This window comes from Sphingomonas profundi (assembly GCF_009739515.1).
Lineage (GTDB): Bacteria > Pseudomonadota > Alphaproteobacteria > Sphingomonadales > Sphingomonadaceae > Alterirhizorhabdus > Alterirhizorhabdus profundi.
In genome coordinates, this window is sequence record NZ_CP046535.1 from 2412548 (window position 1) to 2527172 (window position 114625).

Here is a 114625-nt window from a genome sequence, read left to right on the forward strand (position 1 = left end):
GCGCGGGCGGTGCCGGTTCTCTCGACGATGGCCGCCTCGCTGCTGCAGGCGCTGCCGCTGGTCGCCACGGCGCCGGTGCTGCCGCCCACCGGCCTGCTGATGCTGCTGGGCTGGCGCCTGCTGCGGCCGGAGCTGTGGCATGCGTGGGTGGCGCTGCCGCTCGGCCTGTTCGACGATCTCGTCGGCGGCCACCCGCTCGGCACCGCGACGACCTTGTGGACCAGCGGCTTCCTCGTCCTCGACATGATCGACGATCGGCTGATCTGGCGGGATTACTGGGTGGAATGGGGCGTCGCCACCGCGCTGATCGCCCTCTGCGTGATCGGCGGCTGGTGGATCGCCCGCTTCCTCTACGGGGAGAGCGCGTTCGCCGGCGTCGGCGCGCAGGCGCTCGTCGCCATCTTCTGCTTTCCCGCCGTCGTGCGGCTCTGCGCGATGCTCGACCGCTGGCGGCTGAGGCGCTAATGCCGCGAGCATGAGGCGGCCGCCCCGCATCGTTACCGAACACGCCCAGGGTTTCACCTTCACGCGCCGCGCGCTGGTGCTGGGTGGGGCGCAACTGGCCGTGGGCGGCGTGCTGGCCGGGCGCATGGCCTGGCTCTCGATCGCGCAGAACGAACGCTATCGGCTGATGGCCGAGAGCAACCGCGTGCAGCTGATCCTCATCCCGCCGCGGCGCGGCTGGATCGTCGATCGCCACGGCCGGCCAATCGCGATCAACCGCACCGATTTCCGCGTCGATCTGATCCCCGATCAGCTGCACGATCCCGATCGCGTGCTGCCGGCACTCCAGCGCATCCTCTCGCTGCCGGACGAGGAGATGGAGCGCATCCGCGAGGAGCTGGCCAAGGCCGCCGGCTACCAGCCCGTGCCGGTGGCGGAGCGGCTGGACTATGATCGCTTCGCCGCCGTCAGCGTGCGGCTGCCCGATCTCGCCGGCGTGGCGCCGGCGCGCGGCTACTCCCGCTTCTACCCGACGGGCGCCGCCGTCGGCCATCTGTGCGGCTATGTCGGCGCCGCTTCCGCCAAGGATTATGAGGCGACGCACGATCCGCTGCTCATCACGCCCGGTTTCAAGATCGGCAAGGAAGGTCTTGAAAAGACGATGGAGCCGCTGCTGCGCGGCCGTCCCGGCGCCAAGCGCAGCGAGGTGACGGCGCGCGGCCGCCTCGTCCGCGATCTGGAGACGCGACCCGACGTGGCGGGCCGCACGCTGCACCTCACGATCGACGCCGGCCTCCAGGACTATGCCGCCCGCCGCCTCGGCAACGAGAGCGGATCGGTGGTGGTGATGGACTGTCGCAGCGGCGACCTGCTCGCGATGGCGTCGATGCCGGCCTATGATCCGAACAGCTTCTCGGACGGGATCAGCCACAGCGAGTGGGACATGCTCTCCTCCAACGATCACCACCCGCTCGTCAACAAGGTGCTCGGCGGGCTCTATCCCCCCGGCTCCACGGTGAAGCCGATGAACGCGCTGGCGCTGCTGAACGCCGGCATCGCGCCGGACGAGCAGGTCGTCTGCACCGGCCAGTACCGCCTCGGCAGCAACGTGTTCCACTGCCACAAGCGGCGCGGCCACGGCGCGCTCGATATGAAGCATGCGATCATGCAGAGCTGCGACATCTACTTCTACACGATGGTCCGCCGCATCGGCATCGACGCGCTGGCGACGATGATGCGGCGGATGGGGCTGGGCGCCGAATATGCGCTGCCGGTCGCCTCGCAACGCTACGGCACCGTGCCGGACTCGGCCTGGAAGCTGCGGAAATACAAGACGAACTGGACGATCGCCGACACGATCAACGCCAGCATCGGCCAGGGCTATACGCTGGTGAACCCGCTCCAGCTGGCGGTGATGGCCGCCCGTCTCGCCTCCGGCCGCGAGGTGTCGCCGCGCCTGCTCGGCGGCCGGCCGGGCGCGGCCGCCCCCGCGCTCGACGTGCCGCCCGAGCATTTCGCCATCGTCCGCGAGGCGATGAGCGGCGTCGTCAACGGCGGCGGCACGGGCGGGTCGGCCCGCATGCAGGTGCCGAACGTCCTCCTTGCCGGCAAGACGGGCACCGCCCAGGTCCGCCGCATCACCATGGCCGAGCGGCGCACCGGCGTGCTCAGCGACGCCGCGACGCCGTGGCGGATGCGCGATCACTCGCTGTTCGTGTGCTTCGCGCCGGTGGAGAACCCGCTCTACGCCTGCGCGACCATCCTCGAACATAGCGGCCACATCGTCACCGCGGCGCCGATCGCCCGCGATACGCTCACCTACCTGTTCGATGCGCCGCGCGCGCAGGCGACGCTCGCCGCGCTGGAGGAGAAATGGGGCGGCGACATCCCCACGCGCATGGCCGCGCAGGGCCGCGCCTGGCGCGATAAGAAGGCGGCGGAGGCGAACCCGCCCCCGCCTGCCGAGGCTCCGCCCCCGGCCGCCGCTCCACCTCCCGCCGCCTCTCCCGCCCCGGCCGCTGCCGCCCCCGCGCCCGCCGCCGCACCCGAAGAGGAGCCGGACTGATGCGCGACTCGGTCGTTCCCGCCGCGCTCGCGCGGTTGCCCTGGGGCCTGATCCTGCTCGTGCTGGCGATCGCCAGCTTCGGCCTCGTCGTGCTCTACTCCGCGGCGGGCGGCAGCCTGCGGCCGTGGGCATTCTCCCAGGGCACGCGCTTCGTCGTCTTCCTCGGCGGGGCGATCATGCTGTCGCGCGTGCGCGAGACGCAGATCAAGGCCGTGGCCTTTCCCGTCTACGGGGTTCTCGTGCTGCTGCTGCTGGTGGTGGAGCTGTTCGGCTTCGTCAGCGGCGGCAGCCAGCGCTGGCTCGATCTCGGCTTCATCCGGCTCCAGCCGTCGGAGCTGATGAAGCCGGCGATCGTGCTGGTGCTCGCCCGCTTCTACGATCTGCTGCCGGCCGGCGAGATCCGCCGCTGGCATGCGATCTGGCCGGCCGCGCTGCTGATCGGCGTGCCGGCCTTCCTCGTTATGCTCCAGCCCGATCTCGGCACCGCGCTGATGATCGTGGCCGGCGGGCTGACGATCGCCTTCCTCGCCGGCCTGCCGCTGCGCCTGTTCATCGGCGGCGCGCTGGCACTGGCGCTGGCGGCGCCGCTCGCCTGGTTCTTCGCGCTGCACGACTATCAGCGCAACCGCGTGCTGATCTTCCTCGATCCGGAGAGCGACCCGCTGGGCACCGGCTACCATATCAGCCAGTCCAAGATCGCGATCGGATCGGGCGGGCTGTTCGGCAAGGGCTTCCTCAACGGCACCCAGAGCCACCTCGACTATCTGCCGGAGGGCCACACCGACTTCGTCTTCGCGACGATGGCGGAGGAGTGGGGCATGATGGGCGGCCTGTTCCTGATCGTGGCCTATCTGGCGGTGGTGAACTGGGGCATCCGCGTGGCCCTGCGGCAGACCGGCAAGTTCGCCCGCCTGGCCTCCGCCGGCCTGGCGACGACGATCTTCTTCTACGTCGCGATCAACCTGATGATGGTGATGGGGCTGGCGCCGGTCGTCGGCATCCCGCTGCCGCTGGTCTCGTTCGGCGGCTCCGCGATGATGACGGTGCTGATCTGCCTCGGCCTCTTGATGGCGATCGATCGCGACACCGAACGCCGCTGAGTTTTTTGGATGATACCTGTTTACACCGCCCAAGCCCGATGCTACCCGCGCCGTTCGCAACGCAACCGCCCTCGAAGTTCGGAGGCGGACCGCCGGCGACGGACGCATAGCTCAGTTGGTAGAGCAGCTGACTCTTAATCAGCGGGTCCTTGGTTCGAGCCCAAGTGCGTCCACCACCATCCCGCCAGCAACGCGCCGCTTCGTGTAATCCAGCTCAGCCCCGCCGCGTTAAACGCATCGCCTTGCCCCAAGCAGAGCTCACCCTTCCTCAGCGTGGCGCACGCTACCCGCCGCTCAGCTCCGATCCCAGCTTCAGCGCCTTGCCGCCATCCTCCTGCTCGACGAGGTAGGCCGGGTCGTCCTTGCTGCCGTTGCGGACGATCTTCGATCCCTTGATCGTGCGCTGCACCTTGCGGTCGAACCGCTCGGCCACCTTGCCCTCGGCCGTGCTGCCGGACCAGTGCCACGTCACCTTCTGGCCCACCTTGAAGCTGTTCGCCATCGCCGCTGCTCCTCTAGATCGAGGACCACAACCCGCGTGGCGCGGGCGTCGTTCCAAGTGGCGCTTCGCCCTCGCCGCCGCTAGAGAGCCGGCGATGGACGTCACCGAGCTTCGCGTCGCCCTGTTCACGGGCAACTACAACTATGTGCGGGACGGGGCGAACCAGGCGCTGAACCGGCTGGTCGGCTATCTGCTGCGCCAAGGGGCAGCGGTGCGGATCTACTCGCCGCGCACCGAGACGCCGGCCTTCGCGTCGGTCGGCAAGGTCGTCGGCGTGCCGGCCATCCCCCTGCCCGGCCGCGGCGAGTATCGCGCGCCGATCATGATCCCGCCGCGGGTGAAGAAGGACATCGCGGCGTTCGATCCCACGATCTTCCACGTCGCCAGCCCGGAGATCCTCGGCCATCGCGCCGTCAGCCTCGCGCGGGCGCACGGGCGGCCGGTCGTCGCCTCGGTGCATACCCGGTTCGAGACGTATCCGCGCTACTACGGCCTCGCCTTCCTCGAACCGCTGATGCTGGCCACGCTGCGCCGCTTCTACCGCCGCTGCGACGCGATCGTCGCCCCGTCCGAATCGATGGCGCAGCTGCTGCGCGATCAGCGGATGAGCTACGATGTCGGCATCTGGACGCGCGGCGTGGACGTGGAGATCTTCAACCCCGATCGCCGCAGCATGGTGTGGCGCCGCAGCATCGGCATCGCCGACGACGAGGTGGTGATCGCCTTCATCGGCCGGCTGGTGATGGAGAAGGGCCTCGACGTATTCTCCGACGCGGTCGACCAGCTCGCCCGGCGCGGCGTGCGCCACCGCGTGCTGGTGATCGGCGCCGGGCCGGCGCGCGAGTGGTTCGAGCGGCGCCTGCCCGACGCCGTCTTCGTCGGGTTCCAGAAGGGCGAGGATCTGGGCCGCGCCGCCGCCTCGGCCGACATGCTGTTCAACCCCTCCGTCACCGAGACGTTCGGCAACGTGACCCTGGAGGCGATGGCGGTGGGCCTGCCGGTGGTCGCCGCGCGCGCGACCGGCAGCGAGAGCCTGGTGATAGACGGCGTCACCGGCCGGCTGATCCAGCCGGGCGGCGTCGCCGCCTTCGCCGACGCGCTCCAGCATTATTGCGAGAATGCGGACACCCGCCGCGCCGTCGGCGAGGACGGGCGGCGGGCGAGCGCGCGCTACGGCTGGGATCGGGTGAACCAGGAGCTGGTCGATACCTATCTGCGCATCGCCCGCCAGCGCGCGATGGGCGGCCGCGCGCCACGGTTGGGGCCTAATCCCTGATCCGGCGTCGCGGCCGCCCTCGGCCGCGCGGGTTCACTCCTCCTGCCAGTCGAACGGCAGCGGCGCCTCGCGGAAGGCGAAGCGGTCGAGATGGCTCGCGACCACGCCCTTCGCCCGCTCGGCCGCTTCGGCATCGCCGTCCTCGAGGGCGATGCGCACCGTCAGCGCCGCCGCGTCGGCATCCAGGGTCAGCGTGCTGAAGGGCAGCGCGACGGTGCCATGCTCGGGGGTGAAATCCACCGCGAACTTGTGCGACCAGTGCTTGCAGAGCTGCTGGAGGTAGCGGCTGCCGCTGCCGGTGGGCACGATGGCGGTGAGCGTGCGGGCCGGCGCGCTCATTGTGCCGCGCTCCGCCCCAGCCGCTCGATCCGCCGTGCCGCCTCGTCGAGGATCTCGGCGACGTCGTGCAGCGTATCGGTCTGCACCGCGTCCTCGCCCAGCCGCTGGTGCAGCACGGTGCGCAGGTTCATCATCGCGCGGCGCACCGGCCCCGCGTCGGTGCGGGCGGCGGTGGCGCCGAGCTGGTCGAGCCGCGCGAGCAGGGCTTCCGCCTCGTCGCTGCGCTCCTCCAGGTGGGCACGCCCCTCGCCGGTGATGGCGAAGGCCTTGCGCGATCCCTCGGCGGTGGCTTCCTCGATCTGGCCCATGTCCTGCAGCATCGTGATCGTCGGGTAGATCACGCCGGGGCTCGGCGCATAGGCGCCGCCGGTGCGCGCCTCGATCGCGCGGATCAGGTCGTAACCGTGGCGTGGCTGCTCGGCGATCAGGCGCAGCAGCACCAGCCGCAACTCGCCCGCGTCGAACACGCGCCGGCGTCCGCCGCCACGCGGGCCGCCGAAACCGCCGGGCTCGCCGCCGCCGAAGCCGCGCCGGCCGAAAACGCCTTCGCCGCCGTCCCGCCCGCGCGGGCCGCACATGCGCTGATGATGGTGATGATGTGAGAATCGCATTTCGGTTCTGTCTTTCCTGTGTTTGAACATGTCTGAGATATATCTTGAAATAAGCGAAGCGCAAGTCCTTCCATCGCGCCCGATGCGGATTTTCGTCGAACGGCCTATATCGCGGGGCATGGCAGACCTGTTCGCCCCCGACCCGTCCGAGCCCGCGCCCACGGCCGCCGCCCCCCTCGCCGATCGCCTGCGCCCCCGCGCGCTGGATGAGGTGATCGGGCAGGATCATCTCACCGGCCCGGCCGGCGCGATCGGCCGGATGGTCGCGGCCGGCCGCCTCTCCTCGATGGTGCTGTGGGGTCCGCCCGGCACCGGCAAGACGACGATCGCCCGCCTCCTCGCCGACGCCGTGGGGCTGCGCTACGCCGCCGTCTCGGCCGTCTTCTCGGGCGTGGCCGATCTCAAGCGGATCTTCGCCGAGGCGCGCGATCATGCCCGGCTCGGCCGGCGGACATTGCTGTTCGTGGACGAGATCCACCGCTTCAACCGCGCCCAGCAGGATGGCTTCCTGCCCTATGTCGAGGACGGGACCGTCATCCTGGTCGGCGCGACCACCGAGAATCCGTCGTTCGAGCTCAACGCCGCGCTGCTCAGCCGGGCGCAGGTGCTGATCCTCAACCGGCTCGATGCCGCCGCGCTCGATACGCTGCTGGCGCGGGCGGAGGCGGCGGAGGGCCGGCCGCTGCCGCTGGAGCCGGCGGCGCGCGAGGCGCTGGTCGCCTCGGCGGACGGGGACGGCCGCTTCCTGCTCAACCAGGCCGAGACCCTGTTCTCGATCGACCTGCCGGCGCCGCTCGATCCGGCCGGGCTGGCGGCGCTGCTCCACCGCCGCGTCGCCGTCTACGACAAGGACCGCGAGGGGCATTACAACCTGATCTCGGCCCTCCACAAATCGCTGCGCGGGTCCGATCCGCAGGCGGCGCTGTACTACATGGCGCGGATGCTGGTGGCCGGCGAGGAGCCGCTCTACGTGCTGCGCCGTCTCGTCCGCTTCGCTTCCGAGGATGTCGGGCTCGCCGATCCGCAGGCGCTGGTGCAGTGCCTCGCCGCCAAGGACGCCTATGATTTCCTCGGCTCGCCGGAGGGCGAGCTCGCGATCGTGCAGGCATGTCTCTACCTCGCCACCGCGCCCAAATCGAACGCGGCCTATGTGGCGCAGAAGGCGGCGTTCAGGACGGCGCGGGAGACGGGGTCGCTGATGCCGCCGCCATCCATCCTCAACGCCTCCACCAAGCTGATGAAGCAGATCGGTTATGGCGAGGGCTACGGCTACGATCATGACGCGCCGGACGCCTTTTCCGGCAACGACTATTGGCCGCGGGAGATGGCGCCGCAGACCTTCTACACCCCGGCGCCGCGCGGCTTCGAGGCGAAGATTGCCGAGCGGCTGGCCTATTGGGAGGGCCTGCGGGCCGAGCGGCGCGGGGCAGGGATGAATGGCGGTGCGCCGGCGTGATGCTATACGGGGCGTCATGCTGATCCGCCTCCTCCGGCTTCTGGCGCTCGCCGCGGCCCTGCTCGCCGCCCCGGCCCTCGCCCAGACCACGCACCATATCCGCCCGACCCTGCTGGCCGAGAGCGCGCGGCCGGCGCCCGGCCGCACCACCATGATCGCGCTGGCGATGAAGCCGGAACCGGGATGGCACGGCTACTGGCAGAATCCGGGCGACTCGGGCGTGGAGACGGCGATCGACTGGCGCTTGCCGGCCGGCGTCGGCGCCGGGCCGCTGCAATATCCGGTGCCGCACCCGCTGCTGATCTCCGGCCTGATGAATTATGTGTACGAAGCCGATTACGCGCACCTGATCGCGCTGACGGTGCCGGCCGGGCTGGCGCCAGGCACGAAGCTGCCGTTGCGCGGCACCGCCCGCTGGCTGGCCTGCACCGCCGAGATCTGCGTGCCCGAGCAGGCCGAGATCGCGCTGGACCTGACGGTGGGCGACGGCGCGCCGACCGCCACCGCCGCGTTCGACGGCTATCGCCGGGCGCTGCCCCGCCCGCTCGGCGGCGAGGGTCGCTTCGCCGCGTCGAACGGCGCCTTCCGCCTGGCCGTGCCGCTGCCGGCGGCGATGGCGGTGGCCGACCCCTATTTCTTCCCGCTGACCGACGGCGCGATCGACTATGCCGCGCCGCAGGCGGTGACGCGCAACGGCGACACGCTGATCGTCGAGACGAAGCCCGCGCCGGGCGCCGCCGTGCCGCAGCGGATCGAGGGCGTGCTGAAGATCGGGCGGGACAGCGGCCTCTCGCTGGTCGCGCTGCCGGGCGCGGTGCCGCCGGCCGGTGAACCGGTCGCCGCCGCCGGCGAGGCGACCGGGGGCGGCGGCGGCGTCACCCTGCTGGCCGCGCTCGGCGGCGCGCTGCTCGGCGGGCTGCTGCTCAACATCATGCCCTGCGTGTTCCCGATCCTCAGCCTGAAGGCGCTCAGCCTAGCCCGCTCCGGCGAGAGCGAGCGGACCGCGCGGATCGATGCGGTCGCCTATGCCGCCGGGGTGATCCTCGTGTGCGTGGCGCTGGGCGGGCTGCTGCTGGCGCTGCGGGCCGGCGGAGAGACGGCGGGCTGGGCCTTCCAGCTGCAGGATCCGCGCGTCATCCTGTTCCTGCTGCTGCTGGTCGCCGCGATCGCGCTGAACCTGGCGGGGCTGTTCGAACTGCCGATGGTGGCGGCGGGCGGCGCGCTGGCGGCCAAGGCCGGCCCGGCCGGTGCCTTCTGGACGGGGGCGCTGGCCGCCTTCGTCGCCACGCCCTGCACCGGCCCGTTCATGGGCGCGGCGCTGGGCGCGGCGCTGGTGCTGCCGCCGGCCGCGGCAATGCTGGTGTTCGCCGGCCTGGGCCTCGGCCTGGCCCTCCCCTTCCTGCTGCTCGGCTTCGTGCCCGCCCTGCGCCGCCGGTTGCCCCGGCCGGGGCCGTGGATGGACCGCTTCCGCCGCATCCTCTCCTTGCCCATGTTCGCGACGGCGCTGGGCCTCGCCTGGATCCTCGGCCGGCTCGCCGGTGTCGACGGCATGACCCTGGGCCTCGCCGCCGCCTTGCTGGTGGCGGTGGCCCTCTGGTGGGTCGGCCGGCGACAGGCGAAGGGCCGCACCGGCAGCTGGTGGCCGCTGGCGCCGGCCGCCGCCATCGCCATCGCCCTGCTGGCGGTACTGCCGCGCCAGCCCGCCGTCGCCGCTTCGGCCGCGGCGGGCGGCCCGCTCGCCGCCGAACCGTTCAGCGAACAGCGGCTGGCGGCGCTGCGGCAGGCGGGGCGCCCCGTCTTCGTCTACTTCACCGCCGACTGGTGCCTCACCTGCAAGGTGAACGAGAAGGCCGCGATCGAGCGGGCCGAAGTGGCGCGCGCCTTCGCCGCCCGCAACGTGGCGGTGCTGGTGGGGGACTGGACGCGCGGCGACGCCGCGATCGGGCGCTTCCTCGCCGGCCAGGGCCGCTCCGGCGTGCCGCTCTATCTGTTCTATGCGCCGGGCAAGCCGCCGGTCACGCTGCCGCAGGTGCTCACCCCCGGCACCCTCGCCGCGCTCGCCACCTGAACGGAGAAGCCCGATGCGCCTGATGTCGTTCGTCGCCGCCAGCCTGATGGCCGCTCCGGCCGCTGCCCTCGCCGCGCCGCAGATCGGCCAGCCCGCGCCCGATTTCACCCTGCCGAGCGCCGCCGGCAAGCCCGTCCGCCTCGCCGACTATCGTGGGCGGACGGTGGTGCTGGAGTGGAGCAATCCCGGCTGTCCGTTCGTGCAGAAACATTATGGCAGCGGCAACATGCAGCGCACCCAGGCCGCCGCCCGCGCCGGCGGCGCGGTGTGGCTGACGATCAACTCCGGCGCGCCCGGCAAGCAGGGCCACATGACGCCGGCCGAGGCGCGGGCGTTCGAGGCGAAGGAAGGTGCGAAGGCCAACGCCTACCTGCTCGATCCGCAGGGCAGCGCCGGCCGGGCCTATGCCGCCAGGACTACGCCGCACCTCTATATCGTCGATCCGCAGGGCCGGCTCGCCTATATGGGCGGCATCGACGACAAGCCGACGGCGAACCCGGCCGACATCAGGGACGCACGCAACCGCGTGCTGGCGGCGCTGGCCGAGATGAAGGCGGGCAAGCCCGTCTCCCAGCCGGTGACGCGGCCCTACGGATGTTCGGTGAAGTACGGCGCCTGACACGCGCTTCGCAGCCGTCGACCCGTGCCGGCACCATCGGGGAGTGTTTCCGGACCCGATCGACGCCATGTTGCATCATTGCCACACCGCATGCGATGATGTCCTGTCTGCCGGCCCGCCGGTGATCGGAGATCAGCCTTGAAGCCCAGCCGCCTCGTTCTCGCCACCCTGCTCGCCGGTACCGCCCTGCCCGCCGCCGCCGCCCCGCCGCCCGCCATCTCGGTAGAGACGCTGAAGACCGTCACCAGAACGCTGTCGGACGACAGCTTCGAGGGCCGCGCCCCCGCGACGCCGGCCGAGGAGAAGACGGTCGGCTACATCGTCGAGCGGTTCAAGGCGGCCGGCCTGCGCCCCGGCAACAAGGGCGGCTGGTTCCAGCAGGTGCCGCTGGTTGAGCTGACGATCACCAACGTCCCCACCTTGTCGATCACCGGCGGCAAGACGCCGCTCAGCCTGGCCTACAAGACGGACGCGGTGATCGGCACCTACCGCGTGCAGCCGAGAACGGCGGTGTCCGCCAGCGACATCGTGTTCGTCGGCTACGGCATCAACGCGCCCGAGAAGGGCTGGAACGACTATGCCGGGCTGGACGTGAAGGGGAAGACGGTCGTCATCCTCGTCAACGATCCCGACTGGCAGGCGCCGGGGCTGGAGGGGCCGTTCGGCGGCCGCGCGATGACCTATTACGGCCGCTGGACGTACAAGTTCGAGGAAGCGGCCCGGCAGGGCGCCGCCGCCGCGCTGATCGTCCACGATACCGCGCCCGCCGCCTACGGCTTCAACGTCGTCCGCTCGTCGTGGAGCGGGCCGCAGCTGGAGACGGACGAGGCCGGCGATCATCTGGACCAGAGCCAGGCGGTCGGCTGGCTGACCAACGATGCCGCCCGCCGGCTGTTCGCCGCCGCCGGGAAGGATCTCGATACGCTCACCGCCGCCGCCGGGCGCAAGGGCTTCCGCGCCGTGCCGCTGGGGCTGAAGGCATCGGTGACGATCGAGAACAGCATCCGCCGCAGCACCTCGCGCAACGTCGTCGGCCTGCTGCCGGGCACCTCCGCGCCGGACGAGTATGTGCTCTACTCGGCCCACTGGGATCATCTCGGCCGTTGCGAGCCGGTGAACGGCGACGATATCTGCAACGGCGCGGTGGACAACGCCTCCGGCATCGCCGGCCTGGTCGCGCTGGCGGAGGCGTTCGCGAAGGCTGGCGCGCCCAGGCGATCCCTGCTGTTCCTGGCGCTGACGGCGGAGGAATCGGGCACGCTCGGCTCCGAATATTACGCCGCCAACCCGGTCGTCCCGCTCGCCCGCACCGTTGGCGGCGCGAATATCGACGAGCTGAACGTGATGGGCGACACCCGCGACATCCGCGTGGTGGGCGCCGGCAAGTCGGAGCTGGAGGATCTGCTGAAGCAGCTCGCCACGGCGCAGGGCCGCGCGGTGAAGCCGGAGCCGACGCCGGAGAAGGGCTTCTACTATCGCTCCGATCATTTCAGCTTCGCCAAGCTCGGCGTGCCGATGATCTATTTCGAGGCGGGCAGCGATCTGGTGAAGGGCGGCGTCGCCGCCGGCGAGAAGGCGAAGGCCGATTTCGAGGCGAACCGCTACCACGCGCCCGCCGACGAATATGATCCGTCGTGGGATTGGAGCGGCGCCGTCCGCGATCTGCAACTCTATTATGGCATCGGCCGCCGTCTGGCGGATGGCGGGACCTGGCCGAACTGGTATCCGGGCAGCGAATTCCGCGCCGTGCGCGATCGATCGAGGGCGATGAAATGACCTTGCGCCAGCCCGCCGAGTGGAGCGCCCACGATTGGGTGTGGGTCGGCTTCCCCAGCCACGCGGATTTGTGGGAGGACGATCTCCAGGCCGCGCGCGAGGAGGTGATCGCCTTCGCCCGCGCGGTGGATGCGGACGGATCGGGCGAGCGCGTCGTCCTCGTCGCCGCCGACAAGCTGGCCGCGCGCGACGCGCTGGCGCTGGCCGGGCCGCACGTGGATGTGGAGGTGCAGCGCTTCGGCGACATCTGGCTGCGCGATACCGGCCCGATCATCCTGACGGATGGCGGGGCGAACGGCCCCGGCGTGCCGGCCGAGGCGCGCGATTTCGGCTTCAACGGCTGGGGCGGCAAATATGAGCTGCCCGGCGACGACACGGTCGGCACCCGCCTCGCCCAGTCCGCCCGCTTCCCCACGCGGCGCTGCGAGTGGGTGTTCGAGGGCGGCGCGCTGGACGTGGACGGCACCGGCCTCGCCATCACCACCGAGCAGTGCCTGCTGAACCCCAACCGCAACGCCTTCGTCTCCCGCGCCGGCATCGAGGCGCGGCTGGCCGAGGATCTCGGCATCGATCGCGTGCTGTGGCTGGGCGACGGGCTGTTCAACGATCATACCGACGGCCATGTCGACAATCTCGCGCGCTTCGTCGCCGAGGGCGTGATCGCCGTGCCGGAGCCGACCGTCGACGATCCGAACGAGGCCGTCTACCGCGATGCCGCCGCCCGCGCCCGCGCCTACGGGCTGGAGGTGGTCGGCGTGCCCTCGCCCGGCCGGGTGGAGCGCAATGGCGAGATCGTGCCCGCTTCCTATATGAACTTCTACATCGGCAACGCGGCGGTGGTGGTGCCGATGTACGGCGCCGCCAACGATGCGGCGGCGGTGGCGGCGATCGGGGCGCTGTTCCCGGGCCGCCGCACCACCGGCTTTCGCGCCGATCATATCCTCACCGGCGGCGGCAGCTTCCACTGCATCAGCCAGCAGGTGCCGACCCACGAGCCCCGTTCCGCGTGAGCGGGCCGCCTGCCTGAAACGGACCTCGCGCATGACCGAACTCACCGTCGCCGCCCTCCAGCTGGCCTTTTCCGACGATGCGGACGAGAATATCGCCGCTGTTTCCGCGCTGGTGCGCGAGGCGGCGGGGCGCGGCGCGAAGGTGATCCTGCCGCCGGAGCTGTTCGAGGGACATTATTTCTGCCAGGCGCATGACGAGGGCCGCTTCACCCGCGCCCTGCCGACCGAGGCGCATCCGGCCGTGCGGGCGATGCGCGCGCTGGCGGACGAGCTGAAGGTCTACATCCCGACCAGCTTCTTCGAGGCGGACGGGCCGCATCACTATAACAGCCTGGCGATGATCGATCCCGACGGCAAGGTGATGGGCGTCTACCGCAAGAGCCACATCCCGGACGGGCCGGGCTATCAGGAGAAATTCTACTTCCGCCCCGGCAACACGGGCTTCAAGGTGTGGCCCACGCCGGCGGCCACGCTGGGTGTCGGCGTATGCTGGGATCAGTGGTATCCGGAAACGGCGCGATCGCTGATGCTGCTGGGTGCCGAGATCCTGTTCTACCCCACGGCGATCGGCAACGAGCCGCACGATCCCGATCTGGACACCAGCCGCCTGTGGCGCCGCGCGATGGTGGGCCATGCGGTATCGAACGTGGTGCCGGTGGTGGCCGCCAACCGCATCGGCACCGAGGATGCGATGACCTTCTACGGCCACAGCTTCATCTGCGACGAGCGCGGCGACATGATCGCCGAGTTCGGCGCGAGCGAGACCGGCGTGCTCGTCGGCACGCTCGATCTCGATCGGGTGAAGCGGCACCGCGCCGCCTTCGGCTTCTTCCGCGATCGCCGGCCCGATCTGTACGGCCGGCTGGCGCAGGACGTCTGACCGCCGCGACGCGCGATCGCCGCGCCCGCCCGGCACGCGGCAACCCGGTGCCCGGCGGCGCGTTCGATGCGGAACGGCAAGGAGACAATGTGTGAGCATCTTTTCGTCCATCTGGAAGAAGATCAACGATCCGTGGGGCATCGCCGAGAAGAAGAAGCAGGGCGGCGCCCCCGCCGCGCCCGCTCCCGCCCGCACGCCGCCGCGCCGCCCAGCCGGCGGCGCCTGCGCCGGCGGCACCCGCGCCCGCATCCACCGCCGCGCAGCCGGCGCCGGCGGCTCCGGTCGACGTGCATCAGGTGCTGGAGGAGATGGCCGCCAAGGCACCCGGCGGCGGCGGTAACTGGAAGGTCTCGATCGTCGATCTGCTCACCCTGCTGGGCCTCGACAGCAGCCTGGCCGCCCGCAAGGAGCTGGCCGAGGAACTGAACGTCCACGCCGGCGCCCACGGCTCGGCGGAGCAGAACATCGCCCTCTACAAGGCGGTGATGCGCCAGCTGCAGGCGAATGGCGGCAAGGTGCCGGCGAGCATGCTGGACTGACCGGACGGTTCCGGCGGGGTCAGGCCGCGTGCCCGATCCCGCCGATCCACGTGTCGGTGACGCGGCCCTCGCGCAGCCGCACCAGATCCGCCTGAGAGCCCGGCGCGATGCGCCCCAGCCGGTGATCCAGCCGCAGCAGCCGCGCGGCGCTCGCCGCGGCCATCGTCAGCGCCTCTGCCTCGCCGAGCCCCAGCAGCGCGATCGCGTTGCGCACGGCCGCCGCCATGTCGAGGTCGGAGCCGGCCAGAACGCCGCGATCGTCGACGCACACGCCGTCCTCCACCCGGATCGCGCGGCCCTGCAGATCGAACGCCTTCGGCCCGCCGACGCTCGGCATCGCATCCGTCACCAGCATGAAGTCCGCGGTCGGACGGGCGCGCAGGGCGACGCGCAGGGTCGCCGGGCTCACATGCCGGCCATCGACGATGATGCCGGAGACGAGGCCGTCATGATCGAGGATCGCGCCGACCATCCCCGGCTCGCGATTGCCCAGCTGCGACATCGCGTTGAACAGGTGGGTGGCGCCCGCCATGCCGGCCGCTATGGCGGCGCTCGCCTCGGCATAGGTCGCATCGCTGTGGCCGGCCATCACCACCACGCCGGCATCCGCCAGCCGCGCGATGGTGGCGGGCGTCGTCCGCTCGGGCGCGAGCGTCGCCATCGTCACACCGCCGGTCGGCCGGGTGAGCTCGGCGATGCCGCTCTCGTCCAGCGGGCGGATCTTGTCCGCGCGATGGATGCCCTTGCGCGCGACGTTGAGGAACGGCCCCTCGATGTGGATGCCCAGCACGCCCGGCACCCCTTGCGCGATCGCCTGCGCCACCGCCGCCACGGCGCGATCGACCACCGCCGGATCGTCGCTGATGACGGTGGGCAGGAAGCCGGTGGTGCCGAAGCGGCGATGCGCGGCGCCGATGCGGGCGATCGTCTCCACCGTGGGCGCGTCGTTGAACAGCACGCCGCCGCCGCCGTTCACCTGCGTATCGATGAAGCCCGGCGCCAGCACGTCACCGGCCAGGTCGATGCGCTCCGCATCGGCGGGCACGGCATCGCCGGTGGCGACGGCGGCGATGCGATCGCCCTCCACCAGCACGATGCGGTCCTCGCGCAGGACGCCGTCCAGCAGCACGCGGCCGTTAACGAAGGCCTTTACCGTGGGCGCGCGCATCAGACCGTCTCTGTCACCTTGGCGAGGTGCGGCGGCGCATCGGGATCGTGCCCGCGCGCCACCGACAAGGCGGCCACCGCCCGATAGAAGCTCTGCACCTGGCCCAGCGGGGCGAGCGCCGGATCGGCCGGCACCGCCGGCAGCGCGATCGCGCCGGGAACGGCGGCGCCGACGACGAACACCGCGCCGCCGCGCGCCGCCATCTCGGCCGCGACCGCATCCACGCCCGCCGCCGTTTCGTCCGGCTGGCGGAACACGAGCAGCGGCATGTCCGGGCCGATCAGCGCCATCGGGCCGTGCCTCACCTCGGCCGTGCTGAACGCTTCGGCATGGAGGCCGCACGTCTCCTTGAACTTCAGCGCCGCCTCCTGCGCGATGCCGAGCCCCGGCCCGCGCCCCAGCACGAACAGCCCGCGCGCCGGCACCAGCGCCTCGACGAGCGGCGACCAGTCGAGCGGCCAGCTCGCCGCCAGCACGTCCGGCAGGGCGGCCAGATCGGGCGCACCGTCCGGCGCCCACGCGCCGACCAGCTGGAGGATGGCGGCGAGCGAGGCGATATAGGATTTCGTCGCCGCCACGCTCCGCTCCGCCCCCGCGTGCAGCGGCAGCAGCCAGTCCGCGCGGGCGGCGAGCGGGGAGGTCGCCACGTTCACCAGCGCCGCCACGTCCGCGCCCGCCCGCGCGGCGGCATCCACCGTGGCCAGCAGATCGGGGCTGGCGCCCGATTGCGAGATCGCCAGGCACAGCGTGCCCGCCAGCCGCGACTCGGCGCCGTACACCGACGCGACGGACGGCGAGGCGGAGGAGACGAGCGTGCCGGTGCGCGTCTCGATCAGATATTTGGCGAAGGTGGCCGCGTGATCGGAGCTGCCGCGCGCGCAGGTGACGATGGCCGCCGGCGGCGCGCGGCGCAGCCGATCGGCCAGCGCGCCCGCGATGCCGGCATTGGCCGCCAGCATCCGCGCCACGGCCGCCGCCGCCTCGCCCGCCTCGGCGACCATCAGGGTGGCTGCCGCGTCCCTCACAGCGCGTTCAGCTCGGCCACGAAATCATAGGCGTCGCCGCGATACCAGCTGTGCGTCGTCTCCACCGTCCGTCCGTCCTCCAGAAAGCCGCGCCGTTCGATGAACAGGCCGGGGGCGCCCGCCGCCACGCCCAGCAGCGCCGCCTGATCCTTGCTGAACAGCACCGCCCGCAGCCGCTGCAACGCGCGCACCGGCCGGTTCCCCGCCGCCTCCAGCGCGGTGTAGAGCGAGACGTCCACCGTATCGAGCCCGGGCAGGCCGAAGCCGGAGATCGTCGACTGCTCCAGCGCCATCGGCAGATCGTCGGCGAAGCGGATGCGGTGGAAGCGATAGACCTGCGTGCCGGGCGAGAGGCCCAGGGTCAGCGCCTCGTCCGGCGTCACCGTGCCCTCCGCCTTGACCAGCCACTCGCTGCGCGGGCTGCGGCCGCGCGCCACCATGTCTTCCGAGAAGGAGGTGAGCTTGGCGAACTGCTTTTCCACCCGCCCGGCCACGAAGGTGCCGGCGCCCTGCCGCCGCGTCAGCAGCCCTTCGGAGACCAGCCCGTCCAGCGCCTTGCGCACGGTGATGCGGGAGACGGCGAAATCCTCGGCCAGTTCCCGCTCCGGCGGCAGCGCATCCTGCGGCTTCAGCACGCGCTGCTCGATCGCGCCGCGCAGCGCCTCCTGCAGCCGCTGGTAGAGCGGCGCGTGGCCGGCTTCGCCCAGGGTTCCGATCCGTTCCGCCAATCCCATCCGGCACTCCCCCGCGTCACCATCTCGTGATAGAACCAATCAAATACCAATGCCAAGCGTAAAGTGACCGTGTTGCGGATTTATTTCTACAAACCCCTTGACGACGCCTAATGCGACATAGGATGGTTATGCAACTGGTCCTCGATTGGTAGCTAATTGGATATAGCCGTCGAGGTGCATCGTCGAAGGGGAACGACAATGGCAAGACTCGGTATCCTGATCCGCACATCCAGCGCGCTGGCGCTCATGGCCGCCGCCGCGCCGCTTCTCGCCCAGGTCGATCCAGCGCCGACCGACACCGCGCCCTCCGGCGCGCTGAAGCCGGCGCCCAGCGACACCGGCAGCGCCCGCGACGAGGAGATCATCGTCACCGGCATCCGCGCCTCGCTGCAGGCCTCGCTCAACGCCAAGCGCGCGTCGGACGTCGTCGCCGACGTGCTCTCCGCCGAGGATATCGGCAAGTTCCCCGACAAGAACGTGGCCGAGGCGCTGCAGCGCGTGCCCGGCATCGTCATCAACCGCGAGTTCGGCGAGGGCGAGCGCGTCTCGCTGCGCGGCACCGCGCCGAACCTGACGAAGACGCTGGTCAACGGCCACGGCATCGCCACCGCCGACTGGTTCATCCTCGATCAGCTCGCCGCCACGCGCAGCTTCAACTACCTGACCCTGCCGGCCGAGATCGTCGGCCAGCTCGACGTCTACAAGAGCCCGCAGGCGGACGTGGAGGAAGGCGGCATCGGCGGCACGATCAACGTCCACACGCGCAGCCCGCTCGATCTCGAACGCTGGTCGCTCTCCGGCTCGGTTCAGGGCGTCTATTCGGAGCGGTCGGACAAGTTCGATCCGCAGGCGTCCGGCCTCGTCAGCTGGAAGAATGCGGACGAGACGTTCGGCGTGCTGATCGGCGGCGTCTACCAGAAGCGGCGCATCCGCCGCGACGGCGTGGAGGTGCTCGGCTATCAGGATGTGACGACGGGCGGCCAGACGGCGCAGATCCCGTCGCTGATCGGCTCGGCCCTGTTCCAGCAGAAGCGCGAGCGCTACGGCGGCAATGTCGAACTGCAGTTCAAGCCGTCCGACCGGCTGGAGCTGAAGGTGACGGGGCTGTATTCCCGCTTCAACGCCAGCAACTTCAACCAGAACTATCTCGCCTGGACGTCGAACGCGCTGGGCGGCGGCGGCACGCTGACCAACGCGACCGTCGCGGACGGCACCGTGGTGAAGGGCACCGTCACCTCCACGCCGGGCGGCCGCGCCGTCGTCTACGACGCGATCTACCGCAACGCCTATGCGGAGACATATTCGGGCGACGCCGATCTGGTCTGGCATCCCGGCGACGCCGGCACGCTGCACGTGAAGGCCGGCTACACCAAGGCCAACGGCCGCACCAAGAGCCAGCCCTTCTACGAGGGCGGGGCGCCCGGCTCCTTCACCTTCGATCTCACCGGCCGCGTGCCGCAGGTGCAATATGGCGGCGGCATCGTGCCGACCGATCCGAACAACCTGACGTTCGATTTCGCCTCGCTCCACCGCATCGGCAACGTGGACAAGGAGAAATATGTCTATGCCGATTACGAGCATGAGCTGGATCTCGGCCCGCTGCGCGCGGTGAAGGTGGGCGGCAAGTTCACCGATCACGATCGCGTCGCCTCCTTCCTGGCCACCACCTACGGCAACTTCTTCCTGCCGCTGGCGGCCACAGGCTGCGGCGGCCGCGCCTGCACCTCGGCCGATTTCGCCGGCGGCAGCCTGCCGGACGACTTCCTCGACACCATCGCCGAGCCGGGCACGCTCACCAATTACTTCAACGTCGATCCCGGCAAGCTCTCGCAGATCCTGAACGCGCTGCCGGCGGCCAATCGCGCCCGCATCCTGAACCCGCCGGAAAACTACTCGATCAACGAGAAGACGTTCGGCGGCTATGCCATGGCGCGGTTCGGCGGCACGGACGAGGGCTATCGCGGCAATTTCGGCGTGCGCGTGATCCGCACCGAGCAGACCTCGCGCGGCAACCTGCTGGGCGTGCCGGCCGCCACGCCGGGCGCCGTCACCGACAACGCCTTCGGCATCTACCTGCCGACGACGGTGAAGAAGGCCTATACGGATTTCCTGCCGAGCGCGAACCTGGCGGTGGACATCACCCCCAACATCATCGCCCGCTTCGCCGCCGGCCGGTCCGTGGCGCGCGCCGACTATACCGATATCGTACCGCGCGTGTCGCTGAACCCGGGCTCGCTGACCGGCGACGGCGGCGATCCGAACGTGAAGCCCTATCGCGCCAACAATTACGACCTGTCGTTCGAATGGTATCCCGATCGCCAGACGATCGTCGCGGTCGCGCTCTACTACAAGGACATCAAGTCCTATATCGTGAACCGCACGGTTCAGGAGACCTTCCCGGTCGAGACGTCCACGCCCACCCTGTCGCGCTGCACGCGGGCGGGCGGCACCAACCCGAACCTCTACAACTGCCTGTTCGATATCAACCGCCGGTCGAACGGATCGGGCGGCACCAACAAGGGTGTCGAGATCCAGATCTCCCGCCCGCTATTCTACGGCTTCGGCACGATCGTGAACTACACCTATTCGAACGCCAAGTCGGATTCGGGCGATCCCATTCCGGGCAACTCCAAGCATGCGCTGAACGTGACCGGCTATTATGAGAATGACTGGATCTCGGCCCGCCTCTCGTACAATTACCGTTCCAAGTTCTTCATCAACATCGATCGCGCCTCGCCGCTGAACCAGACGGCGACCGACTCGCTCGATGCCTCGCTGAACGTGAAGGTGACGGACAATATCTCGCTGACGGCGGATGCGGTGAACCTGACGAACACCAAGATCCACCAATATGCCGGCACCAAGACCCGCTTCCGCGCCCTCTACGACAATGGCCGGATCGTCTATGCCGGTGTCCGCGTGCGCTACTGAGGCGAGCCGATCGGGGCCGTCGCTGGAAGGGAATGGATCGGATGGGCGGCCGCCTGAACTCTCTGACGCTGGCGGCGCTGCTCCTCGCCGCGTCGCCGGCGCCGGCCGCGCCGCTGCTGCTGCCGCGCCCGGCGGAGATGACGGAGCAGGCGGGCGCCTTCGCCCTCTCCGCCGCCACGCCCGTCACCGGCGATCCCGCCGCGGCCGCCGCCTTCGTCGATCTGATGCGGCGCACCGCTGGCGTCATGCCGGGCGGCATCGTGCCGCGCGGCACCGGCGGCCCCGCCATCCGCTTCGTGCGCCGCGCAGGCTTCGCGGCGGAATCATACGCGATCGATGCGGCGCCGGCCGGCATCACCGTCTCGGCCGGCGACGCGGCCGGCCTCTACTACGGCGCCGTCACGCTGTGGCAGCTCGCGACGCAGGCGGATGCGCCCGGCCGCATCGCCGCCGTCGCCATCCGCGACGAGCCCCGTTTCGCCTGGCGCGGGCTGATGCTGGATTCCGCGCGCCACTTCCAGTCGCCGGCCTTCATCAAGCGCCTGATCGAGTGGATGGCGCTGAACAAGCTCAACCGCTTCCACTGGCACCTGGTCGACGATCAGGGCTGGCGGCTGCAGATCGCGAAATATCCGCGGCTGACGGACGTCTCGGCGTGGCGCGTGCCCGCCACCGCCCCGGGCGCGCCGCCGCTGCCGCGGGTGGGCGGCTTCTACACGCAGGCCGAGGTGCGCGAGATCGTGGCCTTCGCCGCCGCGCGCGGCGTGACGATCGTGCCCGAGATCGAGATGCCGGGCCATGCCCTGGCAGCAATCCGCGCCTATCCCGAACTCGGCATGGGCGTGCCGATCCCGCCGGGCACCGAGGCGGAGTGGGGCGTCTTCCCCTGGCTCTACAATGTCGGGGAGCCCACCTTCCGCTTCCTCACCGACGTGCTGGACGAGGTGATGGCGCTGTTCCCCTCCCCCGTCATCCACATCGGCGGCGACGAGGCGGTGAAGGACCAGTGGCGCGCCGATCCCGCCGTGCAGGCGAAGATCCGGGCGCTGGGCCTGAAGGACGAGGATGCGCTGCAATCCTGGTTCGTCCAGCGCATCGGCCGGTATCTGGCGGCGCACGGCCGGCGCCTGATCGGCTGGGACGAGATACTCGATGGCGGCGTCGCCGGCGATGCGATGGTGATGTCGTGGCGCGGGGTGGATGGCGCCGTGACGGCGGCGAAGGCCGGCCACGACGCCGTCCTCGCCCCCAGCCCGACGCTCTATTTCGATCGCCGCCAGGGCATGACGGCGCTGGAACCGCCGGGCCGTGGCACGCCGGAGACGCTGGAGCAGGTCTATGCGTTCGATCCCATGCCGCCGGCGCTCGACGATCAGGCGCGCCGCCACATCCTGGGGCTGGAGGCGACGCTGTTCACCGAGCATGTCCGTACCGAGGATCGCGCCGCCTGGATGCTGTTCCCGCGCGCGCTGGCCATCGCCGAGACCGGCTGGTCGCCGGCCGCCCCGCGCGACTATCCGGCCTTCCGCGCCCGCGTCGCGCCGCAGCTCGCCCGCATGGCGCCGCTGGGCCTGAGCGCGGCGACCAGCGCCTTCCTGCCGGCCGCGCCCGCCGATCCGGCGAGCCGCGACAGCACCGCCCTCACCACCTGCGCCGACAAGGTGGCGCTGTATCTGGAGGACGACGCGCCGGCTGCCGGACCGCGCGCGAAATTCCTCATCGATATCCTCCAGCCCTGCTGGCGGTGGCAGGGCGCGGCGCTGGATGGCGTGCGCGGCATCGCCATCGATGTCGGCCAGCTGCCGTTCAACTTCCAGATCGGCAAGGATCGCGACGGCATCCGCTTCCGCCCGCCCGCCACGCCGGCCGGCGAGATGGAGGTGCGGGCGGACGGCTGCGACGGCGCGCCGATCGCCACCCTGCCGCTCGGCCCCGCCGCCGCAAACCCCGCCGTCACGCGCCTGCGCGCCGCGCTGCCGCCGCTGGGCGGCCGCCACGACCTGTGCTTCACCTACACGGCGCGCGGCCCCGACCCGCTCTGGGCGATCGATCGCGTCACCCTGGAGCGCGCGCCGTGACGCGCCTGCTCTCGCCGATGGCCGGCTGGCTGGCGCCGCTGGACGAGGTGCCCGATCCGGTCTTCGCCGAGCGGATGATGGGCGACGGCTTCGCCATCGATCCGGTCGAGGGGCTGGTCGCCGCACCATGTGCCGCCACCGTGCAGGCGATCGCGCCGACCGGCCACTCCGTAACGCTGTCGGCGGCGGGCGGCGCCACCATCCTGATCCACATCGGGCTGGAGACGGTGGCGCTCGGCGGCGCGGGGTTCGAGGTGGTGGCGCGGGTGGGCGCGCAGGTGGCGGCCGGCGATCCGCTGATCCGCTTCTCGCTCGATCGCGTCGGCCGCAGCGCCCGCTCGCTTCTCACGCCCGTGATCCTGATCGGCGCGGGCGATCGCATCGAGCTGTCCGGCACCGGCCGGAGGGTGGCGATCGGCGATCCCCTGGCCACCATCCACGGCGGCGGCGGCGGCGACCGCGACCGCGCGGCGGCGCAGGCCGGATCGGCCGAGCGCGTCGTCACGATCCCGATGGCGCACGGCATCCACGCCCGGCCCGCCGCGCGGATCGTCGACACGCTGCGCCCCTTCTCGGCCGGCATGACCCTTGCCGTCGGCGAGCGGACGGCCGATGCGCGCAGTATCGTCGCCCTCCTCTCGCTCGCGGCCAAGCATGGCGAGCGGCTGACGATCGCCGCTACCGGCACGGATGCGGCCGGCGCGGCGGAGGCGATAGCCGCGCTGATCGCCGGCGGGATGGGCGAGGCCGATCATGCGCCGCCGCCGCGCCCGCCAGCGCCGCCTGTGGCGGCGGCGATCGGGTCCACCCTCGCCGGCGTCACCGCCGCGCCCGGCCTCGCGATCGGCACCGCCTGCCACCTCGCCGTCGCCGAGATCGCCGTGCCTGCCGATGGCGCCGGCATCGCCGCCGAGCGCGCCGCGCTGGCATCCGCGCTGGCCGGGATGCGCCGGGCGCTTGCCGGCAAGGCGACGGGCGCCGCCGCCGACATCGCCGCCGCCCACGCCGCCCTGCTCGACGATCCCGCCCTCGCCGATGCGGCGGACGCAGCGATCGCCGCCGGCCGCAGCGCCGGCCATGCGTGGCGCGGGGCGACCCGCGCCGCCGCCGCCACCCTGCGCGCGACCGGTGATGCCCTGCTGATCGAGCGCGTCGCCGATCTCGCCGATATCGAGCGGCAGGTGATAGCGCTCCTGGCCGGCAGCGAGGCCGCCGCCGCCCCGCCCCTGCCGCCGGCCGCGATCCTGATCGCCGAGGAGCTGCTGCCGTCGCAGTTCATGCTGCTCGATATGGCGCGCCTCGCCGGCATCTGCACCGCGGGCGGCGGCCCGACCTCGCACGTCGCGATCCTCGCCGCATCGGCCGGGGTGCCGATGCTCGTCGCGGCGGGGCCGGCCGTCACCGCCATACCGGAGGGGCGCACGCTGGTGCTGGATGCCGATGCCGCGCGGCTGGAGACCGATCCCGGCGTGGCGCTGCTGGCCGAGACGGAGGCGCGCCTGGCCGATCGCCGCCGCGCCCGCGCCGATGCCGTGGCCGCCGCGCACGACGACGCGCGCACGGCGGACGGCATCCGCATCGAGGTGTTCGCCAATCTGGGCGCCACCGGCGATGCCGCCGCCGCCGTGGCCGCCGGGGGGGAGGGGTGCGGCCTGCTGCGCACCGAATTCCTGTTCCTCGATCGCGCGACCGCGCCGAGCGAGGACGAGCAGGCGCGCGACTATGCCGCCATCGCCGCCACCCTGGGCGATCGGCCGCTGATCGTCCGCACGCTGGATATCGGCGGCGACAAGCCGGTCGCCTACCTGCCTATGGCGGCGGAGGAGAATCCCGCGCTGGGCCTGCGCGGCGTGCGGCTGACGCTCGCCCGGCCGGACCTGCTCGATACGCAGCTGCGCGCCATATTGCGCGGCGTGCCGCTTGGCCAGTGCCGCATCATGGTGCCGATGGTGATCGAGCCGGCGGAGCTGCGCGCCGTGCGCCACGCGCTCGATCGCGCGCGCATCGCGACAGGCGTCGAGGTGGCGATCCCGCTCGGCGTGATGATCGAGACGCCGGCCGCCGCCCTCCTCGCCGATGCGATCGCGCGGGAGGCGGATTTCCTGTCGATCGGCAGCAACGACCTGACCCAATATGCCCTCGCCTGCGATCGCGGCAATCCGGCGACGGCGGCGCGGGTGGACGCGCTGCACCCCGCCGTGCTGCGCCTGATCGCGGAGGCGGCGAAGGGTGCGGCGGCGCATGGCCGGTGGATCGGCGTGTGCGGCGGCCTCGCCTCCGATCCGGCGGCGGCGGCGATCCTGATCGGCCTCGGCATAACCGAGCTTTCCGCCGCACCCGCCTCCATCCCGGCGGTGAAGGCGCGGGTGCGCGAGCTGCGCCTGGCGGACTGCCGGGCGATAGCGGCGCGCGCGCTGGCGTGCGGCGACGCGGCCGAGGTGCGGGCGCTGATCGGAGAAACGGCATGAGGTTCGGCCTGTCCCCCGCCCGCCTCCAGCCGCTCGGCCGCGCGCTGATGCTGCCGATCGCGGTGCTGCCGATCGCCGGGCTGTTGCTGCGGCTGGGCCAGCCGGACCTGCTCGACATCGCCTTCGTCGCCGCCGCCGGATCGGCGATCTTCGGCCATCTCGGCCTGCTGTTCGCGATCGGCGTGGGGGTGGGCCTGGCGCGCGAGAACCACGGCGCGGCCGGGCTCGCCGGCGTCGTCGCCTACCTCGTCACGGTGGAGGGGGCGAAGGCGCTGCTGGCGGTGCCCGCCGCGACCGGCGCCGGCATCGGTGACGCAGCAGTGCGCGACGTGGTGATCGCCGCGTGGCGCACGGCGCAGCTGGAACGGCTGAGCGTGCCCGCCGGCATCCTCTCCGGCCTGGTCGCCGGGATGCTCTACAACCGCTTCTCCGACATTCGCGTGCCGGACTATCTCGCCTTCTTCGGCGGTCGGCGCTTCGTGCCGATCGCCGCCGGCGTGGCCGGGCTCGGCATGGCGGCGCTGTTCGGGCTCGGCTTTCCCGCGCTCACCGCCGGCATCGATGCGCTCAGCCGCTGGGTGGTGGGAGCGGGGCCGCTCGGCCTGTTCCTCTACGGCGCGCTCAACCGGCTGCTGATCGTCACCGGCCTGCACCACATCCTCAACAACATCGCCTGGTTCATCATCGGCGACTTTCATGGCGCCACGGGCGACCTGAAGCGCTTCTTCGCGGGCGATCCGGCGGCCGGCGGCTTCATGTCCGGCTTCTTCCCGGTGATGATGTTCGGCCTGCCGGCCGCCTGCCTCGCCATGTATCGCACCGCTCTGCCCGATCGCCGCAAGGCCGTGGGCGGCATGCTGCTGAGCCTCGCCGCGACGTCCTTCCTGACCGGCGTGACGGAGCCGATCGAGTTCAGCTTCATGTTCCTGGCACCCGCGCTCTACGCCCTGCACGCGGTGCTGACGGGCGTCGCCATGGTGCTGATGGATGCGCTAGGGGTGCATCTGGGCTTCGGCTTCTCGGCCGGTCTGTTCGATTACGCGCTAAACTTCGGCCTCGCCACGCGCCCGCTGCTGCTGCTGCCGTTCGGCCTCGCTTATGCCGGCCTCTATTATGCGAGCTTCGTGTGGTGCATCCGCCGCTTCGACCTGAAGACGCCGGGTCGCGAGCCGGAGGCCGGCGCCGCAATGGGCAGGCCGATAGGCACGGGCGATCGCGCGACCGGCTTCGTCGCGGCGCTCGGCGGCGGGGCGAACATCGTCGCGGTGGATGCCTGCACCACGCGACTCCGCCTACGCCTCGTCGATCCCGCCCGGCTTGACGAGCCGGCACTGCGCGCACTCGGCGCACGCGGCATCGTTCGCCCGGGCGGCGATGCGGCGCAGGTGGTGCTGGGGCCGATCGCGGACACGGTGGCGGGCGAGATCCGACGCGTTGTTTCCGGGACTTTCCCCGTTAATCCAGACACCGGATTGATCGACCTGATCGTCAGCTCGTCGCCAACGGAGGTATTGGCGCGCTCAAGCCGCCTTCTGCTCCACTTCGACGAACCGCCTCGTATCGATGCGGTCGCGTTCATGGCCGTCGGCGCACGCGGCGCGGTGACGGACGAAGGTGGCTCGTTGCACCTGATACTCGGCCCCGGTGCAGACGCCGTTGCGGATGCGGTTCGCCAACGACTCGCCGGTGGAAGACAGTGAGACGGCGCTAGAAGATCAGGGTAGCCACGCCCGCGAGGCCGAGCCACAGGGCAGCCGCCAGAGGCATCGCGTAAGCGAGGCCGGTGAACACCTGCGATCGGCCCGGCGACGATGCCGTCTCACGGCCTCGTGTCAGCACGGGGTTCGCGAACACGTGGGCGCGGACTTGGGGCGGCCGGTGGTGGATGTGCAGAGTCGCACGCTGATAAGGTGACATCCTCTCACTCTCCGTAAGCGATCTGTCACATCGACGCGCAGAGGAGCCGCCGGGTTCCGGCCAAAGCGACAAAAAAAGGGCCGGTCGACGAACGACCAGCCCTGAAGTTTTAGGAGAGGATGCCTGAAAGGCCTGATCGTTGTGCGGTGCAACAGCGAAACATGCAATTGCATTTTCGGATCAAAGGATTGCATGAACAGCAATCGTCCGGAAATATTGCTGCGATCGGCAGGGATGCCGGTATCGCACCGGCGCACCTCTCTCCTGCGAAGTCTCTGTCCGGACTCTTTGGCCGACCGCAGCGAAGCAGCGTAGCGCGGAAGACGAGCAATGCCAATCGCGGTGAAGATCAGATCGTGCCGTGTTGCAGCACAGTTTGCCGCGCGAATGCGTGCAGTCGCAATACGCTTCGTATTCGTCGTTAGTCGACGGGGGATTACAGCCGTTTCGAAACCATCCCGTGTAAGAATGACTTAACCGCACCGGCCCATGCTCCGCCAGCAGGAACGAAGGCGGAGGGGACGATGAGAGCAGCCGATAGCGGCGACGAGGGCCAGTCCAGCCATGCCCAGCGCGTCGCCACCAGCGTGCGTGCCGCGCTGGAGCGCGGCGACTGCCCCGCCGGACTGGTGGCGACCGCCTGCGCCGCCGCCGAGCAGGCCGCCACCCGCGCCGTCCGCGCTGCCGAGTCGCGGGAACGCCTGCGGATCATCCGCTGGCTGCGCACCGTCGCCACCGTCTATGCCGATCGCTTCCGCGCCGGTCGCGGCGAGGAATCGGTCTACTGGTTCGATCAGCTGGAAGCCTTCTCCCACGCGGCGGACGCGATCGCCCGCCGGCGTCATGCCCGGCCGCACTGACGGCGAGGATGGAACCGGCGTGCTTAACGGCGCGTCAACCTCTCGCCCCGATAAGCGCCGGGCAGGCGGATGATGATGGAGGCTGGAATGGGTTTCTGGAGCAGGGCGCCGATCGCGCCGGATGTGCCGGTGCAGTTGCTCAAGCAGCGCTATATCGAACTCGGCTCGCTCCAGGCTGTCGCCGATGCGGAGAACCTCGATGTCGCGTGGCTCGGCCGGCAGCTGAAGGCCTATGATCGGCGCGTCGCCGGATCGGACGCGGATTATACCGGGCCGGAGCGGCGCCGCCGCTGACGGCCGATCGGGCAGGCTTGCCGGCCGTCCGCGCCCCGCATAGTGGACCGCCGGGTGGACGGCTTCGATCTCGCGCGCCTGATCGCCCGGCTCGGCCCGACGGGACATGGCGGCCATCTGGGCCTGCGATACCGGGCGCACGGGCCTGACTGGGTCGAGATCATGCTCGCCCCCGACCCCCGGCTGATGGTGGATGCGGAGAGCGGGGTCTTCGCCTCCGGCCCGGTCGTCGCGATGATGGACACGGCGGCCAGCTTCGCCATCTGGGCACGGATCGGGGCGATGGTGCCGCAGGCGACGCTCGATCTGCGGGTCGATTATCTGCGGCCGTCCGGCCCCGGCCGCACGCTGATCGGGCGCGGCGAATGCTATCGTGTCACCCGCAACGTCGCCTTCGTCCGCGGGCAGGCGCATGAGGGCGATGCGGACGATCCGATCGCCCACGTGGCCGGCACCTTCATGTTCCTCGATCCGGCCCCGCGCGCGTGACGCTGCCACCTTATGCCGAGACGCTGGGCGTGCGCATCAAGGACGATGGCGACGGGCGCTGCGTCGTGATGCCGGCCGGCGATCACGTGCTGGGCCGGCCCGGCTTCATCCACGGCGGCGCGCTGGCCGGGCTGCTGGAAATTGCCGCGATCGTGGCGGTACGCGACGCGCTGGCTGGGGAGGATCTGCCGCGCCTCAAGCCCGTCACCGTCACCGTCGATTTCCGGCGCGGCGGGCGGATGGTGGAGACGCGCGCGATGGGCACCGTCACCCGCCTCGGCAACCGCATCGCCAACGTCGATGCGGCGGCGTGGCAGGATGGCCGCGACCGGCCGATCGCCACCGCGCGCATGAACATCCTGCTCGATCGCAAGGAAAGCTGAAGCGCGCCCGCCGGGCGCGCTTGCACGATTTGTCATTTTGACTGCCCGACGCGGCGGTGCATAGCGTGCGGCGGCCGCTCTCGTCCGGCGGTGATCTGCCGGGTGCCGGACGCGCGGTTGGGGGATGCGGTGAAACGACTTGCGTTGCGCTACGGGCTGCTGGTGCTGGTGCTGGCCGCGATCAGCGGTGCCATCGCCTGGATCGGCCGGGAACGGCCGGGCAGCGGCATCCGCCACTATGCCAATGCCGAGCAGGCCGTCACCGCGGCGCAGGCGGCGGCGGATCAGCAGGGCGTGCCGGTCGACTATCGCCAGACCCTGGCGAGGCTGAACGACGGCGTGGCGCGGGCGCGCACGGCGGCGGCGGCGCAGCCGGGCGAGTGGCCGGTCGTCGCGGGCGTGGGCGATGCACTGACGGCGCGGGCGCGATTGACCAACGCCTTCCCCGACTATGCCGAGGCCGGCCGCTGGTACGACAGGGCGATGGCGATCGATCCCCGCATCGGCCCGCGGCTGGCGCGGGCGACGTGGAACTTCTCGATACACCGGCTGGCGGCGGTGGAGCCCGATCTGAAGCGCATGGACGCCTATGTGGTGAAGGAGGATGGCGACGTCGCCGCCGCGCTCGGCCTGCGCGGCGATCTGGCCTTCTTCACCGGCGACTATCCCCGCGCGCTCGACCTCTACGAGCGGTCGCACGCGCGCATGGGGTCGCTCGGCGGCTCCTTCCGCCTCGCCAACTACTGGGCGCGCATGGGCGATCCGGCGAAGGCGGAACTGTACATCGCCGAGGCGGAAGGCGCGCTGCACGGCCCGTTGCAGCAGACCCGCGCCTTCTTCGAGCTGCAGCGCGGCATGATCGCCTTCGCCGCCGGCGACTGGCCGTCGGCCGGCCGGCACTATGTGCGCGCGAACGCGATCTTCCCCGGCTACTGGCTGATCGAGGAGCATCTGGCGACGATGCTGGCGCTGAAGGGCGACACGAAGCGGGCAATGGCGCTCTACCAGGCGATCGCGCGCCGCACCGCCATGCCGGAGGCGTACGACGCCGTGGCCGGCCTCTATCGCGCGCAGGGCGATCTGGCGCAGTCGCAGGCGTGGGCGGCCCGGGCGCAGGCGGGCTGGCGCGAGCGGCTGGCGCTGCTGCCGGAGGCCGCCTACGGCCATGCGCTGGATCATGAGCTCGCGTTTGGCGATCCGGCGCGCGCGCTCGCCATCGCGCAGCGCAACTTCGCGAACCGGCCCTATGCCGACAGCGCGACCGGCCTCGCCTGGGCCTATATGGCGAACCACCGGCCGGCGGACGCGATCCGCACGATCGAGCCCGTCCTCTCCTCCGGCTGGGTCGCGGCCGAGCCGTGGATCGTCGCGACGGAGGCCTATGCCCTGTCCGGTCAGGCGGCCAAGGCAGACGATGCGCGCAAGCGGGCGCTGGCGATCAACCCGCACAGCTTCGATCGCAATCCCGGCGTGACATGGCTGGATCACTGATCCGCGCCGCCGCCTGGCTGCTGCTGTGGCTGGCGGCGGCCGGCGCCGCGCCGGCATCGGCGCACCTGATGGCGAATTCGGTCGTCAGCCTCGATTTCGGCAGCCGCGCGACCGGGGCCGAGATCCTGATCCCGCTGAACGAGCTGCAACTCGCCACCGGCATCCGCGTCGATCCCGCGCGGCCGGGCGCGCTGCCGCCGGCGCTGCGGTCCTATATCCTCGGCCACGTCCGCGCTACCGCGCCGGACGGGCGGCCCTTCGCGATCGCGATCCGCGATCTGGCGGTGTCGGACGATCCGGCGCAGGCGGATCTCACGGTGGCGCTCACCCTCGTGCCGCCGGCCGGCGCCTCGCCGCGCATCTTCGATCTGCGCTACGATGCGGTGATCGATCGCCTGCCCAACCACTTCGTGCTCGTATTCGCGCGCAGCGACTTCGCCGGCGGCACGCTCGCCAACGATCCCGTTATGATCGGCGGACTGCAGGCGCCGACCGTGACGATGCGGGTCGATCGCGGGCCGGGCAGCGCGTGGCGCGGCTTCGCGTCGGCGATGCGGCTCGGCATGCACCACATCGCCGAAGGGCATGATCACCTGCTGTTCCTGATCGCGCTGATCCTGCCGGCGCCGCTGGTGGCGGCGGGGCGGCGCTGGGGCGGCTATGCTGGCCTGCGGCACACCGCGCGGCGGCTGCTCGGCGTCGTCACCGCCTTCACCGTCGGCCACTCCATCACGCTGATCGGCGGCGCCTTCCTGGGCTGGACGCTGCCCGCCCGCCCGGTGGAGGTGGGCATCGCCCTCTCGATCCTCGTCTCGGCGGTGCATGCGTGGCGGCCGCTGTTCGCCGGGCGCGAGGCGCTGATCGCCGGCGGCTTCGGCCTGATCCACGGTCTCGCCTTCGCCACGATCATCGGCGCCTTCGCGCTGGAGCCGTTGCAGAAGGCGCAATCGATCCTGGGCTTCAACCTGGGGATCGAGCTGGTGCAGCTGGCCGTCGTCGCCTGCGTGATGCCGGCCCTGCTGCTGCTGGCGCGCACCCCGGCCTATGCGCCGCTGCGCACGATCGGCGCTGCGCTGACGGCGGTCGCGGCGATCGCCTGGATCGTCGAGCGGGTCAGCGGCACCGCCAATCCGGTGGCCGAGGCGATCGACGGCGCGCTGGGCCACGCGCCGTGGGCGGTCGCCGCGCTGACCCTGGCGGCGCTCGCCGCGGCGTGGCGGCGGACGGCGCAGGCACGCCGGCCCGAACCGGCCCATGGCGGCATCGCGGGATAGGAGGGATCGACATTCAGCGGATCAAGCCGGTTTGACTTGCATCGATCCAAACCGCTCATCCTGAGCAGGGGCTGAGCGGACATGCAAAAAGCTGAATGTCGATCCCGCCTAGCAAGGCGGCGGCGCTATGCCGCCCAGAACTCGATCCTGCGCAGCACGAAGCGGGCCGGATCGCTCCCGCTGCTCCAGAAGCCGATCTCCAGCCGCGGCGCATCGAGCTCCAGGGTCAGCTCGGCGACGTGCGCGCCGCCCGGGCCAAGCCGCTGACGCCAGATGAGGTCGCCGTAATTTTCGAGCAGCCGGCAGTCGGCCGCGCCCTCGATGTCCGCATCGATCACCAGCCGGTAGCGGCCGGCGGGCAGGAACACGTATGGCCCGTGCGCGATCATCCGCTCCCCGCTCGCCGGGCCAGGCGACACCCACTCCACCGTCTCGCCCACCCGCCGCGCATCCGCGCCGATGTGCAGCTGGGAGGGGTGGATCGTCAGATCGGGGGTCGGCGCCAGCGGCCCCCTGCTCAGGATCAGGTTGCAGGTCTGCCCGCGCAGCGCGGCGGCATCGCACACCTCGGTCCGCCCGCCGTCGAGGATGCGGTTCGGCGTCAGTTGCAGATCGTCCGTGATGAAGGCCAGGGTGCGGACGAAATCCTCGTCGCTGCGGAAGAACAGGTAGAACAGCTCGATGAAGATCTTGATGTCGGGCGATCGCGCGATCACGCCTTGCATGCCGCGCAGCACATTCTCCTCATGCCCCTCAACGTCGATCTTGACGAGATCGACGATCGCATCGGGGCCGAGCTGGTCGTCCAGCCGCACGACCGGCACGGCGGTGAGCACGTGATCGGACCGCGGCTCCTCGTGCGGCAGCAGCACGCGCGCGCCGCCGGGGCTGTTCGCGTTGATCTCGAACCGCAGCTCTCCGTTGGTGTCCGATACGCCCACGCGGCGCGGCTCGATCACGTCGATCAGGCCGTTAAGGTAGATTGACGACGACAGCAGCCCGTGGATGTGCGGGTTCGGCTCGAACGCGATGATCCGCCCGCCGGGGCGGATGTAGGGCGCGGCGGTGATCGCGTAGATGCCGTAATTGGCGCCGATATCCAGCATCCGCGTGCCGGGTTTCAGGAAGCGGCGGAACCACCGCATCTCGTCTTCCTCGTAGCGCCCTTCGCTGAGAAGGTTGATGCCGCAGCCGGTGTCGCGCGGATCGACGTAGATGCGGTCGCCGGTGGCGAGCAGGCTGATCGCCCGCTCCGCGCCGAGCACCAGCGCGGTGTGCAGCCGCACCCGCTCCGCATCCTTCTGGATCCGCAGCACCAGCCGCTCAGTGCGCTCCAGCCGGGCGCCCATGTCGGACACGATCGAGAGGATCCGACCGAGCCGCGAGGGGCGGCGGAACCACCGCCGGAACCAGCCGGAACGCGGCGCCGCCGCCGCCTTGAAGCCCGTATCGCTCATCGACGGCCTATGCCCCGGCGCGCGCGCATCCGTAAAGCGCAAAGCCCACGCTCAATAATCCTTGGAGACGCGGACGTTCGCGCTCGTCCGCCCGAGCGTGGAGATGCTCGACAGCAGCGAGAGCCAGCGGGTGATCTGGAACTCCACCCGCGTCGCCGAATAGCCCTGCCCGTCGGTGATCACCTCCACATAGGTGCGCCGGCCAATATATTTGCCGGCGGCGACGGAGGTGCGCTGCCCGGTCGTCACGTCCGCCGGCAGAATGCGCAGGCGATCGAGGCCGGCGGCGCGGCGCACCGCGTTGATCGGGTTCAGCCCGGTGCCGCCGCCCCGCAGCGACGTCACCGCCGCCGCCAGCTGCAACGCCTCCGGCGCGGAGAGGTTGGTGATGGACGTGCCGAACAGCAGGCGGCTGAGCAGCTCGTCCTCCGGCAGCGCCGGCACGCTGGTGAAGTCGATCTCCGGCTTCAGGCCGGTGCCGGAGACGCGGATCGTGGCGTTCAGCCCCTGGATGTTGGCCTGGGCGACGATGTCCAGCACCGGATCGGGCGGCGCCTCCCCCAGGAAGCGGATGGCGCCGCGATCCAGATCGAAGCGGCGGCCGGCGAACTCGTAGCCGCCGCGCACCAGATCGGCGCGGCCGGTGATCGCCGGATTGTCCACCGTGCCCTTGATCCGCAGATCGGCGCGCCACTCGCTGTCCAATCCCAGCCCCGTCACCGCCACGCGGTTGCGGGCCTTGGCGTGCAGATCGAGCGTCCACGGCACGGGCGACGCGGCCACCTCGCCCTCGTCGGCCGGGCGGTTGATCTCGGTGGCGGGCAGGCGCGGGATGGCGGCGGCGGCGGCCTGCCCCAGCCGGTAGCGCGCCTTCTCCAGGGTCACGTCGCCGGCGATGGTGCCGCCCGCCCCGTCCGACCGGATCGTCAGCGGCCCGGTGACGGTGGCGCCGATATCGTCGCGGTCCAGCAGCACCGCCTCCTTCGCGTCGATCGTCACGTCCATGCCGAAACCGCGCGCGGCGGCCAGATCGAAGGCGGCGCGGCCGCTCACCGTGCCGCCCTTGGGCGTCGCGCCGGCATATCGATCGATCACCAGCCGCGATCCGTCGAACCGGCCGCTCGCCTGCAGGCCGGTGATGACGGTGCCGGTGACGGCGCTTTCCAGCCGCGCGCCGCTGGTGCGCAGCGAGCCGCGGATCAGCGGCTGGCCGAGCCGCCCGCCCACGTCGGCGCCGATCGCCACCGGGCCGGAGAGGTCGATCGTCTCGACACCGGTCAGCCGCCACAGGATGTCGGCCGGCCCGTCATAGCGCAGCTGCGCGAACAGCGGCGCCGCGGCCAGCCGGTCCGAGAGGTCGCCGCCCGCCGCCAGCGGCGCGACGCGGCCCTGCGCGCGGCCGATCGTCCGCCCGCCGCTCGCCACAACCGCGCGCGCCACCGCCGCGTCGGCGGAGAGGACGGCGGCGATGCCGACGTCGACCGGCCGCGACGAGAGGACCAGGCCGGAGCGGGTGAGGCCGCGCACGATCAGATCGGCCCGGCCCGTCGGCGCCGTGGCGCCCGCCGCCAGCCGATAGGAGAGCTTGCCGCTCGCCGCGCCGCCGAGGCCAAGACCGGGCGAGGCGATGTCCAGCACCGCCAGCGGCATCCGATCCAGCCCGGCATCCACCTCCGTCGCGCCGCCGCTGCCGAAGCGGCCGGCCAAAGTGGCATTGCCGCCGGCGAACTCCAGCCGGGTGGGCGCCAGCCGCCAGCCCGCGCCGTCGCGTGTCAGGTCGGCCGGCGTCGTCAGGCGGATCGGGCGGCGATCGACCGATCCCTGCCCCACCAGCCGCACGCGATCCGGCGCCAGCACCGCCTCCGTCGTCAGGTCGAAGGCGCGGCCGCGCGATCCGGCGATCGATGCGCGCACCCGGCCGCTGCCGCCGGTGAGGTCGGCCGTGGCGGCCAGCCGCGCGATCGTGAGGCCGCCGCGCCGCACGCCCTGCCCGCTGATGCTGCCCTTGATCGAGGTGCCGGCCGGATCGAGCCGGATCACGCCCTCCATCGTGCCGCGCCGCACGGCGATGACCGGCGGGCCGGGGAACTGCGCGCCGTTCGCCGCCAGCTTCACGCCGATCTGCTGCACCGCCGCCGCACCCGGCCCGGTGGGCGTGAAATCCAGCGTCCCGTCCAGCCCGCCGCCGGCCACCGCCAGCCGCCCGGTGAAGCCGCCCGGATCGGAGCGCAGCTGCCCGCTCGCCCGCGTCCGCGCCACGTCCAGCGCCGCCACCGCCACCACCGCTGGCTGGTTCGCCGGCAATAGGATGGCGCCGCCGCTGGTGAACGGGCCCAGGGTCGATTGGCCGCGCGCGGCATAGGCGAAGCCGGCGGGCGTCGGATCCAGCGACAGGCTCACCCCGGCCAGGCCCAGCGCCTCCATCGGCCGGTCGAGCAGCAGGTCCACCTTTGGCTTGCTGATGTCGCCGTCCAGCCGGATCTTCAGCGGGCCATAGGTGCCCTGCGTGCCCGCGCCCTCGAAGAAGAAGGTGCCGTCGCGGCGGCGGATGCCGTTGCCGGCGATCCGCACCGTCGGCCCGGTCAGCACCAGGCCACGCAGCGCCAGCACCCCGTCCGCCCCGCGCACCAGCCCGGTCTCGATCATCGGCAGCCCGCCCGCCAGCGAGCGCAGGAAGGCGTTGTCGAACCGCCGCACCCACGCGCGCCCGCGCCCGGCCACGGTGGTGCCGCGTCCGCCGGGGCCGGGCAGCACCTTCAGCTCGGTGAGCACGTCGACGATGCCGAGCCCGGGGATCAGGTAGCGGGCAAGGCCGCCGGAGAGCGTGACGGTGTAGTTGCCGCTGACCAGATCGAGCAGCAGCGACAGCTTGCCCGCGATCTTGTCCGATCGCAGCGACAGGCCGTCGCCGGTCAGCGTTCGCGGCGTCACCTTCAGGGTGCCGTCGATCGCCAGATTGGCCAGGATGCCGCCGGCGACCGCGCCGACGCCCGTCACCCGCCGCGCCGTCAGCCGGATCGGCAGCGCCACCGGCGCGGCGGAGAAGCGCCCGCGGCCCTGCGCGCGCACCTCCTCGAAGCCGGTATCGTCGAACTGGATGCGGTCGGCGGTCAGCGCGTAATCGAAGGCGGCGGTGGCGAACGGCCCTTCCAGCGTGGTGCGCAGGTCGATCGCGCGCCCGGTCATGTTCGGGAACAGCGCCGGGGGCTTCAGCAGGTGGGCGTTGATCCGCATCCCGTCGAACGCGCTCTCCGCCAGATCGACGACGCCCGCCAGATCGAGCGACAGCGCCGGCGAACGCAGCGACAGCGTGGAATCGAGCCGCCGGTCGGCCAGCTGCGCGGCGCCCGTTACCAGGATGCGCGGCGCGCTGAGCCGCTGGAGCTTGCCCTGCAGGATCGGCGCCGGCGACAATATGCCGGAGAGCGCATAGGTGCCGTCGCTCACGTCCAGCGCCAGATCGGCGATGCGACGGGCGGAGATGTCGAGCCGCGCCTTGCCCTTCCACGCCGACCAGCCGCCGTCGCCGCTCACCACCAGCGCCATCGGCCGCTTCGTGCCGGCCAGCGCGCCGACGAGGCCGCCGGTCGGCGCCTGCAGGCGGGTCTCCAGATCGAAGCGATCGGCATCCGGCGCGGCATCCAGCAGCAGCCGCAGGCGATCGCCGGCACTGGTGGCGGCAGAGAGATCGATCATCGCGCGGCCCTGCCGCACGTCCCCCCTGCCCGCGATCCGGCCGATGCGACGCCGTCCGGTGACGGCGGGCTCGATCCTGAGGGTGCGGATGTCGAGCGCGCCGATGCGAATGTCGAAACCGGGCAGGATCGACTTGCGCTCGCCGGTGGAGCGCAGTTTCGGCAGGCGGTGCAGGATCGCCAGATCGGTGGCGAGGCGATCGATGTCCAGGCGGTTGGCCGCCCAGGCGGTGGGATGCCAGTCGAGCGCCAGCTCCGGTATCTCCAGGAACAGCCCCTGCGGATCGGAGAGGCGCACGTCGCGCAGCCGCGTCTCGCCCCAGATCGAACCGTCGATGCGGCCGATGCGGATGCGCAGCCCGCTGCGGGGCGCCATGGCGGCGATGCGATCCGCCAGGAAGCGGTGGCCGGGATCGGTATCGATCACCACAAGGCCCGCGACGATCAGCGCGATCAGCGAAAGCAGCACCAGCCCCAGCCAGCGCAGCGGGCGGAAGCGGCGCCGCCGTCGTCGCGCCGGCACCGTCGCGATCTCCTGCTCGGCCGCCGCCTCCGCCATTAGAAGGCCTGGCCCAGCGAGACGTAGACGGCGATGCGGGAATCGCCCGGCCGGCGGTTCAGCGGCGTGCCCACGTCCACGCGGATCGGGCCGAAATTGGTGTAGTAGCGCGCGCCGATGCCCGCGCCGTAGCGCAGGCCGGTGAAGCGCGGCAGCGCATCGGTGTAGAGGTTGCCGCCGTCGAGGAACGGCACGACGCCGAAATCGCCGAAGCGCACGCGCGCCTCCACCGCGAACTCGGCCAGGCTGCGGCCGCCGATCGGATCATTGTCCACGTCGCGCGGGCCGATCCGCTGATAGCCGTAGCCGCGCACCGATCCGCCGCCGCCCGAGTAGAAGCGCCGCGAAGGCGCGATGCGATCCCGGCTGGCGCCCGCGATCGTGCCCAGCCGGATGCGGCCGGCCACCACCGTCCGCCCCGTTACCGGCAGATAGGCGCTGCCGTCGATCTGCGCGCGGGCATAGCCGAACGCGCCGTTCTGCAACGACGCCTCCGGGGAAAGCCGGCCGGACAGGCGATAGCCGCGCGTCGGGTTCAGCAGATCGTCGGTGCCGTCATACGCCAGCGTGCCGGGCAGCGCCGCGATGAAGAAGGTGCGGCGGCGCGGCGTGCCGGTGGCGGCGATTACGTCCCGCTCGTCCGATGCGGTCAGCTCGCCGCCGATCGACCAGGTCCATTTCTTCTGCCAGATGATGTTCGTCTGCCGCTCTATGCCGCCGCCCACGGTGAACGTCCGGGCGTCATAGGCGTCGCGATTGGTGTGGCTGGCGACGATCTGCGCCGTCAGCACCCGATCGCGCGCCTTGTAGTTGCTGCGGCGCAGTGCCGCGCCCAGCAGCTGCTCCTGCGTGCCGGCTACGGCGCGGAAGGTGACGGCGCCCTCCGGCTTGATGAGGTTGCGGTGCTGCCAGCTGATCTCGGCTCGCACGCCCTCGCCCGTGCCGTAGCCCACCTCGCCCGCCACCGTGCGTCGCGGCGCGCGCTCCAGCCGCACGGCGATGTCGACCACGCCCGGCGTGGCGGCGGGCACCGGCTTCAGCTCCACCGAGGAGACGAGCCCGGTCTGGATCAGCGCGCGGCGGAAATCCTCCAGCATGGCCGCGTCATACGGGTCGCCGGGGGCGAAACGGGCAATGCGGCCCAGATGCCGGGCCGTGAACAGCTGCCGCCCGCGCACCTGGATCGCGCCGAACCGTTGCGCGCCATCGGTGGCGACGTTCAGCGCCAGGGTGGCGGTGTGGCTGTCATGATCGACCACGATCCGCGTCTCGCCCACCTTGGCGAAGGCGAAGCCCTCCCGCCCCAGCGCCGTGCGCAGGGCCGCGTCGGCGGCTGTCACCTTGTCGGCGCTCACGATCTCGTTGGCGGCGATCGGGTAGGCGCGGCGCAGCGCCGGCGCCTTGTCGCCCGCCGCGTCCAGTCCGGTGAGATCGACCGAGGCGAAGCGGTAGACCGGCCCCGCCTCCGCACCCAGAGTGACGTGGATCGGCCCGCCGCCGGCCGTCGCCTCCACCCGCGCGGTGACGACCGCGTCATAATAGCCGTAGGCGCGCAGCAGATCGCGCAGGCCATCCTCGTCCTCCCGCGCGCGGCGATCGATCTGCGCCACGTTGGCCGGCTTGCCCTGCCCGGCGGCCAGGGCGGAGACCTGATCGAAGCGCAGCCGGAGCGCCGCCGGATCGACCCCCTCCAGCCCCTCCACCCCCTCGATCGCGAAGCGGTAGCGCCGCGTGGCGTCGGCCTCGTAGCTGGCCGCGCCGGCCGCCTGACCGGGGGCGGCGTCGCCCGGCGCGGCCAGATCGGGCCAGTCCACGCCCAGGCCGGGCAGCGGCTCCAGTGGCGATGCGGGGTCCAGCGCGGCGGCCGGCGGCAGCGCCGCGACGGGATCGGATACGGGCGCTTCCTGCGCCAGGGCAGCCGCCGGAACACGGGAAAGGACAAGCGCCGCCGCCAGCAGGCGACACGCGAACACGGGCTGCATGGCCGGAAACTAGCGCCGGGCGCCCGCCCCCGCCAGCGCGTAAACGCCCGTCGGGCCGGCGAACGGCCCGATTTGCCGGCCCGCCTCAGTGCAACGTGCCGACCGGCTCCGCCAGCGAGAGGGCGAGGATCAGCCGCTCCACCTGCCGCCAGCGGCAGAAATGGAGCACGTTGCCGACATCGCGGCTGTGCGACGCACGCGTCGCCGCCTCGCCCCGTGCGTGGATGCCGAAGCGATCGATCAGCTCGGCCGCGCGATCGAGGCTCGCCCGGTCGGCGACGAAAAGCGGCTGCTGCATGACGATCCTTTCGGGCGGAGCCGGCACAGGTTCAACGATCGTGCCAGCCGCGCCGCGCGGCGCGATCCCGCCGCGCGTAGCCGAGAACGGCCTGCGTCGGCGTCCCGCGGCGGGACGGTCGGCACGCGTGCGTTCCGTTTCGGGACGGGGTGGCGCCACCGGCGATGTGGTGGCAAGAGCATCGCCGTGCCCCAGCCCCCCGCTCCCGAACCCCGCGCCGCCGGCGCCTTCATCGCCGTCGCCGTGATCGCCGGCGCGATCGTCGGCTTCGTCCTCCACCAGCCCTCGGCGGGCGTGCTCGCCGGAGCCGCGCTGGGCATCGCGGTCGCGGTCGCGCAGTGGCTGGCGGATCGCCGCCGGCTGCGATAGCGGCGGATCAGCTGCGCAGCGCCTCCGATGCCAGCTGCGCCGTCACCGGATAGCCGAGATCCTCCGGGATGCAGAGCCACTTCTCGCCGTCGCGCGCCTCGATCCACGGCGTGACGAGCCGCATCGGAAAGAGCGTGGCGTGATGCTGCGCCGCCTCGACCGATTCGATGCGTGCCAGCCATTCGAGATTGCGTCGCGTGGGGAAGATCAGGCGGTGGTGGCCGTCGTCGGCGCCGGCCAGCAGCGCCTGCGCGGTGCCCCACAGCGCCCTCACGCTCTCGCCCCCGTCCGGCGTGGCGACCGCGTCCGCCGGCGCCGCGGCGATGAAGAAGAAAGTGTCGAAGTTGCGCACCAGGCCCAGGTCCGGCCGCCAGCGCGCGAACGGCAGCAGCGCCGCCGGATCAATCGCCAGCCCTTCCGCCGCCAGCAGCGCGGCAAAGGCGCCGCCGCCGGCCAGGCCGGCGCGCAGGCGATCGATCGTCGGCTGGTCGGGCGCGGGGGCCAGCGCCACCGCGATGCCCACCTCCTCGATCGTCTCGCGCACCGCCGCCACCTTGGCCGCCACGATCTCCGCCTCGTCCGGCGGCGCGAGGAGGGCGGCGAGCGCGTGGTCGCCGGGATCGACGCGGCCGCCGGGGAACACCAGCGCGCCGGCGGCGAAGCGCATGGCGCCAGCGCGCTCGATCATCAGCAACTCGGCCGCGCCGCCGCCGGTATCGGCGCGCAGCAGAACGAGGGTGGCGGCGGGAATGATCTCGGCGGGAGGCGTCATGCGCCGGACCTGCCAGCTTCGCCGGTGATCGCATAGCCGGCAACGAACAGGTTGACTGCCTCAGCCATGCATTCATGCCACTCGGCGGTCTGCGGTACCGCCGGCTCGCAGAACAGGGCGCGCATCTGCGCGGCGTGCAGGATCAGCCCTAGGAAGAACTCGGCGGCGAGCACCGGGTTCGCGATCCGCGCATGCCCCTCCGCCGCCCAACCGGCGAACAGATCGGTAAGCCACGCGATGCGCGGCACATGGGCATTCTCGTAGATCGATCGCGCGAAGGCGGCGTTGCGCAGCGATTCGGCCATCACGATGCGCATGATGCCGACCACCTCCGGCCCGGTCAGATCCTCGTGGATCGAGGCCGCGATCGCCCGCAGCGTCTCGGCGGCGGTGCCGCGCCGCGCCACGATCGCGCCGAGTCGCTCCTGCCCGTCAAACCGTTCGCCGGCCACGATCGCGCCCAGCACGCCGGCCTTGTTCTCGAACAGCTCGTAGAAGGTCGAGAGCGAACCGCCCGAACGGCGGACGATCTCGCCCAGGGTCACGGCGTCGAAGCCGCGTTCCAGGAACAGCGCCCGCGCCGCCGCGATCATCGCCCCTCGGCGACGTTCCCGCCGTCCCTCGCCGCGGCCGCAACCATCGGCTACACTCATCCGGCGTCGCCTCCCTTTTGCAGCGCACAAGATTTTCGTTGACCCGATATGTAGCGCAGCTTACATTTCTAGGCAACCGGGATCGCTCCGTGATCCGGACGAGCGGCAAAGGACAGAGCAGCTCCATGTTTCCCCGTCGACGATTCTCTTGCGCGGCGCTCCTGCTCGCCAGCGTGTCGCTCGCCGCGTGCGGCAAGAAGGCGGAACAGGCGCCGCCGCCTCCGCCCGAAGTGGGCGTCATCACCCTCGCCACCCAGCCTGTCGCCAACGTCATCGAGCTGCCGGGCCGCGTGCAGGCGGTGCGCACCGCCGAGGTGCGCGCGCGGGTGGACGGCATCGTCGAGCGCCGGCTGTACGAGGAAGGCACCGACGTGCGCGCCGGCCAGGCGCTGTTCCGCATCGATCCGCGCGAGAACCAGGCCGCCTATGATGCCGCCAAGGGCGCCCTCGCCCGCGCGCAGGCCGCCGCCACCAACGCCGCGCAGGTCGTCCGCCGCTATTCCACACTGGTGGGCGAGCAGGCGATCAGCGGGCAGGAGTATGACGCTGCCGTCGCCCAGCAGCGCCAGGGCCAGGCGGATGCCGCCAGCGCCCGCGCGCAGCTGGATCGGGCGCGGCTCGACCTCACCTACACGATCGTCACCTCGCCCATCGCCGGCCGCGCGGGCCGCGCGCAGGTGACGGAGGGCGCCCTCGTCAGCGCCAGCCAGGCGACCCTGATGACCACGGTGGAGCAGCTCAATCCCGTCTACGTCAACTTCTCCCAGTCGCGCGGCGATCTGCTGAAGCTGCGCCGCGATCTGGCCAGCGGCGCGGTGCGCGCGCCGCAGCTCGATCGCGTCCGCGTCACGCTGGAGCTGGAGGACGGCACCCGCTACCCCCAGGCCGGCCACCTCGACTTCCTCGACATGTCGGTGGACGAGAATACCGGCACCGTCTCGATCCGCTCCGAGTTCCCCAACCCGCAGCGGGTGCTGCTGCCCGGCCAGTTCGTCCGCGCGCGGATCGAGGGCGGCGTCACCACGCAGGGGTTGCAGGTGCCGCAGCGCGCCGTGCAGATCGGCCCGCAGGGCGCCAGCGTGATGGTGGTCGGCAAGAACAACGTCGCCGCCGCCCGGCCGGTGCGGCTGGGCGAGCTGCAGGGCGGCAACTGGGTCATCCGCTCCGGCCTGGCGCCCGGCGACCGCGTCATCGTCAACGGGTTGCAGAAGGTGCGGCCCGGCGCGCCGGTGCGGATCGCGCCGCCTGGCAGGCAGGCGCCGCAGGGCAGCGCGGCTGGCGCCAGGCCGGCCGCCCCGGCCGCGGCCCGCTGACGCCATGATCGCCCGCTTCTTCGTCGATCGCCCGGTGTTCGCCTGGGTGATCGCCCTCGGCATCGCGCTGGCCGGCCTGATGGCGCTGCGCGCGCTGCCGATCGAGCAGTATCCGACGGTGGCGCCACCCTCGCTCACGATCGGCGTCACCTATCCGGGCGCGGACGCGCAGACGCTGGAGCAGAACGCCACCCAGATCATCGAGCAGGAGCTGAACGGGGTCGAGGGCTTCCTCTACATGGCCTCCACCAGCCAGTCGAACGGCACGGCCACGATCACCCTCACCTTTCAGGCCGGCACCGATCTGGATGTCGCGCAGACGGAGGTGCAGAACCGCCTCACCCGCGTCGAGCAGCGTCTGCCGGAGGAGGTGCGCCGCCAGGGCATCATCGTCAACAAGGCGTCCAGCGGCTTCCTGATGATCGTCGCGCTCACCTCCAAGAGCGGCACGATGTCCGCGCTGGAGCTGGGCAACGTCGCCAACACCCAGATCCTCGACGAGCTGCGGCGGGTGAAGGGCGTCGGCGACCTGCGGCTGTTCGGCTCCGAATATGCCATGCGGATCTGGCTGGATCCGGACAAGCTCGCCAACTTCAACCTCTCGGCGGCCGAGGCGCTGGCGGCGGTGCAGGAGCAGAACAGCCAGACGGCGGGCGGCCAGATCGGCGACCAGCCGATCGCCAAGGGCGCGGAGCTGAACGCGACGATCGTCACGCAGAACCGCTTCACCAATCCGGAGCAGTTCGAGAACATCATCCTGCGCGCCAATCCCGACGGCTCCACCGTCCGCCTCGCCGATGTCGGGCGGGTCGAGCTCGGCGCGCAGAGCTACGTCACCGGCAACGAGCTGAGCGGGCGGCCGATGGCCGGCATCGCCGTGCAGACCGTGCCCGGCGCCAACGCGCTCGCCACCAGCGAGGGCGTCCGCGCCCAGCTGAAGGCGCTGGAGAAGACGCTGCCGGCGGATGTCGCCTGGTCCACCCCCTACCAGACCGCGCCGTTCATCACCGCCTCCGTCGACGAGGTCGTGAAGACGCTGATCGAGGCGATGGTGCTCGTCTTCATCGTGATGTTCCTGTTCCTGCAGAACTGGCGCGCCACGGTGATCCCGACCCTCGTCGTGCCGATCGCGCTGGCCGGCGCCTGCCTCGGCCTCTGGGTGTTCGGCTTCTCGATCAACGTGCTCAGCCTGTTCGGCATGGTGCTGGCGATCGGCATCCTCGTCGACGACGCGATCGTGGTGATCGAGAATGTCGAGCGGATCATGGCCGAGGAGCATCTCGCCCCGCGCGAGGCGACGATCAAGGCGATGGACCAGATCACCGGCGCCATCATCGGCATCACCCTGGTGCTGATGGCGGTGTTCGTGCCGATGGCCTTCTTCCCCGGCTCCACGGGCGGCATCTACCGGCAATTCTCGATCACCCTCGTCGTCTCAATCGCCTTCTCGGCGCTGCTGGCGCTCACCCTCACGCCGGCGCTCTGCGCCGCGCTGCTGAAGCCGCACGAGCAGAAGGACGAGCAGGCGAAGCCCGGCCGCTTCGCCTTCGCCACCCGCTTCTTCGGCTGGTTCAACGGCTGGTTCGGCCGCACCACCGATCGCTACCAGCGCGGCGTGGGCTCCATGCTCGGCCGGCCGCTGCGCTGGCTGGCGGTGTTTCTGGTGCTGCTGGGCCTCACCGGCTTCCTGTTCACCCGCGTGCCCGGCGGCTTCCTGCCGACCGAGGATCAGGGCTACCTGATCTCCGTGGTGCAGGCCCCGCCGGGCGCCACGCTGGAGCGCACGAACGAGGCGCTGAACAAGATGAAGGCGTTCTTCGCCGCCCAGCCGCAGGTGGAGGATACCGTGCTGGTGCGGGGCTTCAGCTTCTTCGGCCAGGGCCAGAACGCGGCGATGATGTTCACCACCCTGCACCCGTGGGAGGATCGCAAGGGCAAGGACAATTCGGCCGAGGCGATGGTGGGCAAGGCGATGGGCGCGCTCGGCTCGGTGCCGGAAGCGATGATCTTCGCGCTCTCGCCGCCGCCGATCCAGGAGCTCGGCAACGCCAGCGGCTTCACCTTCAAGCTCCAGGATCGCGAGAGCAAGGGCAATGCGGCGCTGATGGCGGCGCGCAACCAGCTGCTCGGCATGGCCGGCAAAAGCCCGATCCTCGCCGGCGTGCGGCCGGAGGGGATGGAGGACGCGCCGCAGCTGCGGGTGCTGATCGATCGCGTCACCGCGCGCGCGCTGGGTCTCTCGATCGCGGACGTGAACGCCACCCTCTCGATCGCCTTCGGCTCCGCCTACGCCAACGATTTCAACCGCGACGGGCGCGTGCTGCGCGTGCTGTTGCAGGCCGACGCGCCGTTCCGCATGACGCCGGAGGACGTGCTGAACCTGCGCGTGCGCAACACGAGCGGGCAGATGGTGCCGTTCAGCGCCTTCACCCGCGCCAGCTGGACGTCCGGCCCGCCGCAGCTCCAGCGGTACAACGGCTACTCGTCTGCCACGATATCCGGCACGCCGGCGCCCGGTCACTCGACCGGCGAGGCGCTGAACGAGATGGAGCGGCTGGCCGGCCAGCTTCCCGGCGGCTTCACCTTCGAGTGGACCGGCACCGCGTTCGAGGAGCGGGAGGCCGGCGGCCAGGTCGCGGGCCTGCTCGGCCTGTCGATCATCGTCGTCTTCCTGCTGCTCGCCGCGCTCTACGAGAGCTGGACGGTGCCGATCGCGGTGCTGCTGGTGGTGCCGCTCGGCGTGCTGGGCGCGGTGCTGTTCACCACCTTCCGCGGCCTCTCGGCGGACGTCTACTTCAACGTCGGCCTCATCACGATCATCGGCCTCGCCGCCAAGAACGCGATCCTGATCGTGGAGTTCGCGATCGAGCGGGAGGCCGAGGGCGAGAGCGTGCACGACGCCACCATGGAGGCGGTGAAGCTGCGGCTGCGGCCGATCATCATGACCTCGCTTGCCTTCATCCTGGGCATGGTGCCGCTCGTCATCGCCACCGGCGCGGGCGCCGCCAGCCGTCGCGCGGTCGGCACCGGCGTGATGGGCGGGATGATCACGGCGACCTTGTTCGGCATCTTCTTCATCCCGGTCTTCTACATCGCGGTTCGCCGCTGGCTCACCCGCAAGCAGCCGCACGCCACCGGCCACGGCGGCAAGCCGGACAAGCGCCGCGACGGCGGGCCGGACGAGCGCCGCGACGGCGAGCCGCCGCGCGACGGGGAGCCGGCCCATGCGTAAGCCCCCATTCGCGCTGCTGGCGGCGACGGCGCTGTCCGCCTGCTCGCTCGCCCCGCCGCACACGCGCCCGCCGCTGCCGGTGGCGCCCGCCTACCAGCCGGAATATCAGCCCGAGATCGGCACCCGCCGGGCACCCGAGATCGGCTGGCGCGAATTCTTCCCCGATCAGCGTCTCCAGGCGCTGATCGCGCTGGCGCTGGAGCATAACCGCGATCTGCGCGTGTCCGTCGCGCGGGTGGCGGAGGCGCGCGGCCAGTATCGCGTGCAGGGCGCGGACCGTCTTCCGACGATCGGCGCCAACGGCAGCTACACCCGCAGCCGCTTCGGCGCGAACGCGCTGGGCGCCACCGGCGGCGTCGGCACCACGCCCGGCACCGGTGCCGGCACAGGTACGGGCACCGGAACCGGCACGGGCACCGGAACCGGCGTGGGCACGGGCGTGGGCACCGGCATCGATACTTCTGGCGTCGGCGCGATCACGCTGGATCGCTACGCCGTGAACATCGGCGTCTCCGCCTTCGAGCTCGATTTCTGGGGCCGCGTGGCGAACCTGACGGAGGCGGCGCGCGCGAACTACCTCTCCACCGTCGCCGCCGAGCGCGCGTTCCGCCTCTCGCTGATCCGCGACGTCGCGACGCTCTACCTCACCGCGCGCGAATATATCGAGCGGATCGAGCTGGCCGAGCGGACGGTGACGAGCCGCAAGGAAGGCCTGCGCATCGCCAAGCTGCGGCTGGACGCGGGCGTCACCTCCGCGCTCGACTATCGCCAGGCCGAGACGCTGCTGACCCAGGCTGAGACCGCCCTCGCCGCCCTCCGCCTCCAGCTCGCCCAGACGCGGGATCAGGCGGCGGTGCTGATCGGCCAGCCGATCCCCTTCGATGCGCTGCCGCGGGCGCTCTCCACCGCCAATCAGCCGATCACGCGGGATATCGCGCCCGGCCTGCCGTCCGACCTGCTGGACAACCGGCCGGACGTGATCGCCGCCGAGGAACAGCTGCGCGGCGCCCGCGCCAATATCGGCGCCGCCCGCGCCGCCTTCTTCCCGTCGATCACGCTCACCGGCAGCGCCGGCTTCGCCTCAACCGCGCTCGGCGATCTCTTCAAGTCGGGCAGCTTCCTCTACAGCGTCGGGCCGACGCTCGATCTGCCGATCTTCGACTGGGGTCGTCGCGAGGGCAATCTGGAGGTGGCGAAGGCCCAGGCCGATATCGCCCTCGCCAATTACGAGAAGGCGATCCAGGTGGCCTTTCAGGAAGTGGCGGACGCGCTGGCGGGGCGCCGCTACCTCGCCGAGCAGGTGGAGGCGCAGCAGCGTGCCGCCGTCGCCCAGCGCCAGTTGGCCGGGCTTGCCCGCTCACGCTACCGCAACGGCGTGGCGAACTATATCGAGGTGCTCGATGCCGAGCGGAACCTGTTCGAGGCCGAGCAGGCGCTGATCTCGGCGCGTCGCACCGAGTTGCAGAGCCGCGTCAGCCTCTACGTGGCACTCGGCGGCGGGCTGAACGAAACCGGCAGCCCGCCGCCGCGCCCATAGCGATCAGCGGCGCTTGGTCGACGATTTGGTCCGGGTGCCGGTCGTCGTGCCCGCCTTCGTGCCGGTGGTGGTCGACATGGTCGACGTTGCCGAACTGTCTGTCGTGGTGCTCGGCATCGCGCCCGTCGCGCCGGCCTTCGTGCCTACCGACGCACCCGTTCGCGTGCCGGCCGGGCCGGACATCGTGCTGTCCATCGACGAACCCGTCTGGCTGCCCACAGTCGGCTGGTTGGTGGAGCTCGCGGCGTCGTTCGGCGCGGTCATCGTGTCGGAGGACGGCCCCATCGTCGGATCGAGCGATCCGCCGCTGACGGACGGGTTGGGGCCGACCTGGGCCATGGCATAACCGGGCAGGGCGATCGCGATCGCCGCGAGGATCTTGAGATGACGCATGATTTTGCTCTCCTGAAGGAGACCGCATAACGGCCGGCGGCGCGATTGGATGCCGCCGCCTCGCAGGCTCTCCGCGAACGCCGCCCGGCTCAGCCGCACTGCGCGCGGTGCAGCAGCTTCTGATCCGCCAGCACCAGCGCCACCATCGCCTCCACCACCGGCGCGGCGCGGATGCCGACGCAGGGATCGTGCCGGCCCTTCGTGCGGATCTCGGCCTCCTGCCCGGCGCGATCGATCGTCGGCACGGGCGTGAGGATCGAGGAGGTGGGCTTCAGCGCCACGCGCAGCACCACCGGCTGGCCGGTCGCGATGCCGCCGGCGATCCCGCCGGCATGGTTGGCGAGGAAGATCGGCCGGCCGTCATCGCCCGGCCGCATCGGATCGGCGTTCGTCTCGCCGGTCAGCCGTGCCGCGGCGAAACCGTCGCCGATCTCCACACCCTTCACGGCGTTGATGCTCATGCAGGCGGCGGCCAGCTCGCCGTCCAGCTTGGCGTAGAGCGGCGCGCCCCATCCGGCCGGCACACCTTCCGCCACGCATTCCACGATCGCGCCGACCGACGATCCCGCCTTGCGCGCGCCGTCGACGATCGCCTCCCACCGCGCGGCCGCCGCGGCATCGGGGCAGAAGAACGGGTTGCGATCGATCTCGCCGTCGTCGAAGGCCGCGCGGTCGATCGCGTCGCCGCCCAGCTCCACCAGGCAGGCGCGGATCCGCACCTCCGGGATCACCGCCCGCGCCACGGCCCCGGCTGCCACCCGCGCCGCCGTCTCGCGCGCGGAGGATCGGCCACCGCCGCGATGGTCGCGAAAGCCGTATTTCGCGTCATAGGCGTAATCGGCGTGGCCGGGGCGATAGGCGCGCGCCACCTCCGCATAATCCTTCGATCGCTGGTCGACATTCTCGATCATCAGGCTGATCGGCGTGCCGGTCGTCCGCCCCTCGAACACGCCCGAGAGGATGCGCACGGCATCCGGCTCCTGCCGCTGGGTGGTGAAGCGCGAGGTGCCGGGCCGGCGCCGGTCCAGCCACGGCTGGATGTCGCCCTCCGCCAGCGCCAGCCCCGGCGGACAGCCATCGACGACGGCGCCCAGCGCCGGCCCGTGCGACTCTCCCCAGGTGGTGAAGCGGAAGATACGACCGAAGGTGTTGAAGCTCATGCGGCGGCTTCAGCCTGCCAGCCCTTGCCGAACCGCTCCGCCATGTAGCGTGCCGAACCAAACCGCCCGGCCATCAATCCGTCGACGGTCAGGTCGGCATCAAGGGCTTCCCAGTGCAGCCCGAAGCCGGCTCCCAAGATTTCCACCTGCGCCAGCTGATCGGCGGTTGCCTGCTCCAGCCCCTGCGCCAGATGGGCGGGAAAGCTGAATGTGGCGCCACTGACCAGATCGATGACGATATGGCCCTGCGCCGCATCGTAGCGCGCGGCGCGTGCACGCGGCCTGGTCACGAGATCCAGCTCGCCTCGGCGAAGCGCCGTCTCGAACATTTCCTCGCTCGCTTCAGCCATGAAGATCGGTCCAGCATCTCATCAGATACGCGTGCGATCCTCGCACGATCCGCAGGGCACGTCGACTCTCGGCGATAGTGGCATCCACCCGCCGGATTACCTCGGATGCATTTGCTCCATCACCCAGGCCGATCTTCGTCTCACCGTCGCCGAATACGTGGACGTGCGGCGGCGCATGATCGGTCGTGTAGATGATAACCCTCAGCCCGCCCTCACGCAGAACCGTCGGCATCATGCCAGCGCGATATCGGGCGCATCCTCGGCCTTCATGCCGATCACGTTGTAGCCGGCATCGACATGGTGGATCTCGCCCGTCACCCCGCTCGCCAGGTCGGAGAGGAGGTAGACGCCGGCGCCGCCGACATCCTCGATCGTCACGTTGCGGCGCAGCGGTGCGTTCAGCTCGTTCCACTTCAGGATGTAGCGGAAATCGCCGATGCCGCTGGCCGCCAGCGTCTTGATCGGCCCGGCGGAGATGGCGTTGACGCGGATATTTTCCGGCCCGAGGTCCATCGCCAGATATTTGACGCTGGTCTCCAGCGCCGCCTTGGCGACGCCCATCACGTTATAGTGCGGCACCACCTTCTCGGCGCCATAGTAGCTGAGCGTCAGGATCGCGCCGCCGTCGGGCATCATCGCACGCGCCCGCTTCGTCACCGCCACCAGCGAGTAGGCCGAGACGTTCATCGTCAGCAGGAAATTGTCCAGGCTGGTGTCGACATAATGGCCGCGCAGCTCGTTCTTGTCGGAGAAGCCGATCGCGTGGACGAGGAAGTCGATCGTCGGCCAGCGTTGCGCCAGGGTGGCGAAGCACGTGTCGATGCTGGCCATGTCGCTCACGTCGCAATCGATCAGGAAGTCGGAGCCGACATCCGCCGCCAGCGGCCGCACCCGCTTGGCCAGCGCCTCGCCCTGGTGGCTGAACGCCATCTCGGCACCCTGTTCGCCCAGCGCCTTCGCAATGCCCCACGCCAGCGACCGATCATTCGCCAGCCCCATGATCAGGCCGCGTTTCCCTTCCATCAGGCCTGCCATTATCGCTCCCTCAAGCCGTGTCCGGCGCTTCCCTTACGCGCGACCCGGGGGTTTCCGCCAGTGCCGCGTTCAGATGCGCGCCGATGACCAGACCGAAGCCGACCAGCCAGAAGAAGAACAGCGCGATGATCGTGCCCGCCAGCCCGCCATAGGTGCGGTCATAGCCGCCCAGCAGCGCCAGCGCGTGCGGCAGCGCCATCGTCACCGACATCCACCACAAGGCGGTGAACATCGCCCCCGGCCACTTCGGGCAGGCCGAGAGGCGGTATTTGGACGGCGTAAGCGAGTAGAACAGGAAGTAGAGCGCCACCGCCAGCATCGCCAGCGGCGCCAGCCGGCCGAGGCCGATCCACCGCCCCATATCGGATGCGAAGGGCAGTAGGCGGGTGATGAACTGCTCCGCCGCCGTCAGCAGCACCTGCGCGCTGAACGCCGCCAGCGCCATCACCACCGATACGATGATCAGCGCCGCCGACGTCATGCGATAGTGCCAGAAGGCACGCGAATAGCCGGTGCCGTAGGCGCGGCGCAGGATGTCGCGGATCGTCTCGATGAAGCTGCCGACCGTCCACAGGCCCACCAGCGCGCCCAGCCACAGCAGCGATCCGGTGCGCGCGGCCAGCACGTCCATGATCGGCTGGCGCAGCAGTTGGGCGACGGCCGGCGGCACCGTGCGCAGGAAGCTGTCGATCGCCCGCAGCGTATCCGGCCCGTGGCCGAAGAACTGCGCCAACGCCGCCAGGATGATGAAGAACGGAAACAGCGTGAGCAGCGCCAGATAGGCCAGGTTGCCGGCGTGGATGAAGCCATCCGAGTAGACGCCGACCGCCACCCGCTTCAGCACCGCGAACGCCTTGCTGCCCGGCCGCACCCGATCCAGCGAGCGATCGAAGCGGCTGCGAACTGCCCCGCGCTTGGCCCGTTCCTCTGGCGTCTCGGGCGAGATCTCCTGCACGGGCGGCTAGACGCCCAGCCCCGCCCTTGGGTTGCGCGCGGCGCCGCCGCTCCACCGCTCGACGAACGCCTCCAGCTCGGCATCGTCGGCCGGGATGTCGATCGCCAGGGTGACGAGCTGATCGCCGCGGCCGCCATCCTTGCGGTGGAAGCCGCGGCCCTTCAGCCGCAGCACCTTGCCGGATGTGGCGCCGCGCGGCACCGTCAGCTTCACCGCGCCCTCCACGGTCGGCGTCGTCACCGCCGCGCCCTTCACCGCCTCGTCCAGGCCGATCGGCAGGTCCAGCCGCACGTCGTCGCCGTCGCGGGTGAAGAAGCGGTGGGGGCGCACCTCGATCGTCAGCATCGCATCGCCGGCGCCGCCGGGGCCGATCTCGCCCTTGCCGGTCAGGCGCATCTGGGTGCCGTCCTCCACGCCCGCCGGCAGCTTGATGTCGATCGTCTTGCCGTCGGAGAGGGTCACGCGCTGCGGCTTCAGCGCCGCCGCCTCCTCGAACGGCACGGAGAGGCGATAGGCCACGTTGGCGCCCTTCGGCGCGGGCCGGCGCGCGCCGCCGCCGAAGCCGGGGTTGAAGCCGCCACGCCCGCGACCGCCGGCGGCGCCGCCGAACAGCCCCTCGAAGATGTCGCCGAAGTCGCCGCCCTCGCCATTGAACTCGAAGCCGCCCTGCCCGCCGCCGGCCCCGGGGCGGAAGCCGCCGCCCCCGCCGCCGCCACCGAAGCCGAACGGCGCCTTGGGATTGCCCTGCTCGTCGATCTCGCCGCGATCGTAGCGGGCGCGCTTGTCCTTGTCGGTCAGCAGGTCGTAGGCCGCCGTCACGTCGGCGAACCGCTCCGTAGCCTTCGGATTGTCCTGATTGCGGTCCGGGTGCAGCTCCTTCGCCAGCCGGCGATAGGCCTTCTTGATCGCGGCCTCGTCCGCGCCGCGTTCCACGCCGAGTTTCGAATATAGGTCCGCCATGCCCTGCCCGTTACGGTATGCTCGCGCGGACCGCCATCTGTTGCAGATCCGCCACAGGTCAGATGTGCAGTCCCGCCGGCTTGCGCAAGACCAAAGTTTCGCGATGCGCGCGGCACGATGTCGGCACATTCGCGTTCATCGCGGTCCAACCCTCAGGCACAGGCGACGAACGCGCGTGGCACCCTTCTCCTGCCCCAACTGCAACCGCCTGCTGCATTTCGAGGTGCGCATCTGCCCCGCCTGCCACTTCACCCTCGGCTACGATCCCGCGTCCGACGCCTTCCTGTTCCTCGGCGACAATCTGACCACCTGGCGCGACGGCGCGGGCAACCCGCACGAGGTGCGGGTGTGCGAGAACAATAACGGCTTCGAGGTGTGCAACTGGCTGGTCGGCGCCGCCGAGCCGACGCCCTTCTGCCGGGCCTGCCGGCACAACCGCATGATCCCGGACCTCACGATCGCGACCGTGCCGGAACGCTGGGGCAAGGTGGAGGCGGCCAAGCGCCGGCTGTTCCACACCCTGCTGCGGCTGGGCGTGCCGATCGAGACGCATCCCGAGGCGCAGGCCAGCGGTCTGCCGCAGGGGCTGACCTTCGATCTGCTCTACGATCCCGTGGCGGAGATGAACGGCCAGCCGCAGATCCTCACCGGCCACAATGGCGGCCTGATCACGCTGAACCTGATCGAGGCCGACGATGTCGAGCGCGAGCGCATCCGCCGCGAGATGGGCGAGCCCTATCGCACCCTGCTGGGCCACTTCCGCCACGAGGTGGGCCATTATTACTGGGATCGGCTGATCCGCCACGATGCGGAGGAGCTCCAGCGGTTCCGTGCCGTGTTCGGCGACGAGACGCTCGATTACGCCTCCGCGCTGCAGAACCACTATAGCAGCGGCAAGGCGTGGACCGACGATTATGTGAGCTTCTACGCCACATCCCATCCGTGGGAGGATTTCGCCGAGACCTTCGCCCACCTGCTCCACATCGTCGATACGCTGGCGGCGCTGGGCGGCTTCGGCACCCGGCTCGATCCGTTTCCGGGGCCGGAGGCGCATCCCGGCGCGGCGGTTGCGTTCGACCCCTATCGCGCGGCGACGGACGATCTCGTCGCGCAGATCGTGCCCTATTCCTTCGCCCTCAACGCGATCAACCGCAGCATGGGCCAGCCGGATCTCTACCCGTTCCATCTTTCTGCGGCGGTCACGGCCAAGCTGGACTATGTCAACGCGATGATCGCCCGCACCAGCGTCCGGCCCATGGCCCCGACCGTGGCCGATTGAGCGGGCGCGTGCCGGTTGGCCCCAACCCCGCGCGCCTCGGCTTCGCCCGGCGGGTTCCTTCGCCCGCCGCCGCGCGGCAAGGGCAGGCCGCCCGGCGGCCGCTGACGCCGGCGCCGCCCGCAACCGTATCCGTCACCTTCGGCGACAATCGGAGCGCATCATGACAGAGACCCCAACCTATACGCCCCCCGCAATCTGGACCTGGGAGAAGGCCAGCGGCGGCCGCTTCGCCAACATCAACCGCCCGATCGCCGGCGCCACGCACGAGAAGGCGCTGCCCGTCGGCCGCCATCCGCTGCAGCTCTACTCGCTGGCGACGCCCAACGGGCAGAAGGTGACGATCCTGCTGGAGGAGCTGCTCGAACTCGGCCACGCCGGCGCGGAATATGACGCCTGGCTGATCCGCATCGGCGACGGCGACCAGTTCGGCAGCGGCTTCGTGGGCGTGAACCCCAATTCGAAGATCCCGGCGCTGCTGGACCGGAGCGGCGCGGAGCCGATCCGCGTGTTCGAATCGGGCGCGATCCTGATGCACCTAGCTGAGAAGTTCGGTGCCCTGCTGCCCACCGCGCCGGCCGCCCGCGCCGAATGCCTGTCCTGGCTGTTCTGGCAGATGGGCAGCGCGCCCTATCTCGGCGGCGGCTTCGGCCACTTCTACGCCTATGCCCCGGTCAAGATCGAATATGCGATCGATCGCTTCGCCATGGAGGCGAAGCGCCAGCTCGACGTGCTCGACCGGCGCCTGGCGGAGAGCGCGTTCATCGCTGGCCCCGACTATACCATCGCCGACATCGCGATCTGGCCCTGGTATGGCGGCCTGGTGCGAGGCGCCGCCTACGACGCGGCGGAGTTCCTCTCCGTGCACGAATATGCCAACGTCGTGCGCTGGGCCGCAGCCATCGCGGACCGGCCGGCGGTAAGGCGCGGCCGCATCGTCAACCGCATCGTCGGCGATCCGTCCGAGCAGCTGCACGAGCGGCACGACGCCGGCGACTTCCTGACCGGGACGGAGGACAAGCGCGCGCCGGCATCGTCGTAGCCGGCGCCGCCGCGATCCATCGAAAAAAGCGCGGGCCGGTCTCACGATCGCCACGCCGGACGCCTATGTGCCGCCGCGACGACCAAGCAAGGATATCTCCCGCATGCCGATCAAGGCCTATGGCGCCACCGCCGCCGACGTACCGCTCGAACCGATGGACATCCAGCGCCGCGCGCCCGCCGCGCACGACGTGCAGATCGCCATCGCCTATTGCGGCGTCTGCCACTCCGATCTGCACCAAGTCCGCAGCGAGTGGGGCGGCACGCTCTATCCCTGCGTGCCCGGCCACGAGATCGTCGGCCGGGTGACGGCGGTGGGCGATGCGGTGACGCGGTTCGCGGTCGGCGAGATCGTCGGCGTGGGTTGCATGGTAGACAGCTGCCAGCATTGCTCCGCCTGCGCGGAGGGGCTGGAGCAGTTCTGCGAGAACGGCTTTACCGGCACCTATAACGCCCCCACCGACGAGCAGCCCGGCCACACGCTCGGCGGCTACACCCAAGCGATCGTGGTGGACGACAAGTTCGTGCTGAAGATCCGCCATCCGGAGGATCAGCTCGCCGCCGTCGCGCCACTGCTGTGCGCCGGCATCACCACCTATTCGCCGCTGCGCCACTGGCAGGCCGGGCCGGGCAAGAAGGTGGGTATCGTCGGCATCGGCGGCCTCGGCCACATGGGCGTGAAGCTCGCCCACGCCATGGGCGCCCACGTCGTCGCCTTCACCACCTCGCCGCACAAGCGCGACGACGCCCTCACGCTCGGTGCGGACGAGGTCGTCAACTCGCGTGACGACGCGCAGATGCAGGCGCACGCCGGCAGCTTCGACTTCATCCTCGATACGGTGGCCGCCAGCCACGATCTCGATGCCTTCACCGCTCTGCTGAAGCGGGACGGCACGCTCACCATGGTGGGCGTGCCGGAGCATCCGCACCCCAGCCCGACGATCGGCATGCTGGTGTTCGGGCGCAAGTCGATCGCCGGATCGCTGATCGGCGGCATCGCCGAGACGCAGGAGATGCTCGATTTCTGCGCCGAGCACGGCATCGTCGCCGATATCGAGATGATCGCGATCCAGCAGATCGACGAGGCGTATGACCGGATGCAGCGCAGCGACGTGAAGTACCGCTTCGTCATCGACAACGCGACCCTCGCCGCCTGACCCATGCCGCGCGTCGTGGCCGCAAGGAACGGCCACGGCGCTTGCGGAGCGGACGGCGATTTGCTCCACTCCCTCCTGCCATCTGGGGGGATCGACGATGAAGACGCCGCTGCTGCTCGCCACCGCACTGCTCGCCGCCGCGCCCGCCGGGGCGGCCCCCGTCACCCACTATCCGCCCGCGGCCATGCCGGGGATGCCAGGCATGGCCAAGGGGCCGCCGTTCAGCGCCGCCGTGATGGCCGGCGACACGCTCTATCTGTCCGGCACGACCGATACCGATCCGGCCACCGGCAAGCCGCCGGCGGACGTGGCGGCCGGCGCGCGGCTGGTGATGGAGAATATCAGGCGCTCGGTGGAGAAGGCCGGCCTCACCATGAACGATCTCGTCTGGGTGCAGGTGTTCGCCACCAATCTGGCCGATTACGCCGCGTTCAACGACGTCTATCGCACCTACTTCACCGGCCCGCTGCCGGCGCGTGCCTTCATCGGCGCCGGCAGCCTGCTGGGCGGCGCGCATTTCGAGGTGATGGGGATCGCCGTCCGCGCCCGGTAGGGCCTTGACCCGCGGATCCGTCCGTCGCCGGGGGCGCCAGGCGCGCGCATCCTCGTCGATGGGGCCTGTTTAGCTGCCGCTGAGGCGGTGGCGCGGCATGTCGTGAGACGGTCGCCAAAGCGCAACCAATGCGTCATGCAGCAATCCTAATGCCGGTCGAACAGGGGGACATGCCATGACGTTTCGTTCGGTGGCGCTGGCCGCCGTCAGCCTCGCCGCGCTCGCGGCATCGCCCGCGCGCGCACAGACCGTGGCGGAGGCAGACGCTGCGGCGCCTGACGAGATCGTCGTCACCGCCCAGCTGCGCGCGCAGAACCCGATCGAGGTGCCGATCGCGCTCAGCGTGACGACGGGCGCCGAGTTCGAACGGCTGGGCCTCGACGATCTCGAGGAATTTTCCCGCTTCGTCCCCGGCTTCGACGTGCAGAACCAGTCGCCGAACAATCCCGGCTTCGTCATGCGCGGCATCACCTCCGACAGCGGCACCGCCACCAACGAGCCACGCGTCTCCGTCTTCCAGGATGGCGTCTCCATCTCCAAGTCGCGCGGCTCCTATGTCGAGCCGTTCGATCTCCAGCGGATCGAGGTCGCCAAGGGGCCGCAGTCCACGCTGTACGGGCGGGGCGCGCTAATCGGCGCGGTCAACCTGATCGAGAACAAGGCCGATCCGGACGGCTTCGGCGCACGCCTGCGCGCCGACTACGGCAATTACGACGCCTATGTGGTGGAAGGCATGGTGAACGCGCCGCTGGGCGAAGGCATCGCGGCCCGCGTCTCCGGCCGCCTGCGCAAGCGGGACGGCTATGTGAAGAACCTGCTCGGCGGGCCGGACTTCAACTCGGTCGATACCAAGGCCGTGCGCGGCACGCTCCACGCGGAGACCGGCGGTCTGAAGTTCGACCTGATCGGCAACTACCAGAAGGACGAGACGAACGGCACGCCGTTCAAGTCCACGACCTACCGCCCCACCGATCCCGTCACGGGCGCGGTGATCGGCAACGCCGGGCGCAACAGCGGCGCGGCGCTGGCCGCCGGCTCCGGCTTCGAGGGCGACCGCGGCCTCGGCATGGACCGGGAGGTGTGGGGCGTCACCGGCCTCGCCACCTACACGCTGAGCGACCGGCTCACTCTCACCTCGATCTCCGCCTACCGCCACTTCAAGGCGCTGGAGATTTTCGACGCCGACGGCATCTCGCTACCCGTGCTCACCGCCGCGGAGGATGCGCGCGGCAAGCAGGCGAGCCAGGAACTGCGGCTGACCTACGAGGAAGGGCCGCTCACCGCCTTTCTCGGCGGCAGCTACTTCTACGAGAAGGGATCGCAGCGCACGCCGGCGATGTTCGACGAGCGCGCGGTGCTGGCGCGGATCGCCAATGCGCTTTCCGGCCCAATCCCGGGCCGCCCCGCCACCGATCCGGCACCCGCCGCCGTGTTCGCCAACACCGCCTTTACCGGCGCGCTGCTGCAGGGCGCGGCTGCCGCATCCGGCGTCGCGCTGCCGGCGGCGCAGGCGATGGCGATCGCCGCCAACCTGAAGCCCGGCCACTCCGAAACCAGCACCAACTTCTCGCGCACCAGCGCCTTCGACATCTTCGGTGACGCCACCTACCGCATCGGCGAGAAGCTGGAGATCGGCGCCGGCCTGCGCTACACGCATGACGACAAGCGCACGCGCTACACCTCGGCGGTGCTGAACGGCCGCTCGATCCTGGGCGGCTTCATCGGCGCGCTGCGCCAGCCGGCGGCGACCCGGTCCGCGCTGCTCGGCGCGCTCAGCGTGCCCGGCGCAGCCGCGATCCCGCTCTCCGCCGCCTTTCCGGTGCCGCTGTTCGGCCTCGGCGCGCAGCCCACCGCCGGCAATGGCGGGGTGGACAGCGCCGACCTGACCGACGACGGCTTCAGCTGGCGCTTCACCGCCCGCTACGCGGCCTCGCCCCAGGCCAGCCTCTACGCCACCTATGCGCGCGGCCGGCGGCCCAAGGTGCTGAACGCCGCCGGCCCGGCCGCGCCGTTCGCCGCGACCAACTTCAACGTGCTGGCGAACGAGCGGGTCGACAGCTACGAGACCGGGGTCAAGACGGCGCTGCTCGGCCGCACCCTGTTCCTCGACGGATCGGTGTTCTTCTACCAGTATCGCAATTTCCAGAGCCAGGTGCAGCAGGGCACGCAGATCATCACCGTCAACGCCGGCAAGGCCGAGAGCTACGGGCTTGAGGCGCAGGCGCGCTGGGTGCCGAACGACATCGTCTCGCTCTACGCCAGCTACGCCTACAACCACAGCCGCTTCAAATCCGGCATCCGCGACGGCAACCGCTTCCGCCTCTCGCCCGATCATTCCGCCGCGCTGGGCCTGATCCTGGACGTGCCGGTCGGCCCCGGCCGCATCAGCCTGTCGCCCAGCGTGACCTACCAGAGCCGCGTCTATTTCGACGACGACAATGATCGTTCCGACCTCCAGCAGCCACCCGCCGCGCTGGTCGCCGACAATCTGCGCGACGAGACGCAGAACGGCTATGCGCTCGCCAACCTGCGGCTGGGATTCGAGCCCGAGGACAAGGCGTGGCGTGTCGAGGGCTTCGTTGAGAATGTCTTCGACAGGAAGTATATCCGCGATGCCGGCAATACCGGCGACGCGCTCGGCCTGCCCACCTTCATCGCCGGCGATCCGCGCTTCTACGGGATCACCGCCACCATCCGCTTCGGAGACGTAAAGTGACCGGACCCGTGATCGATCGCCGCTCCGCCCTTGCCCTGATCGGCGCCGGCGCCGCCCTGCCCGCCGCCGGGCAGGCGGCGACGCCGGCGGCAGCGTCCTTCGCACACGGCGTCGCCAGCGGCGATCCCGCCACCGACGGCGCGATCCTCTGGACGCGCGTCACCACCGATGCCGCCGCCGTGCCCGTCCGCTGGAGCGTCGCCGAGAGCGAGGGCGGCAAGCCCGTCGCCAGCGGCACCGCCGAGGCGCGCGCCGCGCGCGACCATACGGTGAAGGTGGAGGCCGGGCGGCTGAAGCCCGGCCGAGATTACTGGTACTGGTTCGAGGCGGCCGGCACCCGCTCGCCGGTCGGCCGCTTCCGCACCCTGCCGGAAGGCAAGGCGGCGGACGTCGTGATGGCGGTCGTCTCCTGCCAGCTCTACGCCAACGGCCTGTTCAACGCCTATGACGCGATCGCGCGGGAGGCGCGCCTCGACGCCGTCGTCCATCTCGGCGACTATATCTACGAATATGATCCGCTCGATTATGGCGGCGCCAACGCGCGCGCGCTGAACCGTCTCGTCAAGCCGGATCACGAGATCGTGACGCTGGCCGACTATCGCGCGCGCCACGCCAGCTACAAGACGGATGCCGACCTGCAGGCCGCCCACGCCCGCGCCGCCTTCATCTGCGTGTGGGACGATCACGAGACGGCGAACGACAGCTGGACGGGGGGCGCCGAGAACCACCAGCCCGCCACCGAGGGGGACTGGAAGGCGCGCAAGGCGGCCGCCATCCAGGCCTATTTCGAGTGGATGCCGATCCGCGATCCGATCCCCGGCAAGACCTGGGAGTCGATCAACCGCAGCTTCCAGTTCGGCGATCTGGCGACACTGCTGATGGTCGAGACGCGGCTGCTCGCGCGCAGCCAGCAGGCGGACGAGGTGGTCAAGCCGGTCGACGCCGCATCGATCGCCGCCGTGCTGAAGGAGCGCGCCCGGCCCGATCGCGAGATGCTCGGCCCGCCGCAGCGCAGCTGGGTGGAGCAGGAGCTGAAGGCATCGGTGGCGGCCGGGCGGCCGTGGCAGGTGCTGGGCAACCAGGTGGTGATGGCGCGCGTGCCGGGGCCGGATATCGTGAAGCTCGCCGGGCCGGAGAAGGCGGCGGCGATGCTGGCCGCGCTGCCGCCCGCCGTCGCCACCCGGCTGAAGACGGCGCAGGCGGGGTTCCGCGCCGGCCTGCCCTACAATCTCGATTCGTGGGACGGCTACCCGCCCGCGCGCCAGCGGCTGTACGAGAGCTTCCGCGCCGCCGGCAGCCGCCCGCTCGTCCTCTCCGGCGACAGCCACGCCTTCTGGGCCAACGACCTGTTCGACGATGGCGGCGCCCTCGTCGCGGTCGAGTTCGGCACCTCCTCGATCACCAGCCCCTCGGTCGGCGACAGCCTGTCCGGCGTGCCGCTGGGCCAGATGCTGGAGGCGGCCGGCGAGGAGGTCGTCTTCTGCGATCAGCGCGCCAAGGGCTACATCCTCCTCACCCTCACGCCGGAACGCGCCCGGGCGGACTATGTCGCCGTCTCGACGATCCTCGCCAAGCCCTATGAGGCCAGGCGGATCGCCGCGTTCGAGGCGCGCGCGGCGGACAAGGGCAGCCGGCTGACCCGCCTCGGCTAGCCTAGCGCCGCTTCGCGCCAGTAGCCGTCGCGCTGCTCACCGTCAGCGGGCTCAGATAGGCGGGATCCTTGATGCCGCCCTTGCGCATCGCGATGCCGGTGAGGCAGGCGTGCATGATGTAGTTGGCGTTCAGCGCGGTGGCGTAGCTGAGATCGAGATACGGCGCGACGTCCAGCATCTCGAAGCCGACGACCTTGGTCTCGGCGCAGATGCGGCGGACCATCGGCACCGCCTCGCGCATCGTCAGGCCGCCCGGCGCCGGCCGCCCAGCGCCGCTGGCGAAGGCGGGATCGAGCACGCTGACGTCGAACGAGACGAAGATGTTCTCCGGGCCGCCGCGCACCTCGTCCAGCACGCTCGCCAGCACCTTGTCCCAGCCGCGGCTCTCCACCTCCGCCATAGTGTGGTAGCGCAGGCCCTGCGTGCGCATCCAGCCCATGTCCTCGCCGCTCATTTCCTGCCCGCGCGTGCCGACCTGGACGATGTCCCGCCCCTGGATCAGCTTCGCCTCGATCAGGCGGGAGACGGCCTGCTGGTCCGAGATGAAGTGCCCGTCACCCTTCATCGCATCGAAATGCGCGTCGAGCTGGACGACGCCGACCTTGCCGACGCCGTACCGGTCCGTCATCGCGGCGACGGTGGGGAACATCAGCGCATGATCGCCGCCGACGATGAACGGGATCACGCCGGTGCCGAGCATCTCGCCGATCATCTTGCGGACATGCTCCACCGTCACCTCGGCGCTCATCTTGTCGACCGAGAGGTCGCCATAGTCGGCGATGCTGAGCTGCACCGTCGGATCGACCCCGGCATAGACGTCGTAGCCGGACGAGCCGTACATCGCCCGCAGGGTGGCCGGCGCGTTCTGCGAGTCCCGCCAGCCGCTGCCGAGATCGAGCGGCACGCCGACGAACGCCACGTCCACCTTGCCCGCCGTCAGATCCTCCGCCCGCAGCGCCACCGGCGCGCCGGCGAAGGTGGGAATCGGATCCTGCTCGTACAAATAGCGCTTCAGGCTGAACGGGCCGGGATCGCGCTGATACTCGTCCAGGGTGGCCGGGCGCAGCACGGTTGACGCGTTGTAATCGCCCGCCTGCGGGTTCAGCGGCACGGCGGCCATGTCCTCCACCGGATCGAGCGGCTGCACCGGATCGGCGGCGACGGCGGGATCGCCCGGCTGGAACTTCGCCGCCTCGATCGTCTGCATCATCGAGGCGACGGTCGCCTGCGCCGCCGCGGCGTCCTGACGCGACAGGATCGTCATCAGCCGGTCGCGGGTCAGCCCGAACCGCTGGAGCATCGCGGGATCGTCGACGAAGGCCTGCTGCGCCGGCGTCAGCGCCACCTGCACCGCGGCGGGCGCGATGCCGGCCGCCAGCGCCATGGCGAGAGCGGCGCCCCTCAGCGCCGGAATGCGCGGGAAAGCGATCACTTCTTCGCTCCGTAATAATTGTCTTGGCCGTGCTCGGAGGACAGCGGGCTGAAATAATTGGCCTGGACGATGCCCTTCTTGCGCATCGCGATGCCGGTGAGGCAGGCGAACATCAGGCTGTTGCCGTTCAGCGCGCTGCGATAGGTCGGGTCGAGCTGCGGCGCGAGCTCGACGATGTCGAAGCCGACCACGTTCGATTCCGCGCACAGCCGCCGCATGATCGGGATCGCCTCGCGCATCGTCAGGCCGCCCGCCACCGGCGTGCCGGTGCCCGGCTCGAAGGCGGGATCCAGCACGTCCACATCGAACGAGATGTAGAGATACTTGGTGTTCTTGCTCGCCTCCTTCACGACGCGCTCCATCACCGCGTCCCAGCCGCGCCGCTCCACCTCGGCCATCGTGTGGTAGTGCATGCCGATCAGCCGCTCCCACTCGTAATAATCCTTGGTGTAGTGGGCGCGCAGGCCGACCTGGATATAATCCTCCGGCCGGATGTGGCCTTCCTTCATCACCCGGTAGATCGGCTGGCCGTGATCGAGCAGGTGGACGCGGCCGCGCCCCGTATCCAGATGCGAATCGAAGTGGATGACGCCGACATTGCCCTTGCCGTAGACGTCGGCCATCGCCGCCACGTTCGGATATTCCAGCGAATGGTCGCCGCCGATGATGACCGGGATCGCCTTGGTTCTGGCGATCTCGCGCACCATGCGGCGCACCTCCTGCACGCTGCGCTCGGTGCTCATCTGGTCGATCGCGACGTTGCCGTAATCGACGATGTTCAGCACCTCGTTGGGCGAGATCATGCTCGACACGTCGGTGCCGCCGGTGCCGATCCGCGCCACGCGCATGGCGTTCGGGCCGTGGCGGGCGTCGCGCCAGCCGGATCCCATATCGAGCGGCGCGCCCAGGATCGCCACGTCCACCTTGCCCGCGATCAGATCCTGCGGGGTGAACGCCACGGGCGATCCGTTGAAGGTGGAGAAGCCGCCGCCGCCGCGCAGGTAGCGGGAGAGCACGATCGGGCCGGGCTGCCGCTTCGGGTTCAGCCCCGGCGGCCGCAGCAGGTGCCAGTCGTTGAAGCGGGGCGACCTGGTGTCGAGCGGGATCGTCTCCGGATCGCGCCCTTTGCGGAACTGCACCTGCTGCGCAACCGCGATGATCGCATCGACATAGGCTTCGATCTGCTGGGCCGACGCGGCCTTGCGCACGCGATCGAATAGCACCTCGCCGCGCACCACCACGCGCGCCCGGCCGCTCTGGATGAAGGCGATCTTGTCGGCGGGCAGCGGCTTCAGCCTGGCCATCACGTCGGCCGGGATGGTCAGCGGCTCGACCGGCATCAGGCCGGGCGTATAGGCGTCGATGTGGCGCGGTATCTCGCCCGGCCGCGTCGGCGGGCCTTTCACCAGCGGCGCGCCGCCGCCCGGTCGCACCGGCGGCTTGGCCGGATCGACGTTGCCCTGCGGCAGATCCGCCCGCGTCGGCTCGGCCGCCATCAGGCGGGAGAGCAGGAGCGGCATCGCCAGCGCGGCGGCCAGCAGCTTCAGACGTGTCCTCATGCGATATCCCAGCGCCCATCGTTGCGGCGCCTCCCCCGGCGAGGGCTGCGCCTGTCGGGATGCTAGGCGCTCGCCGGGCGCCGGGACATGAGGCGTTTGACGCAGATGCGGAGCGGCCACCCGCCGGAATGATAAGCGCGGGCTTTACCATCACCCTTATCCCGCCGGTGAGCATCGCTGCCTAGACCGGCGGGATGACGATCCGCCGCATGCGCCTTCTGCCGACGCTGCTCGCCGCCTGCGCCGCGTCCACGCCGCTCGCCGCGCAGGTGCGCATCGTCGTCGACGGGCAGGTGCAGGAGGTGCCGGACGGCGTGGTCCGCACGATCACCGTCCGCCCCGGCGGCGCGCGCACCGTGCGCGACACGCCGTTCCGCGGCGAAGCCATGCCGGGATCGGCCACGATCACCACCACCGAGACGATCGACGAGGATGCGCGCGGCCGCACGATCAGCCGCACCGTCGTGACGCGGATCGAGCCGGTCGTCGCCATCGCCTATGCCCGCCCCACGCGTCCGGCTCCGCTGCCGCCACGCCCGGCGCCGCGCCTGCAACTCGACGCCGAGGCGCTTGGGCTGGCGGTGCAGGACGCGCCCGCGCCGGTGCGCATTCCCCGCGATCCGGCGACCGGCCACTTCGTCGCCACGATCCGGATCAACGGCGTGCCGGTGCGCGCGATCGTCGATACCGGCGCCGCCAACACGATCCTTTCCGCGCGCGATGCGTGGGCCACGGGTGCTGCGGAGGATGTGATCGGCAATCGCCGCATGATCGGCATCGGCGGGCTGACGGTGCTGGATGTGGCGCGGTTGCGCTCGTTCGAGATCGCCGGCCAGCAGTTCGGCGGCATATCGGCGGCGATCGGCCAGCAGGGGCTCGATTACACGCTGCTGGGGCAGACCGAGCTTGTTCGCCTGGGCCGCATCGTGATCGAGGATGGCGTGATGACGATCAGCCCGCACGCGCAGCAGGTCGCCGCCCGCTGAGCGGCGGCACGGGCATTCAGATCCAGCTCGGCATCATCGTGATCGCCACGACCGCGAAGATCGAGGCGCAGAGCGCCGCTTCCATCGCCTTCATCCGGCCCGGCCTGCCGGCCACCATCCTGTCCGAAAACGTCCGCATCGATCCACCGCTTTCCTGATCGTGCGACCTGCATGACAGCGTCGCCTTCACCAACCTTCAAGCGGAACGGTAAACGCGCGGAAAAGTGCCCCGCGTGGTTGGTAATGCTTGTCTAACCATTGATGGTTAACCTTGCCGTGATGAAACATTGCGACGTTCGCGCCGAAACCGCCACGCCCGCCGGATCGCCGGTGCGCATCCTGTTCGTCGCCACGATCCTCACCGGGTCGCTGCTGCTGTTCCTGGTGCAGCCGATGGTCGCGCGGATGGCGCTGCCCCGCCTGGGCGGCGCGCCGGCGGTGTGGAACAGCGCGATGCTCGTCTACCAGGCGCTGCTGCTCGGCGGCTATGCCTATGCCCACGCGCTCGGCCGGCTGACGCCCGGACGGCAGGCGCTGGTGCATGTCGGGCTGATGCTGGCCGCCGCCTGCTGGCTGCCGATCGGCCTGGCCCGCATCGAGATGCCGGCGGGCGTCACCCCGGCCTTGTGGGTGCCGTGGCTGCTGTCGCTCTCGATCGGGCCGCTGTTCTTCGTGGTCGCGGCGCAGGCGCCGCTGATCCAGCGATGGTTCGCCCTGCGCTTCCCCGGCGCCAACCCCTATTCGCTCTACGCGGCGTCCAATCTCGGCAGCTTCGGCGGCCTGCTCGCCTACCCCCTGCTCGTCGAGCCGACCTTGACGGTGGCGCATCAGAGCCTGCTGTGGACGCTCGGCTACGCCGCACTAGTGGCGCTCGTCCTCGCCTGCTGCGCCACCCGCCGCACGACCGGGCATCAGCCAGACCTTGCCGGCGACGCGGTTGCCGCGTCGCCGCCGCCCTCGCTGCGCGATCGCGCGCGCTGGGTGGCGCTGGCGGCCGTGCCGTCCGGGCTCATGCTGTCCACCACGACGCATCTGACGACCGACATCGTCGCCATGCCGCTGATCTGGGTGGTGCCGCTCGGCCTCTACCTGCTCAGCTTCTCGGTCGCCTTCGCCGCGCGGGATCGGGTGCCGCTGGGCATCGCCCGCACCTTTCCGGTCATGCTGGTGGCCGGCGCGCAGACGGCGTTCGCCAACGCCGCCGCCTACCCGCTCCTCTCCGCCGCGACGAACCTGGCGCTGCTGTTCGTCGTCGCCGTGACGCTGCATCGGGAGATGTACCGCACCCGTCCCGGCACCGCGCACCTCACCGGCTTCTACCTGGCGATGTCGGTCGGCGGCGTGGTGGGCGGGCTGTTCTGTGCGCTCGCGGCGCCCCTGCTGTTCGACTGGGCGTATGAGCATCCGCTGCTGATCGTCGCGGCGGCGCTGCTGATGCCGCAGGCCTCGCTGTTCGGCTGGCTCGCCCGGCTGCGGGCCGATCCGGAACGGGCGGCGCGGCTCACGCGCTGGCTGGGCCTCGCCACCGGCCTGCTGGCGCTCGCCGCCGGCGGCTTCCTGGGCGGCGATCCGTCGCCGGGCATCGCGCTGGCGATCATCGGCCTGCTCGCCTCTGCCGCCTTCGTCGCGGTGGGCCGCCGGGCGCTGTTCGGTCTCGCGATCGTCGCCGTGATGCTGGCGAGCGGCGGCTGGCAGACGATGCTGCAGTCGTTCGTCTCCGGCAAGCGTGTGCGCAGCTACTACGGCATCTACACCGTCGCCGATCAGGCGGACGCCACCCGCATCCTGATCCACGGCACCACCACCCACGGCGTGCAGCGCACGGCACCGGGGCACGAGCGGGATGCCACCAGCTACTATGCGCCGCTCTCCGGCGTGGGCCTGGCGATGACGGCGGCGCCCGCGCTGTTCGGCCCTTCGGCGCGGATCGGCGTCGTCGGGCTCGGCGCCGGCACGCTCGCCTGCTACGCGCGGCCGGGGCAGGACTGGCGCTTCTACGAGATCGATCCGGCGGTCGTCGCGATCGCCCGCGATCCGCGCCGCTTCACCTTCCTCTCGCGCTGCACGCCCGGCGTGCCGATCGAGATCGGCGACGCGCGGCTCAGCCTGTCGCGCGCGCCGGCCGGCGGGCTGGACCTGCTGGTGGTCGATGCCTTCTCGTCGGATTCGGTGCCGATGCACCTGCTCACGCGCGAGGCGCTGGGCGTCTATCGCCGCGCGCTGGCCCCCGGCGGGCTGCTGATGGTCCACATCTCGAACCGCTTCTTCGATCTGGAGCCGGTGCTCGCCGCCGCCGCGCGGGCGGACGGGCTGGCCGCAGCGCTGCGCGACTACACGCCGGACGCGCGCGCCGCGAAGGCGGCCGCCGCCCGCTCGATCTGGGTGGCGCTCTCGCCCGATCCACGCACCCTGGCCCGCCTCACCGCCGGACGCGCGGACGGCTGGCGGCCGCTCGTCGACCGGCCGGGTTTCCGCGCGTGGAGCGACGATTACGGATCCGTCCTGCCCGTCCTGCGCGGGCTGCGCTGACACGGATGCGCCTGCCCGAACCGTGATCGTCGCGCCGGCCGCATCGTAATCGCCGCGGCCTTCGACATTGGTCGAAGTCCGCGAAGGGACCGCTCGCGATCGGTGCGGCGGCGGCCAAGTCACGCCCGTGACTTAACATTTCCTTCAGCGCGGCGTGGCAGAAGCGTGCGACCCTGGTCTCTCACGCGGTGTTCGGGAAACGGTGTTGCTCAAAATCTATACCTGTCTCGCGACCCAGCACGATTTGCGGCTGGTGCTGCTCGCCGGGGCGATCTGCCTGTTCGCCTCGCTCACCGCCTTCACCCTCGCGGGGCACCTGCGGACGGCTTCGTGCCGTCGCCGGCTGCGGTGGATCGTCGCCTTGTCCTTCGTCGCCGGATCGGGCGTGTGGGCGACGCACTTCATCGCGATGCTCGCCTACGAACCGGGCCTGCCCACCGCTTACTCGCCGGACTACACGATCGTCTCGGTGCTGATCGCGATCGCGATGAGCGCCGCCGCCTTCACCCGCCGCACGGTGCTGGGGCGCACGCTGCTGATGACGGCCGGCATCGCAATGATGCACTTCATCGGCATGGCCGCGCTGGAGACGACCGGCCGGGTCATCTACGAGGGCGGCCTCGCCGCCGTCGCCATCCTGCTCGGCGGCGTGCTGGTCGGCTGCGCCATGCTGCGGTTCCAGCGTTCGGATGGCGGCATCGCCGTGCAGCCGGCTGTGCTGTTCACCCTCGCCGTCTGCACGATCCACTTCGGCGCGATGGCGGCGGCCACCGTGCTTCCCGACAACACCGCCACGATCGATGCCGGCGCGATCAGCTCCAGCGGCCTCGCCACCGCCGTCACCTCGCTGATCGTCGCCCTGCTCGCCGTCGCCTTCGCCACCGTGCTGGCGGACAGCCGCCTGGCCAAGAGCGCGCTGCAGGAGGCGGAGCGGCTGAAGCACTTCACGGATTGCTCGCTGGAAGGGCTGCTGATCCTGGACGGCGACGAGGTCGTCGATGCGAACAGCATCTTCTGGACGATGGCGCGGTTCGATCCGGCGGCCCCGCCGCACGGTCTGCGCGTGGCGCAGGTGCTGCCCGGCCACCGCGCGAGCCACGCCGCCGCGGCCGGTAGCGGCTTCGTCGAGGCGGCGCTTCGCCGCGGTGACGGCACGACGATGGACGTGGAGACCGCCTCGCGCGGCGGCACGATGGCCGGCGAGCGGCGCGAGATGATCGTCGTGCGCGACATCAGCGATCGCAAGGCCGCCGCCGCCCGCATCGCCCATCTCGCCAGCCACGATCCGCTGACGGGCGCGGCCAACCGGCTCACCTTCACCGCCGCCGTCGATCGCGCGATCGCTACGTCGGGCCGCGACCATCCGGCGGTGATGCTGTGCCTCGATCTCGATCGCTTCAAGGCGGTCAACGATCTCTACGGCCATCCGGCGGGCGATGCCGTGCTGATCGAGGCGACCCGCCGAATCCAGGGCTGCCTGGAGGACGGCGACACGCTGGCCCGGCTGGGCGGCGACGAGTTCGCCATCATCCGCCCGGCCAGCGGCGGGCCGCAGCATGCCGGCCTGCTCGCCGAGCGCATCATCGATCGCCTGGCGGAACGCTTCCCCGTGGGCGAGATGGCGGCCACGATCGGCACCAGCATCGGCATCGCCTTCTACCCGACCGACGCGGAGACCGGCGAGGATCTGCACAAGAAGGCCGATCTCGCGCTCTACCGCGCTAAGGCGCAGGGGCGCGGCGCCTTCCACTTCTTCGACGACAGCATGGATCAGCAGATCGTCGAGCGGCACCGCCTGGAAGCCGATCTGCGCGAGGCGATCGAGCGGCGGCAGCTGGACCTGCACTTCCAGCCGCTCGCGAGCCTGGAGACGGGCGAGATCGTCGGCTTCGAGGCGCTGCTGCGCTGGAACCATCCGCAGCGCGGCGCCGTATCGCCGAGCGTGTTCATCCCGCTGGCCGAGGAGACCGGCCTGATCGTGCCGATCGGCGAGTGGGTGCTCCGCCGCGCCTGCCGCGAGGCGGCGAGCTGGCAGCAGCCGCTAAAGATCGCGGTCAACCTCTCGCCCGTGCAGTTCGCCATCGGCGATATCGCCACGCTGATCGAGACGGTGCTGCGCGAGAGCCGGCTCGATCCGTGCCGGCTGGATCTTGAGATAACCGAGGGCCTGCTGATCAAGGATGCGGACAAGGCGCTGGCCGTGCTGCACCGGCTGAAGGCGCTGGGCTGCCAGATCGCGATGGACGATTTCGGCACCGGCTATTCCTCGCTCAGCTACTTCCGCCAGTTCCCGTTCGACAAGGTGAAGATCGACCAGTCGTTCGTGCGCGACATGGCGGACAATCCGCAGGCGCTGGCGATCGTGAAGGCGGTGATCGGCCTCGGCCGCGGCCTCGGCATGTCGGTGCTGGCCGAGGGCGTGGAGACGGCCGCGCAGATGCACCTCCTCCAGCAGGAGGGTTGCGAGCAGATGCAGGGCTATCTGATCAGCCGGCCGCAGCCGATCCGCTTCTTCGAATCAGTCGTGATCGATCATGTGAAGCCGGCGCTGCGCGACGACGGCGCCATCGCCGCCTGATCGCCGCCCCGCCGGGCGCGCCGTCAGTTCGGATTGTCGGTCGTGCCGCCGCTCTGCGATGGGCCGCCGGCCCCGCCCACCCGGCCGATATTGCCGAACAGCTCGCGGAAGAAGCCGCGATTGCGGCCGAGCGTCGGCGTCTTGTCGCCATCGGGCGAGATGCTGACCACCTTCTCCATGCCGCCCTTCTGCACCGATACCACGTTGCCGGCCGCGTCGAACTTCACCGCCAGGATCGTCTGCGCGACGGGCTTGGGCCGGCTGAAGGCGAACTGCCGCGTGTCGCGCGACACATAATACCAGCTGCGGTCGCCGTCGAACTCGCCGGCGAAGCTCGGCCGGCCGAGCGTCTTGGCGACGGAATCGCGATTGTCGATGCCGGGCTGCACCGTATCGATCAGCGTGCTGTCGACGACATAGCCCTTGTGGTCGCGGATGCGCGCGCAGCCGGCGGTGATCGCCAGCGCGCCGCCGGCCAGCACGATCGTCGCGATACGAGCAGGCGAAGGGCGGGCGGACGAGGGGCGGGCGGAGGAGGAACGGCGCGCCGATCGGCCGGAACGGGAAGCGGGCATCCGTGCAATCTCCTCAACACGGCCGGCAAGGCCGCAACACGGCTCCGCAAACCCGTTGCATCGGGAGCCGGCCGCCTCAATATGCGGGGAGACCATGCCGACGCAAGCGCGGCGAACATCGCGTGAGGCGCCCCTTGTCCATCTTCCGTCGGTTCTTCAGCGGCAGCGATCTGCGCGCACCGCTCCGGCCGCTCTACGCCGCCATCGTCGCCAGGGGCCGCGACCCCGCCTGGTATCGCGACGGCGCGGTGCCCGACACGCTGGACGGCCGGTTCGACATGATCGCGGCGATGCTCGCCCTCGTGCTCATCCGGCTGGAAGCCGCCGGCGCGCCGGCGCGCGAGCCGTCGACGCTGCTGACCGAGCTGTTCGTCGACGACATGGACGGGCAGCTGCGCCAGGCCGGCATCGGCGACGTGGTGGTCGGCAAGCATATCGGCAAGATGATGAGCGCGCTCGGCGGCCGCATCACGGCCTATCGCGCGGCGCTGGCCGGTGCGGAGGATCTGCCCGCGGCGCTCACTCGCAACCTCTATCGCGGCGCGGCGCCGGCGCCCGATGCGCTCGCCCTGGTCGCCGGGCGGATGCGCGCGTTCCACCGGCAGCTGGCCGACACGCCCGCCGACACGATCATCGCGGGCGACCTGCCGTGACGGCGGCGGCCAGCGAGTTCCCGCGCCCGGTGCGGATCGACACGATCGGTGAGGCGGAGCGCGCCATCACCGTCACGGCCGACGAGGCGGAGCGCGCGGCCCTCGCCCGCCGCTTCGATCTCGTCGCGATCGATCGCCTCTCGGCCGAGATACGCGTGCGGCGTGCGGGCGAGATCGTCCACGCCGAGGGCGTCGTCTCTGCCGCCGTCACCCAGTCCTGCGTGGCGACGGGCGCGCCGCTTGCCGCCACGCTCGCCGTGCCGCTCGAGCTGCGCTTCGTGCCGGAGCCGTTCGCCGCCGCGCAGGACGAGATCGAGCTCGACGCCGCCGATTGCGACACCGTCGGCTACGATGGCGGCGCGATCGACGTGGGCGAGGCTGCGGCCGAGACGCTCTACCTCGCGCTCGATCCCTTTCCCCGCGCGCACGATGCCGATGCCGTGCTGAAGGCGGCCGGCGTGATCGCCGAGGAGGATGCCGGCCCCTTCGCCGCGCTGAAGGGCCTGCGCGACCGCCTGGGAGAGTGAGGACGACGCGCCGACCCGCGTGGATCTATCGCCGCAGCAGCGCGATCAGCACGGGATCGCGGGTCGCCGCCGGATCGGCGCGGATCGCCGCCTCCTCCCGCCCGATGACGCGGAAGATGCCGTCGGCCGCCTGCTCGGCGACCGTGCGGCCAAGCTCCAGATAGTCGATGCCGGTCTGCTCGGCGGCGGCGGCGCTCAGCGCGCTCAGCAGGTCGGAGCGGAGCAGGCCGGCCAGCTCCGGCACCATCACCTCGACGACATGGCCGCCGATGCGCTGGTGCAGCAGGTCGGTCGCCGCCTGCGGGCCGCCGCGCAGCGTGCGCACCGCATCGGCGGTGAACATGCCGCGGATCGACTCGAGCACGTAGGGGGCTGCCCGCTGCGCCGCGCGCCCGGCGACATCGTTGAGCGCGAGCGACACGCGCCGCCGCACCGCCTCGCTGCGCAGGAAGGCGCCGAAGATCGCGTTCAGCCTGCCCGGCCCGCCGGCGCCGATCGCATCGGGCGGCGAGATGCGGGCGAGCTGATCCTCGTAGAAGCCGCCGGGTTGCAGCAGACGGCCGAACGCGCGCTGGGTGGAGAGCGTCAGCAGCCGCCGCACGCCCTCGTCCAGGCTGTAGCCGCCGGGGCCGGCGGCGCAGCCGGCCAGCGCGGCCAGCGGCAGCAGCGCGCCCCAGCCGATCAGCCGGCGGCGATCGATCGTCGCGATGTCCATGCCGCCCCTTTCCGCCCGCATCCGCTAACCCGCGATGAACGGCGGGCTCAGCCCAGGTCGGATTCGTGCTCCTCCACGGTGAACATGCGGTTCTTCGCGCGATCGAACACGCGCTCCTCGTCCTCGGAAATCTCGGCCGCGATCTCCGGCGCGGCGAGCGAGGCCATCGTCGTCTCGAACGTCTCGCGATCGGGGAACCAGATCTCCATAACCACGTCATGCTCCGGCTCGATCACCTCGCCGGTCAGCGGATTGGGGAAGGAATGGAGGAAGCGGCGCACGTAGCGGGTGGCGCTGCCGCGCAGATATTTCTCGCCGATCACGCGGTGACGCGTCTCGTAATAGTCGATGAACTCGGCCATCGTCAGGCCGGGCCGCCGCTTCAGCAGCGTGATCGTCTTGAACATGTCTCTCTCCTGCGCTCGTCGATGCGAGAGGCATGCCCGCTGTCGCCGCCAGGAGCGACTAGCGCCTTCGTCAGGCCGCGATCGCCTCCGCCCGCGTGGGCCACGCCTTCGCGTCCACCTCGGGCAGCGCCGCCAGGCCGGCCGCGTCCAGCGGCACGACGAAGCCCGCGTCACGCACGCGCAGGTCCGACCAGGCGATGGCGTGCAGCCGTTCGCCGACACCGCCGACGCCACCTTCCGCCACCATCAGATAGGCTATGCGGCCGCCGTCGCACTCCGCCATGGCGCCGATCGCCTGGCCGATCGTCTCGCCGCCCTGCCCGATCACCGCCCGCCCGGCGATCTCGCCGATCGGGAACAGCGCCGGGCTGGCGCGCGTCTCGCTGCGATCCTTTGCCGCCTGCGCGCCATCGCCATATTTCGCCTCGCGGCCCAGCCAGCGCCAGATGCCGACGAGGTTGACGATCGTGAGGAAGCCGTTCGCCCAGAGCAGGTTCGCCTGCCCCGTGACGATCGCGACGATGCTCCACGCGATCGACCCGACGGTGAAGACGACGAAGCCCCAGCCGGTGATGCGCGGGCCGAGATTGGCCGCGGTCATCATCGCCGCGATCATCGTGGCGATCGGTGCGATCCATCCGGCGATATCTTCCACGGGCATTCTCCTAGCGCCAGCGCGCCAGGTCGCGGCGCGTGTCGATGTCCGCCGAACGGTGCCCGACCGTTCCGATCCAGCGCGTTCCGCCGGCGATCAACGCGCCAAGGCCGCGATCGCCCTGCAGGCGTGCGACGATTTCCCGCGACGGGCGGCGCATCACCACGGGATGACCCGGCCCCGCTCGATCCCGTGGCCGCACCGCGACGGTGCCTGGGCGGAGCGCGCGGGCGAGCCGGAAGGTCAGGCCCGGCGGCACGACCGGCACGTCGCCGAGAAACAGGAACACCGTCCGCTCGGCCGGGCGGAGCGCGGCGAGGCCGGCGCGCAGGCTCTCGCCGACACCCTTTGCATGATGTCGGGCATGGACGATCGAGACGCGCGGGCCGCGCGCGGCGGCGGCCACCCGCGCCCGATCACGACCGACAACGACGATGACACGTCCCGCAGGCGCTGCCCGCGCTGCGGCCACGGCATGTTGCACGATCGGCCGGCCACGCAGCGGTGCCAGCAGCTTGTTGCCGCCGACGAACCGGCGCGAACCACCTGCGGAGAGAACCAGCGCGACGCGCATGCGGGACCGCACGACCTCCATATAATTGCCCCAAAAGGAAAGGCGCCGCTCCGGTAGACCGGAACGGCGCCTCCGCGACCCTGTAGGGTAATCAGAGCTTGTTGATGGCGCCCTTGACGTCGCCCTTGGCGCCCTGCAGGTCGCCCTTGGCTTCCTGCGCGTCGCCCTCCGCCTTGATGTCCGGCCGATCCATCGCGTCGCCTACCGCGCGCTTCACCTTGCCGATGGCCTCGTTGGCGGCGCCCGCCGCCTTGTCTGCGAATTCACCCATGAGTGGCTCCTTGCCTGGGGGCAGATACGCAACGATGCGTCGCACCTGCTTGGACTGAATAACGAGATTGGCTTCGCTAGGTTCCACGGCGGCGGGTGACGTCTAACGACCCTTTGCAGCGCGGCTGACCGACGCTATCGCGACTGCCATGATCTACGAACTCGTCGAAATCCACGTCATCGCCGGCCAGGAGGAGGCGTTCGTCGCCGCCGTGCAGGAGGCTGCGCCGCTGTTCCGCAACGCCAAGGGCTGCCACGGCTTCGCCCTGAAGCGATCGATCGAGGCGCCGGACCTGTTCCGCCTGCTCGTCCGGTGGGATTCGGTGGACGATCACATGGTCGGCTTCCGCAACTCCCCCGCCTTCGCCGAGTGGCGCCGGCTGGCCGGCCCCCATTTCGCCCGCCCGCCGCACGTCGAGCACATGGCGGTCGTCGCGGAAGCGTGAGACGTTCCAGGGCGGGCGCGAAGAGCGTCCGCCCGGCCTAGATCAGCCCGGCCAGCGGGCTCGACGGATCGGCGTACATGCGCCGTCCCATGCGCCCGGCGCGATAGGCCAGGCGGCCGCTCTCGACCGCCGCCTTCATCGCCCGCGCCATCATGATCGGATCCTTCGCCTCGGCGATGGCGGTGTTCATCAGCACGCCGTCGCAGCCGAGCTCCATCGCCGCCGCCGCGTCAGACGCAGTGCCGACGCCCGCATCGACGAGCACCGGCACCCCGGCGCCCTCCACGATCAGCCGGATCATCACCGGATTCTGGAGGCCCAGGCCGGAGCCGATCGGCGCGCCCAGCGGCATGATCGCCACGGCGCCGGCCTCCTCCAGCCGGCGGGCGGCGATCGGATCGTCGGCGCAGTAGACCATCGGCTCGAAACCCTCATTCGCCAGGATCTCGGTGGCGCGCAGCGTCTCGATCATGTCGGGATAGAGCGTCTTCGCCTCGCCCAGCACCTCCAGCTTCACCAGCGTCCAGCCGCCCGCCTCGCGCGCCAGCCGCAGGGTGCGGATCGCCTCGTCGGCGGTGAAGCAGCCGGCGGTGTTGGGCAAATAGGTAATCCTGGCGGGATCGATGAAATCGGTCAGCATCGGCGCCTTCGGGTCGGCGATGTTCACCCGCCGCACCGCCACCGTGACGATCTCGGCGCCGGACGCGGCGACGGCGGCGGCGTTCTGCGCGAAATCCTTATACTTGCCGGTGCCGACGATCAGGCGCGAACGGAAGTGCCGGCCGGCCACGCTCCAGCCGTCCTCGGCGACGGCGCCGGCATGGTCGCCGCCGCCGACGAAGTGGACGATCTCCAGCTCGTCGCCATCCTCCACCAGCACGCCGGCCAGGGTCGATCGGGGCACCACCTCCAGGTTGCGCTCCACCGCCACCTTGGCCGGCTCCAGCCCAAGCTCGGCGGCGAGTTCCGCCAGGGTGATGCCCTGCGACACGCGGCGATGCTCGCCGTTCACGCGGATGCTGATCGTGCCGTCGGTCGTCAATGCGGGTCTCCCGTTCGTGGCTTCCATCTAGGCGCGGCTTGGCGATATGCCAATCGCGGGCCTATCGCTGCCCGGCACTTGCAACAGGAGCATCGTGGGCATGGCCGACACCGTCTTCGTCCTGAACGGGCCGAACCTGAACCTGCTCGGCCTGCGCGAGCCCGAGATATACGGCCACGACACGCTGGACGACATCGCCGACGGGCTGCACGATCAGGCGCTGGCGCTGGATCTGACGATCGACCTGCGCCAGTCCAACCACGAAGGCCATCTGATCGACTGGCTGCACGAGGCGAACGCGCTGCCGGTGAAGGCCGTGCTGCTGAACGCGGGCGGCCTTACCCACACGTCGGTGGCGCTGCACGACGCGATCAAGTCGATCACCGTGCCGGTCATCGAGGTGCACCTCTCCAATCCGCATCGGCGCGAAGACTTCCGCCACAGGAGCTATGTCGGCATGGCCGCCAAAGGCACGATCGCCGGCTTCGGCCGCCTCTCCTACGCGCTCGCGCTGGACGCGGCGGCCAAGCTCTGACATGGCGCGGCCAATTCCGAAGGAGGGTCTGCATGACCGAAACGAATAGCGGCGCGATGCAGGTCGATCCCGCGCTCGTCCGCCAGCTCGCCGAGCTGCTCGACGAAACCCACCTGACCGAGATCGAGGTGCAGGATGGCGACCGCCGCATCCGCGTGGCCCGCAAGGCCGCGACGGTGCAGGCGGCGACCTACGCCGCGCCGGCCGCACCCGCGCCGGCCACCACCACGGCGCCGGCGCCGGCACCGGCCGCCGCTCCCGCCGTCGATCCGGCGGATCATCCCGGCACGGTGAAGTCGCCGATGGTCGGCACCGCCTACATGTCCGCGCAGCCCGGCGCCAAGCCGTTCGTGACGCCGGGGCAGACGGTGGCGGCCGGCGACACGCTGCTGATCGTCGAGGCGATGAAGGTGATGAACCCCATCCTCTCCCCGCGCGCCGGCACCGTGACCGCCTTGTTCGTCGAGAACGGCCAGCCGGTCGAGTTCGACCAGCCGCTCGTCGTCGTCGAGTAGACCCGTGGATATCCGCAAGGTTCTGATCGCCAATCGCGGCGAGATCGCGCTGCGCATCCATCGCGCCTGCCGCGAGATGGGGATCGAGACGGTGGCGGTCCATTCCACCGCCGATGCCGATGCCATGCACGTGCGGCTGGCGGACCAGGCCGTCTGCATCGGCCCGCCGCCGGCGGCCGAGAGCTACCTCAACATCCCCAACATCATCGCCGCCGCCGAGATCTCGGGCGCCGACGCGATCCACCCCGGCTACGGCTTCCTCAGCGAGAATGCGCGCTTCGCCGAGATCGTCGAGAGCCACAACCTCATCTGGATCGGCCCCAAGCCCGAGCATATCCGCACGATGGGCGACAAGATCGAGGCCAAGCTGACGGCCGGCCGCCTCGGCCTGCCGCTGGTGCCCGGATCGGACGGCGCGCTGGCGGACCTCGACGCGGCGAAGGCGCTCGCCGCCGATATCGGCTATCCGGTGCTCATCAAGGCGGCATCGGGCGGCGGCGGCCGCGGCATGAAGGTGGTGCCGGACGAGAGCCAGCTGGAAACGCTGATGGCGCAGGCCGGCAACGAGGCGAAGTCGGCCTTCGGCGACGCGACCGTCTACATGGAGAAATATCTCGGCAACCCGCGCCATATCGAGTTCCAGATCTTCGGCGACGGCGCGGGCAATGCCATCCACCTGGGCGAGCGCGACTGCTCGCTCCAGCGCCGTCACCAGAAGGTGCTGGAGGAGGCGCCGTCGCCGGTGATCTCGGCGGCTCAGCGCGCCGGGATGGGCGGGATCGTGGCGAAGGCGATGGCCGACATGGGCTATCGCGGCGCCGGCACGATCGAGTTCCTTTACGAGAATGGCGAATTCTACTTCATCGAGATGAACACCCGCCTGCAGGTGGAGCATCCGGTGACGGAGGCGATCACCGGCCTCGATCTCGTGCGCGAGCAGATCCGCATCGCCGAGGGCAAGCCGCTGACCCTGCGGCAGGAGGATGTCGAGTTTCGCGGCCACGCGATCGAGTGCCGCATCAACGCCGAGGATCCGCGCACCTTCGCGCCTTCGCCGGGGCTGGTGAAGGGCTTCCACGCGCCGGGCGGCATGCATGTGCGGGTGGATAGCGGGCTCTACGCCGGCTACCGCGTGCCGCCTTATTACGACAGCATGATCGCCAAGCTGATCGTCTACGGCACCAGCCGCGCCGGCGCCCTGCGCCGCCTGAAACGCGCGCTGGAGGAGTTCGTGATCGATGGCGTGAAGACGACAATTCCGCTTCATCAGGCGCTGCTCGACGATCCGGAGTTCCAGTCCGGCGACTATACGATCAAGTGGCTGGAGGAGTGGCTGGCCCGGCAGCAGGCGGCGGAAACGGCGGAGGCGTCGGCATGAAGGCGACGATCTGGCACAATCCGCGCTGCGGCACCTCGCGCAGGACGCTGGCGCTGCTGGAAGATGCCGGCGCCGACGTGACGGTGATCGACTATCTGAAGACGCCGCCCGCCGCCGAGACGCTGGCCGCCCTCTACGCCCGCGCCGGCCTCACCCCGCGCCAGGGGCTGCGGATGAAGCAGGATGGTGCCGGCGCCCTCGCCGATGCCGACGACGCGACGATCCTCGCCGCGATGGCCGCCGATCCGATCCTGATCGAGCGCCCGCTGGTGGAGACGGAGAAGGGCGTCCGCCTGTGCCGGCCGATGGAGACGGTGCGGGAGATACTGTAGCCGGGCACGGCCAACCCGTCGCTCCAGCCAAGGCGTGCGGTCGGCCCTGCTCCGCCGCGACCTCGTCTATATGGCGATTGATTTGCGGCGGCGCGTTCATACACTGTCCACGTGTCGATGCTGGATCCCGACCTGCTGCTGCGCGCCTACTCCGTCGGCGTGTTCCCCATGGCGGACGGCCGCGCCGCGCCCGAAATCTTCTGGGTCGAGCCCAAGAAGCGGGGCATCCTGCCGCTGGAGAGCTTCAAGCTCTCCCGCTCGCTCGCCAAGACGATCCGGTCGGATCGGTTCCGGGTGACGGCGGACCACGCCTTCGCCCAAGTGGTCGCCGCCTGCGCCGCGCCGACCGAGCAGCGGCCGGATACCTGGATCAACCCGCAGATCGAGGCCGCCTACGCCGATCTCCACCGCCGCGGCCACGCCCACTCGGTCGAATGCTGGCAGGGTGAGGCGCTGGTCGGCGGCCTGTACGGCGTAAAGCTGGGCGCGGCCTTCTTCGGCGAGAGCATGTTCAGCCGCACGCGCGATGCCTCGAAGGTGGCGCTCGCCTGGCTTGTCGCGCGGCTGCGGGTCGGCGGGTTCCGCCTGCTCGACTGCCAGTTCATCACCGATCACCTCGCCTCGATGGGGGCGGTGGAGATCGGCCGGCAGCATTATGTCGGGTTGCTCGACGCGGCACTGGGGGTCGGCCCCTCGGTGGCGGCGGGCGCCTCCCCGGCCTCGGGCGCGGATTTCTTCGCGCTCGATCGCCTGGCAGCACCGGGCGCGGCAGCGGAGACGGTGTCCGGGCCGATATCCGGATGCTTCATCACGCAGCTCTTGGGCCAGACGTCGTAGAGGCCGCTCTCGACGACGTTGAGCGACGGCGATTCCTTGTAGAGCCAGCCCGAGAAGATCCGCCGCCACTTGTCGTCGCGCCCGCGCAGGTCCGCCTGCACGAAGGCGCCGGTCAGCTGCTCCTGCTCCCACGGGGCGGTCGTCTCGCAGGCGCGCAGGCGCACGATCACGTCGCCGACGCGGACGGACTGACCCGGCTTCAGCGTGATGTCCCGCGCGATGCCGTTGCGCTTGTTCAGCAGGCCCAGGGTGGCGACGCGATCCGCCATCGGCGTGGCCGCGCGCACCGCCGGCGGTTCGCGAGGGCCCTCGGCGCGGCGGGCCGGCGCGGGGGCGTCGGCATCCGGCGCGTCGCCATCCGGCGCGGGCGCCGCCGTCTCGTTCTCCGCCTGCAGGGCGAGCGCCGCCTGCCAGCCGCCGATGCCGAGCAGCGCCGCCAGCAGCGCCGCCGCTAGCGGCCGGTTCATTTGCCCGTGGCCGGCGTCTCGGCCAGCGTGCCGCCGCCGGCGGGCGCATCGCCGCCGGACTTGTTGATGAACTGGCCGATCATGCTCATCATGTCGATCGAGCCCTGCGTGTCGATGATCGTGTCGCCGTTCTTCAGCGGCGTCGTGTCGCCGCCCGGCACCAGCGCGATGAAGGTGCTGCCCAGCAGCCCCTCGGAGGTGATCGCCGCCGTGCTGTCCTTGGGGATCTTAAGCTTGGGATCGATCGCCAGGGTCACGTCCACCTGATAGCTGGCGGGATCGAGCGTCTGCGCGGCGACCGTGCCCACCTTCAGGCCGGCGACGCGCACGTCGGTGCCGATGTTCACGCCCGCCGCGTTCGGGAACAGCGCCTTCACGCGGATCGCGTCGGCCGGGCCGCCGCCGCCGGTGCGGCTCCAGGCGAAGGAGACGAACCATGCCGCCAGCAGCACGACGAGCAGGCCGATCAGCGCCTCTGCGCCGTTCTCGCGGATCAGCGTCTTCACAGGATATGGCCCTTCATCAGGCGTCCGGGCTCCACGCCTCGTAGTCGCCGGTCGCGGCGGCACGGCGACCGCCCTTCTCCAGCGCGCCGGCCGGGCGGTAGGCGGCGGGCGTTCCGGTGACGTTCGGCAGCGCCGGCTTCTCCCAGGCGCGGGCGGGCGGCAGCGCCTGATCGGGCACGGCATCCACCGTGTTGTGCAGCCAGCTGTGCCATTCGGGCGGCACCCGGCTGGCGTCGTTGGCGCCGTTGTAGATCACCCAGCGGCGGCGGAAGCCGTTCTGCGCCGTCTTCGCCTCGAAGTAGAGGTTGCCGAGCGAATCCTGGCCCACCCCGCTGCCGTTGCGGCGGCTGAACAGGCTGGTGCCGATGGTCGCGCCATCCCACCACGTGAAGATGCTTTTCAGAAGGCCCATCGCTGCCGCTTAGCCGGGATGGCGGGGGGTGCGCAACCATGCAGAAGCGCGGGGCTTGCGGACGCGCGGCGCCGGGCCGCGCCGGCGATCAGCCGGGCCAGCGCACCACGTCGCCGGCCGCGATGCCCAGCGCCGCCGCTCGGCCGCCCGCAATCTCCAGCACGGCCGCCACCGGCTCGCCCGATTCGACGGTGGCGAGCGACAGCGGCGTGGCGTTGGCGGCGATGCGGGCGATCGTGCCGTCGGCGCGGATGAACACCATGTCGAGCGGGATCAGCGTGTTGCGCATCCAGAAGGCGGCGGGGCGCGGCGGCGAGAAGGGGAAGATCATGCCCGCGTCCGGCGCCAGATGCTTGCGGAACATCAGCCCGCGCGCCTGCTCGGCATCGGTGCGCGCCACCTCCACGCGGAAGGCGCGCGTGCCGCCGGCAGTGCGGATCGTCAGCGGCAGCCGGGTGGCGGGTGATGGCGCGGTGGCGGCGGCGGTGGGCGCATCGGCGGCGGCCGGGATTGCGGCCCAGCCGATCGGCCCGGCGATCAGGCCCAGAGCGACGGCAGTGATGATACGCATGATGGAGATCAATCCTCGAGCGAGACGGCCACGGCCAGCGGCCCCTTGCGGCCTTCGGCGATCCGCGCGCGCAGCGGCTGGTCCGGCATCAGCTCGTCCAGCCCGGCGCGGCGCACCGTCTCCATATGCACGAAGATGTCCTGCCCCGCACCCGGCCGCACGACGAAGCCGTAGCCTTTCAGGCGGTTGAACCACTTCACGACCACCGGCTCGAACGGGCCGGCCGCGTCGATCAGCCCCGATGGATCGACCCGGTCGGCGACGCGGCGGGCGACGGCGTCGGCGTCCGGCCCCGTCGCCATGCTGAGATCGATCGAGAGGATCTCGCGCGCCTGCAGCCCGCGCTCCCGCCGCACCGCCATGCAGAGCACCCGCGCGCCTTCCGGCAGCGTCCGCCGGCCATGATCCCGCAGCACGGAGAAATGGACGAGCACGTCGCCCGCGCCGCCATCGTCCACCAGGAACCCGAAGCCGCGCGTCGCGTCGAACCACTTGATCGCGCCGCACACGCGCTGTGCCGCCTCGGCGGCTGGCGTGGCGCACTCGCCCGGCTCGGCCACGTCGAACCCGGCGCCCTCGAAGAAGCCATGCTCGTGCGACGCCGCCACGGCAGGCAAGTCGGCCCCCTCGTCCTCCATGATCCGGTCACTCTTCATGCAAACCCTACCAATACCCCCAAGGTAAGCATTGTGACGCTAGCACGACGCGCCGGCGAAACGAAGGTGAATTGCGGCAGCTTCCGGCATCAGGACGCCGCATGTTCATGGTTCGGCACCTCGCCGGGGGCGGCCCCCACCAGCTTGCGCGCGATATCGAGCGGGTGGCCGGCGCGCAGCATCGCGGCGAGCGCGCGGCGACGCCCATCCTGATCGGCCGCGACCGCGGCGAAGGGGCCGATGCGGCGGCGCCTGGCGAAGGCGATCGCCGTCTCCCACGCCGCGTCGCCGGCCTGTTCGCGCGCGTCGGCGCCGTCCGCCTCGTCGATCCCGGCCGCGCGCAACGCATCGCCGACGCGGCGCGCGCCATAGCCGCGCCGGCCGAGCGCACCGGCCCGCGCGGCGGCGAACTGACGATCGTCGACATAGCCGAGCCGCACGCATGTCTCGATCAGCGCCTCCACCGGCGCCGGCCCCTCCCCGCCCCAGCCGCGCGCGCGCAGCTTGCGGGCGAGATACGCGCGCAGGCGGGCGCGGGTGGTCGCGTAGCGGCCGACATAGGCCAGCGCCAGGCGCTCCAGCGCGGCCCCGTCCAGCGGCGGCGCGGCGGCCGGCGCCGCGCGATCTGTAGTGGCTCGGGCCATCGGTCATGTTTGTGCCACAGTCACGCCGGATTTAGAACGCGACTTGACGCTTTGGACGGCAGCAAGGATGGGTCCGCCCGGCGCACCCGCCAGGCGAACGCCGTCACACGACGTGAGGCCGATCGATACGGGCCGGACGTGACATGAGGATGAAGGAGTTGCCCGGGTTGCTCGAGAAGGTTTCAGGCACGGCCAGCGCAGGGGCGGCGCCAGCGGAGGCGGCGCCGGTCGCCACGCCGACCGCCGATGCGCTCCCGCGCCGCTTCTCCGATTTCGGCACGCTGGGCGAGGCGCTGGACTATGCCGCGCGCGGATCGCGCGGGCTGAACTTCCACGATGCCCGCGGCACGCTGGCGCGCGCCTATCCCTATGCCGCCCTGCGCCACGACGCGCTGGACTTCGCCTATCGCCTGATCGCGCGCGGCATCGCCCCCGGCGATCGCATCGCGCTGGTGGCGGAGACGGGGGCGGAATTTGCCGCCCTGTTCTTCGGCGCCGTCTATGCCGGCGCGTGGCCGGTGCCGCTGCCGCTCCCCACCTCGTTCGGCGGGCGCGACGCCTATATCGACCAGCTGAAGGTGCAGCTGCGCAGCTGCGAGGCGCGGATGCTGCTCTATCCGGCCGAACTGGCCGGCATGGCGGGCGCCGCCGCCGCCGGCTGTGGCGTCGAGGGGCTGGACTGGGAGACCTTCGCCGAGGCGCCGGCCTGGCCCACGCCGCTGCCGCAGGCGGCACCCGGCGACATCGCCTACCTGCAATATTCCAGCGGATCGACCCGCTTTCCCCACGGGGTCGCGGTGACGCACCACGCGCTGCTCAACAATCTTGCCGCCCACTCGCACGGCATGGCGCTGGTGGATAGCGACCGCTGCGTCTCGTGGCTGCCCTGGTATCACGACATGGGCCTCGTCGGCTGCTTCCTGTCGCCGGTCGCCAACCAGGTCTCGACCGACTATCTGAAGACCGACGATTTCGCCCGCCGCCCGCTCGCCTGGCTAGACATGATCAGCCGCAATCCGGGCACCACGCTCAGCTACTCGCCCACCTTCGGCTACGATATCTGCGCGCGGCGCATGTCCAGCCAGACAAAGGCGTCCGATCGCTTCGATCTCTCGCGCTGGCGGATCGCCGGCAATGGCGCGGACATGATCCGGCCGGACGTGATGCAGTCCTTCGTCGACGCCTTCGCCGAAGCCGGCTTCCAGGCCAGCGCCTTTCTGCCGAGCTACGGCCTGGCCGAGGCCACCCTGGCCGTATCGATCATGCCGCCGGGCGAGGGCATCGTGGTGGAGCTGGTCGAGGAGACCCAGCTCTCCGGCGGGGCGGGTGCCGCCGGGCGGCCGCAACGCTATCGCGCGATCGTCAATTGCGGGCGGCCGGCGCGCGACATGCGGATCGAGATCCGCGAGGAGGACGGCACGCCGCTGCCCGAGCGGGCGATCGGCAAGGTCTGGTGCAGCGGCCCCTCGATCATGCACAGCTATTTCCGCGACGAGGAGGCGACCGCCGCCTGCATGGTGGACGGCTGGCTGGACACCGGCGACATGGGGTATCTGAGCGACGGCTACATCTACATCGTCGGCCGCGCCAAGGACATGATCATCATCAACGGCAAGAATCACTGGCCGCAGGATATCGAGTGGGCGGTGGAGCAGCTGCCCGGCTTCAAGGCCGGCGACATCGCCGCCTTCGCCATCACCACGCCCGGCGGCGAGGAAACGCCGGCCGTGCTGGTGCAGTGCCGCACCTCCGACATGGACGAGCGGTCGCGCCTGCGCGACCAGATCCGCGAGAAGGTCCGCTCGATCACCGGCATGAACTGCGTGGTGGAGCTGGTGCCGCCGCGCACCCTGCCGCGCACGAGTTCCGGCAAGCTGAGCCGCGCCAAGGCCCGCACGCTCTATCTCTCCGGCGAGATCCAGCCCTACGACATCGCCGCCTGAGCTACCGGCGAAATTACTGGATCTCCCCCCAAACTGGTTACTTCTCGCTAAGGACCGGCCGCTAGACCAGCGGGATGAAGCGCCTCCCCGCCACCACGCTCCGCCTGCAGCTCGATTTCCGGACGGTGCTCGGCCTGGTCGATCCGGATCTGCCGAACTGGAAAAAGGTGCGCGCCGCCCAGCTGGCGGAACTGCGGCGGATGCTGCCGATCGCGTGGGCGACCAACGTGTTCAACGGCATCGTGCTGGCATCGGTGCTGGCCGGCAACGTGCCGGCCGGGCAGGTGATCGCCTGGCTGGCCGGCCTCCTGGGCATCGTCGCGCTGGCGTTCAAGGCCGATCGCGCCCGATCGCGCAAGGGCGTCCGCACGGTGGCGGGCGCGCTGATGCGGCCGGTGCTGCGCGCTACCGTCTGCGGCATGCTCTGGGCCGTGGCGCCGGTGCTGTTCGGGGCCGGGGCCGGGCCGGATCAGCAGATCGCCATCTGTCTGGTGCTGGGCGGCATGATCGCCAGCGCGCCGATCACCCTGTCGGCCGTACCGCTGCCGATGATGTGCTTCGTGGCGCCCATCGCCATCGGCCTCACGGTGATGATGGCACGCACGAGCGCGCCGATCCTCGCCGTCCTGCCGGCGGTCTATGCCGCTTCCGTGGCGTTCGGCGGCGTCTTCGCCAACCGTGCCGCGCTGCGCCGTCGCTGGGCGGAGACGGCGCTGGAGGAGGAGGCCGGCCTCGTCAGCCTGCTGCTGCGCGAGTTCGAGGAAGGCGGCGCGGACTGGCTGTGGGAGATCGACGTGCGCAAGCGCCTGGTCGATGTCTCGCCGCGGCTGGCGCAGGCCTTCGGCCTCTCGGTCGATGCGCTGCGTGGCACGCCGCTGATCGGCGCGCTGGCGGAGGGCTGGCTGCCGCACGGCGACGCCCCGACCGAGCTGCGCGCGCTGCTGGACCTGCTGGATGCGCGGCAGAGCTTCAAGGACCATGTCCTGCCCGTCTGGATCGCGGGCGAGCGGCGCTGGTGGCGTCTCTCCGCCGCCCCCAGGTTCGAGGGCGACGGCCGCTTCGGCGGCTTCCGCGGCGTCGGCTCCGACGTGACGGAGCAGCGGCTGAGCCTGGAGCGGATCGACCGCCTCGCCCGCGCCGACGGGTTGACCGAGATCGACAACCGCATGGGCTTTACCGAGCGGCTGCGCGGCGCGATCGAGGCCGCCACCGGCGAGATGCCGTGCGCGCTGATCCTGGTCGATCTCGATCGCTTCAAGGCGGTGAACGACAATTACGGCCACCCGATTGGCGACAGGCTGCTGCGCGCCGTCGCCGGGCGGCTGCGCGGGCTGATCGGCAATGGCGGCGCCTGCGGCCGGCTGGGCGGCGACGAGTTCGCCCTGCTGATCGCCGACGCGCGCGATCTGGAGGCGATCGATAGCCTCTGCCGCCGTATCCAGCGCGCGTTGACCCAGCCGTTCGAGATTGAGGGCCATGTGCTGCAGGTGGGCGCCAGCATCGGCACCGCCCTCTCCCCGCGCGACGGCGGCGGCGTGGAGACGCTGATGCGCAACGCCGATCTGGCGCTCTACCGCGCCAAGCGCGGCGGGCGGGGCATGCACCAGCATTTCGTGCCCGCCCTGCTCGACCGCGCCGAGCGTCGCCTGGCACTGGAGCGGGATCTGCGCGCCGCGCTGGAGCGGGACGAGCTGTCCCTCGTCTACCAGCCGGTGGTGGCGATCGCCGACAACAGCCTCACCGGGTTCGAGGCGCTGCTGCGCTGGCACCATCCCGATCATGGCGACGTGGCGCCCAGCGAGTTCGTGCCGATCGCCGGCGCCGCGCGGCTGATGGGGCCGATCGGCGAGTGGGTGCTGCATACCGCCTGCCGGCAGGCGGCGCACTGGCCGGATCACGTCCACGTCTCGATCAACCTGTCCGCCGGCCAGGTGCTGGATGCGCGGCTGCCGATGGCGGTGCGGGCGGCGCTGGCGCTGTCCGGCCTCAGCCCCGCCCGGTTGCAGCTGGAGATCCCCGAATCGGCGCTGCTCGACGGCGGCGACGCGCTGACCGAGGCGATCGACCGCATCCGCGCGACCGGCGTGCGGCTGGCGCTCGACGATTTCGGCACCGGCTTCGGCTGCATCCGGGAGGCGCGCTTCAGCACGGTGAAGATCGCCCGGCCCTATCTTACCGGATCGGACGGGGCGCCCGCCAACGTGGCGCTCGTGCGCGCGCTCGTCACGATGGCCGATGCGCTGGGCGTGGTGACGACGGCGAAGGGCGCCGAGACCGACGACCAGCAGGCGCTCGCCCTCCAGCTCGGCTGCCGCCAGATGCAGGGCTATGTCTCCGGGCCGCCGCTCTCGGCCGACGCCGCCCGCGCGCTGGCCGAAACGGCCCGGCCGGAGCGGCGCGACGTCGCCTGAGCCGGAACGGGGCCTGCGCGACTGCGGGTGGGAGCCGGGCTCTTGCGTTCACGGCGGCCCGCCGCTATGTGCGCCGCTCCCCGGACTCCGGAGGAGTGTAGCTCAGTTGGTAGAGCATCGGTCTCCAAAACCGAGGGCCGTGGGTTCGAGTCCCTCCACTCCTGCCATCGGTCGATGGGGAAGTTAACGAGGTCGCGGCGGCCCACAACGGTTGCCGGCGGCCTCGTTGTTGCTGTTCGGAAGGGCGAGAGTGGCGAAGACGTCTCCCAGTGAGTTCATCAGGCAGGTCCAGGCCGAGCGGAAGAAGATCGTCTGGCCGACTCGCCGCGAGACGGTGACGACCGCGATCATGGTCGTGCTGATGACGACGCTGCTGGGCGTGTTCTTCTTCGGCGTGGACACGATCTTCAAGCAGATCGTCGCCGCCCTGCTCTCGCTCGTCGCCTAAGGTCGGGATATCGTCATGTCGCGCTGGTACATCATCCACGCTTATTCGGGCTTCGAGAACAAGGTGAAGGAGGCGATCCTCGCCGACGCCACCCGCCTCGGCCTGGAGCAGCTCGTCGAGGCGGTGGAGGTGCCGACCGAGAAGGTGACGGAGGTTCGCCGCGGCAAGAAGATCACGTCCGACAAGAAGTTCTTCCCCGGCTACGTGCTCGCTAAGCTCTCGATGAACGACGACGTCTACCACCTCGTCAAGAACACGCCGAAGGTGACGGGCTTCCTCGGCTCGTCCGGCAAGCCGCAGGCGATCAGCGAGGCGGAAGCCGCGCGCATCCTCTCCACCAAGGAGGAAGCCGCCACCGCCGCGCCGAAGACCAAGATCAAGGTGGATTTCGAGATCGGCGATCAGGTGAAGGTGCTGGACGGCCCGTTCGCCAGCTTCAACGGCCTGGTCGAGGAACTCGATTTCGATCGCAGCCGCGTGAAGGTGTCCGTCTCGATCTTCGGCCGCGCCACCCCGGTGGAACTGGAGTTCGAGCAGGTGGAGCGGGCGAAATAAGGTTTCGGCCGGAAGGCCGGATGATCCGCGGGAGGCAGGCCTCGGTCCGCCGCATGCACCGCTAAGCCATAGGAGCAGAGCATGGCGAAGAAGATTACGGGTTACATCAAGTTGCAGGTGCCGGCCGGCAAGGCCAATCCGTCGCCGCCGATCGGCCCGGCGCTGGGCCAGCGCGGCGTGAACATCATGGAGTTCTGCAAGGCGTTCAACGCCTCGACGGGCGATCAGGAGGTCGGCACGCCGCTGCCCACCGTCATCACCGTCTATGCCGACCGCTCCTTCTCGTTCGAGACGAAGACGCCGCCGGCGACGTACCTCATCAAGAAGGCCGCGAACCTGAAGTCGGGCTCCAAGGAGCCGGGCAAGGTTTCCGCCGGGCAGATCAGGCGCTCGCAGCTGTCCGAGATCGCGACCGCCAAGATGAAGGATCTCAACGCCAACGACATCGACGCGGCGACCCGCATCATCGAAGGCTCGGCCCGCGCGATGGGCCTCGAAGTGGTGGAGGGCTGATCCATGGCCAAGCAGAGCAAGAAGGCGAAGGCTTTCGCCGCCGCGATCGATCCGCTGAAGCTGCACGGCGTCGATGAGGCCATCGCGCTCGCCAAGAGCAACGCGACCGCCAAGTTCGACGAGACCATCGAGGTCGCGGTGAACCTGGGCGTCGATCCGCGCCATGCCGACCAGATGGTACGCGGCGTGGTGACGCTGCCCAAGGGCACCGGCAAGGACGTGCGCGTCGGCGTGTTCGCCCGCGGCGCGAAGGCCGACGAGGCACGTGCCGCCGGCGCCGAGGTGGTCGGCGCCGAGGATCTGCTGGAGCAGGTTCAGGGCGGCACGATCGATTTCGATCGCTGCATCGCCACGCCGGACATGATGGGTCTGGTCGGCCGCCTGGGCAAGGTGCTCGGCCCCAAGGGGCTGATGCCCAACCCGAAGCTGGGCACCGTGACGGTGAACGTCGGCGAGGCGGTGCGCGCGGCCAAGGGCGGCCAGGTGGAGTATCGCGTCGAGAAGGCGGGCATCATCCACTCGGGCATCGGCAAGGCGTCGTTCCCGGCGGAGGATCTGCGCGCGAATTTCGATGCGCTGCTCGATGCGCTGACCAAGGCCAAGCCGTCGGGCGCCAAGGGCAAATATGTCCGCAAGATCGCCGTCAGCTCCACCATGGGGCCGGGCGTGAAGGTGGACGTGGCGGAACTCGCCACCATCTGATTTCGAAGGAATTGCCGGCGGGGTCCGCCCCGCCGGCATGGTGCCGTCCGAGACTGCGGGTGGGCCTCGGCCCTTAATCTCCCGCATATGACGGGGAAGTGTTTTCCGGGCCTTCCGTGCGATGGAAGCCGGGTCTGTCGGCGGAGCTCTCCGTTGCCGGGCGACCTTACCCCTCGGGCGGGCTGGTGGGCGGCGTATCTCGCCCATCGGCTCAATCGCCCGGTCGGATGTTCCGGCCGGGCATGTAAGGAGTGAGGCAATGGATCGAGCTCAGAAGACCGAGCTGGTGTCCGCGCTGAAGAGCACCTTCTCCGAGACCAGCGTGGTGATCGTCACCCGCAATCTCGGCATGACCGTCGCGCAGTCCACTGCGCTGCGGACGAAGATGCGCGAAGCCGGCGCCAGCTACCGGGTATCGAAGAACAAGCTCGCCCGCATCGCCGCCGAAGGGACGACCTACAGCAGTCTTACCGATCTGCTCGTCGGCCCGACCGCGCTCAGCACGTCGACCGATCCCGTCGCACCTGCCAAGGTGATCGTGGATTTCGCGAAGACCAACGACAAGTTGGAAATCGTCGGCGGCGCGATGGGCGATACGGTGCTCGACGTCGAGGGCGTGAAGGCGCTGGCCACCTTGCCGTCGCTTGACGAACTGCGCGCGAAGATCCTGGGGCTGGTGCAGGCACCGGCGACCAAGATCGTGCAGATCGTGCAGGCGCCGGGCGGGCAGATCGCTCGCGTTCTCGCCGCTTATGCGGCGAAGGACGGGGCGGACGCCGAGGCCGCTTGAATTTCGCTACCCAGTTCAACCCGATGATGGGGCCGCGCGCCCCGAATGGAGACTATCATGGCAGACCTGCAGAAGCTTGTTGACGATCTTTCGGCCCTGACCGTTCTCGAGGCGGCCGACCTCTCGAAGCTGCTCGAGGAAAAGTGGGGCGTTTCGGCCGCCGCCGCGGTCGCGGCCGCCCCGGCCGCCGGCGGTGGCGCCGCCGCCCCGGCGGTGGAAGAGCAGACCGAGTTCGACGTGATCCTCACCGGCGACGGTGGCAAGAAGATCAACGTCATCAAGGAAGTCCGCACGATCACCGGCCTCGGCCTGACCGAAGCCAAGACGCTGGTGGAGTCCGCTCCGAAGGCCGTCAAGGAAGGCGTGAACAAGGACGAGGCCAACAAGCTGAAGGCCCAGCTGGAAGCCGCCGGCGCGACCGTCGAGCTGAAGTAAGCCGCTCCGCTCCGGCGGAGGCGATCGAGGGGCGGTCCGGCGACGGGCCGCCCCTTTTTCGTTCGGCCGCATCGGAGCTCAGCGCGTCGAGCGGTCAGCTCTCCGCCGGCAGCGGGCGTGCCGTAAACTCGCGACGTACCAGTTCTCGGGCCAGCGGAGAGACGCACATCTCGCTGAGCGAGGGCACCTTTGCGCCCGGCTTCAATCGCATGACGATATCGGTGAGGCACGATCTGACGACCAAATTGTCGTGGAGGAATTCCAGCGCGCGTGGAAAGCCGTCGACATCGAAGGATTCCCACAGCGCATGGGCGAACGTCGCGGGATTGTGCCCGCCGAGAGCGGCGAGCGTCCAGGAATTGAACTCCATCGCGATCTCGGGACGCGCCGACTCGATCGTGGCGGCGGCACCCGCGAGCACCTCGGGCTCGTGGCCTTCCACGTCGATCTTGATGAGGTCCGGCGTCAGGCCGCGCTGTGCGGCGAAGCTGTCGAGAGGCAATGCCTGCACCTCCACCGTCTCCGTCGATGGGAGGATGTGCCCGGGGCCGACGACATGCGATCCGGCGGCAAAGGTGGCGGCGTGAAACCGCAATACACCGTGCCGATCCGAGATTGCCGCCTGTACAACCTCCACATTGGCGAAGGGTGCGACGTTCTTCCTGAGATAGGGCAGGATCGCGGGCGACGGTTCGAAGGCGACGATGCGGGCGCGGGGCCGCACGATCGCCATCGCCATGGCGATCACGCCGATATTCGCGCCGACATCGAAGATGACCGCCTCCTCCGGAACCCCGGCGAGCATTGCGACGATCTCGGTCGTGTTGCGCGCAACATCTTCCACCGCGGCGAAGTAACCGTCTGACGGGTCGCCCTCGATCTGCACGGTGCGCCCGGCGAGTTCAACGTCCATGGCCTCCCCCATCTTGTCGGTCGCGACGATCATGACCGATGGCGAAGCTGTCGACCATATCTTCCTGAGCGGATCGCCACCGGGTGCAGGCGGCGCGTCACGCCCCTTCCCTTTCTCCAACAACCTCCCTATATGGCCCATTCGAACAACGGCGTACGCGATGCCTCGACGGCCCGTACGCCGCCTGTCCCGCCTTCCGGGACACGGCCCGTGTTGCGAACGGGGCGGGACGAATGGGAAGGCGGCGGCGGGTCAACCCCAGCGCAGGCAGTGCGGTTCCGATGGCCCGGACCCGCACTTTTTTTCGTGGGAGCGATCCCGCGATCAGGCCGCGAAGCCGCTGCGAGGCGGTCGACATGGACGAGCGCGAGGTAACATAGATGGCGACCCAGGCAGTCACCCCCCAGGCCGCGGGGCTTCTCGGTACCGCGAAGAAGCGCATCCGCAAGGTCTTCGGCAACATCCACGAAGTGGTGCAGATGCCGAACCTGATCGAGGTGCAGCGCGAGAGCTACGAGCTGTTCCTGCGCTCGCGCCCGGAGGACGGCTATGTCTCCGGCCTGGAGAAGACGCTGCGGTCCGTGTTTCCGATCCGCGACTTCGCCGGCACGGCGGAGCTGGATTTCGTGAACTACGAGCTGGAGGCGCCGAAGTACGACATCGACGAGTGCCGCCAGCGGGGCATCACCTATGCCGCGCCGATGCGCGTCACCCTGCGCCTGATCGTGTTCGAGGTGGATGCCGATACCGAGACCCGCTCCGTGCTCGATATCAAGGAGCAGGACGTCTACATGGGCGACATGCCGCTGATGACGGGGAACGGCACGTTCATCGTCAACGGCACGGAGCGCGTGATCGTCAGCCAGATGCACCGCTCGCCGGGCGTGCTGTTCGATCATGATCGCGGCAAGACGCACGCCTCGGGCAAGTATCTGTTCGCCGCCCGCGTGATCCCCTATCGCGGCTCGTGGCTGGATTTCGAGTTCGACGCCAAGGACATCGTCAACGTCCGCATCGATCGCAAGCGCAAGCTGCCCGTCACCACCCTGCTCTACGCGCTGGGCCTGAACGGCGAGGACATCCTCAACCAGTTCTACAAGACGGCCACCTACGTGCGCGGCGAGGGCGGCTGGAAGGTGCCCTTCCTGCCGGAGAACTGGCGCAGCCAGAAGCCGACGTTCGACGTGGTGAACGGCGACAGCGGCGAGGTAGTGTTCGCCGCCGGGCAGAAGATTTCCCCGCGCGCCGCCAACAAGGCCGGCAAGGACGGCCTGACGACCCTGCTGATCCCCACCGAGGAGATCTTCGGCCGCTACAGCGCCTACGACCTGATCGACGAGACCACCGGCCGCATCTGGATCGAGGCCGGCGACGAGGTGACGCCCGAGAATCTCGAGGCGCTGGACCGCGCCGGGATCGAGAAGCTCGACCTGCTCGACATCGACCACATCTCCACCGGCCCGTGGATCCGCAACACGCTGAAGGCCGACAAGGTCGAGGATCGCGATCACGCGCTGTCCGAGATCTACCGCGTCATGCGCCCCGGCGAGCCGCCGACGAAGGAGACGGCCGAGGCGCTGTTCGGCGGCCTGTTCTTCGATCCGGAGCGCTACGATCTCTCGGCCGTGGGCCGGGTGAAGCTGAACATGCGCCTGGACCTGGACGTCGAGGACACCGTCACCACCCTGCGCGCCGAGGATATCCTCGAAGTCGTCAAGACGCTGGTGAACCTGAAGGACGGCAAGGGCGAGATCGACGACATCGACAATCTCGGCAATCGCCGCGTGCGTTCGGTGGGCGAACTGCTGGAGAACCAGTATCGCGTCGGCCTGCTGCGCATGGAGCGCGCGGTGAAGGAGCGGATGTCCTCCGTCGACGTCTCCACCGTGATGCCGAACGATCTCATCAACGCCAAGCCGGCGGTGGCCGCGGTGCGCGAGTTCTTCGGCTCCTCGCAGCTCAGCCAGTTCATGGACCAGACGAACCCGCTCTCCGAAGTGACGCACAAGCGTCGTGTCTCGGCGCTCGGGCCGGGCGGCCTGACGCGCGAGCGCGCGGGCTTCGAGGTGCGCGACGTGCACCCGACCCACTATGGCCGCATCTGCCCGATCGAGACGCCGGAAGGGCCGAACATCGGCCTCATCAACTCGCTCGCCTCGTTCAGCCGGGTGAACAAGTACGGCTTCATCGAGACGCCGTACCGCAAGGTGGTGGACAACAAGGTGACGCAGGACGTCGTCTACCTGTCCGCCATGGAGGAGGCCAAGCACACGATCGCGCAGGCGAACGCGGAGCTGACGGCCGACGGCAGCTTCGTGGAGGAGCTGATCTCCGCCCGCGAGGCCGGCGAGTTCCTGATCGCCCCGCGCGAGCACATCACCTTGATGGACGTGAGCCCGAAGCAGCTCGTCTCCGTCGCCGCGTCGCTGATCCCGTTCCTGGAGAATGACGACGCCAACCGCGCCCTCATGGGCTCGAACATGCAGCGTCAGGCGGTGCCGCTGGTCCGCGCCGAGGCGCCGTTCGTCGGCACCGGCATGGAGGAGACGGTGGCGCGCGACTCCGGCGCCGCGATCGGTGCCCGCCGCGCCGGCATCGTCGATCAGGTGGACGCGGCCCGCATCGTGATCCGCGCCACCGGCGAGGTGGATGCCGGCAAGTCGGGCGTGGACATCTACACGCTGATGAAGTTCCAGCGCTCCAACCAGTCGACCTGCATCAACCAGCGCCCGCTGGTGAAGGTGGGCGACGTGGTGGCCGAGGGCGACATCATCGCCGACGGTCCCTCGACGGAGTTCGGCGAGCTGGCGCTCGGCCGCAACGTGCTCGTCGCGTTCATGCCGTGGAACGGGTATAATTACGAGGACTCCATCCTCATCTCCGAGCGGATCGTGAAGGACGACGTGTTCACGTCGATCCACATCGACGAGTTCGAGGTGATGGCCCGCGACACCAAGCTGGGGCCGGAGGACATCACCCGCGACATCCCGAACGTGGGCGAGGAGGCGCTGCGCAACCTCGACGAGGCCGGCATCGTCTATATCGGCGCCGAGGTGGAGCCGGGCGATATCCTGTGCGGCAAGATCACGCCCAAGGGCGAGAGCCCGATGACGCCGGAGGAGAAGCTGCTCCGCGCCATCTTCGGCGAGAAGGCGTCCGACGTGCGCGACACGTCGCTGCGCCTGCCGCCGGGCGTCGCCGGCACGGTGGTGGACGTGCGCGTGTTCAACCGCCACGGCATCGACAAGGACGAGCGCGCGATGGCGATCGAGCGCGAGGAGATCGATCGCCTGACCAAGGACCGCGAGGACGAGCGCGGCATCCTCAACCGGGCGAGCTACAGCCGCCTGCGCGAGATGCTGATCGGCCAGGTCGCCACCGCCGCGCCCAAGGGCATCCGCAAGGGCACGACGATCGACGAGGAGGTGCTCGGCACCGTCGAGAAGCGCGAATGGTGGAAGTTCGCCGTGCAGGACGACGCCCGCCAGGCCGATCTGGAAGCGGTGAAGGGCCAGTATGACGAGGCGGTCAACGTCATCGTCAAGCGGTTCGAGGATCGCGTCGAGAAGCTGCAGCGCGGCGACGAGCTGCCGCCGGGCGTGCTGAAGATGGTCAAGGTGTTCGTCGCGGTGAAGCGCAAGCTGCAGCCCGGCGACAAGATGGCCGGCCGCCACGGCAACAAGGGCGTCATCAGCCGCATCCTGCCGAACGAGGACATGCCGTTCCTCGCCGACGGGACGCCGGTGGATATCGTGCTGAACCCGCTCGGCGTGCCGAGCCGCATGAACGTGGGCCAGATCTTCGAGACCCATCTGGGCTGGGCCGCGCGCGGCCTCGGCCAGCAGGTCACGGAGGCGCTGGAGGGCTGGCGTGAGGCCAATCCGGACGCGCAGGCCGGCGACATGCCGACGCCCGTCGTGGAGCGGCTGAAGGAGGTGTACGGCGAGGAATATCATGCCGACATCGAGGGCCGCTCCGCCGAGCAGATCGTCGAGATGGCCAAGGTGCTGAAGAACGGCGTGCCGATGGCCACGCCGGTGTTCGACGGCGCGCGCGAGGCGGACGTCGCGGCGATGCTCAAGCGGGCGGGCCTGGACGAGAGCGGCCAGAGCGACCTGTATGACGGCCGCACCGGCGACCGCTTCGATCGCAAGGTGACGGTGGGCTACATCTACATGCTGAAGCTGCACCATCTGGTCGACGACAAGATCCACGCGCGCTCGATCGGGCCGTACAGCCTCGTCACCCAGCAGCCGCTGGGCGGCAAGGCCCAGTTCGGCGGCCAGCGGTTCGGCGAGATGGAGGTCTGGGCGCTCCAGGCCTACGGCGCCGCCTACACCTTGCAGGAGATGCTGACGGTGAAGTCCGACGACGTGGTCGGCCGCACCAAGGTCTACGAGGCGATCGTCAAGGGCGACGACACGTTCGAGGCCGGCATCCCGGAGAGCTTCAACGTGCTCGTCAAGGAAATGCGCTCGCTGGGCCTGAACGTGGAGCTGAACTCGATCGAGCAGCTCGACGAGGACGGCACCGCGATCGCTGCGGAGTAACCGACACCCCCCTCTCCCCTTGCGGGAGAGGTTCGGGGGTGAGGGGTCGCGCGCGTAATTCGCCGCCGCGCCCCTCACCTTCCCAAGCCTGCGGCTTGGGCCCCTTCCTCTCCCGCCAGGGAGAGGAGAAGACGATTTCAGAAAGGTTCGACCCCATGAACGAACTGACCAACTTCGCCAATCCGATCGTCAAGCCGGAGACGTTCGACCAGATCCAGATCGGCATCGCCTCGCCGGAGCGCATCCGCTCGTGGAGCTTCGGCGAGATCAAGAAGCCCGAAACGATCAACTATCGCACGTTCAAGCCCGAGCGTGACGGCCTGTTCTGCGCGCGCATCTTCGGTCCGATCAAGGATTATGAGTGCCTGTGCGGCAAGTATAAGCGCATGAAATACAAGGGCATCGTCTGCGAGAAGTGCGGCGTCGAGGTGACGGTCTCGAAGGTCCGCCGCGAGCGGATGGGCCATATCGAGCTGGCCGCGCCAGTCGCCCACATCTGGTTCCTGAAGTCGCTGCCGAGCCGCATCGGCCTGCTGCTCGACATGCAGCTGAAGCAGCTGGAGCGGGTGCTCTACTTCGAAGCCTATATCGTGATCGAGCCGGGCCTGACCGCGCTGGAGAAGTTCCAGCTGCTCACCGAGGACGAGCTGCTCTCCGCCCAGGACGAATATGGCGAGGACGCCTTCTCCGCCGGCATCGGCGCGGAAGCGGTGCGCCGCATGCTGGAGGAACTGGACCTCGAGGGCGAGAAGGCGGATCTGCTCAAGGAGCTGGCCGAGACCAAGTCCGAGCTGAAGCCGAAGAAGATCATCAAGCGGCTGAAGGTCGTCGAGAGCTTCCTCGAATCCGGCAACCGGCCGGAGTGGATGATCCTGGAGGTCGTGCCGGTCATCCCGCCGGAACTGCGCCCGCTGGTGCCGCTGGACGGCGGCCGCTTCGCGACGTCGGACCTCAACGATCTCTATCGCCGGGTCATCAACCGCAACAACCGCCTGAAGCGGCTGATGGAGCTGCGCGCGCCGGACATCATCGTCCGCAACGAGAAGCGGATGCTGCAGGAGTCGGTCGACGCCCTGTTCGACAACGGCCGCCGCGGCCGCACGATCACCGGCGCCAACAAGCGGCCGCTGAAGTCGCTGTCCGACATGCTCAAGGGCAAGCAGGGCCGCTTCCGCCAGAACCTGCTCGGCAAGCGCGTCGACTATTCGGGCCGCTCGGTGATCGTCACCGGGCCGGAGCTGAAGCTGCACCAGTGCGGCCTGCCGAAGAAGATGGCGCTCGAGCTGTTCAAGCCGTTCATCTACGCGCGCCTCGACGCCAAGGGCCTGAGCATGACGCTCAAGCAGGCGAAGAAGTGGGTGGAGAAGGAGCGCAAGGAGGTCTGGGACATCCTGGACGAGGTGATCCGCGAGCATCCGGTGCTGCTGAACCGGGCGCCGACGCTGCACCGCCTCGGCATCCAGGCGTTCGAGCCGGTGCTGATCGAGGGCAAGGCGATCCAGCTGCACCCGCTCGTCTGCTCGGCCTTCAATGCCGACTTCGACGGCGATCAGATGGCCGTCCACGTTCCCCTCTCGCTGGAAGCCCAGCTTGAGGCGCGCGTGCTGATGATGTCGACCAACAACATCCTGTCGCCCGCCAACGGCAAGCCGATCATCGTGCCCTCGCAGGACATGGTGCTGGGCCTCTATTATCTCTCCATGGAGAAGACCAACGAGCCCGGCGAGGGCATGCTGATCTCCGACATGACGGAGGTGCATCAGGCGCTGAACGCCAAGGCGGTGACGCTGCACGCCAAGATCGTCAGCCGCGTGCCGCAGACCGACGAGGACGGCAACACCTACATGAAGCGCGTCGAGACGACGCCCGGCCGCATGCTGCTGGGCGAGACGCTGCCGAAGAGCCACAAGGTGCCGTTCGAGACGATCAACCGCCTGCTCACCAAGAAGGAGATCGGCGACGTCATCGACATCGTCTATCGCCACACCGGCCAGAAGGAGACGGTGCTGTTCGCCGACGCGATCATGTCGCTCGGCTTCCGCCACGCGTTCCAGGCGGGCATTTCGTTCGGCAAGGACGACATGATCATCCCGGACGCCAAGGAGCCGCTGGTCGAGGAGACCCGCACCCTGGTGAAGGACTATGAGCAGCAGTATCAGGACGGCCTGATCACGCAGCAGGAGAAGTACAACAAGGTCGTCGATGCGTGGTCGCGCTGCGGCGATCGCGTCGCCGCCGAGATGATGAAGGAGATCTCGGCCGTCCGCCGCAACGACGACGGCCGCGAGAAGCCGATCAACGCGATCTACATGATGGCCCATTCGGGCGCGCGCGGTTCCGCCGCGCAGATCAAGCAGCTCGCCGGCATGCGCGGCCTGATGGCCAAGCCCTCGGGCGAGATCATCGAGACGCCGATCATCTCGAACTTCAAGGAGGGTCTCACCGTCCTCGAATATTTCAACTCCACCCACGGCGCCCGCAAGGGCCTGGCGGACACGGCGCTGAAGACGGCGAACTCCGGCTACCTCACCCGCCGCCTGGTCGACGTGTCGCAGGATTGCGTCATCGTCGAGATCGATTGCGGCACGGAGCGGTCGCTGGAGATGAAGGCGATCGTGCAGGGCGGCTCGACCATCGCGTCGCTGGGCGAGCGCATCCTCGGCCGCACCACGGCGGAGGACATCGTCGACAGCAAGACGAACGAGGTCGTCATCCCGCAGGGCACCCTGCTGGACGAGGCGATGATCACGCAGATCGAGGCGATCAGCCTCCAGTCGGTCCAGATCCGCAGCCCGCTGGTCTGCGAATCGAAGGGCGGCGTCTGCGCCACCTGCTACGGGCGCGATCTCGCCCGCGGCACGCCGGTGAACATCGGCGAGGCGGTGGGCGTGATCGCCGCGCAGTCGATCGGCGAGCCCGGCACGCAGCTGACGATGCGGACGTTCCACATCGGCGGCGCGGCGCAGCTCAACCAGGTGTCCAACCTGGACGCGGTGGCCGACGGTACGCTCCAGTATCGCGACATCCCGACGATCGTCGATCCGCGCGGCCGGCGCATCACCCTCGCCCGCAACGGCGAGGTCGCGATCGTCGACATGGAAGGCCGCGAGCGATCGACCCACCGCCTGCCCTACGGCGCCACGCTGCTGGCGGCGGACGGCCACATCGTCTCCAAGGGCGATCGCATCGCCGAGTGGGATCCCTCGTTCATGCCCGTCATCACCGAGAAGAAGGGCACCGTCCGCTTCCAGGACATGATCGAGAACCGCACGGTGCGCGAGGAGACGGACGATGCGACCGGCATCTCCCAGCGGGTCATCACCGAGGATCATCTGAAGGCCAAGAAGGACGATTTCCGTCCGCGCATCACCCTGCTCGACGAGAATTCGGGCGAGGCGGGCGTCTCGCGGCTGATCCCGGGCTCGATCGTGGCGGTCGAGGACGGGCAGGCGGTGCAGGCCGGCGAGGTGCTGGCCCGCGTGCCGCGCGAGGCGGCCAAGACGCGCGACATCACGGGCGGCCTGCCGCGCGTGGCGGAGCTGTTCGAGGCGCGCAAGCCCAAGGAGAATGCGATCATCGCCAAGGTCTCGGGCCGGGTCGAGTTCGGCAAGGACTATAAGGCGAAGCGCAAGATCTCGATCCGTCCGGACGACGGCAGCGAGCCGATCGACTATCTGATCCCCAAGTCCAAGGTGATCGACGTTCAGGAAGGCGACTACGTGAAGCGTGGCGACAACCTGATCGGCGGCTCGCCCGATCCGCACGATATTCTCGAGGTGCTCGGCATCGAGCCGCTGGCGGAATATCTCGTGTCGGAGATCCAGGAGGTCTATCGTCTGCAGGGCGTGAAGATCAACGACAAGCATATCGAGACGATCGTCCGCCAGATGCTCCAGAAGGTCGAGATCACCGAGAGCGGGGACACCACCCTGCTGGTCGGCGAGCAGCTCGACCGCGAGGAGATGGACGAGGTGAACGCCAAGATGGCCGAGGAGAACCGGGCGCCGGCGCAGGGCAAGCCGATCCTGCTCGGCATCACCAAGGCGTCGCTGCAGACCCGCAGCTTCATCTCGGCCGCCTCGTTCCAGGAGACGACCCGCGTGCTGACCGAGGCTTCGGTGCAGGGCAAGGTCGACAATCTGAACGGCCTCAAGGAGAATGTCATCGTCGGCCGCCTGATCCCCGCGGGCACCGGCGCCGGCATGAACCGCCTGCGCGTCACCGCCACCAGCCGCGACGCGGCGCTGCGCGCCTCGCAGCGCTCGTTCGCCGCCGCCATCGCCGCGCCGAACTCGGCGGCGGAGGAACATGCGGCCGAGCTGGCGCGGCCGGTGGAGGACGACACCGGCAACGATCCGCTGGGCGAGGTGGTCGGCGAGACGCACGGCAGCGATGCCGATGCCGGCGACTATCTGAACAGCTGATCCGGCCGGCCCGGACGGCATGACGAAGGCGCCGCCGCTCTCGCAAGAGGGCGGCGGCGTTTTCGTGTTTGCGAAGGAGAGACGATGAACAAGGGCTTCTTCGCCCTGTTGCTGCTCGTGGTGCTGCTGCTGCCGATGTATGCCGGCCTGAGGCGCATCCGCAACCTGCCGCGCGACAAGCGACGGAAGGGAGACGAGTGAGCGTCGGCTGATGCATCGAGGCGACAGGTGGACGGCAGCTGGAGCCCGTCAGCGGAGACGGCGCCGTGTGCCGGATCGTCCAATACGGCCGCTATAGCAACAAGGTCGCGCAGGACGCGGGCGCGGCGACGACCTTGCTGCCGGCGGCGCTCGCCTCAGCGGCGGCGGGCCGAAGGACGAGGTCCTCCCCGGCACGGCGAGGGGGACCATCCGCAGGATGGTGGAGGGGCGATGCGGCCGGACGCCACCTCGCACCGCGTTCCTTCCGCACACACTCTGCGCTGCATCCTCCCCGTGCCGCGCAGGATGTCAGGTCTTACGCGTCCCCGTCCACGCTGGCCGGATCGGGCGTGTCGTCGCCGTTCGGGTCGGCGCTCAAGTAGCGCGGCTCCACCACGCCCTTGGCGGTGATCGTCAGCGGGTTGCCCTTGCGGTCCACCGTCTTGCCGATCGCCATCTTCACCCAGCCCTCGCTCACGCAATATTCGTCGACGTTCGTCTTCTCGACGCCGTTGAAGCGGATGCCGATGCCGCGCATCAGATGATCGGGCAGGTAATAGGGGCTCTTCGGATTGTTCGAGAGGCGGTCGGGGGGCGTGTCGCTCATGATGTGTTCCGTCGCTGTGTGGCGGCGCTGATAGCCGCGCCGGCGCCGCTTTCCAACCTCAGCCGAAGCGCAGCCGCGCCCAGATCGGCAGGTGATCGGATGCGGTCCGCGCGTGCAGCGATCGGTGCACGCCGGTCTCCGCCACCGTCAGCCCCTCGCCCACCACGATCCGGTCCAGCCGGGCGATCGGCTGGCGCGCGTGGAAGCTCGGCCCGGTCTCGGCGAAGCGGTAATGCTGGCCGAAGTCGCTGAGGCAGCCGCCGTGGCGGCGCCACTCGTTCATGTCGCCCATCATCACCGTGGGCAGCGCGCGCGGCTGCTGCTGGATGTGCGCCATCACCGCATGCGCCTGCCGCCGCCGCCACAGGCCCGAGAGATCGAGGTGCATGCCGACGACGCGTATCTCCCGCCCGCCTAGCCGGATGTCGGCCAGCACCGCGCCGCGCGGCTCCAGCGCCGGCAGAGTCAGCGGCGCGTGATGCAGGATCGTCGCGGCCTTGCGCACCAGCAGCGCGTTGCCGTGCCAGCCGAGGCTGCCGGGCCGGATGTCGAACGGCACCGGCATATAGTCGCTATGCTCGGCGATCATGTGCAGCGGCAGGGCGCTCTGCCGCGCGCCGAAGCGACGGTCCGCCTCCTGCAGCGCGATGATGTCGGCATCCACCTCGCGCAGCACGTCCAGGATGCGATCGGGGCGGCGGCGGCGATCGGAGCCGATCGCCTTGCGGATATTGTAGCTCGCGACGATCATGCACTGTCCCTTGGCCGAGCGCATAGAACCGCTTGCCCATCGACTTGTTTCAGGCGGTGTTTCGGCGGCGTGCCGATCGCCGGCAACTTCCGCGCCGCGCCGGCGGTTGTGCCGCCATGCAGGAGATTCCAGACGCACCGGCCGACGCGAGCGGGATCGAGAAGGCCGACGTCGCCGTCGCCCAGGCGGTGGCGCCGGCCCGCGGAACCTGGCCCGTGCGGCTGCTCGGCGGGCTGAGCGAACTGTCCGATCAGCCGCCGCTGATCGCGCTTTCCGCCGGCACCTTCGCCCTCGGCATCGTGCGCGGCGACCGCCGGCTGGCCGAGACGGGCGGACGCATGCTGGCGGCGCACCTGCTGGCCACGGCGATCAAGTCCGCGATCAAGCAGCGCATCGTCCGCACGCGGCCCAAGGTGGTGGCGGAGGGGGCGGACTACCGGATGCATGGCGGCGAGGAGAATGCGCATCCGGTCAACAGCTTCCCCTCCGGCCACACGGCCGGTGCGGTGGCGGTGGCGGCGGCCGTGGCGCGCGGCCACCCCGATCGCCGCCCCGCCGCCTACGGACTGGCGGGTGCCGCCGCGCTGATGCAGATCCCGCGCTGCGCCCATTATCCAAGCGACGTCGGCGCCGGCCTGGCGATCGGCATCGCTGCCGAAGCGATGGTCTACGGCACGGAGAAGCTGGTCACGGCGGCGCTGCAGCGGCGCGGCTGATCCGCCGCACGATGCGCCGCGGCGGCGATCGCCGCCCTACCCCTCCACCACGCTGCGCGCGGTTCCCCTCCCCGTTCCGTCGAGAGGCTACTCGGCCGCTTCCGCCTGCGGCGCGGGATCGCGCCACACCAGCACCGGCTTGCGCGCCGCCGCCGTCTCGTCCAGCCGCCTGCGGGGCGCGTGGATGGGGGCGGCCTTCAGCGCCGGATCGCCGGCCTGCGCGCGCTTGGCCACCGATCGCAGCGCGCCGATGAACTGGTCGAGCGCGGCCTTGCTCTCGGTCTCGGTCGGCTCCACCAGCATCGCGCCGTGGACGACGAGCGGGAAATACATCGTCATCGGGTGGAAGCCCTCGTCGATCAGCCCCTTGGCGATGTCCAGGGTGGTGAAGCCGTCGGCGAGATTGTCGTCACTGAACAGCGCCTCGTGCATGCACGGACCGCTCGGGCCGAACGGCGCGTCCAGCACATCCTCCAGCGAGCGGAGCAGATAATTGGCGTTCAGCACCGCATCCTCGCACACCTGGCGCAGTCCGTCCGCCCCGTGGCTCAGCATGTAGGCGGCGGCGCGCACGAACATGCCCATCTGGCCGTGGAACGCCACCATCCGGCCGAAGCTGGCGGCATGATGCTCGCCGGCCGTCTCCTCCTCCACCAGCCGGTAACGGTCGCCGTCCTTCTCGATGAAGGGCAGCGGCGCATAGGGCGCCAGCGCCTCGGAGAGCACGACCGGGCCGGAGCCGGGGCCGCCGCCGCCATGCGGGGTCGAGAAGGTCTTATGCAGGTTGATGTGCATCGCATCGATGCCGAGGTCGCCCGGCCGCACCCGGCCGACGATGGCGTTGAAATTGGCGCCGTCGCAGTAGACGAGGCCGCCCGCCGCATGCACCGCCGCCGAGATCGCGACCATCTCGCGCTCGAACAGGCCGCAGGTGTTCGGGTTGGTGATCATCACCCCCGCCACGTCAGGCCCCAGCCGCGCCTTCAGCGCCGCCAGATCGACGCGGCCCTCCGTTGTGGCGGGGATGTTCTCCACCGCGTACCCGCAGAAGGCGGCGGTCGCCGGATTGGTGCCGTGCGCGCTCTCCGGCACCAGGATCACCTTGCGCGCATCGCCGCGCACCTCCAGCGCCGATCGGATCGCCAGCAGGCCGCACAATTCGCCGTGCGCGCCCGCCTTCGGGCTCATCGCCACCGCCGCCATGCCGGTCAGCTTCACCAGCCACTCGCCCACCAGATCGATCAGCGCCAGCCCGCCCTGCACCGTCTCCACCGGCTGGAGCGGGTGGATGTCGGCGAAGCCGGGCAGCCGCGCCATCTTCTCGTTCAAACGCGGATTATGCTTCATCGTGCAGCTGCCGAGCGGGAACAGGCCCAGGTCGATCGCGTAATTCTGCCGGCTGAGGCGGGTATAATGGCGCACCACCTCCGGCTCGGAGAGGCCGGGCAGGCCGATCGGACGGTTCCGCTCCAGCCCGCCGAGCCGGCTCGCCACCTCCGGCGGCGCCGGCAGGTCCACGCCGGTGCGATCGGCATCGCCGATCTCGAAGATCAGCGCCTCCTCCAGCATCAGAGCCCGGTTGCCGGTGAAGGTGCCGCCGGTGGCGCCTGCGGCGTCCGCGCCGCCCATCTCAGGCTTCCAGCCGCTCGCGTTCATGCTCATGCCAGTGCCTCCGTCAGGGCCGCCGCCAATGCCTCGACATCCTCGTCGGCCACCGTCTCGGTCACGGCGACGACGAGGCCGTTCGCCAGGTCCGCCGCCCCCGGATAGAGCCGGCCGAGCGAGACGCCGCCGAGCACGCCGCGCTCCGCCATCGCCCGCACCACCGGCCGCGCCTCTTTGGGCAGGCGCAGGGTGAACTCGTTGAAGAAGGCGCCGTTGACGAGGGTGACGCCCGGCACGCCGGCCAGCCGCTCCGCCGCCCGCACCGCCATGGCGTGGTTCAGCGCCGCCAGATCGCGCAGGCCGCGCTCCCCCAGCAGGCTCATGTGGATGGTGAAGGCCAGCGCGCACAGGCCCGAATTGGTGCAGATGTTCGATGTCGCCTTCTCGCGGCGGATATGCTGCTCGCGGGTGGAGAGGGTGAGCACGAAGCCGCGCTGGCCGGCCGCATCCACCGTCTCGCCGCACAGCCGGCCGGGCATCTGGCGGACATATTTGTCGCGCGTGGCGAACAGGCCGACATAGGGGCCGCCGAACTGGAGGCCGACGCCCAGCGCCTGCCCCTCGCCCACCACGATGTCAGCCCCCATCTCGCCGGGGCTGCGGATCGCGCCGAGCGACACCGGCTCCGTCACCACCGCGATCAGCAGCGCGCCCTTCTCGTGGCAGCGCGCGGCAAGCTCCGACAGATCGGCGACATGGCCGAGGATGTTCGGATTCTGCACGACCACGCAGTTGGTTTCGCCGTCTATCGCCGCGATCAGCGTGGCGAGATCGTCGCCCGGGGCGCCCTCCGCCAGATCGGGGGTGGCGGTGACGAGCGTGTCGCCGGTGAACCGCGCCATCGTCTCGCACACCGAGACATAGTGCGGGTGCAGCCCGGCCGAGAGCAGCGCCTTGGCGCGGCGGGTGATGCGGCGGCTCATCACGATCGCCTCCCAGCAGGCGGTCGATCCGTCATACATCGATGCGTTGGCGACATCGCAGCCGAAGAGGCGGGCGACCTGCGTCTGGAACTCGAACAGCGCCTGCAACGTCCCCTGCGCGATCTCCGGCTGGTAGGGCGTGTAGGCGGTGAGGAACTCGCCGCGCTGGATCAGGTGATCCACGCTGGCCGGCACATGATGGCGGTAGGCGCCGCAGCCGAGGAAGAAGGGCGCATCGCCGGCCGAGAGGTTGCGGCTGGCGAGACCGCGCAGCTGCCGCTCGACCGACAGCTCGGAGGCGTGGAGCGGCAGCCCCGCGATCGGGCCGGAGAGGCGGGCGGCGGCGGGCACGTCGACGAACAGATCGTCGATCGAGCGCGCGCCGATCACCGACAGCATCTCGGCGCGATCGGCATCGGTGAGGGGGAGGTAGCGCATCAGGCGGGTTTCCTCATCGAGAAGCGGAGGCGGACATAGTCGGCAATCCATGTGCCGTCCGGTTGGCGGAAAGCGGGGGCGAGGCGATCCTCCACCGCCTGCGCCACGGCCGCCTGATCGGCATCGGGCACCTGCGCCGCATCCATGAAGCCGGCGCGGAAGGTGCGCAGCCAGCCGGTCACGCCGGTGGGCAGCGGCGTGGGGCGCGGGATCAGCCGGGCATCGATGCCGACGAAGCCGGCGGCGGCATATACCGCCGCGAACGCCTCCGGCGTGGGATACCATTGCGGGTCGGCGGTCGGCACCGGATAGCCGCGCGCCGCCAACTCGTCGCGCAGGGCCGCGCGCAGGGTGGCGATGTTGCCGTGGCCGCCCATCTCGCCGACGAAGCGCCCGCTTGGCCTCAACGCGCGGAACACGCCGGCCGCAACGGCCGCCGCATCCAGCATCCAGTGGAGCGCGGCGTTCGAGAAGACGGCGTCGAACTCCGAGTCGAAGGCCAGCCGCTCGCCATCCATCCGCCGCGCGTCCAGCCCGGCGGCGCGCGCGGCGGCCAGCAGCGTGTCGGACGCATCGACGCCGACCACCTCCGCGCCCGCCGCCACGATGCGCCGCGTCAGCACGCCGTCGCCGCAGCCGAGATCGAGGATGCGCTCGCCGGCGCGCGGGCCGAGCAGATCGACCACCGGCGCGCCGAGCGCGGGCACGAAGGCGGCGCTCTCGGCATAGTCGGCGGCGACCCAGCGGGAGGCGGGGTTGGCGGTCATGCCCTCGGCCTGTCGTCCGGCGACGGGGAGGTGGCGCGCGCGATGCTCACAGCCCCGCCACGAACGCCTTGTAGGCCGCCTCGTCGAGCAGGCCGTCGAGCTCGGCGGGATCGGCCAGGGTCAGCCGGAAGAACCAGCCCTCGCCCTCGGGCGCGGTGTTCACCAGCGAGGGGTCGGCCTCCAGCGCGCCGTTCGCCTCGGCGACGGTGCCGGAGACGGGCGCGTAGACGTCGGACGCGGCCTTCACCGATTCGACGACGGCCGCCTCCTTCCCCTTCTCCACCGCGGTGCCGGCGGGCGGCACCTCGACGAACACGATGTCGCCGAGCTGGGCCTGCGCGTAATCGGTGATGCCGACGGTGGCGACGCCGTCCTCCACCGAGATCCATTCATGCTCGCGGGTGAAATACAGGGTCATGCGGGCGCTCCCTTGCGGACGTAATTGTGGGGGACGAACGGCATCGGCGAGACCGTGGCGGCGAACAGCCTGCCGCGCTGCATCACGGTGACGGCGCCGTCGGGCACGGCGACGGCCAGCGGCACGTAGGCCATCGCGATCGGCCGCTGCAGGCTGGGGCTGAACCCGCCGGAGGTGACGCGGCCCACCTCGCTGCCTTCCGCATCCACCACCATCGCGCCCTCGCGCACCGGCTGGCGCCCGTCCACGATCAGGCCGACGCGCTTCAGGAGCGGCCCGTCCGCAATTTCGGCCATGATGCGGGCGTGGCCGGGGAAGCCGCCCTGCTCGCGCCGCCGGCGGGAGAGGGCGAAGCCGAGATCGGCCGAGACCGGCGTCGTCGCGTCGTCCAGATCGTGGCCGTAGAGCGGCAGCCCCGCCTCCAGCCGCAGCGAATCGCGCGCGCCGAGGCCGATCGGCTTCACCTCCGGCTGCGCCGCCAGCAGCGCGGCGACCTGTTCGGCCGCCTCGGCCGGGATGGATATCTCGAACCCGTCCTCGCCGGTATAGCCGGATCGGCTGATCCAGGCGGGCACGCCGTCGATCGCGAAGGCGCCGGCCGTCATGAACGTCAGCGATGCCACGCCCGGCACCAGGCGGGCGAGCGCATCGACCGCCTTCGGCCCCTGCAATGCCAGCAGCGCCTGCTCGTCCATGTGGTTCAGGGTCACATCCTCGGGCAGATGCTCGTGGATGTGGGCGATGTCGTCGGCCTTGGTGGCGCCGTTGACGACGACGTAGAAGCCGTCGCTCCGCCGCGTGACCATCAGGTCGTCCAGGATGCCGCCGGTCTCCGCCAGCAGCAGCGAGTAGCGCATCCGCCCCTCGCGCAGCCCGGCGATGTCGCCGGGCAGCAGCGACTCGAGCGCGTCCGCCGCCTGCCCGCCGGAGACGAGCAGCTGCCCCATGTGGCTGACGTCGAACAGGCCGGCGCTGGCCCGCGTCCACAGATGCTCGGCCAGGATGCCCATGCCCTCATACTGGATCGGCATCAGATAGCCGGCGAACGGCACCATCCGTGCGCCGGCGGCGCGGTGCCAGGCGTCCAGCGGCAGGGTCTGCGGCTCGGCCTCTGCCTCGCTGTCGGTGGGATCGCTCAAGCTCGCCTCCGTGATCGGGTGTCGCGGCGGCGCGGGGATGGTGGGCCATCCCGTCGTCCGCCGCCCCCTCTGTCACGGAAACCTGAGAGCTTTGACCGGCTTCGCACGGAAGCGCGGCTTACCCCTTCGGTGGCCCCCGCCTTGACAGGTGCGCTTTCCAGAGTGTCGTTGCCCCGCGCGGTCCGTTGTGCCTGAGAGATTCCGGGGCGGTTGCTCCTTCGGCGGCCCGGGCCTGCAAGGCCCGATGCACTCTCCCGCGCGAGCCTCCGCCGGTTGCCCGGCGGCGACCTTTCGGGGATTGGCCTGCCCGACCGGCCGAGTCAATCGGGCATGCGCGCTACCGGGTGGCGTTATAGGCCAGCTGGTCGTTGGTCAGCTGGAAGCCGACGAGGAACTCGAAGCTGGCCTTGGCCACGGCGGCGCGGATGGCGGGATCGGCCATCGGATCGATCGATGCGTCGGCGTCGGTCGGCTTGCGCTTGCGGGTGATCTGCTTCTCCACCTCCGGCGGCAGGCTGGCGGCGGCGCGGGCGATGCCGGTAGTGGCCGTCGCCGTCACCGATGCGCGCGCCTGGCCGTCGTCGAAATGCACAGCCACGCGGCCCACCTGCTTTGAAACGACGATCGATCCGCTGCGGATCACGGTGGCGAAATAGGGGATCGTCACGTCGCGGGCGCCGGCCGTGCTGGTCCGCCGGGCCTGCACCTCGAACGTCGCCTGCGTGGCGATCTGATCGCCCGTCACCACGTCGCTGTTGCAGTTGCCGCGCAGGTTGGTGAGGGTGGCGACCACGTCGATCGCCCGCGCCTCGCGGCTGGCCGGCGGATCGAACAGCGTGATGTCGCCGGTATAGGCGGGCACCGCCACGGCCGGGCAGGCGGAGCGCGTGATGCGCACGCCGCCGGTCTCGTCGAACTGGTTGTCCTTCGCGCAGGCGCCCAAGGCGAGCAGGCCGAGGCCCGGCAGCGCGAGGCGGAGAGCTTTGATCGTGATACGCGCCACAGATGAATCCCGAGCAGGAGCGGGCGCGGACGTGCGCCGGACAGGGTGGCTGCGGATCATAGGAACCGCCTTCCGCGCAGGCAAGCAATCGCGTAGGGCCGGGGCATGAGCGAGTGCGTGCCCCCTCCGTCTGATACCCGGCCGCCCGATGCCCGGCCGCCCGATTTCCGGCCGTCGCTGGATCTGCTGATCGCCGCGCCGCGCGGCTTCTGCGCCGGCGTTGACCGCGCGATCCGCATCGTGGAGCTGTCGATCGAGAAATATGGCGTGCCGGTCTACGTGCGGCACGAGATCGTTCACAACCGCTATGTCGTCGATGCGCTGCGCGCCAAGGGCGCGATCTTCGTGGAGGAGCTGGACGAGGTGCCGGACGGCGCGCCCGTGGTGTTCTCGGCCCATGGCGTGCCCAAGGCCGTGCCCCACGAGGCGGCCGAGCGCGGGCTGGACTGGGTGGACGCCACCTGCCCGCTCGTCTCCAAGGTGCATCGCCAGGCGGAACGGCTGGTGGAGGCCGGGCGGCACATCCTGTTCGTCGGCCATCACGGCCATCCCGAGGTGATCGGCACGTTCGGTCAGGTGCCGGACGGCCGCATGACCCTGATCGAGACGGCGGCCGATGCCGAGGCGCTGGCGCCGGCCGATCCCGCCAACCTCGCTTTCCTCACCCAGACGACGCTCTCGGTGGACGACACGGCCGAGATCATCGCCATCCTGCGCCGCCGCTTCCCCGCCATCCAGGCGCCGCGCGGCGAGGATATCTGCTACGCCACCTCCAACCGGCAGGCGGCGGTGAAGGCCATCGCCGACGAATGCGATGCGATGCTGGTGATCGGCGCGCCCAATTCGTCCAACTCGCTGCGGCTGGTGGAGGTGGCGGAACGCCACGGCGTGAAGGCCCGGCTGATCCAGCGCGCGGCCGAGGTGGATTTCGCCTGGCTGGCCGGCGTCCGCACGCTCGGCATCACGGCCGGCGCGTCGGCGCCCGAGATACTGGTGCGCGAGCTCGTCGAGCTGCTCGCCACCCGCTTCGCTGTGACCGAGCGGGAGACCGAGGCGGTGCGCGAGCAGATGGTGTTCAAGCTGCCTCGCAGCCTAGACGCCGCCGCCTGAGCGGACGCGCGGCATGGCGGTCTACACGCACGTCTCCGCCGAGGAGCTGGACGCGCTGCTGTCGCGGTACGACGTCGGCCGGCTCGATTCGCTAAAGGGCATCGCGGAGGGCGTCGAGAACAGCAACTACATGGTCGATACCGATCGCGGCCGCTTCATCCTGACGCTGTACGAGAAGCGCGTCGACGCCGGCGACCTGCCCTTCTTCCTCACGCTGCTCGATCATCTCGCCGATCGCGGGCTGCCGGTGCCGCGCGCGATCCGCGATCGCGCGGGCGTGCAGGTGCAGCAGCTGGCCGGGCGGCCCGCCTGCCTGATCGAGTTCCTTCACGGCGTCTCCGTCAGTCACCCGACCCCGGCCCAGGCGCGCGCGACCGGCGTGGCGATGGGGCGGATGCACGCGGCGCTCGGCGATTTCACGGGCGCGCGGCCGAACGCTCTCGGCGTGGATGCGTGGCAGCCGCTGCTCGATCGCTGCGGCGACCGGCTGGATTCGATCGATCCCGGGTTGCGGGCGGACCTGGCGACCGGCATCGCCGGCGTGGTCCCGTCCTGGCCGGCGGACGGCCCGGCGACGGTGATCCACGCCGATCTGTTTCCGGACAATGTGCTGATGCTCGGCGATCGGGTGGGCGGGCTGATCGACTTCTACTTCGCCTGCACCGATCTCCGGCTCTACGATCTCGCGATCGCGCATACGGCCTGGTCGTTCGACGCCACCGGCGCGCGGCATGACGAGGCGGTCGGCCGCGCGCTGCTGGACGGCTATGACGAGAGCTTCGGCCTGTCGGCACGGGATCGCGCGCAGCTGCCGGTGCTGGCGATGGGCGCCTGCATCCGCTTCGCCCTCACCCGCGCGTGGGACTGGCTGAACACGCCGGCGGACGCGCTGGTGACGCGCAAGGATCCACTCGCCTATACGCGCCGACTCTCATTCTACCGGCAGGCGGGGACGGACATCTTCCTATGAGCGACACCACCGATCTCCAGCATGTCGTGATCGCCACGGACGGCGCCTGCAAGGGCAATCCCGGCCCGGGCGGCTGGGGCGCCGTCATCCGTTCCGGCGCGCACGAGAAGGAGCTCTCCGGCGGCGAGAACCCGACGACCAACAACCGCATGGAGCTGCTGGCGGCGATCCGCGCGCTACAGGCGCTGAAGCGGCCCTGCCGCGTGACCCTGATGACCGACAGCCGCTACGTGATGGACGGGCTGACCAAGTGGATCAAGGGCTGGCAGAAGAATGGCTGGAAGACGGCGGCGAAGCAGCCGGTGAAGAATGCCGACCTGTGGCAGGAGCTGCTCGACGCCTGCGCCCCGCACCGTATCGCGTGGGAGTGGGTGAAGGGCCATGCCGGCCACCCGGAGAATGAGCGCGCCGACAGGCTGGCGAGCGACGCGGCGGTTGCGGCCGGCCGCGCGCCCAGGCTGGCGGCGACGGTAAGCTGAGCGTCCAGGCTGGATCGACATCGAGCGGATGAAGCCGGTTTGACCTGGCCTTATGCACACCGCGAACGCTGGATGCCGATCCGGCCTAGCGGCGCCCGAGCGGATCGAGCGCGCTCGATCGTGGCGGCGGCGCGCGCCTGACCACCGGCACCGCCGCCATGGCGTGCCTGGCCGTCGGCACCGTAACCGCGCTCGGCCGCACGCCCATCTCGTCGGCGATCGCGCACAAGGCTGCGATGCGGTTGGCGGTGTCAGGGTGGGTCGAGAACAGGCTGTCGCCGCCATGGCCGCGCAGCGCCGGCACGATATAGAGCGACGCCGCCGCCGGGTTGCGGCCGACGACCGGGTTCGGCACCCGCTCCGCCCCCTGCGCCAGCTTCGCCAGCGCCGAGGCCAGCGCGTGGGGCTTGCCGCTGATCTCCGCGCCGGCGCGGTCCGCGCCATATTCGCGGGTGCGGCTGATCGCCATCTGCACGATCATCGCGGCGAAGGGCGCCACCAGCACCGCCAGCAACGTCGCCGCCACGTTCGGCCGCTCGCCATCGCCGCCGCCGAAGAACAGGCCGAAATTGGCGAGCATCGATACCGCGCCGGCGATCGTCGCCGTCATCGTCATGATCAGCGTGTCGTGATTGCGGATGTGGCCCAGCTCATGCGCCATGACGCCGGCGATCTCGTCGCGATCGAGCAGGCCGAGCAGCCCGGTGGTCGCCGCCACCGCCGCGTGGCGCGGGTTGCGGCCGGTGGCGAAGGCGTTCGGATGCGGCGAGTTGATGACGTAGACGCGCGGGGCAGGCAGGCCGGCGCGACGGGCGAGATCGTGGACCAGCCCGACGAACTCCGGACAGCTACCGACATCGACCTCCCGCGCGCCATGCATGCGCAGCACGATCGAATCGGCTTTCCAGTAGGTGAACAAGTTCATGCCCGCCGCCACCAGCAGCGCGATCGCCGCGCCGGACGGGCCGCCGAAGGTGAAGCCCAGCCCCATGAACAGGGCGGTCATCGCCGCCAGCAGCATCGTCGTCCTGAAACCGTTCATCTTGCCAATCCGTCTCCCCGGGCCGATGTGGGGAGCAGCGCTTCATTCTGCAATCTTGACGGGAACCGGGCGATGAGCAGCAGCAACGCGGGCGGCAGGCGCCCGGACCATGTCAGGCCGCCGGCCCATCTCTCGGCGAACCCGCCGGTGCCGCAGCCGCAGGCCGTGCCGCCGGCGCCCGAACATGGCGGCCGCGACGGCCTGGATCCCACCCGCTACGGCGACTGGGAGCTGAAAGGCATCGCCGTCGACTTCTAGAATCAGCTCCTCCCGGAACGGGGAGGGGACCGCGCGAAGCGTGGTGGAGGGGGCGGTCGGCGGACGCGACCGCATCGTGTGCCGCGATCCCCCTCCACCATCCTGCGGATGGTCCCCCTCCCCGTTCCGGGGAGGAACTGCCTTTCCCGCCTCAGCCCTCCGCGCGCAGCGGCCGCGCGAGCAGCGCCTCCACCACGCGATCGACCAGCGCCGTGCCCTCCAGCAGCGCGCACACCGCGCCGACGATCGGCATGTCGACGCCGGCGGCGGCGGCGGCATCGCGCAGCACCGGCGCGGTGAAGGCGCCCTCGGCCACCGTCCGCCGGTCCGCCAGCAGATCCTCCGCGCGGCGGCCCTGCCCCAGCCCCAGCCCCAGCGAGAAGTTGCGCGAGCTGGCGGACGAGCAGGTGAGGACCAGATCGCCGAGCCCCGACAGGCCGGCCAGGGTCGCGGCGTCCGCCCCCCGCGCCAGGCCGAAGCGCGTCATCTCGGCGAAGCCCCGGCTGATGAGGGCGGCGCGCGCATTCTGGCCGAGGCCCCGCCCCTCGACGACGCCGCAGGCGATCGCCAGCACATTCTTCACCGCGCCGCCGATCTCCGCGCCGATCACGTCGGCCGAGACATAGGGGCGGAAGCCCGGCCGCGCGAGCCGCGCCGCCAGCCCCGCGCCCACCTCCGCATCCGCGCAGGCCAAGGTCACGGCGGTCGGCAGGCCGGCCGCCACCTCGTGCGCGAAGGTGGGTCCGGAGAGGACGGCGATCGACGCCCCGGGCCGTGCCTCGGCCGCGATCTCTGACATCAGCCGGCCGGTGCCTGCCTCGATCCCCTTGGCGCACAGCACCAACGCCGCGTCGCCCGGCGGCAGGGTGGCGAGCACGGCGCGCAGATGCTGCGCCGGCGTCACCGCCAGCAGCGCCTCGCACGCGGCCAGATCGGCGATGGCGCCGGTCGCGCGGATCGCCGGGGAGAGCGGCACGCCGGCGAGGAACAGGCTGTTCTCGCGGGCATCGTTGATCGCCGCCACCACCTCCGGCTCGCGCGCCCAGAGGATGACGGGATCGCCGCCGGCCGCCGCCACCTGGGCCAGCGCGGTGCCCCACGCGCCCCCGCCGATCACGCCGATCCTCATGCCTTCACCCCCGCGCCGCGCGCCTTTGCCGCCGATGGATCGAGCGGCCAGCGCGCGCGTGCCGCCACGTCCAGCGGATCGGTCAGCCCGGCGGCGAACCGTTCCGCGCCGGCCCAGCCGATCATCGCCGCATTGTCCGTGCAGAGCCATAGCGGCGGTGCGACGAACGGCAGATCGGCCCGCGCGGCGATATCCGAGAGCGCCGCCCGCACCGCGCCGTTGGCGGCGACGCCGCCCGCCACGACCAGCGCCGTGGCGCCGCCGGCAAGGGCCAGCGCGCGGCGCGTGCGATCGACGAGGCAGTCCACCACCGCCTGCTGGAACGATGCGGCGATATCCTCGGCCGGGTGGATGCCGGCGTCGCGCGCGCGCAGCACGGCGCTCTTGAGGCCGGCGAAGGAGAAATGCGGCTCCGCCGTGCCCACCAGCGGGCGCGGCAGCGGCACCGCCCGCGGATCGCCGCCACGCGCCGCCTGCTCCACCGCCGGCCCGCCGGGAAAGCCGAGGCCGAGCAGCTTGGCCGTCTTGTCGAACGCCTCGCCCGCCGCATCGTCGATCGTCGTCGCCAGCCGCCGGTAGCGGCCGACCCCCTCGACGAACAGCAGCTGGCAA

At 70.5% G+C, this 114625-nt stretch carries 102 protein-coding genes, 2 tRNA genes, 1 pseudogene and 1 riboswitch (2 of these 106 cut by a window edge); of the genes and pseudogenes, 60 read left to right on the forward strand and 45 right to left on the reverse strand.

Features of this window, described 5'->3' with window-relative positions; all coding sequences use genetic code 11:
* From GNT64_RS11450 to GNT64_RS11465, 4 genes are all read left to right on the forward strand, one after another.
* Positions 1-465: the 3' portion of a rod shape-determining protein MreD gene (locus tag GNT64_RS11450; protein WP_156679641.1), read on the forward strand. The gene continues 45 nt to the left of window position 1, outside the view; only the last 465 of its 510 coding nucleotides appear in the window; its start codon lies beyond the left edge, outside the window; its stop codon occupies positions 463-465.
* A gap of 10 nt (positions 466-475) precedes the next feature.
* On the forward strand, positions 476-2509 hold the full coding sequence (gene mrdA / locus GNT64_RS11455; protein ID WP_156679642.1) for a penicillin-binding protein 2: 2034 nt from the start codon (positions 476-478) through the stop codon (positions 2507-2509).
* Complete coding sequence (gene rodA, locus GNT64_RS11460; protein ID WP_197276960.1) at positions 2509-3609, forward strand: rod shape-determining protein RodA; 1101 nt, start codon at positions 2509-2511, stop codon at positions 3607-3609. Before mrdA ends, rodA begins: the two co-directional genes overlap by 1 nt.
* A 100-nt stretch (positions 3610-3709) precedes the next feature.
* Positions 3710-3785, forward strand: a tRNA-Lys gene (locus GNT64_RS11465).
* Between the two features lie 107 nt (positions 3786-3892).
* Here the strand turns inward: GNT64_RS11465 and GNT64_RS11470 are convergent.
* A complete protein-coding gene (locus GNT64_RS11470) occupies positions 3893-4111 on the reverse strand; it encodes a hypervirulence associated TUDOR domain-containing protein (protein WP_156679644.1) in 219 nt (72 codons plus the stop codon).
* A 94-nt stretch (positions 4112-4205) separates the two neighbouring features.
* On the opposite strand from GNT64_RS11470, the gene GNT64_RS11475 reads away from it, so the two are divergent.
* Positions 4206-5387: a glycosyltransferase family 4 protein gene (locus tag GNT64_RS11475; RefSeq protein ID WP_156679645.1), complete on the forward strand. Its 1182-nt coding sequence runs from the start codon at positions 4206-4208 to the stop codon at positions 5385-5387.
* Between the two features lie 33 nt (positions 5388-5420).
* Here GNT64_RS11475 and GNT64_RS11480 read toward each other — a convergent pair whose 3' ends face one another.
* Complete coding sequence (locus GNT64_RS11480; protein WP_156679646.1) at positions 5421-5726, reverse strand: DUF2218 domain-containing protein; 306 nt, start codon at positions 5724-5726, stop codon at positions 5421-5423.
* Positions 5723-6304, reverse strand: coding sequence for a PadR family transcriptional regulator (locus tag GNT64_RS11485; RefSeq protein WP_231638965.1), 582 nt, complete (start codon positions 6302-6304; stop codon positions 5723-5725). Before GNT64_RS11485 ends, GNT64_RS11480 begins: the two co-directional genes overlap by 4 nt.
* 151 nt (positions 6305-6455) lie before the next feature.
* On the opposite strand from GNT64_RS11485, the gene GNT64_RS11490 reads away from it, so the two are divergent.
* From GNT64_RS11490 to GNT64_RS11520, 7 genes are all read left to right on the forward strand, one after another.
* Complete coding sequence (locus GNT64_RS11490) at positions 6456-7793, forward strand: replication-associated recombination protein A (protein WP_156679648.1); 1338 nt, start codon at positions 6456-6458, stop codon at positions 7791-7793.
* A 16-nt stretch (positions 7794-7809) separates the two neighbouring features.
* The gene (locus GNT64_RS11495) at positions 7810-9861 is read left to right on the forward strand and encodes a protein-disulfide reductase DsbD family protein (protein WP_197276961.1); all 2052 of its coding nucleotides are present in this window, start codon (positions 7810-7812) and stop codon (positions 9859-9861) included.
* Between the two features lie 13 nt (positions 9862-9874).
* Complete coding sequence (locus GNT64_RS11500; protein WP_156679649.1) at positions 9875-10480, forward strand: thioredoxin family protein; 606 nt, start codon at positions 9875-9877, stop codon at positions 10478-10480.
* Positions 10481-10618: 138 nt separating this feature from the next.
* Entirely contained in the window at positions 10619-12256 is a 1638-nt protein-coding gene (locus GNT64_RS11505) for a M28 family metallopeptidase (RefSeq protein WP_156679650.1), read from the forward strand.
* Positions 12253-13266: an agmatine deiminase family protein gene (locus GNT64_RS11510; RefSeq protein ID WP_156679651.1), complete on the forward strand. Its 1014-nt coding sequence runs from the start codon at positions 12253-12255 to the stop codon at positions 13264-13266. Before GNT64_RS11505 ends, GNT64_RS11510 begins: the two co-directional genes overlap by 4 nt.
* A 31-nt stretch (positions 13267-13297) precedes the next feature.
* Positions 13298-14146 carry an N-carbamoylputrescine amidase gene (aguB, locus tag GNT64_RS11515; protein WP_156679652.1) on the forward strand — a complete coding sequence of 283 codons (849 nt, stop codon included), beginning with the start codon at positions 13298-13300 and terminating at the stop codon, positions 14144-14146.
* Between the two features lie 128 nt (positions 14147-14274).
* On the forward strand, positions 14275-14685 hold the full coding sequence (locus GNT64_RS11520) for a DUF3597 domain-containing protein (RefSeq protein WP_156679653.1): 411 nt from the start codon (positions 14275-14277) through the stop codon (positions 14683-14685).
* A gap of 19 nt (positions 14686-14704) precedes the next feature.
* On the opposite strand, the gene nagA is transcribed toward GNT64_RS11520, so the two are convergent.
* From nagA to GNT64_RS11535, 3 genes are read right to left on the reverse strand one after another with little or no spacing between them, the layout of a single operon-like run.
* A complete protein-coding gene (nagA, locus tag GNT64_RS11525; RefSeq protein WP_156679654.1) occupies positions 14705-15853 on the reverse strand; it encodes an N-acetylglucosamine-6-phosphate deacetylase in 1149 nt (382 codons plus the stop codon).
* Positions 15853-16854: an SIS domain-containing protein gene (locus GNT64_RS11530; RefSeq protein ID WP_156681578.1), complete on the reverse strand. Its 1002-nt coding sequence runs from the start codon at positions 16852-16854 to the stop codon at positions 15853-15855. Before GNT64_RS11530 ends, nagA begins: the two co-directional genes overlap by 1 nt.
* A 20-nt stretch (positions 16855-16874) precedes the next feature.
* Positions 16875-17612: a GntR family transcriptional regulator gene (locus tag GNT64_RS11535; protein ID WP_156679655.1), complete on the reverse strand. Its 738-nt coding sequence runs from the start codon at positions 17610-17612 to the stop codon at positions 16875-16877.
* 198 nt (positions 17613-17810) lie between these two features.
* Here GNT64_RS11535 and GNT64_RS11540 point away from each other — a divergent pair, with 198 nt between their 5' ends.
* The 10 genes from GNT64_RS11540 (at position 17811) to GNT64_RS11585 (ending at position 31797) form a co-directional block, all read left to right on the forward strand.
* Positions 17811-20543 (forward strand): TonB-dependent receptor, encoded by a 2733-nt coding sequence (locus tag GNT64_RS11540; RefSeq protein WP_156679656.1) that lies wholly within the window; start codon positions 17811-17813, stop codon positions 20541-20543.
* Between the two features lie 41 nt (positions 20544-20584).
* The gene (locus GNT64_RS11545) at positions 20585-22621 is read left to right on the forward strand and encodes a family 20 glycosylhydrolase (protein WP_197276962.1); all 2037 of its coding nucleotides are present in this window, start codon (positions 20585-20587) and stop codon (positions 22619-22621) included.
* On the forward strand, positions 22618-25089 hold the full coding sequence (ptsP, locus tag GNT64_RS11550; protein ID WP_277873222.1) for a phosphoenolpyruvate--protein phosphotransferase: 2472 nt from the start codon (positions 22618-22620) through the stop codon (positions 25087-25089). Before GNT64_RS11545 ends, ptsP begins: the two co-directional genes overlap by 4 nt.
* Positions 25086-26789, forward strand: a complete 1704-nt coding sequence (gene nagE / locus GNT64_RS11555; RefSeq protein ID WP_156679658.1) for an N-acetylglucosamine-specific PTS transporter subunit IIBC — start codon at positions 25086-25088, stop codon at positions 26787-26789. The genes ptsP and nagE overlap by 4 nt, the downstream gene beginning before the upstream one ends.
* Before the next feature lie 741 nt (positions 26790-27530).
* Positions 27531-27866, forward strand: a complete 336-nt coding sequence (locus tag GNT64_RS11560; protein WP_156679659.1) for a hypothetical protein — start codon at positions 27531-27533, stop codon at positions 27864-27866.
* An 87-nt stretch (positions 27867-27953) separates the two neighbouring features.
* Positions 27954-28160 carry a hypothetical protein gene (locus GNT64_RS11565; protein ID WP_156679660.1) on the forward strand — a complete coding sequence of 69 codons (207 nt, stop codon included), beginning with the start codon at positions 27954-27956 and terminating at the stop codon, positions 28158-28160.
* 42 nt (positions 28161-28202) lie between these two features.
* A complete protein-coding gene (locus GNT64_RS11570) occupies positions 28203-28649 on the forward strand; it encodes a PaaI family thioesterase (protein ID WP_231638966.1) in 447 nt (148 codons plus the stop codon).
* Positions 28646-29032: a PaaI family thioesterase gene (locus GNT64_RS11575; protein WP_156679661.1), complete on the forward strand. Its 387-nt coding sequence runs from the start codon at positions 28646-28648 to the stop codon at positions 29030-29032. The genes GNT64_RS11570 and GNT64_RS11575 overlap by 4 nt, the downstream gene beginning before the upstream one ends.
* 90 nt (positions 29033-29122) lie before the next feature.
* A complete protein-coding gene (locus GNT64_RS11580) occupies positions 29123-30523 on the forward strand; it encodes a tetratricopeptide repeat protein (protein WP_231638967.1) in 1401 nt (466 codons plus the stop codon).
* Positions 30508-31797, forward strand: a complete 1290-nt coding sequence (locus tag GNT64_RS11585; RefSeq protein ID WP_156679663.1) for a HupE/UreJ family protein — start codon at positions 30508-30510, stop codon at positions 31795-31797. Before GNT64_RS11580 ends, GNT64_RS11585 begins: the two co-directional genes overlap by 16 nt.
* 125 nt (positions 31798-31922) lie before the next feature.
* Here GNT64_RS11585 and GNT64_RS11590 read toward each other — a convergent pair whose 3' ends face one another.
* From GNT64_RS11590 to GNT64_RS11605, 4 genes are all read right to left on the reverse strand, one after another.
* On the reverse strand, positions 31923-33254 hold the full coding sequence (locus tag GNT64_RS11590) for an FkbM family methyltransferase (protein ID WP_156679664.1): 1332 nt from the start codon (positions 33252-33254) through the stop codon (positions 31923-31925).
* 51 nt (positions 33255-33305) lie between these two features.
* Complete coding sequence (locus tag GNT64_RS11595; protein ID WP_156679665.1) at positions 33306-37508, reverse strand: translocation/assembly module TamB domain-containing protein; 4203 nt, start codon at positions 37506-37508, stop codon at positions 33306-33308.
* A complete protein-coding gene (locus GNT64_RS11600) occupies positions 37508-39490 on the reverse strand; it encodes an autotransporter assembly complex protein TamA (protein ID WP_156679666.1) in 1983 nt (660 codons plus the stop codon). The genes GNT64_RS11595 and GNT64_RS11600 overlap by 1 nt, the downstream gene beginning before the upstream one ends.
* 85 nt (positions 39491-39575) lie before the next feature.
* Positions 39576-39788, reverse strand: a complete 213-nt coding sequence (locus GNT64_RS11605) for a hypothetical protein (RefSeq protein WP_156679667.1) — start codon at positions 39786-39788, stop codon at positions 39576-39578.
* Between the two features lie 186 nt (positions 39789-39974).
* Between GNT64_RS11605 and GNT64_RS11610 the strand changes: the two genes are divergently transcribed.
* Complete coding sequence (locus tag GNT64_RS11610) at positions 39975-40157, forward strand: hypothetical protein (RefSeq protein WP_156679668.1); 183 nt, start codon at positions 39975-39977, stop codon at positions 40155-40157.
* A gap of 7 nt (positions 40158-40164) precedes the next feature.
* Here GNT64_RS11610 and GNT64_RS11615 read toward each other — a convergent pair whose 3' ends face one another.
* Together GNT64_RS11615 and GNT64_RS11620 are read right to left on the reverse strand one after the other, a co-directional pair.
* A complete protein-coding gene (locus tag GNT64_RS11615; protein ID WP_156679669.1) occupies positions 40165-40929 on the reverse strand; it encodes an NUDIX hydrolase in 765 nt (254 codons plus the stop codon).
* Positions 40926-41582: a TetR/AcrR family transcriptional regulator gene (locus tag GNT64_RS11620; protein WP_156679670.1), complete on the reverse strand. Its 657-nt coding sequence runs from the start codon at positions 41580-41582 to the stop codon at positions 40926-40928. Before GNT64_RS11620 ends, GNT64_RS11615 begins: the two co-directional genes overlap by 4 nt.
* 173 nt (positions 41583-41755) lie before the next feature.
* Between GNT64_RS11620 and GNT64_RS11625 the strand changes: the two genes are divergently transcribed.
* From GNT64_RS11625 to GNT64_RS11640, 4 genes are read left to right on the forward strand one after another with little or no spacing between them, the layout of a single operon-like run.
* Positions 41756-42895 carry an efflux RND transporter periplasmic adaptor subunit gene (locus tag GNT64_RS11625; protein ID WP_231638968.1) on the forward strand — a complete coding sequence of 380 codons (1140 nt, stop codon included), beginning with the start codon at positions 41756-41758 and terminating at the stop codon, positions 42893-42895.
* Positions 42896-42899: 4 nt separating this feature from the next.
* Positions 42900-46127 (forward strand): efflux RND transporter permease subunit, encoded by a 3228-nt coding sequence (locus GNT64_RS11630; RefSeq protein ID WP_277873223.1) that lies wholly within the window; start codon positions 42900-42902, stop codon positions 46125-46127.
* Positions 46120-47664 (forward strand): efflux transporter outer membrane subunit, encoded by a 1545-nt coding sequence (locus GNT64_RS11635; RefSeq protein ID WP_156679671.1) that lies wholly within the window; start codon positions 46120-46122, stop codon positions 47662-47664. Before GNT64_RS11630 ends, GNT64_RS11635 begins: the two co-directional genes overlap by 8 nt.
* A gap of 13 nt (positions 47665-47677) precedes the next feature.
* Positions 47678-48010: a hypothetical protein gene (locus tag GNT64_RS11640; protein WP_156679672.1), complete on the forward strand. Its 333-nt coding sequence runs from the start codon at positions 47678-47680 to the stop codon at positions 48008-48010.
* A gap of 136 nt (positions 48011-48146) precedes the next feature.
* Here GNT64_RS11640 and aroC read toward each other — a convergent pair whose 3' ends face one another.
* Genes aroC through GNT64_RS11670 form a run of 6 tightly spaced genes read right to left on the reverse strand, consistent with a single transcriptional unit; the run spans position 48147 to position 52517 of the window.
* Positions 48147-49217 (reverse strand): chorismate synthase, encoded by a 1071-nt coding sequence (aroC, locus tag GNT64_RS11645; protein ID WP_156679673.1) that lies wholly within the window; start codon positions 49215-49217, stop codon positions 48147-48149.
* Complete coding sequence (locus tag GNT64_RS11650) at positions 49214-49567, reverse strand: DUF2442 domain-containing protein (protein WP_156679674.1); 354 nt, start codon at positions 49565-49567, stop codon at positions 49214-49216. The genes aroC and GNT64_RS11650 overlap by 4 nt, the downstream gene beginning before the upstream one ends.
* Positions 49560-49802, reverse strand: a complete 243-nt coding sequence (locus GNT64_RS11655) for a DUF4160 domain-containing protein (RefSeq protein ID WP_231638969.1) — start codon at positions 49800-49802, stop codon at positions 49560-49562. Before GNT64_RS11655 ends, GNT64_RS11650 begins: the two co-directional genes overlap by 8 nt.
* Complete coding sequence (fabI, locus tag GNT64_RS11660) at positions 49799-50602, reverse strand: enoyl-ACP reductase FabI (protein WP_156679675.1); 804 nt, start codon at positions 50600-50602, stop codon at positions 49799-49801. Before fabI ends, GNT64_RS11655 begins: the two co-directional genes overlap by 4 nt.
* Positions 50603-50612: 10 nt before the next feature.
* Positions 50613-51557: a YihY/virulence factor BrkB family protein gene (locus GNT64_RS11665; protein ID WP_156679676.1), complete on the reverse strand. Its 945-nt coding sequence runs from the start codon at positions 51555-51557 to the stop codon at positions 50613-50615.
* A gap of 6 nt (positions 51558-51563) precedes the next feature.
* A complete protein-coding gene (locus GNT64_RS11670; RefSeq protein WP_156679677.1) occupies positions 51564-52517 on the reverse strand; it encodes a DnaJ C-terminal domain-containing protein in 954 nt (317 codons plus the stop codon).
* A gap of 175 nt (positions 52518-52692) precedes the next feature.
* On the opposite strand from GNT64_RS11670, the gene GNT64_RS11675 reads away from it, so the two are divergent.
* The 6 genes from GNT64_RS11675 (at position 52693) to GNT64_RS11700 (ending at position 60912) form a co-directional block, all read left to right on the forward strand.
* Positions 52693-53796, forward strand: a complete 1104-nt coding sequence (locus tag GNT64_RS11675; protein ID WP_197276963.1) for a zinc-binding metallopeptidase family protein — start codon at positions 52693-52695, stop codon at positions 53794-53796.
* Positions 53797-53956: 160 nt separating this feature from the next.
* Positions 53957-54835, forward strand: a complete 879-nt coding sequence (gene yghU, locus GNT64_RS11680) for a glutathione-dependent disulfide-bond oxidoreductase (protein ID WP_156679679.1) — start codon at positions 53957-53959, stop codon at positions 54833-54835.
* A 103-nt stretch (positions 54836-54938) separates the two neighbouring features.
* Positions 54939-55991, forward strand: coding sequence for an NAD(P)-dependent alcohol dehydrogenase (locus GNT64_RS11685; protein WP_156679680.1), 1053 nt, complete (start codon positions 54939-54941; stop codon positions 55989-55991).
* Positions 55992-56088: 97 nt separating this feature from the next.
* Positions 56089-56544 (forward strand): RidA family protein, encoded by a 456-nt coding sequence (locus tag GNT64_RS11690; RefSeq protein ID WP_197276964.1) that lies wholly within the window; start codon positions 56089-56091, stop codon positions 56542-56544.
* A 175-nt stretch (positions 56545-56719) separates the two neighbouring features.
* The gene (locus tag GNT64_RS11695) at positions 56720-59260 is read left to right on the forward strand and encodes a TonB-dependent receptor (protein WP_156679681.1); all 2541 of its coding nucleotides are present in this window, start codon (positions 56720-56722) and stop codon (positions 59258-59260) included.
* On the forward strand, positions 59257-60912 hold the full coding sequence (locus tag GNT64_RS11700; RefSeq protein ID WP_231638970.1) for an alkaline phosphatase D family protein: 1656 nt from the start codon (positions 59257-59259) through the stop codon (positions 60910-60912). Before GNT64_RS11695 ends, GNT64_RS11700 begins: the two co-directional genes overlap by 4 nt.
* Position 60913: 1 nt before the next feature.
* Here the strand turns inward: GNT64_RS11700 and GNT64_RS11705 are convergent, their stop codons facing one another.
* Positions 60914-62344 (reverse strand): agmatinase family protein, encoded by a 1431-nt coding sequence (locus GNT64_RS11705; RefSeq protein ID WP_156679682.1) that lies wholly within the window; start codon positions 62342-62344, stop codon positions 60914-60916.
* Positions 62341-63903, reverse strand: coding sequence for an agmatinase family protein (locus GNT64_RS11710; protein ID WP_197276965.1), 1563 nt, complete (start codon positions 63901-63903; stop codon positions 62341-62343). Before GNT64_RS11710 ends, GNT64_RS11705 begins: the two co-directional genes overlap by 4 nt.
* 194 nt (positions 63904-64097) lie before the next feature.
* Between GNT64_RS11710 and GNT64_RS11715 the strand changes: the two genes are divergently transcribed.
* From GNT64_RS11715 to GNT64_RS11725, 3 genes are all read left to right on the forward strand, one after another.
* The gene (locus GNT64_RS11715) at positions 64098-64889 is read left to right on the forward strand and encodes a retropepsin-like aspartic protease family protein (RefSeq protein WP_156679683.1); all 792 of its coding nucleotides are present in this window, start codon (positions 64098-64100) and stop codon (positions 64887-64889) included.
* A gap of 279 nt (positions 64890-65168) precedes the next feature.
* Entirely contained in the window at positions 65169-67418 is a 2250-nt protein-coding gene (locus tag GNT64_RS11720; protein ID WP_156679684.1) for a spermidine synthase, read from the forward strand.
* Positions 67419-67623: 205 nt separating this feature from the next.
* Complete coding sequence (locus GNT64_RS11725) at positions 67624-69996, forward strand: bifunctional diguanylate cyclase/phosphodiesterase (protein WP_156679685.1); 2373 nt, start codon at positions 67624-67626, stop codon at positions 69994-69996.
* Positions 69997-70019: 23 nt separating this feature from the next.
* Here the strand turns inward: GNT64_RS11725 and GNT64_RS11730 are convergent, their stop codons facing one another.
* On the reverse strand, positions 70020-70571 hold the full coding sequence (locus GNT64_RS11730) for an outer membrane protein assembly factor BamE (RefSeq protein ID WP_156679686.1): 552 nt from the start codon (positions 70569-70571) through the stop codon (positions 70020-70022).
* 134 nt (positions 70572-70705) lie between these two features.
* Between GNT64_RS11730 and GNT64_RS11735 the strand changes: the two genes are divergently transcribed.
* A complete protein-coding gene (locus GNT64_RS11735; protein WP_156681587.1) occupies positions 70706-71224 on the forward strand; it encodes a ubiquinol-cytochrome C chaperone family protein in 519 nt (172 codons plus the stop codon).
* Positions 71221-71751: a YceD family protein gene (locus tag GNT64_RS11740; RefSeq protein ID WP_156679687.1), complete on the forward strand. Its 531-nt coding sequence runs from the start codon at positions 71221-71223 to the stop codon at positions 71749-71751. The genes GNT64_RS11735 and GNT64_RS11740 overlap by 4 nt, the downstream gene beginning before the upstream one ends.
* A gap of 25 nt (positions 71752-71776) precedes the next feature.
* Here GNT64_RS11740 and GNT64_RS11745 read toward each other — a convergent pair whose 3' ends face one another.
* The 5 genes from GNT64_RS11745 to GNT64_RS11765 all read right to left on the reverse strand — a co-directional run bounded on the left by GNT64_RS11745 (position 71777) and on the right by GNT64_RS11765 (position 74373).
* On the reverse strand, positions 71777-72466 hold the full coding sequence (locus tag GNT64_RS11745) for a DUF4197 family protein (RefSeq protein ID WP_197276967.1): 690 nt from the start codon (positions 72464-72466) through the stop codon (positions 71777-71779).
* A 47-nt stretch (positions 72467-72513) separates the two neighbouring features.
* Positions 72514-72873, reverse strand: a complete 360-nt coding sequence (locus GNT64_RS11750; protein ID WP_156679689.1) for an EthD domain-containing protein — start codon at positions 72871-72873, stop codon at positions 72514-72516.
* Positions 72874-72943: 70 nt separating this feature from the next.
* Positions 72944-73528, reverse strand: a complete 585-nt coding sequence (locus GNT64_RS11755) for a PRC-barrel domain-containing protein (protein WP_156679690.1) — start codon at positions 73526-73528, stop codon at positions 72944-72946.
* A gap of 10 nt (positions 73529-73538) precedes the next feature.
* Complete coding sequence (locus GNT64_RS11760) at positions 73539-74123, reverse strand: NTP transferase domain-containing protein (RefSeq protein ID WP_156679691.1); 585 nt, start codon at positions 74121-74123, stop codon at positions 73539-73541.
* Between the two features lie 70 nt (positions 74124-74193).
* On the reverse strand, positions 74194-74373 hold the full coding sequence (locus GNT64_RS11765; RefSeq protein WP_156679692.1) for a CsbD family protein: 180 nt from the start codon (positions 74371-74373) through the stop codon (positions 74194-74196).
* Between the two features lie 148 nt (positions 74374-74521).
* On the opposite strand from GNT64_RS11765, the gene GNT64_RS11770 reads away from it, so the two are divergent.
* Entirely contained in the window at positions 74522-74818 is a 297-nt protein-coding gene (locus tag GNT64_RS11770; protein ID WP_156679693.1) for an antibiotic biosynthesis monooxygenase family protein, read from the forward strand.
* Positions 74819-74855: 37 nt separating this feature from the next.
* On the opposite strand, the gene thiS is transcribed toward GNT64_RS11770, so the two are convergent.
* A complete protein-coding gene (gene thiS, locus GNT64_RS11775; protein WP_156679694.1) occupies positions 74856-75860 on the reverse strand; it encodes a sulfur carrier protein ThiS in 1005 nt (334 codons plus the stop codon).
* A 100-nt stretch (positions 75861-75960) separates the two neighbouring features.
* On the opposite strand from thiS, the gene aroQ reads away from it, so the two are divergent.
* The 5 genes from aroQ (at position 75961) to aat (ending at position 79457) form a co-directional block, all read left to right on the forward strand.
* A complete protein-coding gene (gene aroQ, locus GNT64_RS11780) occupies positions 75961-76395 on the forward strand; it encodes a type II 3-dehydroquinate dehydratase (protein WP_156679695.1) in 435 nt (144 codons plus the stop codon).
* Positions 76396-76427: 32 nt separating this feature from the next.
* Positions 76428-76910 (forward strand): acetyl-CoA carboxylase biotin carboxyl carrier protein, encoded by a 483-nt coding sequence (gene accB / locus GNT64_RS11785; RefSeq protein WP_197276969.1) that lies wholly within the window; start codon positions 76428-76430, stop codon positions 76908-76910.
* A gap of 4 nt (positions 76911-76914) precedes the next feature.
* Positions 76915-78288 (forward strand): acetyl-CoA carboxylase biotin carboxylase subunit, encoded by a 1374-nt coding sequence (accC, locus tag GNT64_RS11790; RefSeq protein WP_156679696.1) that lies wholly within the window; start codon positions 76915-76917, stop codon positions 78286-78288.
* Positions 78285-78620, forward strand: a complete 336-nt coding sequence (locus GNT64_RS11795; RefSeq protein WP_156679697.1) for an arsenate reductase family protein — start codon at positions 78285-78287, stop codon at positions 78618-78620. The genes accC and GNT64_RS11795 overlap by 4 nt, the downstream gene beginning before the upstream one ends.
* 111 nt (positions 78621-78731) lie before the next feature.
* Positions 78732-79457 carry a leucyl/phenylalanyl-tRNA--protein transferase gene (gene aat / locus GNT64_RS11800; protein WP_156679698.1) on the forward strand — a complete coding sequence of 242 codons (726 nt, stop codon included), beginning with the start codon at positions 78732-78734 and terminating at the stop codon, positions 79455-79457.
* Positions 79458-79492: 35 nt separating this feature from the next.
* On the opposite strand, the pseudogene GNT64_RS22245 reads toward aat, so the two are convergent.
* The 6 genes and pseudogenes from GNT64_RS22245 to GNT64_RS11830 all read right to left on the reverse strand — a co-directional run.
* Positions 79493-79924, reverse strand: a pseudogene (locus GNT64_RS22245) (DUF2155 domain-containing protein); the annotation flags it as partial.
* On the reverse strand, positions 79921-80430 hold the full coding sequence (gene mlaD / locus GNT64_RS11810) for an outer membrane lipid asymmetry maintenance protein MlaD (RefSeq protein WP_156679699.1): 510 nt from the start codon (positions 80428-80430) through the stop codon (positions 79921-79923). The gene mlaD and the pseudogene GNT64_RS22245, both read right to left, overlap by 4 nt.
* 16 nt (positions 80431-80446) lie before the next feature.
* Positions 80447-80842, reverse strand: a complete 396-nt coding sequence (locus GNT64_RS11815) for an NADH:ubiquinone oxidoreductase subunit NDUFA12 (protein WP_156679700.1) — start codon at positions 80840-80842, stop codon at positions 80447-80449.
* An 88-nt stretch (positions 80843-80930) separates the two neighbouring features.
* On the reverse strand, positions 80931-81413 hold the full coding sequence (locus GNT64_RS11820; RefSeq protein WP_156679701.1) for a DUF192 domain-containing protein: 483 nt from the start codon (positions 81411-81413) through the stop codon (positions 80931-80933).
* A gap of 8 nt (positions 81414-81421) precedes the next feature.
* The gene (locus tag GNT64_RS11825) at positions 81422-82069 is read right to left on the reverse strand and encodes a cold shock domain-containing protein (protein WP_231638971.1); all 648 of its coding nucleotides are present in this window, start codon (positions 82067-82069) and stop codon (positions 81422-81424) included.
* A gap of 89 nt (positions 82070-82158) precedes the next feature.
* Entirely contained in the window at positions 82159-82713 is a 555-nt protein-coding gene (locus GNT64_RS11830; protein WP_156679702.1) for a regulatory protein RecX, read from the reverse strand.
* Positions 82714-82880: 167 nt separating this feature from the next.
* On the opposite strand from GNT64_RS11830, the gene GNT64_RS11835 reads away from it, so the two are divergent.
* The 9 genes from GNT64_RS11835 to rplL all read left to right on the forward strand — a co-directional run bounded on the left by GNT64_RS11835 (position 82881) and on the right by rplL (position 90510).
* Positions 82881-84656 carry a fatty acyl-AMP ligase gene (locus tag GNT64_RS11835; RefSeq protein WP_231639534.1) on the forward strand — a complete coding sequence of 592 codons (1776 nt, stop codon included), beginning with the start codon at positions 82881-82883 and terminating at the stop codon, positions 84654-84656.
* A gap of 74 nt (positions 84657-84730) precedes the next feature.
* Positions 84731-87067: a putative bifunctional diguanylate cyclase/phosphodiesterase gene (locus GNT64_RS11840; protein WP_231638972.1), complete on the forward strand. Its 2337-nt coding sequence runs from the start codon at positions 84731-84733 to the stop codon at positions 87065-87067.
* Positions 87068-87158: 91 nt separating this feature from the next.
* Positions 87159-87234, forward strand: a tRNA-Trp gene (locus tag GNT64_RS11845).
* Between the two features lie 83 nt (positions 87235-87317).
* Positions 87318-87515 carry a preprotein translocase subunit SecE gene (secE, locus tag GNT64_RS11850; RefSeq protein ID WP_156679703.1) on the forward strand — a complete coding sequence of 66 codons (198 nt, stop codon included), beginning with the start codon at positions 87318-87320 and terminating at the stop codon, positions 87513-87515.
* 15 nt (positions 87516-87530) lie between these two features.
* A complete protein-coding gene (gene nusG / locus GNT64_RS11855; RefSeq protein WP_156679704.1) occupies positions 87531-88070 on the forward strand; it encodes a transcription termination/antitermination protein NusG in 540 nt (179 codons plus the stop codon).
* Between the two features lie 81 nt (positions 88071-88151).
* Positions 88152-88583 carry a 50S ribosomal protein L11 gene (gene rplK / locus GNT64_RS11860; RefSeq protein ID WP_156679705.1) on the forward strand — a complete coding sequence of 144 codons (432 nt, stop codon included), beginning with the start codon at positions 88152-88154 and terminating at the stop codon, positions 88581-88583.
* A gap of 3 nt (positions 88584-88586) precedes the next feature.
* Entirely contained in the window at positions 88587-89285 is a 699-nt protein-coding gene (rplA, locus tag GNT64_RS11865; RefSeq protein WP_156679706.1) for a 50S ribosomal protein L1, read from the forward strand.
* 259 nt (positions 89286-89544) lie between these two features.
* Complete coding sequence (gene rplJ, locus GNT64_RS11870) at positions 89545-90075, forward strand: 50S ribosomal protein L10 (RefSeq protein WP_156679707.1); 531 nt, start codon at positions 89545-89547, stop codon at positions 90073-90075.
* Between the two features lie 57 nt (positions 90076-90132).
* Positions 90133-90510 (forward strand): 50S ribosomal protein L7/L12, encoded by a 378-nt coding sequence (rplL, locus tag GNT64_RS11875; protein WP_156679708.1) that lies wholly within the window; start codon positions 90133-90135, stop codon positions 90508-90510.
* A 94-nt stretch (positions 90511-90604) separates the two neighbouring features.
* Here the strand turns inward: rplL and GNT64_RS11880 are convergent, their stop codons facing one another.
* Complete coding sequence (locus GNT64_RS11880) at positions 90605-91456, reverse strand: FkbM family methyltransferase (protein WP_197276970.1); 852 nt, start codon at positions 91454-91456, stop codon at positions 90605-90607.
* Positions 91457-91803: 347 nt separating this feature from the next.
* On the opposite strand from GNT64_RS11880, the gene rpoB reads away from it, so the two are divergent.
* Both rpoB and rpoC read left to right on the forward strand, forming a co-directional pair.
* Positions 91804-95973 (forward strand): DNA-directed RNA polymerase subunit beta, encoded by a 4170-nt coding sequence (gene rpoB, locus GNT64_RS11885; RefSeq protein ID WP_156679710.1) that lies wholly within the window; start codon positions 91804-91806, stop codon positions 95971-95973.
* Between the two features lie 155 nt (positions 95974-96128).
* Positions 96129-100397, forward strand: a complete 4269-nt coding sequence (gene rpoC / locus GNT64_RS11890; protein WP_156679711.1) for a DNA-directed RNA polymerase subunit beta' — start codon at positions 96129-96131, stop codon at positions 100395-100397.
* A gap of 517 nt (positions 100398-100914) precedes the next feature.
* Here rpoC and GNT64_RS11895 read toward each other — a convergent pair.
* Together GNT64_RS11895 and GNT64_RS11900 are read right to left on the reverse strand one after the other, a co-directional pair.
* Positions 100915-101205, reverse strand: a complete 291-nt coding sequence (locus GNT64_RS11895) for a DUF3297 family protein (RefSeq protein WP_156679712.1) — start codon at positions 101203-101205, stop codon at positions 100915-100917.
* Positions 101206-101263: 58 nt separating this feature from the next.
* On the reverse strand, positions 101264-101956 hold the full coding sequence (locus GNT64_RS11900) for an endonuclease/exonuclease/phosphatase family protein (RefSeq protein WP_156679713.1): 693 nt from the start codon (positions 101954-101956) through the stop codon (positions 101264-101266).
* A 116-nt stretch (positions 101957-102072) separates the two neighbouring features.
* Here GNT64_RS11900 and GNT64_RS11905 point away from each other — a divergent pair, with 116 nt between their 5' ends.
* Complete coding sequence (locus GNT64_RS11905) at positions 102073-102672, forward strand: phosphatase PAP2 family protein (protein ID WP_156679714.1); 600 nt, start codon at positions 102073-102075, stop codon at positions 102670-102672.
* Positions 102673-102759: 87 nt separating this feature from the next.
* Here the strand turns inward: GNT64_RS11905 and gcvPB are convergent, their stop codons facing one another.
* The 6 genes from gcvPB to GNT64_RS11935 all read right to left on the reverse strand — a co-directional run bounded on the left by gcvPB (position 102760) and on the right by GNT64_RS11935 (position 109025).
* Positions 102760-104301: an aminomethyl-transferring glycine dehydrogenase subunit GcvPB gene (gcvPB, locus tag GNT64_RS11910; protein WP_231639536.1), complete on the reverse strand. Its 1542-nt coding sequence runs from the start codon at positions 104299-104301 to the stop codon at positions 102760-102762.
* Between the two features lie 29 nt (positions 104302-104330).
* Complete coding sequence (gene gcvPA, locus GNT64_RS11915; RefSeq protein WP_156679716.1) at positions 104331-105698, reverse strand: aminomethyl-transferring glycine dehydrogenase subunit GcvPA; 1368 nt, start codon at positions 105696-105698, stop codon at positions 104331-104333.
* A complete protein-coding gene (locus GNT64_RS11920) occupies positions 105698-106465 on the reverse strand; it encodes a class I SAM-dependent methyltransferase (RefSeq protein ID WP_156679717.1) in 768 nt (255 codons plus the stop codon). Before GNT64_RS11920 ends, gcvPA begins: the two co-directional genes overlap by 1 nt.
* Before the next feature lie 46 nt (positions 106466-106511).
* Complete coding sequence (gcvH, locus tag GNT64_RS11925; RefSeq protein ID WP_156679718.1) at positions 106512-106883, reverse strand: glycine cleavage system protein GcvH; 372 nt, start codon at positions 106881-106883, stop codon at positions 106512-106514.
* Positions 106880-108022: a glycine cleavage system aminomethyltransferase GcvT gene (gcvT, locus tag GNT64_RS11930; protein ID WP_231638973.1), complete on the reverse strand. Its 1143-nt coding sequence runs from the start codon at positions 108020-108022 to the stop codon at positions 106880-106882. Before gcvT ends, gcvH begins: the two co-directional genes overlap by 4 nt.
* Before the next feature lie 168 nt (positions 108023-108190).
* Positions 108191-108289: riboswitch (glycine riboswitch) on the reverse strand.
* Positions 108290-108359: 70 nt separating this feature from the next.
* Positions 108360-109025, reverse strand: coding sequence for a hypothetical protein (locus GNT64_RS11935; RefSeq protein WP_231638974.1), 666 nt, complete (start codon positions 109023-109025; stop codon positions 108360-108362).
* Between the two features lie 117 nt (positions 109026-109142).
* Here GNT64_RS11935 and ispH point away from each other — a divergent pair, with 117 nt between their 5' ends.
* Genes ispH through rnhA form a run of 3 tightly spaced genes read left to right on the forward strand, consistent with a single transcriptional unit; the run spans position 109143 to position 111584 of the window.
* Positions 109143-110135, forward strand: a complete 993-nt coding sequence (ispH, locus tag GNT64_RS11940; protein ID WP_422396589.1) for a 4-hydroxy-3-methylbut-2-enyl diphosphate reductase — start codon at positions 109143-109145, stop codon at positions 110133-110135.
* A 13-nt stretch (positions 110136-110148) separates the two neighbouring features.
* Positions 110149-111105, forward strand: a complete 957-nt coding sequence (thrB, locus tag GNT64_RS11945) for a homoserine kinase (RefSeq protein WP_156679721.1) — start codon at positions 110149-110151, stop codon at positions 111103-111105.
* The gene (gene rnhA, locus GNT64_RS11950) at positions 111102-111584 is read left to right on the forward strand and encodes a ribonuclease HI (RefSeq protein ID WP_156679722.1); all 483 of its coding nucleotides are present in this window, start codon (positions 111102-111104) and stop codon (positions 111582-111584) included. The genes thrB and rnhA overlap by 4 nt, the downstream gene beginning before the upstream one ends.
* An 85-nt stretch (positions 111585-111669) precedes the next feature.
* On the opposite strand, the gene htpX is transcribed toward rnhA, so the two are convergent.
* Entirely contained in the window at positions 111670-112626 is a 957-nt protein-coding gene (gene htpX / locus GNT64_RS11955) for a zinc metalloprotease HtpX (RefSeq protein WP_156679723.1), read from the reverse strand.
* Positions 112627-112698: 72 nt separating this feature from the next.
* Here htpX and GNT64_RS11960 point away from each other — a divergent pair, with 72 nt between their 5' ends.
* The gene (locus GNT64_RS11960; RefSeq protein WP_156679724.1) at positions 112699-112884 is read left to right on the forward strand and encodes a DUF1674 domain-containing protein; all 186 of its coding nucleotides are present in this window, start codon (positions 112699-112701) and stop codon (positions 112882-112884) included.
* Positions 112885-113035: 151 nt separating this feature from the next.
* Here the strand turns inward: GNT64_RS11960 and GNT64_RS11965 are convergent, their stop codons facing one another.
* Both GNT64_RS11965 and tsaD read right to left on the reverse strand, forming a co-directional pair.
* Positions 113036-114013 carry an NAD(P)H-dependent glycerol-3-phosphate dehydrogenase gene (locus GNT64_RS11965; RefSeq protein WP_156679725.1) on the reverse strand — a complete coding sequence of 326 codons (978 nt, stop codon included), beginning with the start codon at positions 114011-114013 and terminating at the stop codon, positions 113036-113038.
* Positions 114010-114625: the 3' portion of a tRNA (adenosine(37)-N6)-threonylcarbamoyltransferase complex transferase subunit TsaD gene (gene tsaD / locus GNT64_RS11970; protein ID WP_156679726.1), read on the reverse strand. Its footprint extends 419 nt past the window's final position; 616 of the gene's 1035 nt are visible here — the last part of the coding sequence; the start codon falls outside the window, past its right edge — the gene reads right to left on this strand; the stop codon is at positions 114010-114012. Before tsaD ends, GNT64_RS11965 begins: the two co-directional genes overlap by 4 nt.

Coding starts and splice junctions, on each gene's coding strand:
- accB (WP_197276969.1), top strand. CDS start 76,428: ATGACCGAAACGAATAGCGGCGCGATGCAGGTCGATCCCGCGCTCGTC.
- GNT64_RS11600 (WP_156679666.1), bottom strand. CDS start 39,490: ATGCAGCCCGTGTTCGCGTGTCGCCTGCTGGCGGCGGCGCTTGTCCTT.
- GNT64_RS11615 (WP_156679669.1), bottom strand. CDS start 40,929: ATGACGCCTCCCGCCGAGATCATTCCCGCCGCCACCCTCGTTCTGCTG.
- GNT64_RS11730 (WP_156679686.1), bottom strand. CDS start 70,571: ATGCCCGCTTCCCGTTCCGGCCGATCGGCGCGCCGTTCCTCCTCCGCC.
- nusG (WP_156679704.1), top strand. CDS start 87,531: ATGTCGCGCTGGTACATCATCCACGCTTATTCGGGCTTCGAGAACAAG.
- gcvPB (WP_231639536.1), bottom strand. CDS start 104,301: ATGGGCGGCGCGGACGCCGCAGGCGCCACCGGCGGCACCTTCACCGGC.
- GNT64_RS11510 (WP_156679651.1), top strand. CDS start 12,253: ATGACCTTGCGCCAGCCCGCCGAGTGGAGCGCCCACGATTGGGTGTGG.
- htpX (WP_156679723.1), bottom strand. CDS start 112,626: ATGAACGGTTTCAGGACGACGATGCTGCTGGCGGCGATGACCGCCCTG.
- GNT64_RS11630 (WP_277873223.1), top strand. CDS start 42,900: ATGATCGCCCGCTTCTTCGTCGATCGCCCGGTGTTCGCCTGGGTGATC.
- GNT64_RS11795 (WP_156679697.1), top strand. CDS start 78,285: ATGAAGGCGACGATCTGGCACAATCCGCGCTGCGGCACCTCGCGCAGG.
- rplJ (WP_156679707.1), top strand. CDS start 89,545: ATGGATCGAGCTCAGAAGACCGAGCTGGTGTCCGCGCTGAAGAGCACC.
- GNT64_RS11565 (WP_156679660.1), top strand. CDS start 27,954: ATGGGTTTCTGGAGCAGGGCGCCGATCGCGCCGGATGTGCCGGTGCAG.
- aguB (WP_156679652.1), top strand. CDS start 13,298: ATGACCGAACTCACCGTCGCCGCCCTCCAGCTGGCCTTTTCCGACGAT.
- fabI (WP_156679675.1), bottom strand. CDS start 50,602: ATGGCAGGCCTGATGGAAGGGAAACGCGGCCTGATCATGGGGCTGGCG.
- rplK (WP_156679705.1), top strand. CDS start 88,152: ATGGCGAAGAAGATTACGGGTTACATCAAGTTGCAGGTGCCGGCCGGC.
- rplL (WP_156679708.1), top strand. CDS start 90,133: ATGGCAGACCTGCAGAAGCTTGTTGACGATCTTTCGGCCCTGACCGTT.
- GNT64_RS11905 (WP_156679714.1), top strand. CDS start 102,073: ATGCAGGAGATTCCAGACGCACCGGCCGACGCGAGCGGGATCGAGAAG.
- aroC (WP_156679673.1), bottom strand. CDS start 49,217: ATGAGCTTCAACACCTTCGGTCGTATCTTCCGCTTCACCACCTGGGGA.
- GNT64_RS11490 (WP_156679648.1), top strand. CDS start 6,456: ATGGCAGACCTGTTCGCCCCCGACCCGTCCGAGCCCGCGCCCACGGCC.
- gcvH (WP_156679718.1), bottom strand. CDS start 106,883: ATGACCCTGTATTTCACCCGCGAGCATGAATGGATCTCGGTGGAGGAC.
- GNT64_RS11500 (WP_156679649.1), top strand. CDS start 9,875: ATGCGCCTGATGTCGTTCGTCGCCGCCAGCCTGATGGCCGCTCCGGCC.
- GNT64_RS11745 (WP_197276967.1), bottom strand. CDS start 72,466: ATGGACATCGCGACGATCGATCGCCGCCGGCTGATCGGCTGGGGCGCG.
- gcvPA (WP_156679716.1), bottom strand. CDS start 105,698: ATGCGCTACCTCCCCCTCACCGATGCCGATCGCGCCGAGATGCTGTCG.
- rpoC (WP_156679711.1), top strand. CDS start 96,129: ATGAACGAACTGACCAACTTCGCCAATCCGATCGTCAAGCCGGAGACG.
- rodA (WP_197276960.1), top strand. CDS start 2,509: ATGCGCGACTCGGTCGTTCCCGCCGCGCTCGCGCGGTTGCCCTGGGGC.
- GNT64_RS11670 (WP_156679677.1), bottom strand. CDS start 52,517: ATGGCGGACCTATATTCGAAACTCGGCGTGGAACGCGGCGCGGACGAG.
- GNT64_RS11765 (WP_156679692.1), bottom strand. CDS start 74,373: ATGGGTGAATTCGCAGACAAGGCGGCGGGCGCCGCCAACGAGGCCATC.
- GNT64_RS11825 (WP_231638971.1), bottom strand. CDS start 82,069: ATGAAGAGTGACCGGATCATGGAGGACGAGGGGGCCGACTTGCCTGCC.
- GNT64_RS11965 (WP_156679725.1), bottom strand. CDS start 114,013: ATGAGGATCGGCGTGATCGGCGGGGGCGCGTGGGGCACCGCGCTGGCC.
- yghU (WP_156679679.1), top strand. CDS start 53,957: ATGACAGAGACCCCAACCTATACGCCCCCCGCAATCTGGACCTGGGAG.
- GNT64_RS11690 (WP_197276964.1), top strand. CDS start 56,089: ATGAAGACGCCGCTGCTGCTCGCCACCGCACTGCTCGCCGCCGCGCCC.
- GNT64_RS11535 (WP_156679655.1), bottom strand. CDS start 17,612: ATGGGATTGGCGGAACGGATCGGAACCCTGGGCGAAGCCGGCCACGCG.
- GNT64_RS11560 (WP_156679659.1), top strand. CDS start 27,531: ATGAGAGCAGCCGATAGCGGCGACGAGGGCCAGTCCAGCCATGCCCAG.
- GNT64_RS11770 (WP_156679693.1), top strand. CDS start 74,522: ATGATCTACGAACTCGTCGAAATCCACGTCATCGCCGGCCAGGAGGAG.
- GNT64_RS11750 (WP_156679689.1), bottom strand. CDS start 72,873: ATGTTCAAGACGATCACGCTGCTGAAGCGGCGGCCCGGCCTGACGATG.
- rpoB (WP_156679710.1), top strand. CDS start 91,804: ATGGCGACCCAGGCAGTCACCCCCCAGGCCGCGGGGCTTCTCGGTACC.
- GNT64_RS11585 (WP_156679663.1), top strand. CDS start 30,508: ATGGCTGGATCACTGATCCGCGCCGCCGCCTGGCTGCTGCTGTGGCTG.
- GNT64_RS11895 (WP_156679712.1), bottom strand. CDS start 101,205: ATGAGCGACACGCCCCCCGACCGCCTCTCGAACAATCCGAAGAGCCCC.
- GNT64_RS11760 (WP_156679691.1), bottom strand. CDS start 74,123: ATGGAGGTCGTGCGGTCCCGCATGCGCGTCGCGCTGGTTCTCTCCGCA.
- GNT64_RS11475 (WP_156679645.1), top strand. CDS start 4,206: ATGGACGTCACCGAGCTTCGCGTCGCCCTGTTCACGGGCAACTACAAC.
- GNT64_RS11920 (WP_156679717.1), bottom strand. CDS start 106,465: ATGACCGCCAACCCCGCCTCCCGCTGGGTCGCCGCCGACTATGCCGAG.
- GNT64_RS11635 (WP_156679671.1), top strand. CDS start 46,120: ATGCGTAAGCCCCCATTCGCGCTGCTGGCGGCGACGGCGCTGTCCGCC.
- GNT64_RS11595 (WP_156679665.1), bottom strand. CDS start 37,508: ATGGCGGAGGCGGCGGCCGAGCAGGAGATCGCGACGGTGCCGGCGCGA.
- GNT64_RS11720 (WP_156679684.1), top strand. CDS start 65,169: ATGAAACATTGCGACGTTCGCGCCGAAACCGCCACGCCCGCCGGATCG.
- GNT64_RS11530 (WP_156681578.1), bottom strand. CDS start 16,854: ATGGTCGCCGAGGCGGGCGAGGCGGCGGCGGCCGTGGCGCGGATGCTG.
- GNT64_RS11545 (WP_197276962.1), top strand. CDS start 20,585: ATGGGCGGCCGCCTGAACTCTCTGACGCTGGCGGCGCTGCTCCTCGCC.
- rnhA (WP_156679722.1), top strand. CDS start 111,102: ATGAGCGACACCACCGATCTCCAGCATGTCGTGATCGCCACGGACGGC.
- aroQ (WP_156679695.1), top strand. CDS start 75,961: ATGGCCGACACCGTCTTCGTCCTGAACGGGCCGAACCTGAACCTGCTC.
- GNT64_RS11685 (WP_156679680.1), top strand. CDS start 54,939: ATGCCGATCAAGGCCTATGGCGCCACCGCCGCCGACGTACCGCTCGAA.
- GNT64_RS11590 (WP_156679664.1), bottom strand. CDS start 33,254: ATGAGCGATACGGGCTTCAAGGCGGCGGCGGCGCCGCGTTCCGGCTGG.
- GNT64_RS11820 (WP_156679701.1), bottom strand. CDS start 81,413: ATGCGTATCATCACTGCCGTCGCTCTGGGCCTGATCGCCGGGCCGATC.
- GNT64_RS11485 (WP_231638965.1), bottom strand. CDS start 6,304: ATGTGCGGCCCGCGCGGGCGGGACGGCGGCGAAGGCGTTTTCGGCCGG.
- GNT64_RS11605 (WP_156679667.1), bottom strand. CDS start 39,788: ATGCAGCAGCCGCTTTTCGTCGCCGACCGGGCGAGCCTCGATCGCGCG.
- GNT64_RS11815 (WP_156679700.1), bottom strand. CDS start 80,842: ATGGGCCTTCTGAAAAGCATCTTCACGTGGTGGGATGGCGCGACCATC.
- mrdA (WP_156679642.1), top strand. CDS start 476: ATGAGGCGGCCGCCCCGCATCGTTACCGAACACGCCCAGGGTTTCACC.
- GNT64_RS11840 (WP_231638972.1), top strand. CDS start 84,731: ATGAAGCGCCTCCCCGCCACCACGCTCCGCCTGCAGCTCGATTTCCGG.
- GNT64_RS11710 (WP_197276965.1), bottom strand. CDS start 63,903: ATGAGGACACGTCTGAAGCTGCTGGCCGCCGCGCTGGCGATGCCGCTC.
- GNT64_RS11480 (WP_156679646.1), bottom strand. CDS start 5,726: ATGAGCGCGCCGGCCCGCACGCTCACCGCCATCGTGCCCACCGGCAGC.
- GNT64_RS11830 (WP_156679702.1), bottom strand. CDS start 82,713: ATGGCCCGAGCCACTACAGATCGCGCGGCGCCGGCCGCCGCGCCGCCG.
- GNT64_RS11470 (WP_156679644.1), bottom strand. CDS start 4,111: ATGGCGAACAGCTTCAAGGTGGGCCAGAAGGTGACGTGGCACTGGTCC.
- nagE (WP_156679658.1), top strand. CDS start 25,086: ATGAGGTTCGGCCTGTCCCCCGCCCGCCTCCAGCCGCTCGGCCGCGCG.
- GNT64_RS11880 (WP_197276970.1), bottom strand. CDS start 91,456: ATGATCGTCGCGACCGACAAGATGGGGGAGGCCATGGACGTTGAACTC.
- rplA (WP_156679706.1), top strand. CDS start 88,587: ATGGCCAAGCAGAGCAAGAAGGCGAAGGCTTTCGCCGCCGCGATCGAT.
- GNT64_RS11620 (WP_156679670.1), bottom strand. CDS start 41,582: ATGAGTGTAGCCGATGGTTGCGGCCGCGGCGAGGGACGGCGGGAACGT.
- GNT64_RS11650 (WP_156679674.1), bottom strand. CDS start 49,567: ATGGCTGAAGCGAGCGAGGAAATGTTCGAGACGGCGCTTCGCCGAGGC.
- thrB (WP_156679721.1), top strand. CDS start 110,149: ATGGCGGTCTACACGCACGTCTCCGCCGAGGAGCTGGACGCGCTGCTG.
- nagA (WP_156679654.1), bottom strand. CDS start 15,853: ATGCGCGCGCCCACGGTAAAGGCCTTCGTTAACGGCCGCGTGCTGCTG.
- GNT64_RS11715 (WP_156679683.1), top strand. CDS start 64,098: ATGACGATCCGCCGCATGCGCCTTCTGCCGACGCTGCTCGCCGCCTGC.
- GNT64_RS11495 (WP_197276961.1), top strand. CDS start 7,810: ATGCTGATCCGCCTCCTCCGGCTTCTGGCGCTCGCCGCGGCCCTGCTC.
- GNT64_RS11960 (WP_156679724.1), top strand. CDS start 112,699: ATGAGCAGCAGCAACGCGGGCGGCAGGCGCCCGGACCATGTCAGGCCG.
- GNT64_RS11695 (WP_156679681.1), top strand. CDS start 56,720: ATGACGTTTCGTTCGGTGGCGCTGGCCGCCGTCAGCCTCGCCGCGCTC.
- GNT64_RS11655 (WP_231638969.1), bottom strand. CDS start 49,802: ATGATGCCGACGGTTCTGCGTGAGGGCGGGCTGAGGGTTATCATCTAC.
- GNT64_RS11540 (WP_156679656.1), top strand. CDS start 17,811: ATGGCAAGACTCGGTATCCTGATCCGCACATCCAGCGCGCTGGCGCTC.
- GNT64_RS11900 (WP_156679713.1), bottom strand. CDS start 101,956: ATGATCGTCGCGAGCTACAATATCCGCAAGGCGATCGGCTCCGATCGC.